We start from the raw sequence: 111,585 nt of genomic DNA on the forward strand, positions 1-111,585 counted from the left end.
TTGCCATTGTGCCCCTGCGTGCCCGCTCCAAGGGAGCGGCCGAGGCGGGCATCAAGTACATCCTGTTCGGCGCGGCGGCCACGGCCGTCTCCCTGTACGGATTCTCGTACATCCTGGCCTCCCAGCACACGACCTACATCGCGGAACTGGCCACCAAGTCCTGGAGCTTCGCGGCCGAACCCCTGGCCGCCCTGGGGCTGGTCCTGTTCCTTGCGGGCTTCTTCTACAAGCTGGCCCTGTTCCCGTTTCACTTCTGGTGCCCGGACGTCTACGACGGCGCCTCCAACGAAACGGCCGCCTTCGTGGCTACGCTGCCCAAGCTGGGCGCGGTGGTCATCCTGGTGCGGCTGGCCGCGCTGCTGGAGCCCGGACTGGAGATCACCACGGCCCTGGCCGCCCTGGGCGCGCTGTCCATGACCTTCGGCAACCTCGCGGCCCTGGCCCAGCGCGACATCAAGCGAATTCTGGGCTACTCCTCGGTGGCCCACGCCGGGTACATCACCCTGGGCCTGGTCACGGGCACGGCCGAGGGCTTGGCCGCGGCCGCCTTTTACTCCCTGGCCTACATCCTCATGAACCTGACCTGCTTCTGGGTTGTGTGCCGGTTGGCCGATGACGGACGCAACCTGAGCCTGGACGATCTCAACGGCCTGTACAAACGGGCTCCGGGGTTGGCGCTCATCCTGCTGGTGGCCGCCTTCGCCCTGGTGGGCCTGCCGCCCACCGCCGGGTTCACTGGCAAGCTCTTCCTGCTGTCCGGGGCCTGGGCCCACGGCTACAACTGGCTGGTCATCGTGGCCGCGGTGAACACGGCCATATCCATCTACTACTACCTGAACATGGTCCGCCACGCGTACACCTTCGAGGCGGAGGGACGGACCAGCCCGGCTGTGGGAGCGGGATCGGTTGCCTTCGGCGGCTTGCTGGCCGCGGCCGTGCTGCTGCTCGGCGCCATGCCGGCTCCGGTGTTCGACATGGCCCTGGAAGCCGGGCGATGGTTGCTACCCTGAGGAGGATGACAGGGTATGAGGAGAATACGCCCCTTCCGCAACGCCGGAAGGGGCGTTTTTTTTCACCGCGCTGATGGGAGAAAAACAATGCGCCAATGTGAACAATCAGCCTCGTCAGTTGTGTTGATGTGGGAATGATTTCACAAGAAAATCACGACTGGTGGAGGTTTTATTGAGAAGTTGAATGAATGTAGCACGATATCCATTCAGATTGCTGTAGTGTGAAAAAGACAGGGAGGTAATATTCCGTGAATATCGTCACAAGTGCAAAATTCTTCTCTTCCGCAATGTCTCCTTTTTCACTTTCCTCTCTTTTTGCTTCCCCGTACTTTCCCGTGTCTGTTACGAAAACGTGTCTCCAAAGGGAGATTTCGGAAGAGGACCGTTGAAAAGGAGTCCGTCATGAGCACGTACATGATCAAGACCAACAAGAAGCGCTGCATCAGCTGCAAGGCCTGCGAGGTCCACTGTAAGCTGAAGAACCGTGTGCCCGAAGGAGCCAAGTTGGGCCTGCTGGCCTCCAAGGGGCCGGTCAAGAAGGGCGGCAAGCCCACCTATCTCAACCAGTTCATGCCCTGTTTCCACTGCGAGAAGCCGTGGTGCGTCTCCGCCTGTCCCACCGGGGCAATGATCCGGCGCGAGTCCGACGGCATCGTCTATGTAGACCAGGAACTGTGCGTGGGCTGTAAGGCCTGCATCATGGCCTGCCCTTGGGAAGTCCCCCAGTGGCAGGAATCCACCGGCACGGTCATCAAGTGCGACTACTGCATGGATCGGGTGGACGAGGGGCTCGACCCCGCCTGCGTAACAGCCTGCACCGCCCACGCGCTGGAGTTCCTACGCCCCAACCGCGACTCCGACCGGGTGCGGAAAAACTACGCCAGGGAAAAGTTTCTCACCTAACGGTGGCGGCTTCCGGGGAGGGTCCCCTGGAGAGGAACCATGTTTGGAGAAGGAGGGTATGCAATGGAGAGTGCAGGACGGAGACTTGCCGGCCGGGCATTTCCCCGGCGCGTGATATCGCGCGCACCGGCCGGCTGACACGGGGAGAGCCTGACGACCTATTCGTGGGCGAGGGTACTGGAGCGCTCGGGACGGTGGTCCCGGGTGCATGCAGACAGGGCGGCGCGGCCCCCGGCGGAAAACCGGGCCGGACATTTCAGGAGAAAATCCCCGCCGTCCGCAACTTTTACTGATGACGGAGGAACCGCGATGATGAAAAAGAAGATGTTGGCCTTCCTGGCGCTGGCCCTGAGCCTGTGCTTGGCCGCTCCCGCCATGGGCGCGGTGGAAGCCATGATCGGCGCCAATGACTACAAGGCCGGCGACGTTGTCACCGTATCCGGCCAGATCGACCCTGGTCAGGACCTCTACGTGGCCATCGCCACCAAGAACGAGTTCGCTCCACAGGACACCACGGGCGTCAACGAAAAGACTTCCTTCCAGAAGGACGCCCAGAAGTTCGGCTTCTCCATGTCCACGTCCGTGCCGCACCTTTACTACATGCTCACCACCAACCCCACCGCCTTCGGCTCCACCCAGCCCAAGAAGTACGGTGGCCCCTCCTTCATGACCGGCATCTACTCCACCACCATGTTCAACCTCAAGAAGTGGGGAGAACTGCCGGCTGACGTGAAGCCCTACCTCGGTCCCATCGACTCCGAGGACGAGTGGAAGTTCTTCGTCTACAACCACGAGAACAGCTACGGCATCAACACGGTCACCAAGGAGCTCACCCGCGTGGGCAAGGTGACCATCTTCGCCCGCTCCGTCATCGCCGACCACGCCGAGTACCCCAACTACTGGAACGAGGGCACCACCATCGAGTTGAACAAGGAGACCGGCGAGTTCACCGCCTCCTTCGACTCCTTCCGCCACACCCCGCCCGACACCGAGTTCGTGGTCTACGTCAACGGCCAGGAAGTCGGCGGCTACACCATCGAGGGCAACGGCTTCTGGCTCGACCTCGGCGGCCGTTACATGAACCCCATCTGGATCATCATCGGCGCCATCGCCGTGGGTGCCTTCTTCACCCTCATCGGCGCCGCCGGCGGCATGCTCATGGCCGCCTATCAGGTCATGGTGGTCAACACCATGGGCCCCGTGGGCATCAACGCGGCCAACGTGCTGCGCCCCTCCAACGTTGCCCTGACCCTGTTCTCGCCCCTGGGCGCCTTCTACCGCTTCGCCATCAAGGAGCGCCGCGTGGCCTGGCCCGTTGGCATCTCCTTCGGCGTGGGCATCCTCATCGGCTCCATCTGGCTGGGCAAGTACGCCACCGCCGTGCTGCCCCTGGCCTCCTACAAGGAATGGCTGGCCGTGCTGGTCGTCATCATGGGCATCCGCACCCTCTATGAGCTGACTCCGGCTGTCATGGAGAAGCGGCAGAACATCAAGGCCATGATGAAGAAGTTCAACGAAGAGGTGAAGAAGGCCAAGGCCGAGGGCCGCGCCGCCGAGATGGGCTCCATCGAGCCGGTCTCCAAGGGCCTCACCAAGTACACCTTCAAGTTCTGGGGCGAGGAATTCTCCATCAACCCGCTCCTGTTCGGCCTCATCGGCGTGGGCATCGGCATCATCGCCCGCTCCTTCGGCATCGGCGGCGGCTTCCTGCTGGTGCCCATCATGACCATGGTCGGCGCCCTGCCCATGTACGTGGCCGTGCCCGTTGGCCTGGTGGGAACCTGCTTCTCCTCCATCGGCGCCTTCATCGGCTACCTCATGAACGGCTATCTGCCCGACCTGTGGATCGCCATCGCCATCATCATCGGTGGTTTCGTGGGCGGCATGCTGGGCTCCAGGCTGCAGCGGCTCTTCTCCGAGAAGCAGCTCAAGTGGATCCTGGCCATCGTGCTGTTCTTCCTGTTCTTCCGCTTCTTCAAGATCGAGGTCTGGATCTAGCGGCTTGATAGGCAACACCGTCTGAACAAACTGGGGGGAGGGGGTCGCCCCTCCCCCTTCATTCAAACCGGGAGATACGATGGACTGGCTCTGGATGCGGATAGTGGCCCTGGTGGGCCTGGCGAAAGAGGGCCTGGACGCCCTCACCGCACCGCTGCTCTTCCTGGGACCGACCGCCACCGTGGCCCTCCTGGCCCTGGGCACCGTGCTCGCGGCCAAGCTCTTCTCCCGTTACCGCACCAGGCGGTACCACCGCCTCAAGGCCGAGTTCGAGTACTGGTTCGACGTCCGCCAGAAGGCTTTGGCCAGTTCCGAGGACCGGGACAAGGCTGAAATGCTGGCCCGCGACATCGACAAGTCCAAGCTCAATCGGCTCTACTACGACTTTTTCCTTGAAGGGTTCCTGAACAACCTGCTGACCAGCTATCTGCCCGTTCTGTGCATGGCCGCCTACGTCAACGAGGCCTTCCGGCCGCAGGTCATGGCCGCGCGCTTCGGACGGGAGGAACTCTTCATGTTGCCCTGGTTCGGGGGCGAGGTCCCCATGGCCGGGCTACCTTTCTTCGTCTTTACCGTCATCGGCTGGTACGTGGCCATTGCCGCCACGCCAGCCCTGTACCGCCGCCTCCGCCGCGCTCGCACCGGCTCCGTGGCCGCGCCCTCCGCCGGTGGGCAGGGGAGCGAAGCGTGAACCCGCACGCCGACGGCATCTGGGCCTGGCTCGAGCACAAGGCCCCCAACTTCCCGGCCTTCCTCTACGGCTGCACCTCGGGCGCGCTCGGCTTGGCCGCCTTCGGCTTCCTGCTGCTGCTTTTCCTGGCGCAGCACGCCGTGGCCGGCATGTATGTGGGCGCGCTGGTGGCCGCCTGTGCCGCCGGGTACAGCTTCGGGCAAAAACGCAAGACCGGCGTCACCCGCGGGGCCATGCTTCAGGCCCTGCTGCTGGGAGCGCTTGTCGGCCTTGCCGCCTACCTCGGCCTGGACAACGCCGCCGACCGCTTTCCCTACGCCTCGCCCGGCCTGTTCGACCTGTCCACCCTGGTCATAGGCGGTTTGGCCGCCTCCTTCGCCGGGCTGCGCCTGCGCCAGCGGTTCGAGGAAATCGGCTGACCATTCCCGCTTGACCCCGCCCCCCGTCCTGTTCATCCTCTCCCCATGACCGGCCGAGCGTCGGAAACGGAGGGTTCATGCACGAGACATCCCTGGGCGGCTCCATTCGCGATTACCTCACCGGTGAGGAGACACCCAACACCACCTACGAGGAGATGCGCCAGGCACTTGCCAAGCTCATGGTGGAGGAGCGCGGCTATCCCAAGGACCGCCTGCGCCCCAAGGTGGGAGTCTCCTTCGAGATTGACGGCGGGAATTTCTGCCGGGTGGTGGACCTGGTGGTCGAGGACGAGTCCGGCCGTCCCCTCCTGGCCGTGCTTTTCTGTTCCGGCATCCCCGGCACCTACACCCGCGAGACCCTGGCCTCGGCCCGCCTTCTGCCCGACGGTCCCGTCCCCTTGGCCCTTGCCACCGACACCATGGACGCCGTGCTCCTCAGCGTGCCGGACGGGAAGGAACTCGGCACCGGCATGGACGCCCTCCCTCGCTGGGAGGACCTGCCCGCTCTGGCCCAGGGCCGGGACACCTCCCCGCTCTCCGAAGACCGCGCCCAGCGCGAGCGCCGAATTCTCTACGCCTACTCCGAAATGCTCTCCTCTTGCTGCGAATCCACCTGCTGCCCTCTGCCTGGTCGGTGACCGTCGAGGTCGCCCCCTGGCTTCGTTGCTTCGGAGGGCGCAGGGGCGGGCCGTACGGGGGTACTGTCCCGCCCCTGCGCCCTCCTTGCGCCTCGCCAGGGAACGACCTCGACGGCCTGATTCACGCGTCAGTGCGCGGGGCTCGTCCGTCCAGGGGGACGGACATCGCGAAGAGGGGGTGGGCGCTTGCGCGCGCATGGGAGTGGGCGGGAGGATTCCATCTCCGGGGAGATGTAATGGGGAGTGGGGCGCTTGCGCGCGCCCGGGAGAAAGAACTGCGCAAGCAGGGCTGCTGGCGCGACGCCCTGGGTGGACGCTTGTGCGCACCTGGGAGTAGGCGGGAGTTTTCCATCTCCAGGGGGATGTTACTGGGAGTGGGCGCTTGCGCGCGCCCGGGAGAAAGAACTGCGCAAGCAGGGGCGCTAGCGCGAAGCCCTGGGGGAGCGCTTGCACGCGCCCGGGAGAAAGAAGGCATGTCTTTGGGTGGAGTTAACGTGGTAACTGCCCTGGCAGGGGGTCTGCGCGCGCTCGGGGGGAAGAAAGTGGCTATCCCCATGAGGAAGGGGGGAAATCTCGCTGGTCGTCGGGCGGAGTTGTTCCGCCCGCTTTCAGGCCTGCAGTTTGGCGGCCAGGGTTTCCAGTTCGTTGGGTTCGTGGTCGGTCTGGTCGTCGGCGTAGAGGAGCTGGCGCATGAAGAAGGGGCTGTCCACGTCCAGGGCGGCCTTGCCGCGTTTGGCCATGGACACCACCGCCTCGCGCACGCGCTGACGTTCCGGAGCGGGCAGTTTTTCCACCAGGCCGTCCAGCCTCGAGGGCAGGGAGGTCAGCAACTCGGCTTTCTTTCGCAGTGCTTGGCGGTGGCCTTGCAGGTCGCCCACGGCCGCCAGCTTTCCAGCGTCGGCTTCCAGGTCGCGGATTTCCCTGGCCGTGTCGGTCAGCAGGTCTTTTACGTCAGACATGGCTCTCCTCCATTCGCCTGGGCAGGTCGATGGCAAAGCGGGTGCCGTCCTCCTCCGTGGAGGTGAAGAAGACCCTGCCGCCCAGGTATTTTTCGCCCAGCAGTTTCATGCCGTAGGTTCCCAGGCCCCGTCCGCCACCCTTGGTGGAGAAGGAGCGCTGGAAGATGAGCAACTGGTCGTCCTCGGGAATGGCCGTTGGATTGCGCACTTCAAAGCGCACCCGGCCCTCGTCCGTCACGTCGCACGAGGCGGTCACGGTCGCGCCCTCATACTCCGCCTCCAGGGCGTTCTTGATCATGTTCTCCACCACCCGCTTGAGCAGTACCGAATCGGTGCGGATGGGGTCGGGGCAGCCGTTTTCCACCAGAAGCTCCTTGCCCGCCGCCAGGTCGGAGCGGTTGTAAATCCTGGCCACGCCGGAAAGCAGGGTGCCGGGGTCCACGTCATGCGGGTTGATCTGCAATTCCCTTTGCTCCGCGGCCAGCAGGTCCTTTTGGGCCAGGATCTCCTCCACCATTTGCTCGAAGTAGTCGGACAGCAGGCGGGCGTCCTCGCCAAGGTTGGGCGGTGCGTCCTCGCGCAGCATCTGGATGAGCCCCCGGATTCCCGAAGCGGAATTGAGGATGTCGTGGAAGAATACCCGCTCCAGGGCGCGGCGGCGCTTCTCTCCGGAGATGTCCTGCACATGGAACAGGGTGTAGATCTCGTCGGCCACCTCCAGGGGCTTGGTGGTGACAAGCAGGTCCATGGCCTCCATGTCGTCCCCCTCGCTCCGGGTCAGGCGGCATTCGCGGGTGCATTCCCGGCCGGACAACCCCTCCATGATAGCCTGGGCCGCACCGCAGTGGCGACAGGCCTCGGCCGTGCCGCAGCCCCCGGGGGTCTCCTTGCTGCGGGGGCAGCCCAGCACCTCGCCCGGCCGCGAGCCGAGCAGCTTCCGCACACCCTCCGGACCAAGAGCCTTCTCGAACGCCTTGTTGGCAAAGACTATCTGGCGGTATGCGTTGAGGATGAAGATGATGTTGGGCAGGGAATCGAGGATCAACCGCAACTCGGTCTCCCCCACGACGCGGGCTTGCCGTTGGATTTCAGCCTCGCCCAAGCGTTCGGGCGGCAGGAAGGCGGTTTCAGGGGTGGTGGTCATGCGTGGACTCCGGTATGTGGGAGCGGACAGTATGGACTTCCACGCGAGTGCGGGTCAAGTTCGGCCCGGGCGCGGCCGGACTGGAGGAGAGGAGTGATCATCTGCACGCGCTGCGGCGGACCCAACGAGGACCGGGCCCTGGTCTGCGTGGTCTGCGGCCGCAAGCTGCAAAGCGCCAGAAAAGCCGGCGACGAGGGTCGCTCCCCGCTTGAATTCCGGGATTCCCCGGAGCCCCTTTCCCTGGGCGGCTTTCTGCGCGGCGAGGGAGGCCTGCGCAGACACCTGGAGGCCTGGGCGGGATTGGCCGTGCTGCTGGGCGCGGCCGGATACGGGCTTGCCACCGGGGAATATCTGCCACTGTGGCTGGCCGTTCCGGTGGTGGGGCTGGCCGCTTGGCTGCGCAAGCTGTGAAGCGGATTCAATCGCAGCAGCGCACGGTCATGGCGGTGCCGCACATGGTCTTGCCGATGGTGGCCGTGAGACAGCGCGCCTCCTTTCGCACTTCAAAAGGCACCGTGATGCGCGTCTTGCCCCAGGCGGAACTGGAGAGCATGAGCCGCCCCTCGGCGGCGTAGCTGTAGAAGTCGTGCGTGTCCGATGCGTAGAAGGCGCTGAAGACGTACACGTCGTTGACCTCGCGAACGAAATTGTAGTCCGGCGGGGTCTTGCAGGTCACGGCGGCCAGGGCTTTCTGGGAAAGGCAGCGCAGCAGCTTTTCGGGTGAGAAGGGCGGCTCCCCGTCGCGTATGCGGGGTGGCTGCTGCATGGGAAGCGGGGCCAGGCTTCCCGGTCCCGGCGCTGTGGCGTTGCCCTGGGTCGCGTTTCCCTGCGTCGCGTTGCCTTCCCGCAGGGGGAAGGGCACTTCCGGTCCGGCCTCCCCGTTTTCCTGACCAAAGGCCGGGACGGCGGCCAGCAGGAGAACGAGCACAAGGGACAGAAGCGGCAGGCGGCGCATCAGAACTCCAGGAAGATTTGAAAGCCCTTGGGGTTGTCTGTCTCGCACTGGTTCTTGCACCCCGCGCACTGGAAGCTGCCGGGCTTGTGGAACCAGACCGCCTTGCGGGGCGTGGGGCATTGGAAGAATTCATACACTGTGGCGTCCACCGTCCCTCTGAAGAGCGTGTAGCCTTCCTGTTTGAGAAAATCCTTGAAGCGCAACCCTTCCTCCGGGGCGTCTTCGGGGTGCGCGGCTACTCGAAGCTGACTTCCACGGTGAATTCGCCGTGCTCGGTGGTGAAGGGCACGGCCATAATGGGGCTGTTGACCACGTGCGAGATGGTGTGGTTGTTGCCCATGATGACCGTGGGCGTGGCCGCCTGGAAAACGTACCCCATCTCGGAGAGCCCGCGCCTGGCCTGGCCGGAGATCATGTTGGTCACTTCTCCCACCGCGTCCTTGACGTCCTGGATGACGTCCTCGATCTCTCCGCCGAGCATGTTTTTGACGATGGCGATGGCGCAGTCCCGGGTGAAGGTCACGGAAATGGTTCCGTTCTTCTCGCCGGTGATGCCGATGATGCCGGTGACGTCGCCCTTGGCGATGTTATCCTTTTTGACGTAGGGTTTGCCCGCCTCCGGCGTGACCATGGCCATGGTGGAGAGTACGTCTGTCGTGGCCTTGATGAAAGGCTTGGCTATATTGATGTCCACCAGCGAGGTCTCCTTGTCCGGTTCCCTTCTTGACGTTTTCGAGTGCCGCACGGGGAGCGGGATGGCTGCGGCCCGGCGCGCCGTTCCCCATTCGCGCCCCGTTTTAAACCGGCCGTCCCGCTCTGGCAACCCCCGCTTCCCCTTGCGCTCGTCACCCGTGGGAATTATGAAGGGGGCGCCGGAGGAGAATCTCCGGCCCGGCTCGGGAGGGGGACATGACTGAGCGAGAAGACGGCCTGCTGGGGGACATCACCGTCCTGCACGTGGAGGACGACTCCATCATCCGCTTTCATCTGGAGGCCATCCTGGGGAAGCGGGTCAAGGAGCTGATTTCCGTTGAGGACGGCGAGACCGGCCTTGAGGAGTTCAGGAGGCTCCAGCCGGACGTTGTCATCAGCGACATCCGGCTGCCGGGCATGTCCGGGCTGGAGATGATTGAGGCCATCCGCGAGGAGGATCCGGAAGCGCCGGTCATCGTCACCTCGGCCTACTCCGACGTGGAGTACATGCTCAAGGCCATCGAGCTGGGCGTGGACAAGTACCTCGTCAAGCCCTTCGAGCCCTCCCAGGTGCAGCGGGCGGTCATCAGGTCCGCCCGCAGCGTCCTCGCCCACCGCCGCATCGCCGAAGCGCACCGCTACGCCAACTTCCTGCTGGACATCAATCCCAACTTCATCGCCACCTTCGACGGCGACGAGGTGGAGTATATTAACTCCACTTTTCTGGATTTTATGGGGTTTTCTTCCCTGCAGACGTTCATCCTCTCCGGACGGACCATCGCCGATTTCGTGCAGGAGGTGGATGGCCACCAGGATGCCACCCGAAGGGAGCGCTGGCACCGCGAGGTCATGAAAAAACCGGACGGCGAGTCGATCATCCGCCTCAATGGAGGCGACGGTGAGACGGAGCGCGCCTGCTTGGCCAGCCACAACCGTTTCGACGACACCGGCAAGGTGGTCCTCGTCCTCACCGATATCACGAAGTTGGACAACGAGAGGAAGTGCTTGGCCGTGCAGGCCAAGACCGACTACCTCACGGGTCTGAGCAACCGCCTCAGCATACTGGAGCGCCTGGACGAGGAAATGGCCCGCGCCAACCGCTACGGCCAGCCCCTCTCCCTGGTCATGTTCGACATCGACGACTTCAAGCGCGTCAACGACGTCCACGGCCACGTGGCCGGAGACGAGGTGCTCAAGGCGCTGGCCTCTGGGTATCGCGAGCACCTGAGGGAAAACGACATGCTGGCCCGCTGGGGCGGCGAGGAATTCCTGCTGCTTCTGCCCGGCTGCGACGACGCCCAGGCAGGTCGCGTGGCGGACAAGCTGCTCCGCCTGCTGCGCGAAGAACCAGTGGGGCCGGACGGCGGCATCACCATCAGTTTCGGCGTTACCGGCTATCTGCCGGGGGAAAAGCGGGAGACGGTCCTGGAGCGGGTGGACCAGGCGCTGCACCAGGCCAAGAGCGGCGGCAAGGACAGGCTGGTAGCCCTCTAGCCTTCTCCCTCGCGGCGGACCTCGGACGAGGCCGCCCTGTTGCCGCCCTGGCGCTTGGCCTCGTGCAGTGCGGAAACCGCCTCCTCCATGAGCACGTCCGGTTCGTCGTCCGGCCCCGGCGGCATGCTGGCCACGCCGATGGACACCGTGACCAAGGGAGCGGCCTCCGAGTCCGGGTTGGCCACGGCCAGCCCCACAACGCCGTCCCGCACGGACTCGGCCACCAGCAGCCCGCCCAGGTTGTCCGTTTCCGGCAGCACCACGGTGAACACGCCGTCGTTGCCGTCGTGGAAATCCCCCGGCCGCTTGAGGCTCTCTTCGATGACCTCGGATATCTTGCCCGAAAGATCCTCGGCCCGGCCTCGGCCCTGGCGCGAGACAAAGGCCCCGTAGTGGTCCACGTCCACCGCCAGCACGCAGATGGACCGCAGGGAGCGCTGGGCCCGTTTCCACTCGCGCCTGAGGTTGGCCTCGAAGTCCGGGCCCAGTCCGGAGCGCCAGCGGCACCAGGCGTCCTCGTCCCCGCCGTCGAGGTAGAGGGTCTCGGGCGCCGCCCCGTCGCCCGGCAGGGTCAGGGAGAAGCGAACTCCGCTGGGCGTGGGGTTGCGGGAGAGGTAGCCGCCCAACCCCCTGGCCAGCCGGTAGCACAGGGGAATCTCCAACTGCTCGCCGCCCTCCTCGAAGGGGGAGTAGGTCTCGCCCTTGTCCGGCAGGACCAGGTGGCGGGAGACATCCGCCTCCACCTCCAGCCGCAGGCCCTCCCCCTCCGGCAGGGTCCGAAGGTGGCAGAGCCCCCCTTCGGGCATGCGGCGGGCGCAGTAGATAAGCAGTGTGACCAGGAGTTGGCCCAGCAGGTCAGGGTCCAGGTTCACTTCTGGCAGGTCCGGGTCGAAAACGGGTTCGGCGGTCACGCCGCGCTCGTCCATGTCCGAGGCCAGCAGGTCCAGGCACTCCCTGGCCACGCGGTTGACCGAGGTGGGGCGGCGCATGATGCGCAGGGGGCGCAAGTAGTCGCGAATGCGGCAGAGTAGCCGCTCAAGGCGTCCGGTTTCGGCCAGCACGATCTCCGCCTCGCGCGAGCCCGGGTGGTCGCGCAGCAGCCTGCGGGCGAATCCGCCGATGATCATCAGGGGGTTGCGGAACTCGTGGGCCACCTCGGCGGATATGCCGCCCAGCACCTTCAGCCGTTCGTCCTGGATGAGGGCGCGCTCCAGCACCACGCGGTCGGAAATGTCCATGATGACCCCGTCCACGCCTGGCGCTCCCGCCTGGCTGGTCAGGCTGTAGCGCGGCATGGAGCGGATGAGGCAGTGCACCTCGTGCCCGTTCTTGTGCACCAGCCTGGCCTGGGTGGTGAAGGGGGATGAACGCTCCACGGCCGAGGCCAGCCGCTTGGCGAGGCGCTCGCGGTCGTCCTCGGCGGTGCGCTCCAGCAGGAAACCGGGTTGGTCCAGGACCTCGGCGTCGCTGTAGCCCAGCACGTGCTGGACGGCGCGGTTGATGAAGATCAGCCGCAGGTCCTCGTCCAGGGAGAAGAGGATGAGAGGGATGTTCTGGACCAGATGGTCGTAGCGCAGCCGTGCCTGGAAGGCCAGGTCCTCCAGCCGGGCGCGGTCGCGGAAGCGGTGCACCGCCAGGACCACGTCCTCCTCGCTGTGCGGGGGATGCAGGAAGTCGCAGGCCCCGAAACGCAGAGCCTGGACCGCGTCGTCCAGGGATTCCGAAGAGCTGACGAATACCAGCCCCAGGGAGGGGGAGAAGTCGCGCAGGGCGCGGGCCAAGTCGAACCCGCTGCGGCCCAGGTGGCGCACGGCCACGAAGGCCAGGGAGCAGGGCTCGGCGGCCATGGCCCGCTCCGCGGAGTCGGCGTTGTCGCGGGGGACCACCTTGTGGCCGTGGCGGGACAGGATGCGGCAGATGTGTTCACGCCGCCCCGGATCGAAGTCCACCACCAGAACGCGTTCGGCGGGGCTGTCAGCCGGTGCTCGCCCGCCCTCGGGTCGCTCTTGGCCGTGGGTTTCCTCGTTCATTCCACCTTTCCTACGCCATTGTGCGAATGATGCAAGGGGGCGGAGGGAATGACGCGGAAGGTCGGACAGGAAAAAGCCGCCCCCGCCGGCGCAAGTGGTCAGTCCGTCCGGCGTTGCGCCAGCCAGGCCTCCAGGCGGTCCAGGCCCCGGCGGATGTTCTCCAGGGAGTTGGCGTAGGAGAAACGGATGTAGCCTTCGCCTCCGGGGCCGAAGTCAACACCCGGCGTGCAGCCCACTCCCGCTCCGCGCAGGACCTCGAAGGCGAAGGCGTAGGAATCGGCGGTGAAGCGGGAGGCGTCGGCCAGCACGTAGAAGGCGCCGGTGGGCTCCGAAGCCACGCCGAAGCCCATCTCCCGCAGCCTGGGGATCATGTAGCGCCGCCGCTCGTCGTAGACCGCGCGCATGCGCTCCACGTCGTCCGCGCACTCGGTCAGGGCGGCCAGTCCGGCCCACTGGGCCACGGAACCGGCGCAGATGAAGAGGTTGGCCGCGGTCTTGCGCAGGCAGTCCATGTACTCCTCCGGGGCGATCAGCCAACCAAGCCGCCAGCCGGTCATGGCGTAGAGCTTGGAGAAGCCGTTGAGCACAAAGGCGTTGCCGGTGAACTCCAGGATGGTGTGGTCCGGCTCCACGTAGCTCAGGCCGTGGTAGATCTCATCGGAAATGACCGGCGGGCCCAATTCGGCGATGCCCCGCATGCGCTCGGACGAGAGGATGGTGCCGGTGGGGTTGGCCGGGGAGTTGATCATCACCGCGCGGGTGCGGTCGGTGATGGCCGCGCGGATGTCCTCGGGCCGATACTGGAAGCCGTCCTCCTCCCGCACCGGCACGAAGCGTGCCCGGCCCTCGGCGTGGCGCACGAAGTTGGCGTAGCAGGCGTAGCAGGGGTCGGAAAGGATGACCTCGTCCCCGGCTTCCAGCAGAATGGAGAAAAGCAGGAGCATGGCCGGAGAGGTACCTGATGTGACCAGTATGCGGGCCGGGTCCACGACGGCGCCGTAACGCTCCAGGTAGGTGTCGGCGATGGCCCGGCGCAATTCGGGAATTCCCTGGGAGTGGGTGTAGTGGGTGTGGCCGTCGTCCATGGCCCGGATCGCGGCCCGCTTGACCGGTTCCGGTGCGTCGAAGTCCGGCTCGCCGATCTCCAGGTGGACCACCTCCTCGCCCCGGGCCTCCATCTCCTTGGCGGCCTCCAGGACGTCCATGACCAGAAACGGCGTCATTTCTTCAGCGCGGCAGGAAATACGCATGGTGCTCTCCGAAAATCCAGACGATGCGAAAACGCCTTTCCTACTCCTGTGGCGGACCGAGGGCAAGCCGTGGCTGTGATGTTCTGGGCACTGTCGAAGGAGGAGAGCGAAGGCCGGAAACCGTTTTGTGGCGGGATGGAATTGACTTCCTGGCCGCCTCGTGTCAGGCAAGCCGCTGTGAGGGGGCTCGCCAACCGGTTGTGTCGCCGGTCGCACGCCCAAAGAAAAAACCTCCCGGCTCGTCGATAGCGCGAACAGCCGCCCGCAGGACGTGAGGGGGGGATGGGGGGTGCGGGCGGCCGCTCGCGCACGGCAAGCCGGGAGGCTGTTCTTCAGAGATCTGCCGGATTGGGTTGGCCGCGAACGTGGTCAACGGCTTGTTCCCCCCTCCGATTTGGGCTACATTATGTACGTACGTGTACTTCTGTGCCCACGCTCGTGATAGACCCTATCACGTCCCGATGTGGTGTCAACAGGAAAAGAGGGGGCAACAGCGATGCAGGTTGAGGGCCTGGGGGATCGCATACGCAGGGTGCTGGACTGCTCGGGCATGACCCGGGTGCAGTTCTGCGCCGCCACCGGGGTGGCCAAGTCCACCCTGGCCAACTATCTCAGCGGCAGACGGTTGCCTGACGCGGCTTTCCTGGCCGCGCTGGGCGGCCGGTTCGACGTCAACGCCAACTGGTTGCTTCTCGGCGAGGGCCCCATGCACCGCAGGGGAGGGGATGCCGCAAGGCTCTCCCTGCCCGGCGGAGGCGAGGTGATCCAGGTGCCGGCCCTGCCCGCCAGGGCCAGCGGGCTGGCCGAGGCCATGCTGACCGGCAGGCCGCCCTTTGAGCTGGCCACGGGGTTCTTCTGCTTCAACTTCCAGTGGCTGTCCTCCCTGGGGCCGGTGGAGGACATGTTCGTGACCGTGGTCTCGGGCGACACCATGGAGCCCCTGCTGCGCTCCGGCGACATGGCCCTGGTGGACGGCTCGCGCCGGGAGCCGGTGTCCGGCAGGCTCTACGCGCTGCTGCTGTCCGGCGCGGTGGTGGTCAAGCGGGTGGACCTGGGCCAGGGCCGCCTCTACCTCTACAGCGAGAACCCCGCCTACCGGCCCATCGAACTCCCGGCCGAGGAGCCGCCCCTTCTGGGGCATGTGGTCTGGGCCGGCAAGTCCTTTCTGCCCTGATCGGAGGGCGGGAGCCGGGGTCCTCCCCGGTTCCCGCCCGCGATCAGCGGATCTTCTTGAGCAGCCAGGCCATGTTGCGGCCCAAATCGCGCATGGTGGCGCGGCCTTCCTCGTCGCCGTTCACGTCGCCCGGCTCCAGGCCGCGCCCCATGTTCCAGTAGCTGGAACCCGGCACCACCATTTCGCCTATGAGGAAGAAGGCGTTCAGGGCCGAGAATACCTGGTAGGCCCCGCAGCGGCGTACGGCCACCACGCCCGCGCCAACCTTGCGCGCGTGCATGTTGCCGTTGGCCTTGGCGGTCATGCCGCCGCGGTCGATGAGGGCTTTGAGCTCGGCCGGGACGTTGGCGAAATAGGTTGGGGAACCCAGCAGGATGCCGTCCGCATCGTCCATGGCCTGGATGAGGTCGTTCATCTCGTCGTCGGTCACGGCGCAGCGACGGTCCTTGTTCTTCCAGCACTTCATGCAGGCGATGCAGCCGGAGAGCTTCTTTCCGGCCAGGTCGATGCGTTCCGTCTCGATGCCCTCGGCCTGGAGTTCGGCCAGCACCATGTCCAGAAGCGCCCGGGTGTTGCCCTTGCGGCGGGCGGAGCCGTTGAAGGCCACGACTTTCATATTCTCTCTCCATTCCGGTTTCAGGCGGCGCGGGTGTCCGCCGGGATGCCCTCCCGGCAGCCCGCGTCGCCGCAATGCGCCTCGTCCAGCCCGGCCAGGGTGGGATCGGCCTCGCCCCTGGCCGCGGCCTTGTAGAGTCCCTCGATGACCTCTTCCACAAATCGGTAGCCGGGGTCGATCCGTTCAGCCTCGTCCCCGTCGCCCTCGGCGCCCATCATGGCCTTGATTACCCCGGAGACGCGCACGCGCCTGGGGTCCACGGTGAGGGCGTATGACACGGGGCCGTCGGATTCCAGGCGGGCCACTATGCCGCTCTTGGACAGGGTTTCCATGACCTCGTTGACGACCTTCACGGGCACGTCCAGCTCCCCGGCCATCCATTCGTTGCCGGGCGGCGGGTCGCCGCGCAGCAGGGCGCGGCCCAGGAACAGGCTGGCCAGCACGGCGATCTTGGCCCGGCCGTGGAAGCTGACCCGCTCGGCCCGCACCTCGGACTCGAAGGTGGCGATGTTTTGCAGCGAGAAGCTTATCTCCGCCCCCACCAGGAGGATAACCCAGGAAAGATAGAGCCACAGCAGGAACAGGGGAAACTGGGAGAAGCTGCCGTAGATGGCGTTGTACTTGGCCACGCCGATCTGGAAGGAGACGAAGGCCCACTGGGCGACCTGCCACAGGGTTCCGGCCACCACGCCGCCGGCCAGGGCGCTCAATGGGTTGACCCGTGTGTTGGGGATGAAGGCGTACAAAAGCCCCAGGGCCAGCCACATAAAGACGTAGGGCATGGCCTTGAGCAGCACGATGTAGAGGTAGTTGAAGGCGGAGTATTCCAGCAGCTTCTGCACCACCGTCTCGTTCTGCAGGCTGACGGTGATGGACAGCCCCATGAGCAGCAAAAGGGGGCAGAGCAGGGTCACGGAGAAGTAGTCGGTGAACTTGCGCCACAGGGAGCGCCCCTTGGCCACGCCCCATATCTGGTTGAAGGCGGCCTCGATTGTGCCCAGCAGGGAGATGACCGAGAGCAGCAGCAGCACGGACCCGGCGTAGCCCAGGGTGTCCACGTCGGTGGTGTTGATGTAGTCCAGGAACTTGTCCACCAGCTCGGTGCGCCCGGCGGTGAACTTGAGCAGGAACTCCCGAACGGCCGAGGCGTTCTGCACGCCCAGGGCCTTGGAGATGGTGAAGGCCACGGCCAGGAAGGGGGCGATGGAGAGGGTTGTGGTGTAGCTCAGGGCGGCCGCCCGCAGCAGGCAGCGGTCGCGCAGGAAGCCGTAGCCCACCAGATAGAGCCAGCGGGTGGCGGCCACCACGCCCCGCTGTCTGGAGGACTCCGCGGAGAAGTCCTCCACCCAGATGTCGCGGGTGAGGAGCCGGATGAGGCGGCTCAGTTTCGACTGTTCGGCCATTATTCCTTCCCGGTTTGCCGATCTTACCGATTTCTAGCCCGATACATGCCCGGACGCAACCAGGATCACGGGAAAAGGCCTTCCAGGAGCCGCCAAGGGAGGGTCAGGGTGTCCTCCACCAGTCCGGTGGCCGTGTCCAGCACCGCCTTGGCCGCGTTGATACGCACCTCGATGTCCTCGAAAGGCCCCTGCACAAGCACGGGAATGGCCGCCAATCGCAGCACCTTGACCCCGAATACCAGCTTCAGCCGTTCCCCGGGCAGATCGATGGAGCCGCCGCCGGTGGCGGTGAAGGAGAGGGGATTGCTCAACTTGAAGTTTTCGGTGGTCAGGACGCCCTCGTCAATGCTGAAGTCCGCCTCGGCCTTCTTGAAGGGGTTGGCCTTGGCCCGGCCGCTGGAGAGCAGCTCGTCCAGCTTGACCGTTTCTTTCTTCTGTTGCGGTTTGTTGAAGGATATCCAGCCGTCGCGAACGGTCAGCGCGGCGGAGCCGTTCAAGTTGGACAGGATTTCGTCGCTGACGGTGCGCGTGGTCAGGTCGCAGACAAGGTCAGTGTCACCGGCCGCCACGGCCACGTCCGGGTCCAGCCCGTGCAAAAACCGGAACAGGTCGCCGCCCTTGACCTCGGCGTGGGCGCGGCCGGTGAGCGGGTCGCCTTCGGCTCGGGCCGCCTGCAGGTTGCCGGTCAGCCGCCCGCCAGAAAGGGTGGCCGAGAGCATGGGCAGGCGCAGTTCGTCGTTGTCAGCCTCAACCTTGGCGCGCACCTCCCCGAACCGCATGTTCCAGACCTTCAGTTCCTCGAAGCGCACGTTCCCCTGCACCCGGGTGGAGCCGAGCCAGGGGAAGAGGTCGCCGCTGATGGGGCGTTCGGGCTCCTCCTCCCCCTCCTTCTCTTCAGGAAGGCGGTAGCGGTCCAGGTCCAGCTCGCCAGCGGCAAGGTCCAGTGAGCCCGTGGATCTGCGGCCGTCGCGGGGCAGGCGCAGGGAGGCGGTAAAGGAGCAGCCGTCCAGCGTTGCATCCAGGTTGCTCACTTCGAGTGAATTGGGCGTCCACGATGCGATGAGTGTTCCTGAGGCGCTGCCCAGGGCATCCGGATCGCGGGTGGGGGGCACGTCGAAGCCCAGCGCGGCCAGGGTTTCCCGCGGGGAGAATTCCGAGGCCGTCAGATCCAGGGAGCCTGCCAGCCCGGAGCCGCCGCGCAGCCCGGCCCGGCCCGTGAGCCGCATCCCCGCGCCTTCGGCCCGCAGGTCGTCCAGAAGGAGCCGTTTGCGGGAGGTGGAGGCGGTGAGCCTGCCGCCCAGCGACAGGGGCACCGCCTCGGTCCCTTCGGGGGATATTTCGCCGGACCAGTCCAGCCGTGATTCGCGCACCTCCAAGCCGGATTCGCCAACCAGCGCGGGCCCCCGCAGGGAGAGCTCGCCCCGGGGCAGCGCTCCTCCGCCGGAGGTGGTCAGCTTGAAGTCATAGCGCGTAACCAGGCCGCGTCCGCCGTCGCGGTCACGGGAAGTGAAGCGCAGGTCGGCGGCGAGGCCGCCCAGATCGCGGGGCTCGTCCGCCCCCATGGCCAGCTTGTCCGAGGACAGGGAGGCCGAGCCACGCAGGGCACGTTCCAGCTCCGTGCCGGACGCCCCGGTTGCCGTGCCGTCGGCCCGCAGGTCCACTCGTCCGGAGAAGGGCGTTTCCAGCCCTGAAAGCCGGGCCAGGGAGGCCGCCAGCAGCCGCTCGCCACGTACCGAGGCCTCCACCCGCAGGTCGCTGGTGCGGCCGCCCTGGCGGGGAAGCCTTGCGGAGGCTTCGGCTGTGAGCCTGCCGCCGTAGAGGTCGCAGGCCAGTTCGGTCACGCGCAGGCCGTCGGCGTCCAGCCGCAGCCTGCCGGAGGTGTTTCCCGCCTTGGTGCGCGGCAGGAGCACGGTGCCCACCTCGGCCGTCAGATCCAGGGAGTGCAGCGGCGGTGTTTTCACCAATTCCAGCAACTCGGCGAAAAAGCCCTGCTCGTCGTCGTCCGGCTGAAACCCCCCGCCCAGGTAGCCGGCCAGATCGAATCGAGGTGCTGTGACGCGGGCGGTTACGTCCGGGTCGCCGAAGTCCCGCAGGTCCATTGTGAAGTCATAGCCCACACCGTCCAGGAACAAGTCCCCCTTGGATACGGAAATGTGTTGCCGACCGCCTGTGAAATCCGCCTGCAGCCGCGCCCTGGTCAGGCTGGGCGGTGTGAGGGGTGCCCGCAGGCCAAGGGTCCACAGCAGGTCGCGCGGGTTGAAGGCGTGCAGCACAAGCTGGCCCGTGAACTTGTCCGGCGTGCCGCGCGCGGCCAGGTCGTGGTTGAGGACGATGCGCATGTCCTCGCCCTCTTGGCCCTCCTCCTGTCCCCTGGCCTCCATGTGGGCGGCCACCAACAACTCGTCCTCCTGCACCGTGGCCTCGAAGCCGCCGCTGAAACGGCCGCGCAGGAAGCTGGCCTTCATGGTGCGGGCGGAGAGTTTGCCCTGGTCCGCCTCGGCCTCCAGGCGCAGATTGCGCGCCTCCACCTCGCCCGCCAGCAGCTTGTCCGCCCGCAGGTCAAGGCGCATGCGCAGGTCGGCCAGTCCCTTGGCCAGGGACAGGCTGGCCTCGTCCGTGCCGCCGGGTGTGCCGCGAGGGATGAAATCCGTGAGGTCGATGAGGGGAGAGGCGAGGGTGATGTGCCAAAGCGGACCGTCCCAGCCCTCGAGTGACACATCCCCCTGGATAAGGCTGTCGTCCAGGCGCAGGACGATATCCCGCAGGCGGGCGCCGTTCGCATCCAGGCTGAAGCCGGAGTCCAGCTCCGCCAGGGGTGTGCCGGTGCGCGGCTTGGCCAGGGCGTCCAGCATGGTCATGTCCAGGGCGTCCAGCAGGTCGCGCGGCTGGTGCAGGTCCAGGTTGGCGCGTCCGTTTACCGCCGGACCGCCGGGACCCAGGGCCAAATCGCCCGAAAGACGCAGCATGGCCCCGTCCGTGACCACTTCAAGCGCTTCCGCCCGCAGTCCCTCGGTCCCCTTGCCTCGCAGCACACCCTCCACCACCAGGTTCAGCGGAGACTCCCGCTCGCCCGAGGGCATCACCTCCACGTCCATGCTCAACCTGGAGCGGTCCATGCGGAAGGTCTTGTTGCGCAGGTCTGCCTCCCCTTGGCCGCGCAGGTTCAGTCTGCCGCTGAGTTCCCGGATGAGGGAGCCGGGACGGGGGGAGGCCCGCAGGCGGGCGGAGAGGAGGTAGTCATCTCCGGAGCCGGTCCCCGCGCGCAGGGAGATGTCGTCCAGTTCGGCCGTGGCGTTGCCCATCCGCAGACCGACGCGGGAGCCGGACACCGAAAGGCGTTCCACCTGGAAGTCCACGTCCCCGCCGCCCGAGCCGGCGGAGGGGGGTGGGGAGGGCAGGTTCCACCGTCCCTCGGCGTTTCGGGCAAGGCTGAGGTCCAGCCCTTCCACGCGGATTTCGGAGATGTCCAGCTTGCGCCGGAGCAGAGGGCGAAGCTCCAGACCGAGGACCGCCTCGCGAACGGTGAGCAGGGGAGAGGTATCGAAACCCTCCGGATTGGCCACGCGCACGCCCCGCAGTTGCACCGAGGGAAGGGGGAGCAGGTCCAGGTCCACTTCCTCCACCGTCAACTCCAGGCCAAGCGCCTCGCGCAGGGCGGACACCGCCCGTCCGCGCACCGCCTCGGCCACCAGGGCTTGGGGAATGAATTCAAGGGCCAGGACGACGACCAGCAGCAGTCCGGCCGCCACCAGGAGTTTTCTGCGTGCGCTTGCCATGTCGCTTGGCACCGTATCACGGAAAGTCGGGGAAGCCGAACATGGAATACGGTTCCGTCAGGGCGCATTCTGATTCCGACTCCCCCGCCGGTTTGGGCGTGGAATGCGCCATGCAGCGTGCGCAAAGTAAGCCTTCACTTTGCAAGGAACCACGATTCCATGCCTTTTTTGATGGCACATGGTTTGCTGAGGGAAGAGAAAGAAGAACAAAGGAGGGTAGCCATGCCCAGACAAGACGGAACAGGACCATTCGGCGATGGACGCCCCGGCAAGGGGCGGGGTCCCTGCGGACGCGGAACAGGCCGTGGACGCGGCCAGGGACGCGGCGGCGGAGCCGGGCGCGGGCAAGGCCCGGCCGGCGGACGCGGGGGACGCGGACAGGGCGGCATGGGACGTCGCGGCACGTTCCAGGGTGAGAACGACTGACATGCGGCTTGCCCTGGCGAGCGGCAAAGGGGGCGTTGGCAAGACCTGCGTCGCCGTGAATCTGGCCCGGGTGCTGGCCGACAGGGGCCTGCGCCCGGTACTGGCGGACTGCGACGTGGAGGAGCCCAACGCCCATCTCTTTTTCGGTCCCGCCGAGTTGAACCGCGCGCGGGATCATTTTGTGCCGGTGCCCGAAATCGACAACGAGGTTTGCCTCGGCGATGCTTGCCGGGCCTGTGTGAACGCCTGCCGTTTCAAGGCGCTGTTGGCCATGGCTGGGGAGATCATGCCCTTTCCGGAACTCTGTCACGGCTGTGGTCTGTGCGGAATTGTCTGCCCCGTGGGCGCGGTGGGTAGCTCCAGCCGGCACATCGGCCACACCGCCGAGTTGGAGTCCGAAGGAGTGCGACTGGTGAGCGGCGAGATGCGCATCGGCGAGGCCATGGCCCCCCCGCTGATTCGCGAGGTCAAGGCCAGGGCCCTGGAGGCCGCCGACGAGGACGGCCTGCTGCTGTACGACTGCCCGCCCGGCGGCTCCTGCCCGGCCGTGACCAGCCTGGACGGCGCCGATTTCGTGTTGCTGGTGGCCGAGCCCACGCCTTTCGGGGTGCACGACCTGGGGCTGGCCGTCGATCTTTTGCACCACCTGGAACTGCCCGGAGCCGTGGTCTGCAACCGCGCGGACATGGGCGACCCGGAGCGCGTGCGGCGCTTCTGCCGCGAACGCGGATTGCCGTTGTTGGCGGAGCTGCCCGCCACCGCCCGCGCCGCGGAAGTCTGCGCCGACGGACGGCTGCTGGCCAGGGAAATCCCCGATTTTTCCGAACGCTTCGATGATCTGGCCTCGGCCGTACTGCACAGCATGGAGGGCGCGGCATGAAGACGCTTGTGGTGCTCTCCGGCAAGGGCGGAGCGGGCAAGACTTCGGTCACGGCGGCCCTGGCGGCGGCCGCGGCCAGGGACCTGTCCGGCGGCGTGGTGCTGGCGGACTGCGATGTGGACGCGGCCGACCTGCACCTGGTGACGGCGCCCGAGGTGCGGCGCGAGGAAGTCTTCATCCAGGGCGAACTGGCCTCCATCGACCCGGACCTGTGCACGCAATGCGGCGAATGCTTGGAACACTGCCGCTTCCACGCCGTGACGGAGGACTTCTCCATCCGCGAGGAGCACTGCGAGGGGTGCGGGGTCTGTGAGGCCGTCTGCCCATCCGGGGCGGTGCGCATGGAGCCAAGGCGGTGCGGCCGGTGGTTCGTCTCCGATACCCGTTTCGGCCCCATGGTGCACGCGGCCCTGGACATCGGCGCGGAAAACTCGGGCAAGCTGGTGACCACCGTGCGCAAGCAGGCTGACCGGCTGGCCGAGGAGAGCGGCGCGGACCTGGTGCTGGTGGACGGCTCCCCTGGCATCGGCTGCCCGGTCATCGCCTCCCTCACCGGGGCCTCGGCGGTGCTGCTCGTGACCGAGCCGGGCGTGGCCGCCCTGCACGACCTGCGCCGCGTCATGGACCTGGCCGACCACTTCCGCATCCCCGCTCTGGCGGTCTGCAACAAGGCGGGCCAGTCCCCGGCCAGGGAGGCCGAGACCGAGGCCTACGCCGAGGAGCGGGGTCTGCTCGTGGCCGGGCGGCTGCCCAACGACGCGGGGTTCGTGCGGGCCCAGGAGCGCGGCCTGAGTGTGGTGGAGTACGACCCGGAAGGGCTTGGAGCCGAATTGGACGAAATATGGCGCAACGTGACCAGCCAACTGCAACTGCGAGGAGTCAAGCAATGCGGATAGCCATTCCGACCGCCGAGGGGGTGCTGTGCGCCCACTTCGGCCACTGCAGGGAGTTCGCCCTCATGGACGTGGACCCCGAGGCCAAAACCGTGGCCTCCTGCACGTTCGAAACCCCGCCGCCCCACGAGCCCGGCGTGCTGCCGGCCTGGCTGGCGGATAAGGGCGTGGAGGTGGTCATCGCGGGCGGCATGGGCCAACGCGCCCGCGACCTGCTGGACCAACGGGGGGTCAAGACCGTCGTCGGCGCCCAGGGCGGCAAGCCCGAGGAAGTGGCCGCCTCCTGGCTGGGCGGTACCCTGGAGGTGGGCGCAAACCTTTGTGATCACTGATTGTTCTCCGTCAGGGAGAAGCCGGTCCATCTCCGTCACAGGGCGGGACCCGATATGCGGGTCCCGCCCAACTTTTTTCGTGTGTCAGGCGACTTGGTGACGGCGTACGAAACGGCGGTCGATGCGGTCCTTGAGCCACCAGGAGGCTTTTGATCTGGTGACGATGCCGCGTTTTCTGAAGAGAGCCGTGCCGTCGCCGAGGTTGAAGAGGAGCAGGTAGTCAGGGTCGCCCGGGTCGAAGGGAGCGGGCTCGCGACCGTCCAGAGCGGCCAGAAGGTTGTCCGCCAGAAGTCCGCCCTGCCGCACGGCGTAGACTCCCACCTTGTCCAGCGGCGCCGGGCCGAAGTCTATGCAGTCGCCACCGCCGAAAATTTCCGGGTGCTCCGGGCAGCGCAGGAAGCGGTCGGTGAGCAGGCCCCCGCTGGGGCCGGCGGGCAGCCCGGACTCGGCCATCAGCCCTGAAGGGAGGATGCCAGGGGCGGCCACGGCAAGCTGGAAGGGCAGGCGGCGGCCGTCGTCCAGCATGCCCGTGCCCGGTTCCAAATATTCCAGCCGGTTGTCCTCCAGCACCGTGACTCCGGAATCCGCCAAGGCCTCGCGGCACAGGCGGCGGACCCGCTCCTGGAAACCGTGCAGCAACCTGTGTCCGGCCACAAGAGTGACCGCGACGCGGCCGGGAAAGCGGCGTCCCAGCCGGGCCAGGTTGCCAGCCACCTCCACCCCGGCGGGGCCGCCGCCGAAGATCGCCAGGTTGCACTGGCCGCGCCGCAGCAGCCGCAGGGCCCGCAATCGCGCGCGGGCCAGATTGGCCACCGGCTTGACCGGAAAGCAGTCCGGCCCGCCGTCGCCGGGCAGGGGGCGGGCTCCGCTGCCCAGGTTCAGGGAAAGGACGTCATAGGAGATGGTGGAGCCGTCATCCAGTTCCAAAAGCCGCTCGCCGGGCCGGATGCGCACAACCGAGGCGCGGCGGAATACACCTCCTCCGCGTTCGGCCAGTTTGGCCACATGGAAGGCGGCCTCGCGAGGGCGGTAGTACCCACCCAGGATTCCCGGGCCCATGCCGGAGTAGCAGTGGACCCGGGCCGGGCTGACCAACGTGACCCGGTGGCCGCGCCCGGTGACTTTCCCCAGCCGCTTGAGGGCGGCCAGGTGGGCGTGTCCGCCGCCCGCCAGCACCAACCGGGCCACGAAAGGCTCAGCAGGTGGCCAGCTGCTCCATCTCGTGGGTGGAGAGCAGCTTGTTCAGGTCCAGCAGGATGAGCAGTCTGTCCTCCAGCTTGCCCACGCCGTTGATGTACTCGGACTCGATGCCGGCCACCACGGGCGGGGGCGGCTCGATGGTGTCCGAGGGGATGCGCAGCACCTCGGACACGGAGTCCACGATAAAGCCCACGATCATGTTGCAGATGTCCACAACCACGCACCGGGTGTTCTTGTCGTGGTCCTTGCCTGGCATGCCGAATCGCTTGCGCAGGTCGATGACCGGGATGACCTTGCCGCGCAGGTTGATGACCCCCTCCACGAAATCCGGGGCCTTGGGCACCCTGGTGATGTCCACCATGCGGATGATTTCCTGCACCTTGAGGATGTCGATGCCGAACTCCTCATCGCCGATGGAGAAGGTGACCAGCTGGCGGATCTGCTGCCCGCCCCTGCCTTCCTCGTCGGTGTTGATGAGGTTCACGAGTTCGGAGTCGCTGTCGAGATTGGACATTGCTCTGGCTCCGTTGGCTGTGTTTCGCCCGTCGCGGTCCGCCCCCCACGGCGGCCCGTCAACTCGGACGGCATGGTGGGATGCTACCTGGAAAGGGCCTGGATGAACAGGCGTTCGAAGTGGATTATCACGAGCTGGCGCGGGGCCCGGCCTTGGGGAGTCAGCGGTTCGGGGCGATGTCTTGGCACATGAGAAGGAGAAGGCCACGCCCGGCGGGGTTGACTTCCCCGTCTGTGCGCGAGGCGGGCTGAGCCTGTCCGACTTCCCTCACCACGCGGGTTTCTCCGCCGCCGCTGATGACGGGGTCCTTGTCGAACAGCCGGGGACCGGCGAGAAACAGGGCCGCGAAGAGCAGCACAAGGATAAGGCGATGCATTGCTTCTCCAAGAAAGAAGGCTATTCTTTCCCGGATACGCAATGCAGGGGAACGTGGCAAGCGTTATGACGAAAAAACGTACTATCAGGCCGCCTGGTCGATGAGACCCAATTTGCGAAGTTCCCCCAAAAGGACGTTCTCATCGATGGGCTTGACCAGGTAGGACGTGGCGCCACCCAGGAAGAAGGCGTTGTGCGTGTCCACGTTGTCTTCCAGCACGGTGGTGATGATGACCTTCACGCCGTCGTTCTCGGCCACGCCCATGTCCTGCTCGATGTCGCGTATTTCACGCAGGGCGTTGTGTCCGTCTATTTCCGGCATGACCAGGTCCATGCAGATCAGGTCGTAGGGTTTGCCTTCGCTGAGGGCGCGTCGGAAGGCGTAGATGGCTTCGTCTCCGTTCACCGCCACGTCGCAGTATCCATACGGGTGCAGGATTTCCTGCAGGTAGCTGCGGCAGTAGAAGTCATCGTCGACGATCAGGGCGCGCATGCGGGGGAACCTCCGATTCCGGAACGCGGAGTGAATTATCCACAGTGTTTCGCTATTTTTCCACAAGCAATGCAATGGTACCTCCGCCCATACCCTTTGTCAAAAGCTACATTCGGGGGATAAACTGGGTAGAATACCGGACCGGGGAGAGTATGACAAGCGTGTTCAGCGCTTGATGACGCTCGTGGACAGGCCACGGCAATGACACGATTCGTCCCTGGGCAGGGTCCGGCGCAGGCAATCCACCACGCCCCGCCGCAGGACAACCCAGAACCCGCCGCGATACTGGCAGACGGCGCCTCCTTGGGAGAAGGACGTCCGGGGCTGCCCCAGCAGGCGCTCTAGTTCGTCGGCGGGCATGCCCGGCTCCGCCAGCCGAGTGAGGCGGACGGATTCATTTTCAGCCTCGGACCGCGTCCTTTTCGTGGCGCGCCGTTCGGCGGCTTGGGATTCGGGCTTCTTCCATGCGGATTGGCCAAGCCGTTGGCTGGCCAGGGTTTCCAACTCCCCTGCGTAGGTGGGGTCGGCCGCCGCCCGCGCCACGCCACTGGCCAGCCGCATGGCCTCCACATCCGCCCGGACCCGGCAGACCAGCACCGGGAGGCCGTCGGCGGTTTCCAGCGAGCGCCCCGCCTCTTCCATGCGCAGCAGGGCGGCGGCGTAGGTGCGCACCTCGTCCGGGGTGATGGTCAGTTCGTCGAACTGCGCTTCGGCCGCGAGAAGATTCCCGGCTCGCTGGGCGAGCTTGCTCCTGGCCCCGTTGGCGCAGAGGCGGCGCGCTTCGGCCAGGGTCTGCCGCTCTCCCAGGGTGTGGCGATGGCTGGCGCGAAGCGTGCTTCCGTTCTCCGCCCGCGCCACGGGAGCGTGGCAGAGCACGGCGGCCGCAAGGAAAAGGAGGGCGAAGCGGAGTGCGGGCATGGTTTGCTGCCGGGAAGGTTTCCGGCCCCGCGGGCCTGTGCCTAGAGGGATACCTTGGTTTTCTGGGTGACGCCGAAGATGGACAAGTCGGGGCGCCCACGCTCCCCGGCCATTTGGCGGCAGTAGCGCACCATGGCATCGATGCCCTGGTCGTCGCGGTCCTGGTTGTGGTGGAAGAGGCCGAAGGCCTTCACTTCCGCGCGCAGGGCGATGTCCAGGGCGTCGGTGTAGAGGGCGTGTCCCCAGCCCCGGGTCAGGTGATAATCCTCGGGGGTGTATTCGGCGTCGTGCACCAAGAGGTCCGCGCCCCGGGCGAACTTCACGTAGTCCTCCACCGCCAGGCCGCCGCGATGGTCAACATGGGGCTCGTTGTCCGTGAGAAAGACGAATCGTTTGCCGTCCTCTTCGAAGCGGAATCCCAGCCCCATGTTGGGGTGGCTGATGGGGATGGTGGCCACCTCCATGGTGTCGATGGCCAGCCGCGAGGCGCAGATGCCCTGGTATTCGATGGAAGCCTTGATTTCCTCGTAGGGCACCGGGAAGTAGGGCGGCAGCATGGTCCTGGCCAGGAGCTTCTCCATGTTGCCCTGGGCCAGGGGGCAGCCGTGAATGCGGATGCGGCTGGTTTCGGAATAAATGGGCTTGAAGAAGGGAAAGCCCAGTACATGGTCCCAGTGGGAGTGGGTGAAAAGGAGGGTGAGGTCGCGGCGGCCCTCGGCCAGCAGGCTGTTGCCCAGCCCGCGGATGCCCGTGCCCGCGTCCACCACGACGATGTCGTCGTTGCGGGTGCGAATTTCCAGGCAGGTGGTGTCGCCGCCGTATGTGGCGAACTCCCGCCCGGAGACTGGAATGGAACCTCGGGCGCCCCAGAATCGGATGAGCATGCCGGATCAGCCCCTTCTGGTTGCGTCCGCTTTATGCGGACAATTCTGGGCACGTAGCCGATCCGGCAAATGAAAACAAGGCATGGGCGGCGGAAGCGCTCCGCCGCCCATGCCTTGGGTGGGTCGTTCAGGAACGGGCTATTCGCCCTTGACGTGGCACTGGCCGCAGGCCACCGGCCCCTTGCCCTGCTGCTCGTGGCAGCCGGCGCACTGGACGTGGTAGGCCTCGCGCAGCGGCACGGAGTTGGTCTCGTCTCCCCCGAGGGAGTGGCAGTCGGAACAGGCCATGCCGATGCTGTCGGCCCCTTCCACCTTCTGCCCGTCCTCGTAGTAATGGTGGCAGACGGTGCAGTCGGGGATCTCGCCCATGTGCAGGTCGTGGTCGAACTTGGAAGCGGGCATCTGGGACTCTTCGAAGGCCTCGGCCTCGTACTCCAGCATGCGCTCCTGCGCCACGGCCGCGGCCGCGAAGAGCAACGCGCAGGCCAGCACGGCCAGAACGAGGGCGCCACGGCCTTTGGGATGATGTCTGCTCATCTCTTTCTCCTTAGCCTTCCTCGATGGCCCTGGTCTTTTGCATGTGCTCGTAAATGATGTCGCCCAGGAACATGAGCTTCATGTCCAGCTTGTAGTGGTGGATGATGTCTTCAAGCCCGCCGTGGCAGTTGTGGCAGGGGGCGATGACGATCTTGGCTCCGGTCGCCCGCAGCTGTTCGGCCTTGACCGAGTTGCCCTCGATGCGGGTCTTCTTGAACGGAGGCCCGCAGTTGATGACGCCGCCGCCCGCGCAGCAGCAGATGTTGTGCTCGCGGTTGGGGGTCATTTCCACGAAGTTGGGGCAGAAGGCCTTGGCCACTTCGCGGCCCTTTTCCTCCAGCCCGCGCCCGCGGACGATGTTGCAGGGGTCGTGGAAGGTGACCAGATCTTCGATCTGGCTGCCGACCTTGATGCGGCCGGAGGTGAGCATCTCCCAGTAAAACTGCACGCCGTGGACCATTTCGATGGGGGTGTCCCGCCAGGCCAGCCAGCGGTTGCCCACGTCGTACACCGAGCGGAAGGCGTGGCCGCACTCGCCCATGACGATGCGCTTGACGCGCAGCCGGTGGGCGGTCTCGTAGTGCATGCGCTTCAGCCGGCCCATGGTTTCGTTGTCGCCGGTGAACATGGCCATGTCCGAGTTGTCCCAGCCGGGTGTGGCGGGCATGGTCCAGTCCACGCGGGCCTCGTGCATGATGGCCGCGGCCTGGTAGATCAGGTGCGTGCGGAACTTGGGCTCGGGCGCGATGACCGAGTACATCATCTCCGCGCCTTCCTTCTCGACGGGAATGCGCATCTCGGGGAACTCGTCCCTGGCTTCCTCTTCCTGCCAGAAGAGGGAGTCGATCCACTCGTCGTCCTTGACCCACATCTGGTTGCCGGTGGCGGAGTGGGAGTGGCAGGTGTCCTGGATGTACTGCGGGGTCAGGCCCAGCTTATGGCCCAAGCGGCGGACGATGGTCATCATGTAGGCCACGTCGATGCCGATGGGGCAGTAGTGCATGCAGCGGCGGCAGAGGTTGCACTCCGTGTGGGCGATCTGCACCGCGTTGCGCATGAACTCGGGGGAGACCTTGCCCTTGCGCTTGACGATCTCCCATATGGTCTGGCTCATCTTGCCCACGGGCGAGTAGGAGGGGTCGCCGTCGTGGGAGAGGCAGTAGTGGCAGGCGTCGGCGCAGAGGCCGCAGTGGACGCAGGTGTCCATGTAGGCCTCGAAGCGCGCCGAGGTCTCGTTGTCCAGAACCTGCTTGACCACCTGCTGGATTTTCTTTTCGTCGAGCTTGGCGGCGCCGCCGTCGAGCCCGATGTCCTCGATCTTGCGGAAGTCCTTGGTCAGGGTGGGTACCTTGTGCATTGTGGCGCTCCGCTTAGTAGTCGCGCGTCTTGCGCACCGCGCCGAATTCAGAGCCGATGTAGCCCCGGGTGAGGGGGTACAGCAGCATGTGCTTGACGCGGGTGAAGGGGATCATGATCAGGAAGGCCTCGCCGAACAGCACGTGCAGATTCAGCCAGGCCATGTACGGGCCCCACTGCTGCCCGGCCAGGAAGCCGAACAGGAAGGTGCCGGTGACGATGGCCAGGATGAGCCAGTCCTCGCCGCGGGTGACGAAGGCCACCTGCTTGTCGAAGATGCGGCGGTAGGCGAAGTAGCCGCAGCCGGCCAGGGTGAGGACGGCCAGCACGTCGGCCAGGCCCTCGGGCAGCGTGATCCAGGTCACGCCCATGTACTGCTCCCACAGGACCACGTGGGCCAGCAGGAAGATGGGAATGAGGATCACGCCCAGGTGGAATACGGTGGTGAACACCGTCAGCACCGGCTTGGTGCGCCAGCGCATGGTGTTGAAGGGAATGGTCCAGTGAACGAGGGACCGCAGGGCGTATTTCCAGCTCCAGTACTTGAATACGAAGGGGTCGGAGGAGCGGGCCTTGCTGATCCACATGGCCACCTTGGCCACGCTGCCGCACACGAAGACCAGCAGGGCGATCCACAACAGCGGGCCGGTGAGGAAGTCGTAAATGGCGTTCATGGTTGTCTCCTTACCCCTGCAGGTCCGAAATCCGGTCGATGCGGCGGATGTACTTGCCGTCCCGGACGCCGCAGGTCATGAGGCGGTCGGAATCGGGCGAGAACATGGGCTGGAAGGCGGACTCGTAGGTCTGCCCCAGGGGCTTGCCGTCCAGCACGACGGTGTAGCTGCCGCCGCGTTCCACCTTGGCCGCCCAGTGGGAGCCGTCGGGACTGAAGACGGCGGGCCAGGCCATGTCGTAGTCGCCGGGCACCATCTGGCCGTCCACCACGTAGTTCCATTTCTCCTGGTCCCGGCCCAGGGCGGCCAAGCGGGCGCCGTCCGGGGAAAAGACCAGGTCGCCGAGGATGCCGCCCATGCGGATGGGCCAGGCCTTACCGTCCACGGCCACGGTCCACTCGCCGATGCCAAGGGCCACCACGGCGGCCAGCTTGGAGCCGTCGGGCGAGAAGGCGGCTTGCCAGCACTGGGCGTACTTGGAGTGCCAGTAGGGTTTGCCGTCGCGGTAGATGGACCACTTGCCGCCCACGCGTGCGGGCGCGGCCACCCAGTTCTCGGTGGGGTGGAACAGCGGCTCCCAGGCGCTCTGGCAGTTCAGGCCCCAGGCCTTGCCGTCCACGGCGATGTCGTAGTCGTAGAGGCTCTTACGCACGGTGGCGGCCAGGGAAGAGCCGTCCTGGGAGAAGGTGGGGGTCCAGACGTTGACGAATACCTCGTCCCAGGCCACCCCGTCCACGGCGGCGGAGAAGAGGCCCTCCTGGAAGGCGGCGATGTCCGCCTGTCCCATGGACTTGACCTGCACCGCGGCGGCGGTGCGCTTGCCGTCGGGGCTGACGGCGAAGTTGTTGGCGTTTTCATAGAGGGTTTCCCAGGGCTCGCCGTCCACCACCATGCCGTAGCGCATGGAGTCCTGGATGGAGGCGTAGATGGGGCCCGCCGGGGAACCGGTGTTGTTCCAGCAGAAGTCGAAGCTGTTTTCCCACGGCTCGCCGTCCACGGCCACGGTCCAGACCATGTCGGCCTGCACCAGCGCGGTCAACCTGCCGTCGGGAGTGAAGCGGGGATTCCATGCCTTCTCGAAGGCGTTTTCCCAGGGTTCGCCGTTGACGCAGAGCGTGAACTCCTCGTCCTCGGTGCGGATGACGGCGGCAACGCGCTCGCCGTCGGGAGAGGCCTGGGGTTCCTCAACCCAGCCGAAGCGATCCGTCCATTGCCCGAGATCGGAAATCTCCTTCTCTCCGGGCTCCCAGTTGATTCCAGCCTGTTTGGCCATCGCAGCACCTCGTTTCGTATAATTCCGACCACGGCACTCCAAAATGCCGCAGTCGACGCGGCGGAGGACATTGCCCGAGCCTCCCGCCGGGGTCAAGTCCGGCGGGAGGCTCATTTTGTGAGCCACTGTACCGTAACAACGCCGGAATGCAAGGGGGGAGGCATATTGTGGACCCGTTGACTCCATTTTGGCACGCAATCGTCATCCAGGGCTCTTGCCAATCCCCCCGGAATACACTTATTATATAAATTGATTGGCCGCGCTGGGCGAACGCCGCCATACCAGAGCAACTGCGCCCGGAGCGAGCTCCGGGCCAAGCCGCCCCAAAGGTCGGCCGCACGAACATGCCGCAGGCGCAAAGCGACGAACTCATCCGCATCCCGGTCCCGGGCAAGGGACCGCTCCGCCGCAAGCTCTTCTCCATGCTCTGTCCATCGCTGGGCAGGCTCATCGGGCTGTCCCATATCAACCGCATCTACGCCAACGCCCATTGCGGGGACTCTGACGAGTTTCTAAGCGGCACCCTGCGCGAACTGGGCGTGAAGGTGCAGGTGCGCCAGGAGGACCTGGAGCGCATCCCCAAAGTGGGGCCCTGCGTGGTGGTGGCCAACCACCCCTTCGGCGCGGTGGAGGGCATCATCCTGGCGGACATCCTGCGTTCCATCCGCCCGGACGCCAAGCTCATGGCCAACTATCTCCTGGCCCAGATACCGGAGATGCGGGACATTATCATCCAGGTGGACCCCTTCGGCAGCCAGCAGGCCACCTCCCGCAACATTGCGCCCCTCAAGGAATCCCTGCGCTGGCTTCGCCAGGGCGGTCTGCTGGGCGTCTTTCCCGCGGGCGAGGTCTCGGCCTTCAACCTCCGCCAGCGCGCGGTGGCGGACAAGGAGTGGAGCCCCACGGTGGGCGGCATCATCCGCAAGACCGGCGCACCGGTGGTGCCCGTCTACTTCAAGGGCTCCAACCGCGCCCTGTTCCATCTTCTCGGCCTCATCCACCCCCGGTTGCGTACCGTCATGCTGCCGCGGGAGGTGCTTAAGCGCCGCAATACCACCATTGAGATGCGCATCGGCCAGCCCATCCCCAAGTCCAAGATGCAGGGCTTCGAGTCCGACGAGAAACTCATGGAGTGGCTGAAGCTACGCACCTACGTCCTGGGCAGCCGCGAGAACGGCGAAGAGGTCAAGGAAGAGGAAAAGACGCCCCAAGCCATGGCCGAGGTTGCCGCACCCCAGGAGCCGGACGCCTTGGCCGGGGAAATCGATTCCCTGCCGGACGAGCAGAAGCTCATCGAGTCCGACCCGCACCTGGTGTTTGTCTGCAAGAAGGAGCAGGCCCCGGTGGTCCTCAAGGAGATCGGCCGCCTGCGCGAGATCACCTTCCGCGCCGTGGGCGAGGGCACCGGCCGCGACAGCGACCTGGACGAGTTCGACGAGTATTACCACCACCTGGTCCTCTACAACCGCGAGGACCGGGAGATCATGGGCGCCTACCGGCTGGGGCCGGTGAAGGACATCCTGCGCGAGCACGGCCGCGACGGCCTGTACTCCAATACTCTCTTTACCCTGAAGAAGAAGTTTCTGGACCGAATCGGCGAGCACGGCCTGGAGATGGGCCGCAGCTTCGTGCAGCAAAAGTACCAAAAGGGCTACGCTCCGCTTCTGCTGCTGTGGAAGGGCATCGCCGCCTACGTGGTGGCCCACCCGGACCGCTGCATCCTCTTCGGCCCGGTGTCCATCACCAACGACTACCACTCCTTCTCGCGTGAGTTGATGGTCCGCTTCCTGTCCCAGCGGGAGCGCGCCGAGGAGCTGACCAAGACGGTCAAGCCCAAGAGCCCGCCCAAACTGCCCCACTTGGCCGGGCTGGTTGTCAAGACCGCCCGCACGGTCTGCCGGGACATCGACGACCTGGCCTCCCTCATTTCCGAGGTGGAGACCGACCAGAAGGGCGTGCCGGTGCTCTTGCGGCAGTATCTCAAGCTGGGAGGCAAGCTGTTGGCCTTCAACGTGGACCAGGACTTTTTCGACGCCCTGGACGGCCTCATCATGGTGGACCTGCGCAAGACCGACCGCAAGATCCTCTCCCGCTACATGGGCAAGGAAGCGGTCGGAGAGTTCCTGGACCACCACGGCAGCGGCCAGCAGAACGAGGACGGCACCAACCAGGCCGCCTAGGAATCACGGGAGGTTGCTCCCGGCTCCCTCTCTTCTCCTTATTGTGGCGACAGCCCTCCGGCTCAGGCGCTCGCGGCCGAGACCGGCCGCGGCCCCTTGAACTGTGCCAGCCCGGCCTTGAGGTAGGGCATGGTCCAGTCCTCGCCCCGGCGGCGCATTTCCACGGGCAGGGACGTCCACGGCAGGCGCGGCTCGGCGTGGTGCACGTGGTGGCAGTAGAAATTGAGCAGGCAGGCGTTCACCGGCCGGGGCAGGGCCACGTTGTAGGCCTGTCCGGTGTCACCGGTGGGGGCGGCGTAGTGGGGCAGGTTGTTGGCGAAGGAGATGAGGAAGGCCCGTGCGGCCAATGCCAGCGCCAGCGCCCACCAGTATCCCCCGTACAGCGGCAGCGAGACGACCAGCAGGGCGAACACCACAGCGCCCTCTCGCCGGGTGGAACGCACCGTGTCCGGTTTGGAGAAGGTCTTGGCGGCCAGCTTGGCGATTTCCCGCGAGCCCTCGTCCCCGCCGCCCATGGCCTTGGAGACGAATCGCCTGATTCGTTCGGGAGGTAGCAGAAAGACCAGGAAGCTGGCCACCTCCATGAGGTAGAAGCCGCCGACGAGCTGGGCGTAGTAGCCCACCCAGGCGCGGATAGTGGATGTGGCTGCCGGGTCGTAAAGATCGGGCCGGTCCACCAGCGCGCCGTTGAAGCGGTGGTGCTGCAGGTGCCCGAAGCGGACCACGGAGAAGGGCACCAGCAGTCCCACGCAGAGCAGCCTGCCCAGCCGCTCGTTCCATTTCTTGTCCGGATGGAGGTTGAAGTGGAAGGATTCGTGGGCGGTGAACCACATGGTGTTGGTCAGGGCCGCGCAGGGTATAAGGGCCAGCAGCCACCAGGGGCTCAGCGGCAGGAGCAGAACGGGCAGCAGGATGAACTGGAAGAGGTTGACCAGGAGCAGCAGCCCGGCCAGAACCATGTTCAGGAAGTACGGATGACGGTGTTCCATACATTCATTATGTGCCCAAGCCGGACAGGCCAGTCAAGGCGGGGAGGCCCGTGTGCCGGGGATTGAAATGCGCGGCGCGGCCGTGGCCCGTGGCGGGCGGAACCTTTTGCGGGGGGTGGACCTGTGTCTGGAGTCGGGGGAGAGCCTGCTCCTGCTGGGGCCTTCCGGCTCCGGCAAGACGACACTCTTGCGGCTTCTGCGCGGCGAGTTGCCACCCACTGCCGGAGAGCGGCTCTATCATCTGGACGGCCGGACCACCCCCTCGCCCCTGCCGGTGCGCCATCGCGTGGCTCTAGTTTCGGCGGAGCAGCAGCGGTTCTATCAGGACCCCGGCCACGGCGAGGGCCCGGTGCGCGCGGCCAGCCGGGCCACGGGGCTGGAAGTGGTGGTGGCGGGCATGCGCGACGCCCCCCTGTGCTACCATCCCCCGACCGAACGCGAGGCGGAGCGGGCTCGCGCGGCGGCGGAAACCGCCGGGGCGGGGGACCTTCTGGACACCCCCCTGGCCGAACTGTCCCAGGGGCAGGCGCGGCGCCTACTGCTGGCCCGCGCCCTGGCCTCCGGTCCGGAAGAGGGGCCGGACCTGCTGTTGCTGGACGAGTGCTGCGAGGGGCTGGACGAGGCCTCCCGCGAGGCCTGGCTGGCGGCCGTGGGCCGGGTGATGGAGCGGGGAACGGCCGTGGTCTACGCCACCCATCGTCCGGACGAGGCGGAGTCCCTGCCCGGATTGCGCCGGGCCGTGCTGCTGCGGGACGGCCGGGTGGTCCACGACGGCCCGGTGGAGGCCGTTCCGAATTTCGCCGAGGAAGCGGATACCGGGTGTCCGGTGGTGAATGGAGCAAAGGCGGACGCGCCGCCCTCCTTCCTTTTCCATCTGGAAAACGTGCGGCTGCGGCGCGGCGGGCGGGATATCCTGTACGTGGACGGCTGGACCGTCATGCCCGGCCAGGGCTGGGCCGTACTGGGGCCCAACGGAGCGGGCAAGTCCAGCTTGCTTTCCCTGCTCCACGGCGACCTGCCGCCCGCCCCGGGGAGCGTGGTGCGCCGCTTCGGCCTGGACGGCCCCTCGGGCTGGCGTGAAATCCGGCGGCGGGTGGGGCTGGTTTCGGCCGTGCTGGACGCCGCCCACCATCTGCCCCAAACCGCCCTGGACTGCGCCGCCTCCGGCTTCGCCGGGCGGGTGGGGCCGCACGCGGATGCCCCTGCCGAACACACGCGGGCCGCTCTGCGCACGCTGGAGGGGGTGGGGCTGGGCCACCTGGCCTCCCGCGACCTTTCCCAGCTTTCCTGCGGCCAGCGGCGGCTGGTGCTGCTGGCCCGCGCCCTGGCTCCCGGACCGGACGCCCTGCTGCTGGACGAGCCCCTGGCCGGGCTCGACCCGTCCCTGCGCGTCCGCATGACCGGGATTTTGGAGGACGTCCAGCGCTTCGGCGCCGCGCTGGTGGTGGCGGTCCACCATGCCGAGGATCTGCCGCACGGGGTGGACAGGGTTCTGCGGCTGGAGGACGGGACGGCCCGGCGCGAACCCCTTGCCTGCCAGCCAAAAATGGAATGATTGATTTTGACACCGCCGCGTCCACTCGGGTATCAGCCTGAATGATTCGGCAACTATCCGCACAGAGAAGGGCAGGAAATCCGCCATGTACGACACCATCGTGGCCGAACTGACCGACCTGGCCAAGCAGGCCGGGTACGAGATCATGCGCATCTACCGCGAGGACTTCTCCGTTGACTACAAGGAGGATGAGTCCCCGCTGACCCAGGCCGACCGCGCGGCCAACGACCTCATCGTCAAGCGGCTGCGGGAGGTTTATCCCGGCGTGCCCATTCTCTCGGAGGAAGGCCAGCACGTGCCCTTCCCCGAGCGGCAGGCTTGGCCGCGCTTCTTCTGCGTGGACCCGCTGGACGGCACCAAGGAGTTCGTCAAGCGCAACGGCGAGTTCACCGTGAACATCGCCATGGTGGCCAAGAATTTCCCCGCCTTCGGCGTGGTGTACGTGCCGGACCGCGAGACCATGTACTGGGGCGGCAAGGATTTCGGCTCCTTCAAGCAGTTCCGGGAGATGCCCCCGCAGAAAATCCAGTGCCAGACCCCGCCGCCGGAAGGCCCCCGGGCCGTGGTCAGTCGCTCCCACCCCTCCCCGGACCTGGCCGCGGAAATGGAGAAGCGCGGCGTGAGCGAGCGCGTGGAGGCGGGCAGCGCCATGAAATTCTGCCTGGTGGCCGAGGGCGTGGCCGATCTCTACCTGCGCCTGAACCCCACCATGGAGTGGGACACCGCCGCGGGCCAGGCCGTTCTGGAAGGCGCGGGCGGCTCCATGACCACCCTGGACGGGGAACCCTTCATCTACAACAAGGAATCGCTCAAGAATCCAGGGTTCATCGCCCAGGGTTTAACGGCTGAAATGTAACCAACCGCTTTGGCGTGGGCTGCATGAAAAAGGCGAGCCGCTTGTGGCTCGCCTTTTCTTTTGTCCATTCTAGATAGCTAGGTGGTCAGCTTCCGCCCAACTCGAAAAACTCCAGCTCAGGCGCTTTTTCGATGGCCCCGGCGCGGGCCAGTTTGTCATAGAACAGGGACAGCCCCTGGCGTTCTCGTTCGCCAAGGTCGAAGACCAGGCCCTGGAAGTAGGCCTCCATGGCCTCCTGGGACCAGCCGGTTTGTCCGGCGGCCAGGGCGGCGATGCGGTCCATGCGGGAGCGGCTCCAGTCCTTGGCTTGCAGCAGGGCGCGGCAGCAGGCGGCCACTTCCCGGGGCTTCTCCTCGGCCGCCCGGCGCGAGACCAGCCAGACGCCGAAGATGAAGGGCAGGGAGGTCCAGTCCATCCAGGCGCTGCCCATGTCCCAGCGGTGGGGGTAGGCGGGATGGCCGCGCAGCCGCAGCGCCTCGTCGCCTATGGCCAGCAGCGCCTCGGGCGGATTGTCCGAGTCCACGGCCGCGCCCACGTCGCAGGGGGCGAATCGCGGTTCGATGCCCACCCGCTCCCGCAGGAACAGCCCCAAAAGGGCGGCCGAAGTGTGGGTCTGGGAGGTCACGGCGATCTCCCGGCCGTCCAGCTTGGCCACGGGGTGGCGGGAGAGCAGCAGCACGCTGCGCACGTGCCCACGCGCGCCGATGGCCAGGTTGGGCACCAGCAGGTACTCGTCCGGCGCGGAGGCGTACTCGATGGACGAGGCGGCGGAGACGTCCAGCTCCCCGGCGCGCATGCCCCGGTTCAACTCCGCCGGGGTGGCGGCCACCACGGACTCCGGCCCGGCCACCGCGCCGCACTCGATGGGGTGGTAGACCGGCAGCACGTTGAGGTAGCGGATGCGGCCCAGCCGGATGCTCACGATCCGGTTTCCTCCGCGTAGTCCTCGGGCGCGGGGGAGTAGTCCATCAGGCGGCGGCGCGGGGTGAACCCGGCCTGGCGCACCAGGCGGCGGATGGTCTTTTCCTCCAGCCGGTAGCCCACCCCCGCGGCCTTGACCACGTTTTCCTCGATCATGGTGGAGCCGAAGTCGTTGGCTCCGTAGGACAGGGCCAGCTGGGCCACCTTGGGGCCCATGGTCACCCAGGAGACCTGGATGTTGTCCACGTTGTCCAACACCAGCCGGGACACGGCCAGGGTGCGCAGGTATTCCGGCGCGGTCAGGGGTCGGCAGCCGGGCAGGGCGGTGTTGGCGGGCTGGAAGGTCCAGGGGATGAAGGCGGTGAAGCCGCCGGTCCGGTCCTGCACCTCGCGGATGCGCAGCATGTGCTCGATGCGCTGGGCCGGGGTCTCCAGGTGGCCGAACATCATGGTGGCGGTGGTGCGCATGCCCAGGGAGTGCGCCTCGGCCATGACCCGCAGCCAGTCGTCCGCCGGGCACTTGTTGGGCGCGATGCGGGAGCGCACCTCGTCCACCAGGATTTCCGCCCCGCCGCCGGGCATGGAGTCCAGCCCCGCCTCCTTGAGCCGGGCCAGCACCTCCAGGGTGGAAATACCCTCCATCCCCGCCCAGTGGACCACCTCCGGCGGGGAGAAGGCGTGCACGTGGATGGCGTGCCGCTCCTTGATGCCCCGCAGCATGGCCTCGTACCAGGACAGGGGCAGGTCCGGGTGGTGGCCGCCCTGCATGAGGATCTGGCTGCCGCCAAGGTTGATGGTCTCCTCGATCTTGCGGTCCAGCTCCTCCTGGCTCAGGAGGTAGCCGCCCTCCTGGCCGGGGGCCTTGTAGTAGGCGCAGAAGCGGCAGCTGCAGACGCAGATGTTGGTGTAGTTGATGTTGCGGTCCACCACGTATGTGACCAGACCGCCGTGATGGCGGCGGAACCTGGACTGGTCCGCCAGGGCGGCCAGGTGGTGGAAATCGGCCTCTTGCAGCAGGGCCAGGGCCTGGTCCGCGTCCAGCCGTTTGCCGGCCTCGGCGCGTTCCAGGGCCTCCCGCAGGATGTTACTCGGCATTCTCGTCCTCCCGGCTGGTGAAGAGCGCGCCGCGCCGGGCCGGGGTGAAGCCCGCGCCGCGGATCATGGCCTCCAGTTCGTCCACGCTCAGGGCGTCCTCGGACTCGGCCCCGGCCATGTGGCCGATTTTCTCTTCCACCACGGTGCCGTCCAGGTCGTCCGCGCCGAAATACAGGGCGGTCTGGGCCAGCTTGACCCCCAGCATGACCCAGTAGGCCTTGACGTGGGGAATGTTGTCCAGCAGCAGCCGCGACACCGCCAGGGTCCGCAGGTCCTCCACGCCGGTGGGGCCGTGCTTGACGCCCAAGGGGTTGTTGCGCGCCTGGAAGGACAGGGGAATGAAGCACAGGAAGCCGCCGGTGGCGTCCTGCTGGCGGCGCAGCCGGTCCAGGTGGTCCAGGCGGTGGGCGGTGGTCTCCTTGTGGCCGTAGAGCATGGTGCAGTTGGTTTTCAGCCCCAGCTCATGCGCCTCACCGTGGATGCGCAGCCAATCGTCCGCCCCCAGCTTCTCCGGGCAGATGCCAGCCCGGATTTCCGGGTCGAAGATTTCCGCGCCGCCGCCGGGCAGCATGGCCAGCCCGGCATCCTTGAGCCGGGACAACACCTCGCGGGTGTCGATGCCCTCCAGCTTGGCGAAATGGGCGATCTCCACCGCGGTGAAGCACTTCAGCTCGCTGCCGGGGGCGACCTCGGAGAGAGAGCGCAGGGCGTCCTCGAAAAAGGACAGGGGCAGGTCGGGGTGGCAGCCGCCGACGACGTGGATTTCCGCCGGGACGCGGCCGCCGGGCAGCAGCGCCTTGGCCCGCATGTCCTCGATGGACAGCTCGAAGGCCCCTTTCTGCCCCGCCTTGCGGGAGTAGGCGCAGAACAGGCAGCCGTTGACGCAGACGTTGGTGTAGTTGATGTGGCGGTTGAGCACGTAGTGCACACGGTCGCCGTGCAGGCGGGTACGGGCCTGGTGCGCCAGCGCGCCCACGGCGGTCACGTCCGGGCAGGCGAACAGGCGCTCGCCGTCCTCCAGGGACAGCCGCTCGCCCGCTTCCACCTTGTCCACGGCTTGGCCCAGGTCCAGCGCCCGGCAGCGTCTGGAAAGCCAGTCGTTCATGGGGTTTCTCCTTGCGGCGCGCCCAGGCCCCGGCGCAGGCAGTTGGTCAGTTCCCGAAGCCGCTTGGCCCGTTCGGCCGGGTCGCGCAGGTTCAGTCCGCCGTCCATTTCCTCCACCACGCAGGCCTGGAGAAAGCGGTCCATGGCCGCGTCCAGCAGGAAGGCGGCGAAGTCGGGGTCCAGGTCGGGGCGCAGTTCGCCCCGCTCGGCGGCACGTTCCACCATGGGGCGGAGGAATTTGGCGGAGTAGGCCCGGGCGCGTCCCAGGAAAAGGTCGCGGCCGGGCATGGATTCGTCGTAGAGCATTTTCAGGTAGATGCGGTAGACGCGGGGATTGGCGTCGATGAAGGCCACCCCCGCCTCCAGCACGCGGTGCAGCCTGTCGAAGAACGGCTCGTCCGCGCTCTGGTCGCGCACCTGGCGCAGGTTGTCCGCGAACAGGCCGGAGGCGCGGTCGAAAACGTAGGCGAACAGCCCCTGCTTGGAGCCGAAATACTGGAAGATTGACCCCTTGGCGATACCCAGCCGGGAGACCAGCCGGTTGATGGAGGCTCCGCCGAAGCCGCGTTCGGCGAACTCGTCAACCGCCGCGCCGAGGATGCGCCGCTGCTTGTCTTCGGGCAGGTTCTCGAAGACGGAGGCCTCGCTCCGCCCGGTTCCGTCCGTGTTCCGCGTCTCGATGACCATGTGGTCATCGAGTAGATGACCACCCGGTCACTTGTCAAGCCGCCCGCCCCGCGTTACCAGAGCGGGCATGCGCAAACTCACCCTGGCCGTCTCCCCCTGTCCCAACGATATCTTTATTTTCCATGCCCTCATGGAAGGGCTGGTTCCTCCGCCGCGCGGCGTTTCCCTGGACGTGCGCCTGGCCGACGTGGAGGAACTGAACGCCCTGGCAGAGAGCGGCGGGGCGGACGTGGTCAAGGTCTCCACCGCGGCCTATCCCCGCTTCGCTGACGACTACGTGCTGCTGCGCGCCGGGTCCGCCCTGGGCCGGGGGTGCGGGCCGGTGGTGGTCGTGCGGCCGGACGCCGACCCGGCGGAGATAGCCGCCGCGCCCGTGGCCGTGCCCGGCCTGCTGACCACGGCCAACCTGCTGCTGGGGCTGACAGGCTCCTTTTCCCGCGCGCGCCTGCCCATGCGCTACGACCAGGTCATGGACGCGGTGGCCGGGGGCGGCGTGCCCGTGGGCGTGGTCATTCACGAGGGGCGCTTCACCTACGGCGAGCGCGGCCTGAGCATGTACGTGGACCTGGGGTCCTGGTGGGAGCAGGCCTACGGGCTGCCCCTTCCCCTGGGCTCCATCGCCGCCCGCCGCGACCTGGGCATCGAGGTGGTGGACGGCCTCAACGCGGCCGTGCGCTCTTCCCTGGAGTACGCCAGGGAGAACCCCGAGGCCTCCCGCGAGGCGGTGCGTGAAAACGCCCGGGAGTTGTCCGAAGAGGTCATCCAGGCGCACATAGAGACCTTCGTCACCGACTTCTCCCTGGACGTGGGACGCGACGGCGAGCACGCCGTGCGCGTGCTGCTGGACGAGGCCTTCCGCATCCACGGCGGGGAGATGGTGGACCCCCTCTACCAGCCCCAACTGCAAAGCCCGCCCGTCTGAGCCGTGACCGGGGACCAGCGCCGCATCCTCTACTATCTGGAAAAGGCCGGCCCGGCCTACGCCAAGAAGCTGGCCGAGGTGCTGCGCAAGGACTGGCGCGCGGTGGAGGAGGACCTGACCGCGCTGGACGGGGAGGGGCTCATTGAGCGGGTGCCCGGCTCCACCATCACCTACAGCGCGGGCAAGCGGGGCAAGGTGACCAAGCACATGAACCACACCTACTACCGCCCCACCCGCCACGGCCGCCTGACCGTGCGCCGCATGAAAACCCCGCCGGAAGTGGACCTGACCCCGCCCTGGAAACGCGCTGGCAAGGGCTGACGGCGGCCGCCGGGGCGATACTCGGGGAAATTCCCCTTTTCTCCCGCTTCCTTCCCCTTCATTTCGCTCCCGATTCATGTAGAGTGGGGCGGAATTTCCGAGAACAGGAGGAAAAAAACGCCAATGGCGGAGACCAAGCGATACGACGTGCTGATCCTCGGCGCGGGCCCCGGCGGCGGGGCCGCGGCGGGCAAGTGCCTGGAGGCGGGCAAGACCGTGGCCATGGTGGAGTCCTACGGCTTCGGCGGCACCTGCCCCCTGCGCGGCTGCAATCCCAAAAAGGCCCTGCTGGGGCCGCCCGAGGCCATGGCCATGGTGGAAGGGGTGCGCTCCATGGGGCTGCGGGGCGAGTTGTCCATCCACTGGCCGGAACTGATGGCCTTCAAGCGCACCTTCACCGAGGGACTGGCCGACCGCATCCGCTCTCACTACGAGGAAAAGGGCGCGGCCACCTTCTTCGGCAAGGCCCGCTTCGTGGGCGACCGGGAGGTGGAGGTGGAGACGGATGACGGCGTGGTCCGCCTTGTCGGCGAGCACGTGGTGGTCTCCACCGGCCAGCGGGAACGCGACCTGGACGTGCCCGGCAAGGAGCACGTCTCCTCCAGCGACGATTTCCTGGAACTGGACGAGCTGCCCGGCCGCATCGTTTTCATCGGCGGCGGCTTCATCTCCTTCGAGTACGCCCACATCGCCCAGCGCGCCGGGGCGCAGTGCACCATCCTGCACCGCAGCGAACGGGTGCTGAAGCCCTTCGACGCCGACCTCTCCAAGGTGCTGGTCCAGGCCAGCCGGGAGTTGGGCATCGACGTGCGAACCGAGACGCCGCTGCACTCCATCACCGCCCGCCCGGGCGGCAGCTATCTGGTGCGCGGCTGCGAGGACGCCCACATGGAGGTCAAGGCGGACATGGTCGTCCACGGCGCGGGCCGCGTGCCGGACCTGGGGGCGCTGGACCCCGCCGCCTCCAACATCGCCTGGAACAAGCACGGCGTGGAGGTGGACGAGTACATGCGCTCCACGTCCAACCCCAAGGTGTTCGCCGCGGGCGACTGCGCGGACACGCCCTACGCCCTGACCCCCACGGCCGATCTGGAAGGCACGGCGGTGGGGGAGAACATCGTGGGCGGCCTTTCCCGAAAGGTCTCCCACCAGGGCATTCCCTCGGTATGCTACTCCCTGCCGCCGCTCATGGCCGTGGGCGCGCTGGAGGAGCAGCTCCAGGAGCGGGGCGTGCCCTTCGAGAAGAAGGAGCACGACCTGAGCGACTGGTTTTCCTGGAAACGCCTGGGCGACAAGCACGCCCGGGCCAAGGTGCTGGTCTCGCCCGACGACGGCCGGGTGCTTGGCGCGCACATGGTGGGGCACGAGGCGCAGGAGCTGTCCAACATCTTCGCCGTGCTGGTGCGCCTGGGACTGCCCAGAAAGGACCTGGACCAGGTGCTCTGGTCCTATCCCACCTGCGGCTACTACGTGCGCTACATGTACTAGGGGGACGGAGCGCGCCGGGCCCCGCGCCCGGCGCGTAAAGAACGGTTCAGCCCGTGGGCAGCAGGGCGTCGCGCAGTTCGTCCAGGTCGTCCATGAGTTCGGCCAGGGCCATCTCGGAGTCCTCCACGGTCAGCCCCAGCCGCTCCACCGCGCCGGGGGCGGGCTGGTAGCAGATGCCGTCCAGGCCCAGGCCGATGCCGGCCATCTTGGTCAGGCAGTCGCCGCAGTGGGCCAGGTCCAGGGCCTTGTCGCGGAATGGCGCGTCGTCCGGGGAAAGCCGCCAGTGCACGATTTGCACGATCTCGCGGGGCAGCCCCCAGTCCTTGAGCAGCACCGCGCCCACCTCCGGGTGGGAGACGCCCAGCACCTGTTCCTCTGCCAACTGGAAGGGAATCCCCTCCTCCTGGGAAAGTTCCAGAATGGCCTGCCCGTCCACCTCCAGAAACGAGCCCAGCACAAGCTTGCCGATGTCGCCCAGCAGGGTGGCGGTAAAGGTGTAGACCGGGGTTTCCCCGGTGGTGGCGGTTCCCAGGCGCTCGGCGGCCAGGGCGGCGGCCACGGAGTGCTCCAGCAGCGCGCCCGCCGGCATGTCGTAGCCCTTTATCTCCCGCCCCGCACGGGAGGCCAGGCCGGAGGCGGCCAGAATCTGCTTGACCTTGATGGAGCCAAGGCGGTTGATGGCCTCGCGCACGCTGGAGTAGGCGCGCAGCCCGGCGTAGTAGCCGGAGTTGGCCACCCGCAGGAGCTGGGCCGTGAGGGAGGGGTCCATCTCGATGAGCCGGGCCAGCTCGTCCAGGTCCGCCCCGGGGTCGGCCGCCAGGCTGAGCGCCTTGGCGATGGCCGGGGGCATGGCCTGCACTTCGCGCACCTTGTCCAGAACAGCTTCGCGCTTGCTCACAACGCCTTCTCCTTGCCGAGGCTCTTCACAACCACGGAACCGTCCCGCATGTCCAGGCTGAAGGTGCGGGGCACGGTGCCGCCGAACTCGTGCGCGGACAGGGGCAGCTCGTTCTTTTCCAGCAGGCGGCACAGGGCGGCGGTGTTGCGGGCGCCGGTGTCGAAGGCCCCGGCCAGCCCCAGCATGTGCGCCCCGCCAGCGGCCTTGAGCACTAGGTTGCCGCGCTTGGCCCCCTTGCGGAACATCTGCCGGATGAGGGCGGACACACCGGTGGTCACGAACATGGCCGGGGTTACTTCCGCCTTTTTCGGGGCCAGCCTGGCCAGTGGCAGCAGGCAGTGGACCAGCCCGCCCACTCCGTTGTCCGGATCATAGACCGCCAGGGCCACGCACGACCCCAGGGAGTAGGTTATGAGCAGGTCGCGCGGGGAGGTGGAGACCCGCATGTCGGAGATGCCCACCACCACGCGGTTCGGGGGGTAGGTCACGGTCGTACGAGCCTCCGGGGGGGAGCGGCGGCCGGGACGGACCGGCTGGCGGCGGTGTGGAGTGTGCGGAAACGGTTCATGTTGCCTCGCAGTTTGCCGCATGCCTAGCACGAGGACGATTATATTGCGAAGGTAGGGAAACCCTGCCCGTAATTGTCCGGATTGTCATGGAATGTTTGGAAATCGCCAAGAAACCGTCACCTCCCTCGTCCATACGAAAGGCTCGGGAAACCTGTAGCGGCAACCCAGACTGCGAGGAAGGACATGACGGATCAGGAAAAACTGGCCATCAGGCGCCACCTGGAAGAGCGGCTGGAGCATCTGCTGGAGGGCGAGCAGGCCGGAGCCAAGGCCGAGGCCTGCGCCGACGAGAACGAGTACGCCTCCCGCGTGAGCGAGCAGAACCTCAACGTGGCCCTGAGGGAGCGGACGGCGCGCGAGATCAACGAAATCCGCGAGGCCGTGCGCCGCATGGACATGCTGGGGTACGGACTGTGCGACGAGTGCGGGGAGGACATCTCCGCCCGCCGCCTCAAGGCTCGGCCCACGGCCACCCTCTGCATCCGCTGCCAGAGCGGGATGGAGGAGGGCGGCGCCATGGCCCGCGCCATGTAGCGTCAGCCTTCGCGTTCGCCGGGCTCCGGGCCCTTGGCGATTTCCAGGCGGGCCGCCTTGGCGGTTCGTCCGGGATGCGGGGATTCCCTCGCGCCGTCGCGCGGCCGCGCATGGCGGGTGGCGCCCGGGGGCCGGATTCGCCGAACGACCGCCACGCGGCACCGCTTGGTTGGAAGAATGCTGGCACGGGTGGGCGAAAAAACCGCATATTTTTCGAAAGTGGGAAAAATGTCCCTCCGGGGGTGGCTATTTCAGTGTCCGGGTGGTAAGAATCGTTTCTTCACACCACAAGGAGGAACGCCATGACCAAAACGCGTGACATCGAATCCACGCCGCGTTCTTCCCGCGACTCCCGGATGCAGGCCATCCACCAGGGCAACGAGACGCGCGAGCGGATGGCCAGGGCCGCCGAGGACGCCATTCGCCGTCAGCGCATCGAAAGCGGCGAAATGCCGTCCGGCTCGTAATCGCGCCGAGTCGCGCGAGGAACCCCCCGCACAAGAGGCGTCCGGTGGCGGCCGAGCAGCCGCCCGCCGGGCAGCGCCGAACATCCTTCGAAACGAAGGCGAATTCCGCCGCGTCCATCCGGTCGCGGCGTTTTTTCGTGCGGCGCGGCTAGATTTTCTCCACCGGCTCGCCCGGCTCGCCCGGTTCGGGCATTGGCGGGTACTCCGCCCGCAGGAAGCTGTAGGCGAACCGGTTGAAGGCCATGGTCAGTCCCAGGGCCAGCAGGGCCGCGGCCAGCCCCAGCAGGGGAGCCAGCAGGGGCGGGGCGGTGAGGGCCAGCCGCATGATGAGGGTGGAAACGGCCAGCCCGGAGTTGCGGAAAACGGCGTGGAACCATGGAGCGTCCAGCTGCGAGGCCAGCACGATGAGGATGTCCGAGAAGATGAGCACGGTGTAGAAGGTTTTGAAGAAGCCGTAGGGCTCGTAGCTCATGAAGAGCAGGTAGCCGTCGTAGGCGGCCGAGCCGGCGAAGCCCGCCAGCAGCACCAGGGACAACCCCTTCTTGAAGGCCACGAACCGCTCCACGGCCGAGTCGTCGCGGATGGTGCGGAAGTGGCGCTGGCGGTAGTAGAAGCCCAGGACCACGAAGATGGCCAGAGCCCCGGACGCCTCGGCCAGAATGGTCAGCAGCGGCTCCAGGTCGCGGGTCAGGTCGATGGGCTCGGGGAAATACTTCAGCTGCTTGAAGGCCCCGCGCAGCAGGATCAGCGCCAGGATCTCCAACTGCTTGCCCACGGAGCGGGAAAAGGAGCTTGGCAGGGCGAAGACCAGCCCCAGCACCTCCACGGCCAGCACCAGGGTGAAGGCCAGGTCGATGGCGTAGTAGTGGGAGCTGGGCGTCAGCCGGGCCAGCGAATGCGGCAGCATGCCCCATATCTTCAATTGAATGCCCGCCAGACCGACCAGAAATGTCAGAACGAGCAACGCCCCCACCCTCTTCTGCATTCCCCGCGACTCCCACAGCCCGTGCAGGTAATCGAAAACGCGGGAAAAGAGATTGAGCAGGCAGTTGGGCATGGGGACTCCTTGCGAAAAAAATGGATCGGCAAAGCCTACCCCGTGGCGGGTTTTGAATACAACCCCCCGGGAGGTACGCTGGATTCGGCACAGGGCGGAAAGGGAACGGCCTGGCCAGGGCCGGGCGCTGCGCTTACACCGACAGCTTCTTCCACTTCAGCGCCCAGGCCAGGGCGATGCCGACGACGAAGCCCCAGGCCAGATTGGCCGCCAGGGTGATGCCCAGGATGAGCAGGGCCACGAAGAGGTCCTTGCGCTGGCGCAGGTCCAGGATGGTCAGGGCCAGCTGCGACCCGGCGAAGAGCAGCAGCACGCCGAGCACGGCCATGGGAAGCAGGTTCAGCACCGCCACGATGTCCTCGCCCAGCAGCAGGGCCAGCAGGACGAACGCCCCGCCGATCATCAGGTTCGATCCGGCGGTCCTGGCTCCGAAGCGGTAGTGGGCGGCCAGGCCGCCAGCCCCGTGGCACATGGGGAAGCCGCCCAGCAGGAAGGCGCCAATGTTGGCCAGGGCCATGCTGACGCAGACCCGCTTGTTGGTCACGCGGCCGCTTTTCTCCGGGAAGTACTCCCGCGACAGGTCGGTGTAGGCGATGCTGGCGTTGCCCAGGGTCATGGGAAGCTGCGGCAGCACCAGGGCGAACAGGGCGAAGGTGAAGTCCGTTCCGGCGGGGAGGCCGAAGGGCATGATCTTAGGCATGTGGAAACCGGGGCTGATGGCCGCCAGCCCGCCACCCGCGCCGAAGAGCAGGCCGCAGAGCAGCCCCAGGACGACCACGGCCAGCCCCGCGGGAAGCCTGCGGTTTTCCAGCAGCGCCAGGGTGACGATGCCGCCCAGCACCCCCAGGAGGACGCCGAAGGGAATCGGCCCGAGGTCGGGCGCGTTGAGGAAGGGCTCGGCCGCCCCGCGCAGTTCCTGGTATTTCGAGGTGCCGAGCATGAAGCGCACGCCCCCGGCCATGAGCAGCACGCCGGTGGAAAGCTGGATGCCCCGGATGACAGCGCGGGGAGTGAGCTTGCGGATGACGTCGATGCCGCCGGACAGGCTCACGGCCAGCAGAAAGAGGCTCATGAGCAGGGAGGAGGCCAGGATTTCCTGCGGGGCCATGGCCGTGGCAATGGCGTAGGCGCCGACGACCTTCATGGGCTGCACCGGCACCGTCAGCCCGAAGTAGACCCCGGAGACGATGTAGAACAGCCCGATGCCGAGGAAGATGCCCGTGGCGCTGAGGTTGTTGACGAGGATCATGGCCACGGCGATGGGCAAAAGCGTGCCCAGATCGCCCAGCGAGCCGGACAGTTCCATGCGGTTGAAGGCGTACCGTGCGGTCATCTCGTCAGTTTTTGGGTTTGGCTGTATTGTGGACTATCCGCTCGTGATTCTCTTTTTTCGGGCTGAGGTAGGCGTGCACAGCCTGTTTCAGGCTGGCTTCGGGGCGGAGAAAGCACGGTCCCAATTCCCCCTGACCGCCCCCGCACGAGCAATGGCCGCATTTGGCCAGGGAGTCAAGCAGACGCCGCTTCTCCTCCCTGTCCGTGGCGGCCTCCGCGGCCGCGAGCACTTCATCGGGACTTTTCTTCATCGGTCCTCCGCGAAGGCGCACACTAGAACAGCGCCCTCCGTTTGATCGGGAAGCCGGGCGGGCCACCCGCCCGGCTGGTGCTGAATCTATTTTTCCTTTTCGTCGGGCTTGCAAGGATGGTCCCGCACGTCTCCGTGGCATTTTCTGATCTGCTCCGGGGAGCACTCTTCCGGCTTGGTTTCGAGGTTCTCTGGCTTTTGGCAGCAGGAGTTAGCGTCGCACATGGTCGCCTCCAAGGGGAAGTTTGGGTGGCTCGCATCAGGATTCGGCATCCCTGCCAGCTCGTTGGCCATGGCGGCCAGCCGCGCCAGGGCCCCGGCATCCACTTGGTAGTGCACGTGGTAGCCCCGCTTTTCGGGCCTCACCAGCCCGGCCTGGCTCAGCACCCGCAGATGCTGGGAAGCTGCCGGGGCGCTGATGCCCAGGGATCGGGCCAGGGCCCCCACGCACAGGCACCGCGTAGAAAGCGTCCGCAGCATCCTGACGCGGGTTTCCGAGGAAACGAGCTTGAAAAGGCGGGCCGCCTCACGGGAATCGAGCATGCAATCACCACCGTTTGATTAAGTGTTTTGTAAATTGCTTAAAAAGATAGTCCCTGTCAAGACGGCGCGCCGACATGGCGAAGGAACCTGTCGTCCAGGAACAGGGGATTGCCACGATGTGCTGGGACAAAGCATGTTGTTGGACCAACAAGCTGTCACGGGGGAGAGCATGAGACGTCCAGGGAAGGCGACTTCAGACGGAAGACTCCCGCGTAGCCCGGATGAGGGGTGGGGGGCATCCGCCCGGAGCCGGGCCCGGCTCCGGGCGGGAAAGTCGCGTTGTGGCGTCTTGCGGTCAGGCCGCGGCGGGGCGGGATTCGGTCGCGCGCCGGTATTCGGCCACGGACTCCACGGAGAGGATGGGCATGCGGTGAGCCTGGGCGAACCGCTCTATGTCCGCTCCCCTGGCCATGGTGCCGTCCGGGTTGGTCAGCTCGCACAGCACCCCGGCCGGTCGCAGTCCGGCAAGGCGCATCAGGTCCACGGTGGCCTCGGTGTGGCCGCGTCGCTCCAGCACGCCGCCGGGGCGGGCGCGCAGGGGAAAGACGTGGCCGGGCCGGGACAGGTCGCACGGGCGGGCGTCCTCGGCCACGGCGGCCAGCACCGTGGTCAAACGGTCGGCGGCCGAGACCCCGGTGGTCACGCCCCGCGCCGCCTCGATGGACACAGTGAAGGCGGTGCCGTACTGGCTGGAGTTGTCCTCCACCATGGGCGGCAGGTCCAGGGCGTCGGCTTTCTTATGGGTCAGGCAGAGGCAGACGATGCCGCTGCATTCGCGGATGAGCAGGGCCATCTGCTGTCGGGTGAGGGTCTGGGCCGGAAAGATGATGTCGGCCTCGTTTTCCCGGTCCTGGTCGTCGACCACCAGGATGCCCCGGCCGTCGCGCAGGGCCGACAGGGCCCCCTCCACGTGCTCGGGCCCGAAGCGGCCTGTGGGGAAGGAATACTGATTCATGGCGGCGCTCCCGTGCGCTGAAGGATAAAGCCAGAATCAGGGCGAAAGGAGAGAGGCCTCGCCGCCCCCGGGGCGGCTGGACCCAAAGAAAGACGGATCGCGCCCGACTGCCGGGCCGCCCGTCCCGTGTCATCCTCTCCCATCCGGACTGTCACCGTCGGCTCTGGAATCGCACCAGATCTGCTTGACCTCCCCCCGCGCGGGGGAGCGCTCGCGGGCTCCCGGCCCAAAGGCCGGATCACCGCCGGTGGGGAATTGCACCCCGCCCTGAGGATCGGGAGGAGTTGTACCCGGCGGGGGGACGGGGGTCAATGTGGAGAAATCGGTGGAGAGGGCTTGCCGGAAAAAAATGGTCGGGGCGGAGGGATTTGAACCCCCGGCATCGTGCTCCCAAAGCACGCGCGCTACCAGACTGCGCCACGCCCCGTTGCCAGTGAGTGCGGGCCGGCCCGGGGTGGACCGGCGGATCGTCGCGGGAAGAGCCGCGCGACGGGAGGCCATGCCTACCCCAAGCTCGGGGCGCTTGCAAGCGTCGGCGCGCGGGCGTCACCTGGACAGGCCCCGCGACGACGAGGTCGGCATGTGGGTTTTGCCGTCGTTACACCTTACACTAGGGCGAGGACGCCGATGACGATGAGGTAGATGGCCACGATGTAGTTCAGCAGTTTCGGCTGCACCAAAATGAGCACGCCGGCCACAATGGACAGCACGGGTCCGAGGTAGCCTCCTCCATGAGGTGTCATGCGAACACTCCTTCGGTTTTATGGCCGCATTCGGGGCAGGAGCCGTCCTCGCGCACCGGCCCGGCGACCTGGTAGCCGCTGCGCTTGATGCACACGCAGCCGCACTCCGGGCACTTGGTGGAGTTGGAATCGTGGCCGGGCACGTTGCCCAGGTAAACGTACTCCAACCCCGCCTCCTTGCCGATGGCGAAGGCGCGTTCCAGCGTCTCCACCGGCGTGGAGGGTTCGGTCATCTTGTAGGTTGGGTGGTAGCGGGAGAGATGCCAGGGCGTGGACTTGCCCAGGTCGTTGGCGATGAACCCGGCCATTTGCCGCAGCTCGTCCTCCGAGTCGTTCCAGTTGGGGATGATCAGGCTTGTGACCTCCAGGTGCCAGCCGAGGCGGCGGATGTGGCGCAGGTTGTCCAGCACCGGGTTCAGCCGGGCGTCGCACAGCTCCTTGTAGAAACGGTCGGTGAAGGCCTTGAGGTCTACGTTGGCGGCGTGGATGACGTCCTTGCAGGAGTCGAGCATCTTGTCGGTCATGAAGCCGTTGGAGACCAGGATGTTCTTCAGCCCCTCCTCCACGGCCAGCCGGGCCGTCTCCATGACCAACTCGAAGAAGATGGTCGGCTCCGAGTAGGTGTAGGAGATGGAGGCCGCGCCCAGGTCCTTGGCCGTGGCCACGATGCGCTCCGGGGTGATGGCCTCGCCCGTGGGGTCCCGTCCCTCCTTGGGCGACTGGGACAGGGAGTAGTTTTGGCAGAAGCCGCAGGCGATGTTGCATCCCTGCGTGCCGATGGAGAACGACGTGGTTCCCGGCAGGAAGTGGTAGAGCGGCTTTTTCTCGATGGGGTCGAGGTTGGCCGCGGCCACCTTGTCGAAGACAAGGGTGAAGAGGGTGCCGCCCTGGTTGAGGCGCACGCCGCACTTGCCGCGCTCGCCGTCCTTGATGAGGCAGTATTGGGAGCACAGCTCGCATTGCACCCGGTTCTGCGATCTGGGCCGCCAGAGCAGCGCTTCGCGCATACGCGAGACTCCTTTGACGTACGGCGCGGGGCGCGCCGGTTTGTCATTCTTCCGGCAGGATGATGACCGGCTCGATGGGGCCGATCTTGGGATCCTCCTCCCGGCAGTCCTCCTCCTTGTCGATGTCCCCGGCCGGGCCAACTTCCATGGTGCGGTCGCCGGTGGCCGGGTCGCGGCCGAAGCGGATTCTTCCCTCGCCCGTGCCCATGGTGTTGTCCCTGCGGTCAGGGGCGGTGTCCGGGTTGAGGGTGTAGCCTGAGTACCCGGACTCGCCGGGGGGCTGGTTCGTTCCGTTGGCCCCCCAGGCGGGCGCGGTCGCCAGCAACGTCAACAGCAACGCGCAAAGGGGCTTTCGGAGGATGGCCGGATTCGTCATACAATCTCCTTGAACTCCGTGGGTTCTCACCCTATACATGGTTCTCCACCTTTTCAGGCAAAAGTGCAAGGGAACCCCCATGCAAGGCGACCGTTCCAAGGCCTACAAAGAAGCAGGCGTCGACATAGACGCCGCCACCGACCTCGTTAAATCAATCAAGAAGATGGCCCAGGCCACCTTCACCAAGGGCGTCATCACCGACATCGGCGGGTTCGGCGGCCTGTTCAAGCCCGATGTCTCCGGGATGCAGGAACCGGTCCTGGTGGCCGGTGCGGACGGCGTGGGCACCAAGCTCAAGCTGGCCTTCGCCTTCGACCGCCATGACACCATTGGTGTGGACCTGGTGGCCATGAGCGTCAACGACATCCTTGTGCAGGGAGCCAAGCCCCTGTTCTTCCTGGACTACTTCGCCTGCGGCAAGCTGGAGCAGGGAACGGCCAAGCAGGTCGTCTCCGGCGTGGCCGCGGGCTGCCGCGAGTCCGAGTGCGCCCTGCTGGGCGGCGAGACTGCGGAGATGCCCGGCTTCTACGCCGACGGCGAGTACGACCTCTCCGGCTTCTGCGTGGGGCTGGTGGACAACGCCGACATCGTGGACGGCTCCTCCATCCGCGTGGGCGACGCCGTCATCGGCCTGGCCTCCTCCGGCCTGCACTCCAACGGCTACTCCCTGGTGCGCAAGCTTCTGGACAAGTCCGGCCTGGGCCCGGACGATACCTTCCCCGGCACCCGCAAGAAGGTCTCCACCGTGCTGCTGGAGCCCACCCGCATCTACGCCAAGGCGGTACGGTCCATCCGGCGCGACCTGGAGATAAAGGGCATGGTGCACGTCACCGGCGGCGGCTTCTACGAGAACATCCCCCGCGTGCTGCCGCGCGGCGTGTCCGCCCGGCTGCGCTTCGGCTCCTGGGACATGCCCCCGGTCTTCGACTGGCTCAAGGAGCAGGGTGGGCTGTCCTGGGAGGAGATGCTGCAGATCTTCAACTGCGGCCTGGGCTACCTGATGGTGGTGCGGCCGGAGCTGGTTGAGGACGTCATCGGGCGGCTGGAGGGAACCGGCTGCCCGGCCTTCCACGTGGGCACCATCGAGCGCGCTGAAAAGGGCCAGGAGCGCGTGCTGGTGGATTTTCCCGAGGGCTGCTGACCGGCCCCTGAGCGAGAGAGCGGGAGGCGCGGATCAGTCCGCGTCCTGCTCCACATACGGATTGAAGTATCCAAAGCCCACCCCCGGGTGGGCTTTTTTAATGCGCTTGCGGAAGTTGGCCAGCCCCATGCACGGGCCGTGGTCGATGCCTTCCAGCAGGGCCATGTAGAGCTCGGGGTCCAGATTGAGGTTGCGCAGCTGGATGAAATCCACGCCGGTGGCCTCGATGAATCCCGACAAGGCCTCCATCTCGTTCTCCGTGTCGGAGACTCCGGGAAAGAAGAAGTAGTTGAGGGAGACGAACAGCCCGTGGCGCTTGGCTTGGCGGGCGCATTCACGCACGTCGTCGAATGAGAATGAGCGGGGGCGGGCGTAGCGGGTGTAGGCATCCTCCCGCGCCGAGCTGAGGGAGACCCGCATGGAGGAGAATCCGGCTTTGGCCAGTTGCGCCACCACCTCCGGCCGCGAGCCGTTAGTGTTGACGTTGACCGTGCCCGGCCCGCCCTGGTCGCGGTAGCGCCGGGTGGCCTCGGCCAGCAGGTCGGCCTCGGTCAGCGGCTCGCCCTCGCAGCCCTGGCCGAAGGAGAGGATGGGCCGCTTGGCCCGCTCGGCGTGGGCGGTCATGACCTCCAGCACCTCGTCCGGAGTGGGGGTGAAGCGCAGCCGGTCCTGGGTGGCGGGAAAGCCTGAATCCGGCGGCTGGGAGGAGATGCAGCCCAGGCAGTCCGCGTTGCAGGCGCGGGAGGTGGGCAGGGGGGCCTCGAACCGGCCCAGGGCCAGATTCTTGGCCGCTGGGCAGCCGGAGACCAGGGCGCAGCCGGTCAGGTGGCGCACGAGCCGGTTCTCCGGGAAGCGCTTCATGAGCTTTTCCGCGCCCTGGCGGACCTTCTCCGGAGGGATGTTGGTGAATACCTGGCGGCGGTCCTCGTCCACCTTGCGGGCGGCCACCCAGAAGGAGCCCTCGGCCCAGCCCACCGCGCCGTAGGCGAACAGGGGCAGCCGGGCGGCCTCGTCGCGGGTGTGGTAGGCGGCCACCGCCCCCAGGGTGTGCCCGGGGGAAATGAAGGCGGCCACCGCGGGCTCCTCCAAGGCCTCTACCTGGCCGGACTCGGGGTCGAACCCCACGGCCAGGCGGTTTTCCAGCAGGAACAGCTCGCTCTCGTCCGGCAGCCGGATCAGTTCGTCCGGCCGGGGCAGGGTTATCTCGTCGCCGCGCCGGACCACCATCAGCAGTTCCGGGTGTTCGACGATCTCGCCATCGGCCGTGGCCGAGAGCAGGTGGGGCATGGGGGGCTTGCGCTTGCTCATGGGGACGCCTTCGCGGACGGGCAAGATGTAATAGGGAACGGCCCCCCTGGCAAGGCGGGACGGGGGAAACGAAAAAAGGGACGCGGCGCGCAGAAGCGCCGCGTCCCGAAGCAAAGGGAAACGCGGAGGGTTTACCGCTTGGAGTACTGGAACCGGGCGCGGGCGCTGCGCTGGCCGTACTTCTTGCGTTCCTTGACGCGCGCGTCGCGGGTCAGGAAACCGGCCTTCTTGAGGGCCGGGCGCAGTTCGGGGTCGAGCTCCAGCAGGGCGCGGGAAATGCCGTGGCGCACGGCCTGGGCTTGCCCGGAGATGCCGCCGCCGTCCACGTTCACGCGGACGTCGTACTTGCCGATGGTCTTGGTCAGGTTCAGGGGCTGCTGGATGACCATCTGCAGGGTGGCCCTGGGGAAATACTCCTCCAGAGCCCGTCCGTTGACCACGATCTCGCCCTTGCCGGGATAGAGACGGGTGCGGGCGACGGAATTCTTGCGCTTGCCGGTGCCGTAGAAGAAATCGCTCATGTCGGGCTCCTACAACTCCAGGACCTTGGGTTCCTGGGCCGTGTGCGGGTGGTCGGGACCGGAGTAGACTTTCAGCTTTTTGAGAAGCTGGCGGCCCAGACGGTTTTTGGGCAGCATACCGCGCACAGCGGTGTACAGGACATCCTCGGGCTTGTGGCCCAGCTTCTCGCGCAGGCTCTGCTCCTTGATGCCGCCGACGTGTCCGGTGTGGCGGTAATACTTTTTGTCGTCCATCTTGCGGCCGGTGACGCGGATCTTCTCCGCGTTGACCACCACGACGAAGTCGCCGTTGTCCATGTGGGGGGCGAATTCGGGCTTGTGCTTACCGCGCAGGCGGGTGGCGATCTGCGTGGCCAGGCGGCCCAGAATCTGGTCCTCGGCGTCCACAACCACCCATTCGCGGTTGATGTCTTGGGGCGTGGGGCTCCACGTCTTCATAGTCCGTTCTCCTCGGTGCGAACTCAAAGGAGGGGTTTCTTATTGTTTTTGCCGGACCCTGTCAAGGGCTTGGTCCACCTTGGGATGGCGCCTTCTGGCCACCATCGTCATGTCGCCGGAGTTAATGAGAATCCTCTGCCGTTCCGTAAGTTCCGGCCGTTTGCGCGCGGTCCGCTTCCACCACTGCTTGTGCAGCCAGATGACGGGGTCCGCCAGCCTGCGGCATCCCTGCCGGGACATGCCGGGGAACATGCCCATGCGGAAAATGGAGTGCAAGCAGTTGCTGGACGGCCCCAGCCGCTCCACGTCGAACCCCGCGTATCCGAGCAGCCCGGCCACGCCCATGTGGGTCATGTGGAAGTAGCTGTCCGAATGGAACGGCTCCAGAAAGGCCACCGTGGCGATGAACAGCCCGCCGGGCTTGAGCACGCGGTGGATTTCCTTCATGGCCCGGTGCGGGTAGCGCAGGTGCTCCAGCACGGCCATGGACAGGACGAGGTCCACGGAGCGGTCGGCCACGGGGAGGAGGTGCGCGTCGCCCAGCACCGGGGCGCGCTTGGATTCGGAATCCAGCCCCAGCCAAGCGTAGCCCGCGTGTTCGGCCACCGGGCGGTGCCCGCCCTTGCCGCAGCCCAGGTCCAGGCACACGGCGTCCGTCCCCGCCTTGGGGATGTAGGACAGGATTTCGCTGGTGAAGTGCTTGGGCACGTTCATGGAACTCCAGTCCACGTCCGGGCGGGGATTGGGCTCCAGCGGCTCGTAGCGCACGCCGTCCGGGTGCTCGAAAGGTTCGCCCAGCGTGAAGTCCAGGCTGATCGTCTCCGTATGCCGGGGGCGGAAATCGAGTTGCTTCCGCTCCGTGCGGGGAAAATCCAGGTCGCACTCCGGGCAGTGGTAGTGGGGGAGTTCGTCCGTGGCCCACTCCGGGTGGCGGCGGCAGTGGGGGCAGACGAGGACGGAGCGGACGGTCTTGGACAGCATGGCGGGGCAACCTAACGCAGAGTCTTTCAGGAGGGAAGGGGTTCAGTCGAAGTCCGCCAGCAGGGAGCCTATGTGGACGCCGTGCTGGTAGGGATTGGCGGCGTACATGCCGCGTATGCGCCACAGCGACTGCTGCAGCCCCTCGGAGGTGATGCCGTTGCGCATGGCGGTGTAGGCCTCCAGAAAGGCGGCCAGGGAGTCGCAGATCTTCAGCAGGCCGCCGTCCAGCGGGTCGTACTCGTCCCCCTCGAAGCTCTCCCGCAGTGATTCGTAGGAGGCCTTGACCACCTTGCCGTCGCGCTTGCGCACGCGGGTGACGAATTCCCCGCCCGAGTCCAGCCCCAGGAAATAGGCCAGCCGCTCGCCCACCGGCCGCAGCATGTCCGAGCGCAGCAGGGAGAAGACACGCTTGTCCAGGGCGTCGCGTTCGTAGCGCTGGATGAGGTCGGCGATACCCTCCACGCTGCGCTTGACCGGGGAAATGATGTCGCGGGTGAGCAGTTCGGGCAGGTCGTGCACCAGCCCGGCGAAGAAGCTGTTCTGCTTGCGCGCCTCGCAGGCATCCTGCTCCAGGCAGAAAAGGTAGGCGAAACATGCCACGATGAACATGTGCCCCAGCACCGAGGTTTCCGGGATGCGGGGGGTCTGCGACCAGCGGGTCTGGAAGCGGAGCCTGCCCGCCAGCCGGGCGAAGCGGTCCAGGTTGCTGCCTTCGGTGAGCAGGTCGGGCACGCCCTCGATGTCGGCGTGCCGCTCCAGGGTCTGCTGGAAATCCGCCTCGATCTCCTCCAGTTCCTCGTCCCACGGGTTGATGTCCTTGATGAGCAGGAACTCGGCCCGGGAGGCGTAGATGTGGGAGGCGAAGAGGATGCGCCCGGCCAGGTCCTCGTGGTCCGGTTTGGCCAGGTAGTTCTCCAGGCGGGTGCAGAACTCGGGCCCCAGCACCTGGATGCGCGGGGTGAGCTGCTCCACCACCCAGCCGGTGAGGCGGGCGTAGTGCTCGGGATTTTCCTTTATCTGATAGAAGACCGGCGGCTTGATGTCGGTTATGATGAGCCGGTACATGTACTCGAACAGCCCGCCCTCCACGATGCGCCCGCCCAGGGCCGTGCGCTCGTCCAGGCTCATGCCGCGGGAGTTTATCTCGAAAAGGGCCCAGGCGATGAGCATCTTGTGGGCCTGCTTGTCCACCTCGTACAATTCGATGGGACGCAGCTTGTCGTTCCAGCGCTTCATGTACGAGCCGGAGAAGAGAAGTTGGAGCAGGCTCTTGCGGATGCTTGGCATGATATCGTTCCGAGGGTAAAAGCGGCCTGGCAAAGGCGGTGGCACTCTAGCCCCGGCACAGGCAAAGCACAAGGAGGGAAATCGTGCTGCAGCGTAAACGCGCCTGGGACGTCATGCGCGAGGATTTTTTCGCGGTCGAGGAGGACGCCGATCTCGGCTCTGTCATGGACGGGCTGCGGGAGCGGCTTAAGGAACAGCCCGAGGCGCATCTGGTCATCGTGTGCGGCCGTGGTGGACGGCTGCGCGGCGTGGTCACGGCCTGGGACGCCCTGCGCACCACCCGGGCCTGCCTGCAGCGGGACGAGGAACTGGAGGCGGCCGGGGAGAAGGACTGGGAAGCGGCCTTCTCCCGCGCCTGCAAGGAGTGCCGCGAGGTCCCGGTGCGCAAGCTCATCAATCGCGACGCGCCCATCGTCAAACCCTCGGACCAGCTCCAGGTGGTGCTGGACGCCCTGGTGGAGAGCCGCCGCAACTGGGTGGTGGTGGAGGAGGGCGGCAAGCCCATCGGGGTCATCCTCATCGGCGACCTCTTCCGCGAGATAACCCGCGAAATGACCTTGCCCAGGTAACGGGCGGCGGAAACGGACGAAAAAGGGCGGCCGGGTCGAATCCCGGCCGCCCTTTTTTCGCGTTGCCCGGCGGCCTACTTGCCGGTGACGATGAGGGACTGCAGCAGGCGGGCGATGCGGCTGTCGTAGTGCTTGGCGTCCTCGGCCAGTTCGTTGGCGGCCTGGGCCGGTTCCTTGGCCGGGGCGTAGGGGCGGTTGGTGACCATGGCGCAGTAGGAGTCCACCACGGCGCACAGCCTGCCCAGGGGGGAGATGTCCTTGCCCTTGAGCTTCTGCGGGTAGCCGGAGCCGTCCAGCCGCTCGTGGTGCTCCATGACGCACTGCTCCACCGGGCGGTCTTTCAGGTCCAGCTTGCCCAGCATCTCGTAGCCGGTGCCGGGGTGGGAGAGCAGCTTGGACTGCTCGTCGCGGCTCAGGGCCTGGGTCTTGTCCCGCAGGAAGACCGGAATCTTGGACATGCCCAGGTCGTGCAGGAACAGCCCCATGACCGCGTTTTCGAACAGCTTGCGCTGCATGGCGCCGCGGTTGAAGTCGTCGGCGTAGAGGCGGATGAACAGGGCCGTGCCCATCACCCCGCAGTTGACCGAGTGGTGGGCCAGGGTGTGCTCCGTGTGCAGGCGGCGGGTCAGGGCGCGGATGCGGTGGACGTCGTTCCAGACGTACTCGCACAGCACCATGACGTCCTCGCGCAGCCTTTCCAGCAGGGCCCGCACCGGCTGCTCCATGAAGTTCTCCAGCCGCATGGTCAGGGCCTGGATGAAGATGTCCGCGATCTCCCGCTCCTTGAGGTTCTTGTCCACCAGGACAAGGTCCAGCTGGTAGGAGATGTGCTTGACGTAGACGGGGTGGTCGCGGCGGGAGACGAAGATGAGCCCCTCGCGGGTCAGCTCGGCCAGCTCCTCCACCTGCTCCTTGCTCAGCCTTCCGCCCGCCCGGTAGTAGGTCTCGATGCGGGCCACGTCCTCCTTGAAGCGGAAGATGTCCAGCGGCGGCCGGTACTTGGAGAAGCTCTCCAGAATGTCGGAGCTGATCTGGTAGTATTCCTCGTTCAGGCTTTCGGGGACCGCGTTCTTGGACATGGCTCACTTCTGGTAGATTTTGACCACGTTGGTGGGGCCGCTGGCCATGCCCGGCTTGGGCTGTCCGGCTGTCAGCACCACCCGCGCCCCCGAAGGGATCGATTCCTCCGTCTCAATGAAGGCCTCGGCGCGGTCCAGGTGGGATGCGCCGTCGTCCTCCACCAGCCGGGGCAGAACCCCCCAGGAAAATTGCAGGAACCGTCGCACCCCGTCATCCGGGGTGAGGGCGTGGATGGGGCGCGAGGGGCGCGTGGCGGAGATGAGCCGGGCCGTGGCCCCGGACATGGTGTGGGCCACCAGGGCGTGGGCATCGCCGGTCTCCGCCAGCCGCCTGGCCGAGGAGGCCAGGACCGAGTCCAGCGGGTCGTCGGCGTAGTCCGCGCCGTCCGCAGTTCCGGACTCGAAAAAGTACCCTTCCGCCTCGTCGGCGATCTCCCGCATGGCCTCCACCGCCTGCACCGGCGAGCGGCCGATGGCCGTCTCCTCGGAGAGCATCAGGCAGTCGGCTCCATCCAGCACCGCGTTGGCCACGTCCGTCACTTCCGCCCGGCTGGGCATGGGGCCTTCGACCATTGACAACAACATGTGCGTGGCAACGATTACAGGTTTGCATACATGGTTGCAAGCGCGGATGATCCGTTTCTGCATGGCCGGGAGCTTCGAGAAGCGGCACTCCAGTCCCAGGTCGCCCCGGGCCACCATGATCCCGTCCGCCGCCTCCACGACCTCCTCCAGACGCCGCACCGCCTCGGACCGCTCCAGTTTGGCCAGGACCGGGGCGTTCGAGCCCTCCCGGCGCAGGATGTTCCGCGCCTCGGCCACATCCTCAGGCCCCTGCACGTAGGACAGGGCCACGCAGTCCACCATGCCCGCGGCCTCGGCCAGGTCGCGGCGGTCCTTGTCGGTGATGGCGGAGATGGGCAGCCGCTTGCCTGGCAGGGCCACGCCCTTGCGCGGCGGGATGATGCCCTCGGTCTCCGCCCGCAGCCGCACCAGCCCCTCCCCTTCGCGCCGGGCCACGGTGAAGCGCACCATGCCGTCGGACAGGGCCACGGCGTCGCCGACGGCCAGCCCGGCCAGAATCTCGGGCTGGTCCAGGCAGAGGAAGGGAACGTCCGGGCCGGGGTCCGTCTCCGGCAGCCCCAGCAGCACCTCGTCGCGCAGCCCAACCTCGATGAGGTCGCGGCCGGTGTCGCGGGTGCGCAGCTTGGGACCGGAGATGTCCTGCATAAGCGTCAGGGGGGCGTCCATCTCCCCCTCCAGGCGGCGCAGCCGCTCGACCAGCGGGGCGAAGCCGGAGGCGTCGTCGTGGGAGAAGTTGAGGCGGAAGAGGCGCACCCCGCGCCTGATGAGTCCGGCCAGGGTCTCCCTGTCGCTGGAGGCGGGGCCCAGGGTGGCCATGATCTTGGTGCGGGACATGGAAAATCCTCCTGCGCGGCGGTGGTGGGGGAGTGTGGGAGAGCACCGGCCGGCTCCGCGGGATTCATGGGCCCGGGGAGATGCTTCCCACCGTTTTCCACCCAGTTTACCACGCGCGCCGCAGTTCACGCGACCGCGCTACTGCATTTTTTTGCCTGTCTTGTGAAGTGTTTGATATAACTTGTGATACTCCATATTGCATTGTGTGGTCGCCATTTCTGCACGAATTTTTCCTGGTTCATTTCCATTTAGGGGTTGACTTTTTCGCGGGGCTAGTTGAAGTCGGAGGTGGTAAAAGGTGGTAAGGGGTGGCAAGAAAGGGAAGCAGGAGCATGTTCCGAGGACACAGCCAGCGTAGCATCGACCCCAAGGGGCGACTGATGCTCCCCCCCGAGTTCCGGGAAGTCATCCTGGGCGACTCGGAAGAGGGGCGTTTCGTGCTGGCCAAGTTCGACAACTGCGTCTCCGGCTACCCCCAGAGCGAATGGGAGCGCATCGAGGCCAAGTTCGCCCAGATCAAGAATCCCGGGCGCAAGGTGCGCGACTTCATGCGCTTTTTCATCGGCGGCGCCCAGGAGGTGGCCCTGGACAAACAGGGCCGCGTGCTGGTGCCGCAGTCCATGCGGGAATACGCTGGCCTCGACCACGAGGTGGTCTTGGTCGGCGTGGGCTTCAAGTTCGAAGTCTGGGATCAGGCGGCCTTCCAGGCCATCGAGTCCCAGGACTTCGACGACGTGTCGGAAGACATCGCCTCCACCGGGGTGGAGCTGAGCTTCTGATGCGCCACGTGCCCGTCCTGCGAGACGAGGTTGTCGCCTGGCTTTCGCCCCGGCCCGGCGGCAGATACCTCGACGGAACGTTGGGGCTTGGGGGACATGCCCGGGCCGTCATGGAGGCGGCCGGGGGGGAGGCCGAACTCATCGGCCTGGACCGGGACCGGGAGGCGTTGCAAGAAGCGTCGGCCAATCTGGCCGAATTTGGAGACAAGATGGTCACGAGGCACATGCCCTACAGCCTCTTCGAAGAGGCCCTGGACCAAGCCGGTTGGGACGCCGTGGACGGCGCCCTGCTGGACCTGGGCGTGTCCTCGCTGCAACTGGACTCCGCCGACCGGGGCTTCAGCTTCCTCCGTGAGGGGCCGCTGGACATGCGCATGGACGCCTCCGGGGGCAACGAGCCCGCCTCCGTGCTGGTCAACACCGCCTCCTTCGACCGCTTGCGCTCCCTCATCCGCGAACTGGGCGAGGAGCCCCAGGCCGGGCGCATCGCCCGGGCCATATCCCGCCGCCGCGAGGAACGTCCCTTCGAGTCCACCCTTGACCTGGCCGAAGTCGTGGAGTCCGCCTATCCCGCCAAGTGGCGGCGCACCGCGAGGATGCATCCGGCCACCCGCACCTTTCAGGCCCTGCGCATGGCGGTCAACGACGAGCTGGGCCAGCTCCGCGAATTTCTGGACCGCGTCCCCGAGCGGCTCAAGCCCGGCGGCCGGGTGGCGGTCATTTCCTTCCACTCCCTTGAGGACCGCATGGTCAAGCGCGCCTTCCGCGAGGAGGCCCGCGAGTGCGTCTGCCCGCCGCGCCAGCCTGTCTGCACCTGCGAAAAGAAGGTGCGGCTGAAAGTGCTGACCAAGAAGCCAGTCACCGCAGGCGAGGCGGAGGCCGAGGCCAACCCCAGGGCGCGCAGTGCCAAGCTGCGGGTGGCCGAGGGGGTGGCCCATGGCTGACAACCGCCGCGCCGACAAAACGCGGACCGGCGCCAAGCCGTCCCCCGCCCCGGCGCTGCTGGCCCTGGGGCTTTTCCTGGTACTGGGGCTGGCCCTGGTCTGGATCAACGTCAACCGCACCCACATGGCCTACGAGCTGCGCCGCATGGAGGCGGAGCTTGAGGACGCCCAGGCCCACCTGGCCAAGCTGGAGGTGGAGCGGGACAACCTGCTTTCCCCGGCACGCCTGCGCCGCCTGGCCCGCGAGCGCGGACTGCGCCGCGCCGAGCCCGGGCAGATCCGCTCCATTGCGCAGGGGGAGGGGGATTCATGAGTTCCCGCCGCGCCCCAGACAAATTGGAGCGCGGCAACCGCGCCGCGCCAAAGTCCCGCACCCCGGCCGCCACGGGCAAGCGCGCCGCCTCGGGCAGCCGCTGGCGGCTGGTGGCCGTGGCCGTGCTGCTGGGGCTGGCCTGGCTGGGGCTGTGGGGCCGCGCTGGCTGGGTCATGCTGGGCCAGGGGCCGCAATTGGCCGAGCGGGCCCGCCACCAGCACCTGGTGCACGAGAACGAGCGCGGCGACCGGGGCGATATCCTCGACCGCAACGGCCGCCCCCTGGCCAGGGCGGTGCGTTTCCATTCCGTCTACGCCCGGGGCTCGGAAGTGGCCGATCCCGCCGGAGCGGCCCGGGCCCTGGCCCCGGTTCTGGACGAACCCGCGACCAAGCTCCGCTCCCGCATGGCCTCCTCCTCCGGCTTCGTCTGGCTGGCGCGGCAGGTGGGGGACAAGGCAGCGGCCAAGGTGGGCGAGCTGGCCCTGCCCGGCATCCATCTGGTTTACGAGCGCGGCCGCCTCTACCCCAACAACCACCTCGCCGGGCAGGTGCTCGGCTTTGTGGGTGTTGACGGCAAGGGACTGGAAGGCGTGGAGCGCGCCCTCAACGACACCCTGACCCCGCGCGAGGCCGAGGTGGTGGTGCAGCGCGACGCCGCTGGCAATCGCCTGGGCGACGCGGTGGAGGAAGGCGCCCTGGACGGCGAGGACGTGCGGCTGACCATCGACGCCCAGGTGCAGGACCTGGCCGAGTCCGCCCTGGCGCGGGCGGTTCGGCTGCACAACGCCCGCTGGGGCGTCTGTCTGGTGGTGGAAGTGGACTCGGGCGAAATCCTGGCCCTGGCCAACCATCCCTTCTTCAATCCCAACATTTTCCGCGGCGGCTCGCCCGAAGGCTGGCGCAACCGCGCCGCCCTGGACGTGTTCGAGCCCGGCTCCACCCTCAAGCCCTTCCTCCTGGCCGCGGCCCTGCAGGAGGGCACGGTGGAGACCTCGGAAACCATTTTCTGCGAAGAGGGCAAGTGGCGGCTCCACGGCGAGACCATCCGCGACACCCACGAGTACGCCGACCTCAACCCGGAGGAAGTCCTGCGCTATTCCTCCAACATCGGCGCGGCCAAGATCGGCCTGGAACTGGGCGCCATGAAGTACCACCGCTATCTGGAGCGCCTGGGCTTCGGCCGTCCCACCGGGGTGCGGCTGCCCGGCGAGAGCCGGGGACTCGTGCGGCCGCCCGTGTCCTGGAACGAGATCGATATGGCGGCCATCTCCTTTGGCCAGGGCCTGGGGGTGACCGCCCTGCAACTGGCCCGGGGCTACCTGGCCCTGGCGGCGGACGGCGTGGCCCGGCCCCTGAAGCTGGTCAGGGGCGAACACGGCGTGTCCGGCCGGGGCGAGCGCGTGTTCAGCCCCGAGGTGGCCCGCACCGTGCGGGAATGGATGATCGGCGTGGTGGAGGAGGACGGCACCGGACAGCGGGCGCGCATCGAGGGCATGCGGGTCGGCGGCAAGACGGGCACCGCCCAGAAGGCCTCGGCCGAGGGCGGCTACGGCGCGGGCCGGGTGGCCTCCTTCGCCGGGTTCTTCCCCGGTGGCGATCCCGAATACCTCGTGCTCAGCGTGGTGGACGAACCCCATCCGGCGACGTATGGGGGGGTGGTGGCCGCGCCGGTTGTGCGCGAGGTGGCGGTCGGCACCCTTGCCGGGTTCCGCCGCCTGCCCAGCGGCGCGGTGGCCGCCTCCGGACCGGACGATCCGTCCGCCGGGGTGGCTGTGGAGCATGCCAAGGCGGCCCGCCGTTCGGTGGCGGCCGACGGACCCGACGTACCCGATCTTCGAGGACTTCCCCTGCGACGCGCCGTGGAGATTCTGGCCTCGCGCGGCATCGTGCCCGTGCTCAGCGGCCGGGGCACCGCCGTGGAAGGCCAGCAACCCGCGCCCGGCGCGGATTGGCCCGGCGGGGGACAACCATTCACTCTGCGTTTGGCAGGCTATGCGGAATCCTGATATGGCGGCGACCGTTAACAGAAATTGGGCCGAACTGCTGGGCCGGGTGGCGGACGGACTGATGGTCTGGACACACTCCGGGCGTGTGCGGCCGGGCGACGTGTTCGTGGCCCTGCCGGGCAGCAAGGTGGACGGCTCCGCCTTCATCCCCCAGGCCCTGGAGAACGGCGCGGCCTACGTGGTGGCCCGCGACGCCACCAACTTCCCCGAGGGCGCCTCCGCCAAGCTCATTCTGCGCGACGACCCGCGCCAGGCCCTCGGCGAGCTGGCCCGGGCCTATTTCAAGACGCACCTGCACCCCTTCAAACTCATCGGCGTCACCGGCACCAACGGCAAGACCACGGTCTCCTACCTTGTGGAGTATCTCATGGCGGCCAACAGCCGCCGGGTGGGGGTGCTGGGTACCATCAACTACCGCTGGCCCGGCGTGGTGCTGGAGTCGCAGCTGACCACTCCGGACTGCTGGAAGACCCACGAACTGCTGGCCAACATGGCTCGCTCCGACGTGGAGGCGGTGGTCATGGAGGTTTCCTCCCACGCCCTGGACCAGAAGCGGGTGGCCGGGCTTTCCTTCGACGTGGCCGTGATGACCAACCTGACCCAGGACCATCTGGACTACCACAAGGACATGGACGACTACTTCGCGGCCAAGTCCAAGCTGTTCACCGAGTACCTGGCCCCGGACGGCCGGGCGGTGCTGAACTACGACGACGCCGCCTGCCGCGGCCTGCTGCGGGGGATGGAGGGCGCCGTGGGCTTTGGGCTCTCGGCCGCGCCCCACGGCAACTTCGAAACCCTCAAGGGCGAGCTGATTTCCTCCACCGCCTCCGGCCTGCGGCTGGCCATGGAGAACTCCGGCCGCACCTGGCAGATCAATTCCCCGCTGGTGGGCCGGCACAACGCCGAGAACCTGCTGGCCGCCCAGGCCGCGGCCCTGAAGCTGGGGCTGGGGCCGCGATCCATGAAGGTGCTGGATAATTTCTACGGCGTGCCGGGCAGACTGGAGCGTGTACCCAACGACCGGGGCCTGGACGTCTTTGTGGACTACGCCCACACCCCCGACGCCCTGCGCAACGTGCTGTCCTCCATCAAGGCCCTGGACGTGAACAAGCTGCTGGTGGTCTTCGGCTGCGGCGGCGACCGCGACCGCACCAAGCGCCCCCTCATGGGCCAGGCGGTCTGCGAGTACGCGGACGTGGCCGTGCTGACCTCTGACAACCCCCGCACCGAGGAGCCGGGGCGGATCATGGACGACACCTTCGAGGGCATGGGCGACTGTCCCCGCGTGGTGCGGGAGGAGGATCGCTACGAGGCCATCCGGCTGGCCCTGCGCGAGATGCTTCCTGGCGACGCCCTGGTGGTGGCCGGAAAGGGGCACGAACTCTACCAGCAGATCGGGGACCTCAAGTTCCCCTTCTCGGACGCCAAGGTGGTCAGGGAGATTCTGGAATGCGCCTGAGTTTGGACCGCATAGCAGCGGCCACCGGCGCGGTGGGCGAACTGCCGGAACCCTCTCCGGAGGTGGTCGGCGTGTGCACCGACTCCCGCATGGTGGAGCCGGGCCAGCTCTTCGTCTGCCTGCCGGGCAGCCGCTTCGACGGCCACTATTTCGCGGCCGACGCCGCGGCAAAGGGCGCGGCGGCCATCCTCTCCCAGATGCCCCTGCCCGACGTCACGGACACGCCGGTGCTCTTCGTCACCGACACGGTGGCCGCCCTTGGGAAACTGGCCGCCGCTTGGCGGGCGCAGACCCGGGCCAAGGTCACGGCCGTGACCGGCTCGGCCGGCAAGACCACCCTCAAGGAGATGCTGGCCCAGGTGCTGTCCAGGCACATGGACGTGGCCAAAAACTACAAGAATTTCAACAACCAGATCGGCCTGCCCCTGACCATCCTGGCCGCCACCGGCGAGGAGGGGGCCTGGGTGCTGGAGCTGGGCATCTCCAAGCCCGGCGACATGGCGGAACTGGCCCCTGTGGCCCGGCCGGACGTGGCCGTCATCCACAACGTGGGCCCTGCCCATCTGGAAGGCCTGGGCGACCTGGCCGGGGTGGCCCGGGCCAAGGCGGAACTGCTGGGCTCCCTCAAGGCGGGGGGGACGGCCATCGTCTCCCGCGACTACCCCGAGCTTTTGGCCGCCGCCGGTGAGTACGACGTGCGGCTGACCACCATCTCCGCCCTGGACGAGTCCGCCGATTTCAGTTGCTTCTTCCTCGGCCCCTCGCAAGACGGGGAGGGCGGCCTGTTCCGCTTCACCCGGCGCGGCGGCGAAACCGTGGAGGCGGAGCTGCCCTACCTCGGCTCCCATCTGGCCGAGAACATGGCCGCCGTGGCTGCGGCCGCCGACGCCCACGGCCTGTCCCTGGACGAGAACGTGGCCGGGCTGGCCGAGCCGGTATGCGTTGAGCAGCGTTTCCAGCGCCGCCGCCTGGGCGATTTCGAGATCATCGACGATTCCTACAACGCCAACCCGCTCTCCGTGGCAGTGGCCGTGGATTGCGCCGCCTCCCTGGCCGGCGGCCGGGGCTGCCCCCTGGTGCTGGTGCTGGGCGACATGCTGGAACTCGGCGGCGGCGAGGAAGCGGCGCACGAGGAACTTGGACGACGGCTGGCCGAATGCTCCGGCCAAGCGGTCATCTACCGGGGCGGCCAGGCCGAAGCCGTGCGGCGCGGCCTGGCCGGGGCCAAGACCCTGGCCGAGGTGGAGACCGGGGAGGATTTCCTGCGCGCTTGGCGCGATCTGGGAATCGAGGGTGGAGTGGTGCTTTTCAAGGGCTCCCGCTCCTGCCGCATGGAGGAACTGCACCAGGCCCTGTGCCGTGAGCTTGCCCGCCGGGAGGACGAGACGTGATATACAACCTGCTGTACCCCCTCTCGGACCAGATAGGCGTATTCAACGTCTTTCGCTACATCACCTTCCGGTCCATCTACGCCTTTCTCACGGCGCTGGTCATCGCCATTTTCGTGGGGCCGATGATCATCCGCTGGCTGCAGAAGCTCAAGTTCGGCCAGTACATCCAGGAGGACGTGGCCGCCCACCGCTCCAAGGCGGGCACCCCCACCATGGGCGGCATCCTCATCATGGCCGGGACCCTGCCCGCCACCCTGTTGTGGGCGGACCTGACCAACTCCCACATCTGGCTCACCCTGCTGGTCTTCGTGGGCTTCGGCGCGGTGGGCTTCTGGGACGACTACCTCAAGGTCTGCCGCAAGATGAACAAGGGGCTGTCGGCCAAGGTCAAGTTCCTGGCGCAGGTGCTGGTGGCCTCTCTGGCCATGGCCCTGCTGGTGGGCGACCCGGCCTACTCCACCAAGCTGGCCGTGCCTTTTTTCAAGGATATTCTGCCCAACCTCTTCATCTTCTACATCCCCTTCGCCGTTCTGGTCATGGTGGGGTCCTCCAACGGGGTCAACCTCACCGACGGCCTGGACGGGCTGGCCATCGTGCCCACGGTGGTGGCCGCGGTGGTTTTCGGCATCTTCGTCTACGTGGCGGGCAACGTGAAGTTGGCCGAGTACCTCCAGGTGCCCTACGTGGTCGGGGTGGGGGAGGCGGCCGTGTTCTGTTCGGCCCTGCTGGGCGCGGGGCTGGGATTCCTCTGGTATAACGCCTACCCCGCCCAGGTATTCATGGGCGACGTGGGCTCGCTGGCCCTGGGCGGCTCCCTGGGCTTCGTCTCGGTGCTGGCCAAGCAGGAACTGCTCCTGCTGGTTGTCGGCGGCCTGTTCGTCATCGAGACCCTCTCGGTCATCGTGCAGGTGGGCTACTTCAAGATGACGGGCGGCAAGCGAATATTCCGCATGGCCCCGCTGCACCACCATTTCGAGATGAAGGGCATCCCCGAGTCGAAAATCATCATCCGTTTCTGGATCATCTCCGTGCTCTTCGCCCTGGTGGCCCTGAGCACGCTGAAACTGCGCTAGGCAACGAGGCGAGATCATGCGCGAACTCATCCATCCAGGCCAACTGACCGGCTTCTCCGCCCGGGTCGTGGGAGCGGGGGCTTCCGGGCGCGGGGCGGTCAAGCTGCTCTGCGCGCTGGGCGCGGACGTGCGGCTGCTGGACAACGGCAGCCCCTCGGACGAGACTCGCGAGCTGTGCGAGCGCCTGGGCGTGCCCCTGGACGTGGGCGAGCACACCAAGTCGCAGTTCGAAGGCGCGGACCTGGTGGTCCTCTCGCCGGGCATCGCCCGCTCCACCCTGGACGAGGTGCTGGAGGACGTGGCCGACCGCAAGGTGGTGGCCGAGCTGGAACTGGCCTCCTGGTTCACCTCCGAGCCGGTCATCGCCGTGACCGGCACCAACGGCAAGACCACCACCGCCTCCCTGACCGCGGCCATGCTCAAGGCCGGGGGCAAAAACGTCTTTCTGGGCGGCAACATTGGCACCCCGCTGTCCGAGTATCTGGTCTCGGACCAGCGGGCGGACATCCTGGTGCTGGAGGTCTCCTCATTCCAGCTGCAGAACTGCCGCTCCTTCAAGCCGCACGTGGGGGTGCTGCTCAACTTCTCGCCCAACCACCTGGACTACCACCGGGACATGGAGGAGTACCTGGCGGCCAAGCTGAATCTTTTCGCCCGCCAAACGGACAAGGATCTGGCCATTGCCCCGCTGGAGCTGAAGAAGGAGCTGACCAAGCGGGAGTGGACCAAGGCCAAACAGGCCTATTTCGTGCCCACCGACCGCTTCAAGTCGGACAAGCTCATCGGCCCGCACAACCAGGCCAACATGGAGGCCGCTTGGCTGGCCGCCCGCGCCTTCGGCGTCACCGAGGAGCAGGCCGGCGGCGCGGTGGCCGCCTTCGAGCCCAAGCCGCACCGCTTGCAGGTGGTGGCCGACGTGAACGGCGTGCTCTTCGTGGACGATTCCAAGGCAACCACCATCGAGGCCCTGGGCGCGGCGCTCATGTCCTTCGACCGGCCCATCCGCCTGCTGGCGGGAGGGCGCTACAAGGGCGGCGATCCCTCGGCCATCAAGCACCTCGTGGAGCAGCGGGTGGCCTCGGTCTGCCTCTTCGGCGAGAGCAGGGAAGTCTTCGAGCCCGCCTGGGAAGGCGCCGCTTCAATCTCCTGGGAGGCCACGCTGGAACCGGCGGTCAAGCGGCTGTACGCCGAATCCGAGCCCGGCGACGTCATCCTGCTGTCCCCGGCCACTTCCAGCTTCGACCTGTACGAAAACTACAAGGCCCGGGGGGACGATTTCCGGCGCATTGCGGAGGGGCTGGCGTGAGCGCGTGGAGCGCGGCGGTGAATCCCTTCAAGGGACGGAGCGTCCCGGCCACGGACCCGTGGCTGTTGACCTCCGCCCTGGCCCTGACGGTCGTGGGGCTGGTCATGGTCTTTTCCAGTTCGGCCATCATGGCCGAGCGGGCCTTCGGCGACGCCTACCATTTCATCACCCGCCAAAGCCTGTTCGCCCTGGCGGGTGTGGGCGTGGCCGCCGTGGCCGCCTCCGTCCCGCGAGGACTGATCTACAAGCTGACCTATTTCTGGCTGGGGCTGGCGCTGTTGCTGCTGGTGCTCACCCTGGTGGGCCCCTGGGGGCACGAGGTCAACGGCGCGCAGCGCTGGTTGCGGGTGGGGCCGCTGAACATGCAGGCCCTGGAGCCCGCCAAGGTGGCCCTGGTCATCTATCTGGCCTACTTCTTCTCCGGCAAGCAGGACAGGGTGAAGTCCTTCTCCATCGGCTTCCTGCCGCCCTTCCTGGTCACCGGGCTGTTCGCCGTGCTGCTGCTGGCCCAGCCGGACTTCGGCGGCGCGGCCTTCCTCTGCGCGTTGCTGTTCCTGATGTGCCTGGCCGGGGGAACCCGTTTCACCTACCTGTTCGGGGCCTTCTGCATGGCCGCGGCCGGGGCGGCGGCCCTCATCGTCAACTCGCCGTACCGCTTCAAGCGGCTGACCGCCTTCCTGGACCCTTTCAAGGACGCCCTGGACAGCGGCTACCAGCTGGTGCAGTCCCTCTACGCCTTCGGCTCCGGCGGAGCCTTCGGGGTGGGGCTGGGCTCCGGCAAGCAGAAGCTCTTCTTCCTGCCCGAGGCGCACAACGACTTTCTCATGGCCGTGGTGGGGGAGGAGACCGGATTCCTCGGCGTCTCCGTGGTCTTTCTGCTCATCGGGTTGTTCCTGTACCGCGCCTTCGCCGTTTCCCTGCGGCAGGAGGACCTGCGCGACCGCTTCACCGCCTACGGCCTGACCCTGGTGCTGGCCCTGGGCTTCCTTTTCAATCTGGCCGTGGTGCTGGGCGCGGCACCGCCCAAGGGCGTGCCCATGCCCTTCGTTTCCTACGGCGGCTCCCAGATGCTGGCCTCCTTCGCCTGCCTGGGGCTGCTGCTCAACCTCTCCCGGGCGGAAAAGCCCGGCGTGGTCAGGGGGAAGCGATGAACAGCCTGGTGCTGACCACCGGCGGAACCGGCGGCCACATCTTTCCGGCCCTGGCCGTGGCCGAAGAGGTCAAGGCGCGCAATCCCCAGGCGCGGGTGCTCTTCGTGGGCGGACGGTACGGTCCCGAGGGCAGGCTGGCCCGCGCCGCCGGGCTGGAGTTCGCCGGGCTGCCGGTGCGCGGTGTGCTGGGCCGTGGGATGCGGGCGGTGGCCGCCTGCGCCGGGCTGGCCGCCGGGCTGTGCCGTGCGGCCGTGTTGCTGCGCAAGGCCAGGCCGCAGGTGGTGGCCGGGTTCGGCGGCTACGCCGGGCTGTGCCCCGTCCTGGCCGGGGCGCTTACCGGCGTGCCCAGCGCGGTGCACGAGCAGAACTCGGTGCCGGGCGCGGCCAACAAGCTGCTGGGCAAGTTCGTGCAAAAGGTCTTTCTTACCTACCCGGACGAGCGCGGGACCTTCCCCAAGGACAAGACCGTGCTGACCGGCAATCCCGTGCGCGGGGCCATCCGGGCCCTGGCGGACGAGGAGCCGCGCCGCCCCGACCCTGGCGAGCCGAGGCTCCTGGTGCTGGGCGGCAGCCAGGGCGCGCGGGCCCTGAATCAGGCCGCGGCCGCTTCCTGGCCGGAACTGCGGCGGCTGGGGGTGCGTGTGCGCCATCAGGCCGGGCCGCGCCATCTGGAAGAGACCCGCGCCGCCTACGCCGCCCATGGCGGCGAACAGCCGGAGTCGGTCTCCGCCTTCATCGAGGACATGGCCGAGGCCTACCGCTGGGCGGATCTGGTGGTCTGCCGCGCAGGGGCCACCACCCTGGCGGAGCTGGCGGTGGCGGGGAAGCCCTCGGTGCTGGTGCCCTTCCCCCAGGCCACCCACGACCACCAGACGGCCAACGCCGCCTTTCTTCAGCGGGCCGGTGCGGCCACGCTGGCCCCCCAGGACGACCTGGAGGCTCGGGGCATCGCGGCCTACGCCCTTCCCCTGCTGGCGGACACGGCCCGGCTGGTGGAGATGGGGAGCGCCGCGCGCGGGCAGAGCCACCCGGACGCCGCCGCCAGGGTGGTGGACGAACTGGAGAAACTGGCCGCCAAGGCGGCTTGAGGACCATATGTGGACCAAGATCAGACGCATCCACATGATCGGCATCGGCGGCTCGGGCATGAGCGGCATCGCCGAGGTGCTGCTCAACCAGGGCTACGAGGTCAGCGGTTCGGACCTGACTATGGGTGCCGTGACAAAGCGGCTCATGAAGCTGGGGGCCTCGGTGTACATCGGCCACGGCGCTGGCAACCTGGAGGACGACGTGGACGTGGTGGTCAAGTCCACGGCCATTCCCCCGAACAACCCGGAGCTGGTGGCGGCCGAGGAACGCAACATCCCGGTCATCCCCCGCGCGGAGATGCTGGCCGAGCTGATGCGCCTCAAGGAGGGCATCGCCGTGGCCGGAACCCACGGTAAGACCACCACCACCTCCCTGCTGGCGGAAATCTTCGCCAAGGCCGGGCTGGACCCCACCGTGATCATCGGCGGCCGCCTCAACGCCTACGGCGCGGGGGCCTACCTGGGCGAGGGCGAATACCTCATCGCCGAGGCGGACGAGTCCGACGGCTCCTTCCTCTGCCTGGCGCCCATCATGAACGTGGTCACCAACGTAGACGCCGACCACCTGGACTACTACACCGGCGGGCTGGAGCAGATCGACCAGGCCTTCGCCGACTTCATGAACAAGGTTCCCTTCTACGGGGTCAACGTGGTCTGCGGCGACGACCCCGGCGTGCGCCGCATCCTGCCGCGCATTAACCGCCCCGTGGTCACCTACGGCTTCAGCGAGAAAAACGACATCCGCGCCCGCCTTCTGCAGACCGGGGTGCGCGGCATCTTCCAGGTCTTTGTGGACGGCGAGCACTGGGCCGACGTGACCCTCAACCATCCTGGCGAGCACAACGTGCTCAACGCCCTGGGAGCCATCGGCGTGGCCCTGGAGGCCGGGCTGGAGAAAGAGGCCATCGTGGACGCCCTGTCCCGCTTCGGCGGCGTGGGGCGGCGCTTCGAGATCAAGGGCGAACGGCGCGGCGTGCTGGTGGTGGACGACTACGGCCACCATCCGGTTGAGATTCGGGCCACCCTGCGCACGGCCAGGGCTTGCTACCCCGACCGGCGGCTGGTGGTGGCCTTTCAGCCCCATCGCTTCACCCGCACCCAGGCCTTTTTCGGCGAGTTCTGCAAGGTCTTCGAGGACTGCGACCAGCTCCTGCTGACCGAAATCTACCCCGCCTCCGAGGCCCCCATTCCCGGCGTCAGCGGCCAGTCCCTGGCCCAGGGAATCCGGCAGGTCTCCAAGACCAAGGTGGAATATTTCGAGGACTTCGAGACGCTCAAGGCCTCCCTGGAAAACATCCTGCGCCCCGGCGACATCTTCCTGACCCTGGGCGCGGGCAGCGTCTGGCAAATCGGCAAGCACTACCTGGAGGCCGGTTCGTGAGCCTGGTGACGGAGAACGTTTCCCTTTCCGAGCGCACCACCCTGGGCATGGGCGGCACCGCCCTGGCCGAGGTGGAGGTGCGCACCGAGGCCGATCTGGCCGAACTGCCCGCAGTCATCCAGCGGCTGGGCGGGCGGCCGTTCGTCCTGGGGGCGGGCTCCAACCTCCTGGCCATGGACGGCCAACTGGACGTGGTGCTGCTGCGCTGCGCCATCGGCACCGGCCCGGAGCGGCTGGACGCCACCACCGTGCGCGTGGGCGGCGGGGTGAAGCTACCCCGGCTGCTGAGCTGGCTGGCCGCCCAGGGGCTCTCCGGCCTGGAGGGGTTGCGCGGCATCCCCGGCAGCGTGGGCGGCGCGGTGGCCATGAACGCCGGGTCCTGGGGCGTGTGCCTGGACGACAAGCTGACACGGGTGCGCGTCTGGACTTCCGGCGAGGGGGCTCGCTGGCTGCGACGCGGCCAGTGGGAAGCTGCCTACCGCTCCTTCTTGGTGCCGGGCGCGGACGAACCGCTTCTGGTCATGGATGCGGAACTGCAGCTGCAAGAGGGCGACACGGGCGAGATCAAGGCCGCCATGGCCGAGTATTTCCGGCGCAAGAAGGCGGTGCAGCCCATCTCCGCCCGCACCTGCGGCTGCGCCTTCAAGAATCCCGAGGGCGACAGCGCCGGACGGCTTTTGGACAAGGCCGGGTTCCGGGGCGTGCGCGTCGGCGGGGCGGGATTTTCCGAGATGCACGCCAACTTCCTGGTGAACCTGGGCGAAGGCACTGCCTCCGAGGCCCTGGAACTCCTGGAATTGGCTGAAAACGCCGTGCGGCAGCGTTTCGGGATTGATCTGGAGCGCGAAGTGAGGATGCTCCCGTGAGCACCCTGGCCATGCAGCGAGCCAGCCGCGCCGCCAAGGCGTCCAGGCGGCGCAACGCCAGGCGGGAGCCGGGGCGCGAGTCCCCGGGTTTCCTGGCCATGGCGGTGTGCGGCGCGGGACGGCTGGTGCTGCGGCTGGGGCTCCTGGCCCTGCTGCTGGCTCTGCTGGCCGGCGTCAGTCTGGGGCTTCTGGCCGGCTACCGCTGGATGACCAGCTCCCCGTTTTTCGCGGTGGACTCCATCAGCGTCAGCGGCGCGGCCAGGCTCACGGAGGCGGAGGTCGCCCGCCGCGCCGGGGTGGAGCGGGGCGACAATCTGTTCGCCCTGAGCATCGATCGGGTGGAAGAGCGGCTTTCCGCCCACCCTTGGGTGGAGCGGGCCGCGGTGGTTCGGGAGCTGCCCTCCGGGCTGGCCCTGCATGTCACCGAGCGCACCCCCTGCATGTGGGTGCGGCGCGGCGGCGAACTCTACTACGCCGACGCCCAGGGCGTGGTCATCGACAAGGTTGGCCCGGACCGTTTCGCCTCCCTGCCGCTGTTCGAGATGGAGGTGGGCGCGGAGGACTGGCTGGACCAGCTGCCCGCCTTCATGGAAGCCCTGCGGCAGGGCCGCTGGGGCTTTGGGCCGGAAGGGGTGTCCTGGATGCGGGTGGCGCCAGGCCGCATGGAGCTGGCCCTGCGCTCCGGCGTGCGGCTGCGATTGGACCCCATCGCCTGGAGCGAGGGGCTGGATAGTCTTTCACGGGTTATGGCCGACCTCAAGGCGCGGGGCGAGTGGGCCTCGGCCGAGCGGCTGACCGCCTCGGGCGAAAAGGTTTGGGTCGGATTTTCCGGCGGCGATACGAGCCGCCACGGGTAACGAGGACCGGATAAGGAGACGACGGGACATGGCCAAATCCAAAGGCGAACTGATCGTCGGGCTGGACATCGGAACCACCAAAATCTGCGCCGTGGTGGGGGAGCTTTCCCCCGAAGGCGTGGATATCGTGGGCATCGGCACCAGCCCGTCCACCGGCCTGCGCAAGGGCGTGGTGGTCAACATCGAGCAGACCGTGCAGTCCATCAAGAAGGCCATCGAGGAAGCCGAGCTGATGGCCGGCTGCGAAATCCGTTCGGTGTACGCGGGCATCGCCGGCTCCCACATCAAGGGCTTTAACTCCCACGGGGTTATCGCCGTCAAGGGCGGCGAGGTGGCCGCCAAGGACGTGGAGCGGGTCATCGACGCGGCCAAGGCCGTGGCCATCCCGCTGGACCGCGAGGTCATCCACATCCTGCCCCAGGAGTACATCGTGGACGACCAGCGCGGCATCGCCGACCCGTTGGGCATGGCCGGGGTGCGGCTGGAGGTGAAGGTCCACATCGTCACCGGAGCCGTGACCTCGGCCCAGAACATCGTCCGCTCCTGCCACCGCTCGGGGCTGGATGTGGCCGACATCGTGCTGGAGTCCCTGGCTTCCTCCAAGGCGGTGCTCACCGAGGAGGAGCGGGAGATCGGCGTGGCCCTGGTGGACATGGGCGGCGGCACCACGGACATCGCCATCTTCGCCAACGACTCCATCAAGCACACCGGGGTGCTGGCCCTGGGCGGGGCCAACCTGACCAACGACATCGCCTTTGGCCTGCGCACCCCCATGGTGGCCGCGGAGAAGATTAAGATGAAGTACGGCTGCGCCCTGGCCGACATGATCCGTTCCGACGAGGTCATCGAGGTGCCCAGCGTGGGCGGCCGCGAGGGCCGCAAGCTGTCGCGGCAGGTGCTGGCCGAGATCTGCGAACCCAGGGTGGAGGAAATCCTGACCCTGGCGGAGCAGGAGTTGGTGCGGTCGGGCTTCAAGAACATGGTTGGCGCGGGCGTGGTGCTCACCGGGGGTACCTCGCTCATCGAAGGCTGTCAGGAACTCGGAGAACAAATCTTCAACCTGCCCACCCGCGTCGGCTACCCCCAGGGCGTGGGCGGGCTCCGCGACGTGGTCAATTCCCCCATGTACGCCACGGCCGTGGGCCTGTTGATGTTCGGAGCGGAAAAGGAAGGCGTGGAGCAGTCGTTCCGCATTCGCGACCCCAACGTCTTCAACCGCATCCTGGGAACCATGCGCAAATGGTTCACCGACATCTCCTAGGGGGATTGGCGAAATGAAAGGCAAGCAAAGGGAAGGAGGACCAAAATGGACATGGAACTGTTGAGCGACGGCAACGCGCAGATTAAGGTTTTCGGCGTCGGAGGCGGCGGCGGGAACGCGGTCAACAACATGATCGAATCCCAGCTCAAGGGCGTGACCTTCATCACGGCCAACACCGATACCCAGGCCATGAACCGCTCCAAGGCGGAGTTTAAGGTGCAACTGGGCGACCAGTTGACCAAGGGCCTGGGCGCGGGGGCCAACCCCGACGTGGGCCGCAACGCGGCCCAGGAGTCCATCGAGACCATCCGCGAGACCATCGGCGAATGCGACATGGTCTTCGTCACCGCGGGCATGGGCGGCGGCACCGGCACGGGCGCGGCCCCTGTCATCGCCGAGGTGGCCAAGGAAATGGGCGCGCTCACCGTGGGCGTCGTCACCAAACCCTTCTTCTTCGAGGGCAAGCGCAGGCTGCAAGCCGCGGAGGAGGGCATCGAGGAGCTTTCCAAGCACGTCGACTCCCTCATCACCATCCCCAACGACCGTCTGCTCTCCCTGGCTTCCAAGAAGGCCAGCTTTCTGGAGATGCTGAAAAAGGCCGACGAGGTGCTGTACTACGCGGTCAAGGGCATCTCCGACCTGATCATGGTCCACGGCCTCATCAACCTCGACTTCGCCGACGTCAAGGCGGTCATGGGGCAGTCGGGCCTGGCGCTCATGGGCACCGGCATCTCGCGCGGCGAGGGCCGGGCCAAGGAAGCGGCCATCAAGGCCATCACCTCCCCGCTGCTGGAGGACGTCTCCATCGACGGCGCGCGCGGGGTGCTCATCAACATCACCTGCGGCCCGGACATGACCATCGACGAAGTCTCCGAGGCGGCCAACACCATCTCCGAGGCCGCCCACGAGGACGCCCAGATCTTCTTTGGCACCGTCTTCGACCAGGAGGCGGGCGAGGAAATGCGCATCACGGTCATCGCCACCGGCATCGAGAATGAGGCCGAGGGCGAGCAGGACAACCCGGCCACGGGCAAGCTGGCCTCCATCAAGGGGGGCCGGGGCGAGGCAGCCGGGCAGAGCCAGCCCGCGCGGGAACGCCCCCGCGGGGCCACCGGCGCCTTCTCCCAGGAAGACCTCTCCATCCCCACCTACCTGCGCTGGCAGAAGCAGCAGGGCGGCGAAGAGCCCCAGGGCCAGCCCAAGCAGCACAAGCGGGCGGCCAACGGGCCCGCGCCCGGGGAAGAGGAGTTCATCTTCGACGAGGAGGAGTTCGAAATCCCGAGCTTCATCCGCAAGCAGGCGGATTAAGCATACACGGTCCTCCCCGGGGGGCGGAGAGCGGACTCCGCCTCCCGGGCCCTTTCACGGAACGAGGGCCGCGAAGGACATGACGTGAGCAGGCCCTACTACGGCTACAGCCAGCCGGACCTGCCCGAGCCGGGCGGCAGGCTGCCCGTGGCCCTGGTTTTCCCCGGGCCATCCTCCCTGGCCTATTCCACCCTGGGCTGGCAGACGGTTTACTCCCTGCTGGCCGAACGGGGCGGGTTCCGCATCGAACGATTCTTCGAGGACGGCGGCGGCGAACCGCGCAGTGCGGATACAGGCGCGCCGCTGGACTCCTTCCCCCTCATCGCCTTCTCGGTCAATTTCGAGGAGGAGTACCGCGTGGTGGCCTCCATGCTTTCCCGCGCCGGCATCCCCCTGCGTTCGCGCGAGAGGGGGGGCTGGCCGCTTGTGCTGGCTGGCGGGCCAGTGGCCTTCATCAACCCTCTGCCCATCTCCCCGGCGGTGGATTGCTTCTGGGTTGGCGAGGCCGAGGCCGGCTTGCCGGACCTGCTGCCCGACTTGGCCGGGGTCTGGCTGGAAGGGGGCGACAAAAAGGGATTTTTGGACAGGGTCAAGGACCGCGACGGGGTCTGGGTTCCCGGAGCGAGCAAGACGCCGGTGCGCCGGGCCGTGCTGCCGGAGCGGGAGCTGTCGCGTCCGGCGGCCTCCTGCTTCCTGTCCTCCAAAGCCGAATTCCGGGATATGCTCCTGCTGGAGATCAATCGGGGGTGCCCTTACGCCTGCCGGTTCTGCGCCGCCGGGGCGGTCTACCGGCCGCCGCGCCGGGCTTCCACGGAAAAGCTCAAGGAAGTGGTGGAGCGGGCCGACCCTCCCAAGGTGGGACTGGTGGGCACGGCCCTGACCGACTGGCCGGACCTGCTGCCCTTCCTGCGCTGGCTCAAGGAGCGCAGCACCACCTTCTCCCTGTCCTCGGTGCGGGCCGACGGCCTGACGCCGGAACTCATGGAATTTCTTCGCAAGACCGGGGCGCGCACCCTGACCCTGGCCCTGGAGGCCCCCAGCAAACGCCTCCGCACCGCCGCGGGCAAGCGGCTGGCGGAGGAGGACTTTCTGCTGGCCGTGGAGCGTGCCGCGGCCATGCGCTTCAATCGCCTGAAAATCTACCTCATCGTGGGCTGGCCCGGGGAAACCGACGCGGACTACGACGAACTGGCCGCCTTCCTGGACCAGGTGCAGGCGGCCCGCGACCGGGGCAGGGGCGCCCGCAAGAGTGGCCTGGACCTGATTACCCTCAGTCTCAGCCCCTTGGTGCCAAAGCCGTGGACCCCGCTGCAATGGGCCCCCATGGCCCCGGAGGCGGCGCTCTCCGAGCGCATCAAGCGGATAAAGGCCATCTGCAAGCCGCTGCGCGGGGTGCGGGTGGAGGCGGAGACTCCCTTCGCGGCAAGACTGCAGGCGCTGCTGTCGCGCGGCGACGATCGCTTGTTCGAACTTGTGGAACTGGCTGTGGAAAAAGGCGGCTGGCGGGCCGCTATCAAAGCCTGGGACGGCGACCCCGCCGACTACCTGCGCGAACGGGACGTGAACGAACGGTTGCCATGGTATGTCATCGATCTGGGGGTCTCTCCCGAGCACTTGAAACGGCAGTGGGAGGCCTACCGGGAAAACAAGCCGGGGACGGTGTGCCCGCCCGCGGGCTGCGAGGCCTGCCGGCGGTGCGGCATGGAGGCCTGGGTGCAAGGGGCACAAGAATGAAAAATCATTCTCCGGGGGGTGTGCAAATCGCGTGGATATGCTACATCTGAAGGCAAGGTGGAACATAGTCTTTACGTGCCCGGCATCGGATTGTCTTTCGAGTCGGGCATGGTGGTTCAGGGTGGCGGATGTTCGGAATTTCCCGGAGGATGAGAATGATGGGACGCACGACGCATTTCGAAGTCATGGCTGACGATCCGGAAAAGGTCAGCCGGTTCTATTCCGGCGTGTTCGGCCTTAATTTCCGCAAGAATCTCGGTGACTACACCCTGGTCAACGAAGGTTGCGCGAACAACCTCAGCGGGGCGGTGCGAAAGCGCAGCGGCCGCAACCTGACGGGCATGCCCACCATCCGTGTGCAGAACTTGCACAGCGCCATGGACAGCGTGATCAAGAACGGCGGCCGGGTGGTCGTTCCCGCCAAGGCCCTCCCCAACCTGGGCTGGATGGCCTATTGCGAGGACCCCGAAGGCAACGCCTTCTCCATTTTCGCGCCGGACAACCGGGCGTTCTAAAACTCTCGGTGCATGGACCGGACGCGAAAAGGCCCGGGAGCATATGCTCCCGGGCCTTTTCGCGTCGTGTGGGGCCCCTCCCGGGGGCCGGTGCGTCAGATGCCTCAGCCACCGGGCTTGCAGCCCCCGCCGGGTCCGGTGTTCAGGCCAGCTGGGCGGGAGGCCGGATGCATGGCCTTGACCCGGTCCATGCCGTCGAAGGGGGTGGCTCCGCCCTTGAGGGCGACGGCGGAAAGCAGCTTTTCCGATTCCTTGCCGCACTGGGGACAGGGCGGGCAGGTGGTGTCGCTCATGGAGCGGACGTCCTCGAACTCGTGGCCGCAGGCGCGGCAGGCGTATTCATACAGCGGCATGTGGGTTCCTCCAGTGGTGTGGCGGACCCTTTACTATGCACGTGCGGGGGCAAGTCAAGTCGCGGCCTGGCTCTCCCGCAGCTCCTCGAAGAAGCAGTGCAGGCAGAAGGCGTGCCGCAACTGGTGAGTTCCCCTGTCCAAAAGGCGCACGGAAAGGCGCCCGCCGCACTCCGGGCAGGGCTGCGCCTCCACGGGAATATCACGCCGCAGCTTGGACAGGCGGGTTATGGAGTCTCCGATGATGCTCATGGTTCACTCCTTGTATGGAGCCCAATACATCCCGGTGGAGAGTGGGGCTATAGGGGTAAGTCTGTATTTTTCGCATCCGGGAAGGAAAAATTCCGAAGCTCCGGCTCCACCCGCCTGGCCGCCCTGCGGAACGCTACAGCGCACCAGCCGCAGTCGCCACAGTCGCCGGAGCAGCTTTCCAGCCGCCGGGCGAAGTCCTGTGGCAGGCGTTCGTTGGCAACGTGCCAAGCCGGGGCCAGTTCGCCCAGGGTGTCAAGCAACTCCAGCAGGTTGCCCCGGTAGGTCCCGGCGGCGTAGGCGTCCATGACCCGGGCCAGAAAGCCCGCCCCCTGGCCCCGGCCGCACAGCTTCAGGCCGTCCGCCCGGCGCAGGGCCTCGGCCGCGTCCTCCGGTCGGATGAAGGGGGAGGCCAGCATGGTCCAGGGCCGGGCATGGAACCGGCGCAGGCAGCCCAGGTCGCGCACCGCGTCAAGACAGGCCATCACCCTGCCCTCGCTTTCGGCCGAGGCGATCATGGCCTCGTGGGTGGCCCGGAAGGGACATTCCGCCAGGCAGCCCTCGTTGGCCAGCAGCAGAAGCTCCGCTTCCGGCAGGTTGCGGCGCATCCATTCCCGCAGCCGGTTCAGGCGGGCGGGGTCGCGGTTGAGGCTTCGGTCGGCCACCACCTTCTCCGGCTGACGGAAGCCCAGTCCGTCCGCCGCCTCCAGCCAGGCCCGCAGCCTGGCCGGGGCGTCGATGGCGCAGTTCACGCTGGGCTGGGCGGACAGACAAGCGGCCAGGGAGGGGTACTCCCGCCCCAGGGCGGTCAGCAGAAACAGGTCGGCCACCACCACGCCGTCGATTTGCCCCGCCTCCAGCAGGCTCTCCAGACGCGTGGCCATGGTGGCTGTCAGGTCGGGGTCGCGGTAGCCGGAAACCGGCTGCATGCGGCCGTTGAGAAGGGCGAATTTGCGGGGCCCGGGCAGCCGCGCCAGCCCCTCGGCCATCTCCTCCGCTTCAACGTTCCTGGGCTGATGGCGCGCGTCCGGCACCCGCGTCAGGAACAGGGAAAAAAACAGGGAGTGGATCGACTCCAACCGTTCGGAGAGGACCTCGACCCAGTCCGGCGAGGGCTCGAAGGGAACCGAAAAGCGACCTTGCATGGCACGATGGTATGGCAATGCGCCCCGTCAGGGAAGGGGGGACACGTTCCATATCTTCTCGGCGTACTCGCCAATGGCCCGGTCCGAGGAAAAGCGGCCCATGCGCGAGGTGTTCAGGATGGAGCGCCGCGACCATTCGTGCGGATCCCCGTACAGGGCGTTCACCTCCTCCTGGGCGCGCAGGTAGTCCTCAAAGTCCGCCAGGACCATGAAGTAGTCTTCGTACTCCAGGGCGCGTACGATGTGGTCGAATTCTCCGGGCGCGCCGAAGTGGCCGTCGCGTATCCGGTTCAGGGCCCCGGCCAGCTCGGAATGCGCGGGGGCCGCCGGGCCGGGGGACTGTCCGCCGCGCCGCCGGGCGGAAACCTCTTCTTCCCGCAGGCCGAAGAGGAAGAAGTTCTCAGCGCCCACTTCCTCCAGCATCTCGATGTTGGCCCCGTCATACGTGCCGATGGTCAGCGCGCCATTGAGGCCGAACTTCATGTTGCCGGTGCCCGAGGCCTCCATGCCGGCTGTTGAAATCTGTTCAGACAAGTCCGTGGCCGGGATGATTTTTTCCGCCAGCCGCACGGAGTAGTTTGCCAGAAAGACCACGCGCAGCCTGTCCCGCACCAGCGGGTCGTTTTCGATATCCTCGGCTACGCCGTTGATGAGCCGGATGATCGACTTGGCCATGTGATAGCCGGGCGCGGCCTTGCCCGAGAAGATGACCGTGCGAGACGGGATGGCTGCATCCGGGGCTCGGCGCAACCGGTTGGCCAGGGAAATGGCGTGCAGCACGTTGAGAAGCTGGCGCTTGTATTCGTGGATGCGCTTGGCCTGCACGTCGAAGATTGACTCGGGGTCCACTTCCGAGCCGGTGTGCTTCTTGATGTACTCTGACAGCTTCCGCTTGTTCTCCAGGCGGATGGACATCCACTCCTCACGGAACCCCGCGTCCTCGGCGTACGGCTCCAGCTCGCGCAGTCCGGCGAGGTTCGCCACCCAGCCGTCGCCGATCTTCCGCGTTATCAGTGCGGCCAGCCCGGGGTTGCACTGGGCCAGGAAGCGTCGCGGCGTAACCCCGTTGGTGATGTTGGTGAAGCGTTCGGGGTACAGTTCGTGGAAGTCGCGGAAGATGGTCCGCTTGATGATGTCCGAATGCAGCCGGGCCACGCCGTTGACCCGGTGCGAGCCCACGATGGCCAGGTGCGCCATGCGGATAGTGCGGCCGTGCTCTTCCTGGATGAGGGACAGGCGGCGTTGCCGCTCCGGGTCGCCCGGGAAGCGCAGGGCCACCTCCTCCAGAAAGCGGCGGTTGATTTCGTAGATGAGCATCATGTGCCTGGGCAAAAGCCGCTCGAACAGCTCCACAGGCCATGTTTCCAGGGCTTCGGGCAGTACAGTGTGGTTTGTGTAGGCGAAGGTTCGAACGCAGATGCGCCAGGCCTCCTCCCAATCCATGTGCTCGCCGTCCAGCAGCAGCCGCATCAGTTCCGGGATGGCCACCGCCGGGTGCGTCTCGTTGAGCTGGATGGCCACGTGCTCCGGCAGCTCCCGCCAGGGCAGGTTTTTCTTGCGGAAGCGCCGCACGATGTCCTGGATGGTGGCCGAGACGAAGAAGTACTGCTGCTTCAGCCGCAGCTCCTTGCCCGCCTCCCCGGTGTCGTCCGGGTAGAGCACCATGGAGATGTTCTCGGAGCGGATCTTGTCCTCCAGGGCCCCCACGTAGTCGCCGGAGTTGAAGAACTGCAGGTCGAAGCCGCGCGCGGCCCTGGCCGCCCAAAGCCGCATGTTGGTGGTGAACCCGCTTCGGTAGCCCGGCACCATAAGGTCGAAGGCCATGGCCTTCATTCGCTGGGTGTCTATCCAGTGGTAGCGCTGGCAGCCATCCACGTCCGTGTAGGGCCGGATCTGGCCGTAGAAATGCACGGAATACGTGTACTTGGGACGCTCGAAGCCCCAGGGGCTGCCGTGGGAGAGCCAGTTGTCAGCCTGCTCCTTCTGCGCCCCGTCCTCGATGGCCTGGCGGAAGATGCCGTAGGAATATCGAATCCCGTAGCCGTAACCCGGTATCCGCAGGGTGGCCATGGAGTCCAGGAAACAGGAAGCCAACCGCCCCAGACCGCCGTTGCCAAGGCCGGGCTCTGGCTCCAGTTCGGCCAGATCGTCGATCCCGGCCCAATCCTCGTCCAGGGAACCGGCGCAGTCGTCCTCAAGTCCCAGGTTGGAGATGTTGTTCTTCAGAAACGGCCCCGGCAGAAACTCCAGGGAAAGGTAGTAGACCCGTTTGGCGTCGTGGTCGTACAGCGAACGCTGGGTTTTGATCCACTGGTCGATGAGCCGGTCTCGCACGGCGTACGACAGCCCCATGTACTGCTCGTGCCTGCCCGGCGAGGAGGGGTCGTTGCCCAGGTTGGAGACGATATGGCGCCGCATGTCCGCCCGCAGCTTTTCCGGTTCGCCCGCCTGGGGCTTGTAGCAGAAGGCGTCGAGCACGAGGCCCTGCCGGGTCGTCTTGTTCTTGGCCATTGGGACCCCTCCCTCGGGGAGTTTGTTCGTTCCGGACCGCGTTCGCTGGGCCGGCGGACCAATACTGCGGCAAGTCGGAAGCCGGGTGAATGATATTCCGCACAACGGTTTTCGCACGCATTCCACCACATTTTTGATGGTAGCCCGATTACCCCGGGAGGTTCAAGGGGGGCCGCCCTAAAGTCCGGTCTCGAATCGGCCGAAAAGGCGGATAGGGTCGCATTGCAACCTCTTGGAGGCGTCATATGCCAATGAACTCCATGGCCGGACCGGCCTCGGGATTCGGACAGACCTTCGGGGCCCAGGTGGTCGCCAAGACCTTCGACTATCTCAACAGCTCCCCCATGCGTTCCTCCTTCGCCCCCGTTGACCAGGGTGGTGTGGGCCGTCGAGGTTGCCCCCTGGCGTCGTAGCGTCGTTTGCGCGCGGGCGGGCCGTACGGGTGTACTGTCCCGCCCGCGCGCATACGACGCGCCTAGCCAGGGAACAACCTCGACGGCCTATGGAGTGCGTCGGTGCGCGGGGCTCGTTCGCGCTTGCGCGCGCGAACATCGTGGAAGAGGCTCGTCCGCGCCGGGGGCGCGGACATCGCGAAGAGTGGGGCGCTTGCGCGCGCCCGGGGAGAGCGCGGTGCAACTGTGGAGAGAGCACGGCGCTTGCGCGCACCGGGGGAAGCTTCACGTCTCGTTGTCCCTCTGTGTATTCGCCACGGAAGATTGCGCTTGCCCGGGGTGGGGTTGCGTGCCCGCCAAGGAGAACGAGCGGGTGCTTGCTGAGGTGTGCTGGGCTTGTCTCCTGGCTGATGGCAGCCTTGCGCCCGCGTATGGCGGGGAGTGTGGGCGATTTGTCCATCGGGCCTAAAGATTTTTTCGGAAGCTGTCGATTTCAACGGGGAAATCAGGATGAAAAAACCCCTTTGGAGGATCGCATGGACATCGCTTCCCTCGGCGGGCAGCAGTTGATGCAGAGCATGAACATGGACCTTGGCGCCAAGGCCGCTGGCGGGCAGAACGGGTCCATCGAAGGTCAGGGCGCCACCGCCCTGGATTCCCAGAACCTTTCCGCCCAGATGGCCTCCGGCGGCATGCAGGCCCAGGGCGCGCCCACGGAAGGCGGCCTCGGCATGGCCTCCGGCGCGGCCAACGACGGCGTGGGCGGTTTCCTCAACATCACCGCTTAGCGCAAAGCCGCATACCGACGCGAAAAAGCCGACCCCGATATCGGGGTCGGCTTTCTTGTTGTCCGAGCCGGATGGACTGGAAAAGGAGCACGCCTGCTCTACGCGCAGCCGGGCGGGGACGGGTCAGCCCCTGTCCGGACCGCCTTTCTCCCGCAGCCGCATTTCCTCCACCAGCATGTATTTGTGGAAGACGTTGACCATGTCGTAGACCGCCAGGGCGAATCCGGCCCGGCCGTCCAGAAAGCCTTTCTTCAGCAGGTACTTCTTCACGAAGCGTCCGGCCGCCCTGGCCGTGGCCTTGGTCACGCCGCCGCTGGCTCCCCTGGCGTGCAGCTGCTCCGCCGAGGTGCGCGTGTAAGAGGCCAGCTTGCCCAGGTGCTCGGAGAGGTCGCGGTAGGGGTGGTGGATGATGTCAGCGCCCGAGGTCTCGATGCGCTCCGTGCGGCCGATGGGATGGAACTCCTCGTGGGGCAGCACCCCGCGCAGCTCCATGGAGTCCAGCCGGAAGGCGCGCAGCAGCCAGTCCGGGTACCAGCCTCCATGCCGCATGTAGCGGTCGAAAAAATACGAGGAGCGGCGCATCCAGAAGCCGCCCGCGTCGCTGGGTTCGGCCAGGCGGCGAACCAGCTCGTCGCGCAGCGGCTCGGAAAACCACTCGTCCTGGTCCAGGGTCACCACCCAGGGTGTCTCGATGCGCTCGAAGGCGAAGCGGAACTGGGGGATGGTGCCCTCCCAGTCGCGGTGCAGCACGTTGGCCCCGGCGTTATTCGCTATCTCCAACGTGCCGTCGGTGGAGCCGGAGTCCACCACCATCAGGCGGCTGCAGAAGGAAAGGCTCTCCAGGGTGCGGGCCAGGTGGTCCGCGCCGTTGAAGGTCAGCACCAGGCCGGTGGCCTCGGCGATCATGCGGACTCCTCTGCCAAGCCCTTGTACAGGGCCAGGGTTTGCGTGGCGAAGTCGTCCAGGCCGCACTGGCGCATGGTGGCTTGCTCGCCGCGCCGCACCGACTCCAGGTAGCCCGGGTCCGAGGCGGCCTTGTCCAGCAGCCGGGCCAGGGCGTGGGGGTCTTCGGAAGGCAGTAGCCCCTCGGGCGGGACCAAATCGGGCAGCACGCCCACGTCCGTGGCCAGCAGGGGCACGCCGCAGGCCATGATTTCCATGGGCGCGCGGGCGATGGTCTCGGAGAAGCGCGAGGCCGTGACGCCCAGGTCCAGGGCGTTGATGCAGTCCGGCACGTCGCCGCGCGGCCCGGTGATGCGCACTAGGTGGTCCACCCCCGCCTCATGGCACCATTGCCCCACTTCCTCCGAGGAAATGGTGGTGTCGAAGCCGATGAGCAGCAGCCGGAGGTTGGTACGGCCGCCGTGGTAGGCCCGGGCCAGGGCCTCGATCATTTCCGGCTGGCCCTTCACCCCGTCGAAGCGGCCCACCATACCCACCACGAAGTCGTTCTCGCCGTAGCCGAACTCGGCCCGCACACGCGCCCGAGCCTCTGGGTCCGGCCGGAACAGGGACTTGTCCACCCCCCCCAGGATGGTCCAGACGTGGTCGCCGGGCAGCCCCATTTCCTTGACGAAATGACGGGCCATGCGGGAGTTGGTGGCCACCACCGCGTCGGCCAGCCGGTGGTGCAGCAGCCGGTTGGGAAGGTTGTTCTTGGGCGGGCGCTGGTCGCCGCGCGTGCGCACCAGCTTGAAGCCGCGGGTCTGCGCCTTGAGCAGCCCCCACAGGACGAACGACTCCCCCCGGTGGCAGTTGATCACGTCCGGCCGGAAGTCTCGCACCAGGGCGCGCATGCCGCGGTACATCGCGGCCAGGGAGAGGGGGTTGGTGGTGTTCAGGTTCATGCCCAGCATGGGCAGCCCGCGAGACGCGCCAACCTCCCACGACTCCGTGCCCTCCAGGCCCAGCACCAGCACCTCGTGCCCCTTGGCCCGCAGCAGTTCGGCCAGGGTCATGCCGTACCAGGCGGTGGCGTTGAAAAAGCGGACGTTGACGACTTGGATGATGCGCATGGCGCGCACACTATGGACGAGGCCGGAGCGGAAGGCAAGGCGCGGCCGGGGCTACTCCCCGGACAGCCAGGCGAGGGTGGTGCGGTAGCCGGGCTGGATGGGCAGTACCACCTCCCGTCCCTCCTCGGTGTAGAAGTCCTGCAGCGGCTGGCGTGTCAGCAGGTCCAGCCGGTCTGTCAGGCCCAGGTCGCGATAGAAGGCGATCTGGGCGTAGGTGGACTGCGGCGGCGGGTCCTCGCCGAAGGCCTCTCTGCGCTGCTGGTCGAACCCCTGTTCCTGGATGTCGAAGGGCTGGTAGGCGCGGCCGGTGAGGATGGTCTTGCATACCGGTCCGGCGGCTGCGCCCCGCCAGACAAAGACCGGAGCGAAGTTCATCATGATGGTTTTGCCCTCCTTCAGGCGGAAAAAGACAGCGAAGCAGATGTCCGCCCGGTCGTCCGGCTCTGGGGCCTGGAGGGGTTGGTGGGTGACGCGGATGACGTCGCCTTCTTCGGAGCGGATGGTGTAGTCCTCCTGCCCCGCCGCCGGGAGGGCGGCCAGCAAGAGCAGGCAGAGTGCGGCGGCGAGTGTGCGCATGGCCGCAACCTATCCACGCCCGGCCGCGCTGTCTACGGCAGCCAGGACTCCACCAGGTCCCGGTGCGCCTCCATCCACGCCCTGGCGGCCGCTCGCTGATCCTGGTGGCGGTTGAAGGTGTCCATCAGTCCGCCGATCTGCTGGTCGGTGAAGAAGAAGTTGCGAAAGAAGGCGGCCGCCTCGGGCAGGTCGCGGGTCACGTCCGGGCGTCCGATGGTGTGGATGTTCTCGGCCCGCCCGTAGACATTCTTGGGGTCGTCCAGGAACTTCAGCTTCCAGCGGGCGAACATCCAGTGGGGCTTCCACCCTGTGACCACGATTGGCTCCCCCGCCGCGATGGCGTCTTTGAGCGATGCTGTCATGGCCGCGCCCGAGGAGCTGACCAGGCTCATGTCCAGGCCGTACTCCGCGATGGCCTTGTCCGTGGCCTCCATGATGCCCGCCCCTGAGTCGATGCCGGTGATCCTGCCGCCGAACAGCCCGGACTCGCGCCGGAGCTGGGGAATGGTCCCCACGTCCACGTAGTCCGGCACTACCAGCCCCACGCGCGCCCCTTTGTAGTTGTGCCCCAGGTCGGTCAGGGTTTCGCCGTAGCGGTCCATGTAGTGGCTGTGGGTCAGGGGCAGCCAGGCGTCGGGGAAGAAGTCCAGGTCGCTTTTGGCCAGGGATGTAAAGATGGGCGCGGGGTCGGCCATGGTCAACTCCACCCGGTAGCCCAGCTCGCTCTCCAGGATTTCCCTGGCCAGGTAGGTCATGGCGATGCCCTCGGCCCAGGAAACGTAGCCGATGCGCACGGTCCGCTCCCGCGTGGTTCCCTGGCCGGGGTCGGCCATGAAACGCCCGAATCCCGCGATGGCCGCGAAGGCCAGCAGCCAGACCAGCGGTTCCCATTTGCCGCGAAGCTTGGCCATCTACTTCCTCCCCAGGCCCTGGGTCACTCGGTCCAGGAACATGGCCAGGATGACCACCGCCAGGCCGGATTCGAAGCCCAGGCCGATGCGGAGCTGCTCGATGCCTTTGAGCACCTGCTGGCCCAGGCCGCCCGCGCCGATCATGGCCGCGATGACCACCATGGACAGGGCCAGCATGATGGTCTGGTTGACCCCGGCGAGTATGGTGGTGAGCGCCAGCGGCAGCTGCACCTTGAAGAGCAGCTGGCGGTCGTTGCCGCCGAAGGCGCGGGTGGCCTCCACCACCTCCTCGGAAACCTGGCGGATGCCCAGGTTGGTCAGCCGCACCGAGGGAGGCATGGCAAAGATGACCGTGGCCATTGCCCCGGGCACCTTGCCCAGCTGGAAGAAGAGCACCGCCGGGATGAGATAGACGAAGGCCGGCATGGTCTGCATGAAGTCCAGCACCGGCCGAACGGCCTGCTCCACCCTGTCGTTGCGGGCCGCCCAGATGCCCACGGGTATGCCCACCAGCAAGGCGAAGGCGGCCGAGGCCAGCACCAGGGCCAGGGTGCGCATGGCGTCGTCCCACATGCCCATGCCGTCCACCAGGAACATGCCCAGCAGGGTGAAGATGCCCACCCCGCGTCCGGACACCCGCCAGGCCAGGGCGGCCAGGAAGGGGATCATGAGATAGGAGGGCGGTGCCAGAAGCAGGCCCTCGCTGATGCTGATGACGAAGTTCACGGCCGTGGACACGGCGCTGAAGAAGGGGGCCAGGGTGGTGTTCATCCACTCGATACCCCGGGCGAAAACGTCGCCCACCGGGATGGAGACGATCATGATGCAGCACCTCCGGCGATGGCCTTGAGCAATTCGTCGCGGAAAATCACTCCTTGCAGGCGGCCCTGGCCGTCAACAACGGGAAGGGGCCAGGGGTCCTGGGTGGAACGCTGCAGGATGGCGATGAGATGCTGGTCCACCCCGGCCGTGCGGGAGGAGAGCATGATGTCCTCGACCTTTCCTTCATGTTCCTGGGCGTCGCGCAGGCGGACGACTCCGCGCAGTTTTCCCTCCTTCACCACATAGAGGTAAGGCAGGTCAGACTGCTCCATCTTTTCCACCGCCTCGGCGGCGGTGGCGTCCGGCGGCAGGGTGGGCGGCGCCTTCTCGGAATCCATGGCCGTGGACACCGTGACCACCCGGGAGCGGTCCACGTTTTCCACGAAAGAGCGCACGTAGTCGTCCGCGGGTTCGGTGATGATTTCCTCCGGCCCGCCTATCTGCACGATGGCCCCGTCCTTCATGATGGCGATGCGGTCGCCCAGGGTCAGGGCCTCGGAGAGGTCGTGGGTGATGAAGAGGATGGTCTTGGGGTAGCTTTCCTGCAGCTGCAGGAATTCGGCCTGCATGTTGGTGCGGATGAGCGGGTCCAGGGCGGAAAAGGCCTCGTCCATGAGCAGGATGTCCGCCCTGGTGGCCAGGGCGCGGGCCAGGCCCACCCGTTGCTGCATGCCCCCGGAGAGGGCCTGCACCGGCTGTTCCGCCACATCGGTCAGTCCCACGGTTTCCAGGGCCTCCATGGCCCGCTGGCGGCGCTCCTTGGGCTGCATGCCGCGCAGTTCCAGGCCGAAGCCCGCGTTCTCCGCCACGCTGCGGTGGGGCAGCAGGCCGAAGTTTTGAAAGACCATGGCGATGTTCTGCTTGCGCAGCTCCAGCACGTCCTCGTGGGAGAGGTCCAGGATGGGCTGGCCGTTGATGGCGACGCTGCCCGAAGTGGGCTCCAGAAGCCGGTTGACGCAGCGCAGCAGGGTGGACTTGCCGGAGCCGGAAAGCCCCATGATGACGAATATCTCCTTGCCCTCCACGGTGAAGGTGGCGTCGCGCACGGCCACGGTGCAGCCGGTCTCCTTCTGCACTTTGGGGCGCGGTTCACCGTTTCGGGCCATCTCCATGGCCCGCTCGTAGTTCCGCGGGGGGCCGAAGACCTTGAAAAGATTCTCCACTTCAATGCTGGACAAAGGCGCTCCGAGGGCTGTCTGGTCAGAAAAAGTGAAAAAGGTACTCGTTTTCAGAGTACACGACTGGAGGAATCGCGCAAGGTTGGCAAAACGAAAAAGCCGGGAGCGCGTGGAGCGCCCCCGGCTTGCGGGATTGCGGGATTGGATAAGGGTGAGGACTACTTCACGGACCAGGAGCCGCCGTCGCTCTGCACAGGGTAGCCGGAGGGGGCTTCCGAGCGCCACTTGTCCGCGAAGATGTCGGCCACCTTGCCCTCCTGGGAGGGGTCGATGTTCAGCGCCCGGGAGACTTCCTTGTAGAGTTGCCGGCGGGTCTGGTTGTCGCGCTGCACCAGCTGGCGCACGGTGGCCTTGTCCTTGAGCGACAGCCCGGAGGTGTCGCGCAGGTGGAGCATGCCGTCGTTGCCGATGCCCACCGCGCCCTGCCGGAAGTAGGGTTGCAGCTTCTTGTTGTTTTGCCGCAGCTCGTCCTTCAGCCCGCGTATGGCGGCGTTGGACACGGAGGTGGCTTCCTGGGCGTGGGCCTCGGCAACGGTGAAGAGCGAGGCCAGCATGACGGCCAGGCTGCTTTCCTGTTCGCCCTCGGGCTGCGCCCTCTCCTGGCCGTACACGTCGGAGACGATCTCGTCGGCGGTCTTTTCCACCTTGGCCGCAGGGAAGTAAATATTGACCGTGACGCAGGCGGCCGCGAACAGCAGGGCCAGGGCGGCGAGATATTTTCTCATGAATCCTCCTTGTCCAGTCCGCGCAGCACCCGGCCGAGGCGGTCGAGCATGTCCGAGAAGCGGATGGTGTTGCCCGGATTGGAATTGACCACGTTGATGCCGAACAGAGGCGGCCTCTTGATTATATACTCGACCCCGCCCTCCTGAATCAAGCCCCGCACGGTGAAGAGGTCGTTGTGCAAGCGGCAGTACAGGCCCATGTCCTGGTAGGCGAAGGTCTCGAAGAAGCTTGAGAAGAAGCCCACGCCCACGCCGGTCATGCCCCGGCCGGTGCCGAGTTCGGTGAGGGCGTTTACCGCCTTCAGGGAGATGCGGCGGTCGGCGCGCGCCTCCCCGGGGCTGCGGGCCACCAGTTCGAAGGCCACGGGCTGGCCGTAGGCGATTTCCAGCCCGCGCAGCATCAGGTCCAGGCGGCCGGTGATGGTGCCCAGGTCCATGGCCCGGCCCAGGGGCAGAAGGTCCATGCCCTCCACCCGCGCGTTCAGGCCGATGCTGCGGCCGGACTGGAACAGGCCGCGGCCGCCGATGTCCGAGACGGTCAGCTCGCCGCCGAAGAAGTCACCCCCGAGCTTGCCCTCGGTGGTCAGGCGGCCGCCAGCCATGCGCAGGTCCAGGGAACCGGACAGGGAACCTTCCAGGGGGAATGGCGAGGGCAGGGCGGCGAAGTCCAGGCCGGGCAGGCGGAGGGTGCCGCGCAGCACGCGGACGGGGCTGAAGGGGCGGTCCACGTGCAGCCCCGGCGATTCCACCGCGCCGCCGGGAACGGCCGCGCGGAAGCCCCCCACGTACAGCCTTCCCGGCACCAGCGCCAGGGGCACGTCGCTTTGCAGTGACAAGGGGCCGAGGGCGGCAGCCTGGGCGGAGAAACCGCCCCAGTCGCGGGGCAGCGGGGGCATGGGCTGGCCGCGCGCGCCGCCCTCGCGCCAGTGGAAGGGCAGGTCCAGGGAGGCCTGGCGCACCTCCACCTCCGGAGCCTGGAAGCCCAGGCCGTCAGCCTCCACTCGCCCTTCGGCCACTAAGCGGCCGTCGTCGTCCAGGCGCAAATCTGCGAGCAGGCTGGCCGCGCCAGCGGCCTCGGCCTGGCTCACCAGCGGGGAGGCGGCCAGCAGGGCCTGCTTCACCAGGGTGTCGAAGGCCTTGCCCAGGTCGGGAATGGTTGCGGTCAGTCTGCCTTGGCCGCCGCCCATTTCCAGGTCGGCGGAGGCCAGTTCGCCCAGGCGCAGCGTGGCGCGGGCGGGCCGTCCCCCTGGCGGGACAGGGAGAGGGAAGGCGGGGAGGTGCCCAGGTCGGCGAACCAGTTGCCCGCCAGCACCTGGCCGGAGGGGGCGGTCACTTCCAGGGATGCGGATTGCCCGCGCGAGCGCGCCCGCAGGTCCACGGCCAGCTGTTCGCTCATCAACCGGCCCTCGGCGGCGGACAGGGCCACTTGGCGCACGCCCAGGTCCAGTTCCAGCCGGTCCGGCGCGGCGGCCGTGAGCTCTACGTCGGCCAGCCCCGAGAGGGAGCCGGGCGGGAGGTTGAAGCCGGGCAGGTCGCGCAGCAGGCCGAGCAGCGGGGCCAGCTTGAGGCCGTCGCCGGACAGGCGCAGGCTCGCGTCGCGGGGCCGGGCGGTGCCGTGCAGCGCGCCGGACTCGCCCAGGTCGAGGGTCAGGCGGGCGGCGTCCGCATCGCCCGTAATATGCAGGAAGACGCGTATTCCCTGGCCGTCGAAGAGGCTGGCCCGGGCGTCCAGGGTGTCGCCGCGCAGCTCGCCGTCCACCCGTATGGACCAGGGGGCGAAACGGCGGGGGCGCAGGCCCAGGTCCAGGCGAACGGCCTCCCCGGAGCGCTCCGCCGCAAGGTCGAAATCAACCGGCCCCAGGTCCGCCAGGGCGGCTCCGTCCACCCCGGCCAGGGCCAGGGCGCGCGCGGGGTCGCGGAGGGTGCCGGTCAGGTCCGCGCTGGAGCCGTCCGGGGCAATTTTGCCGGAGGTTTCGACCACGCCGGGCAGGGCCAGCCGCAGGCTTTCAAAGGTGAAGCCGGGGCCCAGGCGCAGGCCCAGGTCCACCCCATCGGCGCGGGCGGGGGACGGCGGCAGCAGGAGCGCGGCCAGGAGGACCAGGAGAAGAACCCGCATCCGGCCAGAATAGATTGGCGGGCGGGGAAAGGGAAGGTCAGCCTTGCCGCGATCTGGAGAGGATGCCCAGGTACAGCCCGGCCAGCGCCAGGGCAAGCCCCAGGGCGTCCAGGCCGGAGAAGGGTCGGCCGAAGAAGAGCACGTCCCAGACGAAGGCCAGCATGGGTTGCAGCAGCAGGGCCAGCCCGGCCAGGGAGGCTGGCACGTTCGGCAGGGAGCGGGAGATGGAGAGCCAGCCCACCGCCTGGCAGCACACGCCCAGGCCCAGCAGGGCCAGGATTGTCACCGGATCGACCACCGCCATGCGCTCGCCCAGGGCCAGCGCGCCGGAACCCATCATGGTGGAGGTCAGCAGGCAGACCAAGGCCATGTTGGCGGCCTTGGAGCCGTTGCCCTGAATGCGGCGCAGCCCGGTTATGTAGCAGGCGTAGAAAAAGGCCGCGCCCAGCCCGGCCGCCACCCCGCGCGCCGGGGCAGAGCCCAGTTGCTCCCAGCCGGGCAGAAGCAGCAAAGCCACCCCGCCCAGGGCCAGCGGCACGGCCAAACCGAACCGCCACCCCGGCCGCTCGCCCAGCATGGCGAAGCCGAAAGCGGTGAGGAAAACCACCTGGAAGTTGGCCAGCACCGTGGACAGCCCCGGCCCCACGTCCAGAATGGACCGGTGCCACAAGCCCATGTCCAGGGCGTAGAACAGCGCGGTCAGCAGAAACAGCCACAACCGCCCATCCAGCCGCACCCCGCCCCGCCCGCTCCACCAGGCCAGAAGCGCCAAAGCCACCCCGCCGATCAACTGGCGATAGGCCCCCACGGCCGTGGGCCCGATGTCGCAAATGGCCACCAACGGCGAAGCGAAGGAAATCAAAAACGCCCCGAACAGCACAGGCCCCACGGAGCGGAGAGTGGATATCGGCATGAAGGGTATGGGGTGTACTCGGGATTGAGGGGAAGTCAAGTTGGACCAAATATGATTGGCGCGCCCGCCAGGATTCGAACCCGGGACTCGTGGCTCCGAAGGCCACTGCTCTATCCAGCTGAGCTACGGACGCGCGGTGCGGCATCCTGGGTTGGATGCGGGGCGCACTGGGCGATTGGTAGCGAAGATTTGGCGTGCGTCAAGGGTCGGCCCGCTTGCGCGCGGGTTTTACGCGAAGGGCGGCGGGTGTCCGGGGGAGCTAGCGGGAGTGTGGCGGCGCCGTTTGCGCGAGTTGCGCTTTTTGGTCGGCTGGAGATGGTTGCGCCACTTGAGTGTGGGCCGCCGTTGGTTGGCGGTGGTGGCGTGGTACGGAACCCGTTGGCTTTTTCAGCCGTACAGACCGGCCAGGACGCGCGGGACGTTTTTCACCCGTGGCGGGCTTGCGCGTGCGTCCTTGGGCGGCGGCGGACTAGTCGCCGGTGAGGGGCTGGCGGCCGGGGCCGTATTGCAGGGAGAGGACCGCCAGCTTGATGGCGTGCCACTCCGCGTCCGGCTCGCTCAGGCCTGCGGGCACGGTTACGTCCAGGTCGCGGCGGGTTCCGCCGTGGCTGATGGAGACCGTGTGCTCGGCCATGCCGTCGCCCCTGTCCGGGCGTGTTCTTGTGCACGAGATGACTTTCATACCAAATCAGTAGGAAAATAGTAGCCGATACCGGATTCGGTGACAACCCGTCTGTCCAGTTGGACAGAAGAGGGGGCGCAACCGGTGAGCGGTTCCGGGGGCCAAAGCGGGCTGCGGCGACCGCCACGCACCGCTCGGCCTTGCCCCGCACCGGCGGGGCAAGGCCGAGTTAAACCCCGGCTGAATCAGCATGAAACGGCGGGGCGGATCGGGCTATTCGGCCGCCGCCGCTTCCAGGGCCGGGTCGGGCGTGAAGACGACCTTGCCGCCCTCCATCCTGAAGGTGCCCAGGCCGTGCATGGCCACGGTGTCCTTGTTCTTCAGGCCCATGGCGATGACCGCCTTGACCACGTCGAAGGCCATGTAGGCCTCGAACTCGTCCTTGAACTTGTCCGGCATGGCGTAGGTCAGGTTGTTGACCACGTTGCGGGTGTAGTCGCTGAGGGGATCGGTGGAAAGCCGCTCGCGCACCGCGCTGAGGTCAGGGGCGACGACCTTGCAGTCCTCGGTTGTGCAGGCCATGCAGACGCCTGGGTAATCCTGGTTGGCCATGATGCTCTCCAAGAAGTGAAAAATTAGAAAATTAAAATACTTATATAAGAAAATACCATGTCCCGAAGGTTCGCGCAACGCTTGGGCGAGAAAAACATGCCTCGTCGGCGATTATTTTTCGGACGCCCCGCGGGATGGGCCGGAAGGATTGGAAAGTCCTCGGATGAAGGGACCAATGAGGGACCATTGAGCCCAAATCGCGCAAAAAGAAAAGCCAAGCTGCCCCAATGTAGTGGCAACCTGGCGAAATCTCTGGCGCGCCCGGGAGGATTCGAACCTCCGACCGTCGGTTTAGAAGACCGATGCTCTATCCTGCTGAGCTACGGGCGCTTTCCTTGGGGATGAGGATAGCCGCCGCCGGGGTTTCCGGCAACGCGGCTGCGTTCAGCTAGCGCAGGCCGGGGGCGGGGTCAAGGCGAGCTCGCCCCCGGAGCGCCATTTTCATCCGATTTCCAGAGTAACAGACTCCTCGGCCGATTGCCCGCCACGGCGCGGCGAGGTACACAGGGCCCATGGCCGACGCCTTTGCGGATTTCCACGCCCTCCAGGCGCATCTGGATCGGCTGGGGCTGTTCCACATGGACCTGACCCTGGGCCGCATGGAGGCCTTTTTCCGTACCTCCGGCCTGGCCGCGCCTCCCTTTCCGGTGATTCACGTGGTGGGCACCAACGGCAAGGGCTCCACCACCGCTTTTCTGGAGGCCCTGCTTCTGCGGGCCGGGCTGCGGGTGGGCGTGTACACCTCACCGCATTTTCTCAGCGTGCGCGAGCGGGTGCGGCTGGACGGCGCCCCCGCCTCCCCTGAGGCCTTCCTGGCCGCGGCCAACCGCATCGCCCCGCTGGCCGGCGAACTGACCTACTTCGAGTTCCTCACCGCCCTGGCCGTGGACGCCTTCGCCGCGCATCCCGTGGACGTGGCGGTCATGGAGGCGGGCCTGGGCGGGAGGTACGACGCAGTCAGCGCGCTTCAGCGCGACCTGCTGCTCTACACGCCCATCGACCTGGACCACGCCGCCCAACTGGGCCACACCCGCGCGGCCGTGGCCAGAGACAAGGCCGGGGCCATGCGCCCGGGGCTGCCCACCCTCACCGTGCCCCAGCATCCCGAGGCCCGGGCCGTGCTCGAGGAGGCGGCCGCCGGGACCGGCTGCCCCCTGGAGACGGCCGCCGTCATGGATTTCGGCCGCGACTCCCTGGGGCTGGCCGGGCCGCACCAGTCGGTCAACGCCTCCCTGGCCCTGGGCGCGGCGGACCGCCTGGTCCACAGCCACGGCTGGGACCTGCCCCTGGACGAGCGGTTGCCCGCCATGGGCCGCGCCTTTCTGCCGGGCAGGCTGCAATGGGCCCGGGGAGAGGCCAGCGGGGCGGACCTCATTCTGGACGCGGCCCACAACCCGCACGCCCTGGTCGCCCTGGCCGAAGCCCTGGAACACCTGGACATTCACCCGGCGGCGGTGGTTTTCTCCTGCTTCTCGGACAAGGACCTCGCCGCCCTGGCCCCGCACGTGGCCAGGCTGACCAGGGGGCCCATCCTGGTGCCGTCCATTCCGGCCGCCTGCCGGGGGCGGGCCTGCGACCCCCGCTCCATCGCCGGAGCCCTGACCCCGCGCGCCAGGGTGGCCGCCGACCCCGAGGCCGCCGTGCGCGAGGCCGCCCGCCACGGCTCCCCGGTGCTGGCCTGCGGCTCCTTGTATTTGCTGGCCGCCCTGTATACACAAAGACCCCATCTGCTGGCCCCGCCGACCAACCCAGCCGAGGTGCGCCCATGAACCTGTTCCGACTGCTGCCCTCCATAGACAAGCTGCTGGGCCGCATGGCCGAGGATCCCGAGCTGCGCGGCCTGCCCCGCGCCCTGCTGCGCGACCTGGCCAACGACTTTCTGGACGTGGTGCGCGAGGAAATCCGCGCCGGAACCGCCGGGGCGGACGACCTGGACGAGGCGCGGCTGCTGCCCCGCGCCCTGGCGTTCGTGCGGGTGCGCTCCAAGCCGCGCTTCCGCCGGGTGCTCAACGCCACCGGGGTGGTCATCCACACCAACCTGGGCCGCTCCAACCTGCCGGATTCGGCGGTGGAGGCCGTGGCCCGGGCCGCCCGAGACTACTCCAACCTGGAGTTCGACCTCTCCACCGGCAAGCGCGGCTCCCGCTACTCCCACGTTGAGGAGCTGCTCTGTCGCATCACCGGCGCGGAAGCGGCGCTGGTGGTCAACAACAACGCCTCGGCCGTGCTGCTCACGTTGCAGACCCTGGCCCGGGACCGCGAGGCCATCGTCTCGCGCGGTGAGCTGGTGGAGATCGGCGGCTCCTTCCGCATTCCCGACGTCATGGCCCGCTCCGGCGCGCGATTGGTGGAGGTGGGGGCCACCAACCGCACCCACCCGCGCGACTACGAAAACGCCATCACCGGAGAGACCGGCCTGCTGCTCAAGGTGCACGCCTCCAATTTCCGCATCGTGGGCTTTTCCAAGGAAGTCTCCCTGGAGGAGCTGGTGGGCATCGGCCGGGCCCATTCCATCCCGGTGATGGAGGACCTGGGCAGCGGCAATTTCGTCGATTTCACCGCCCTGGGCATCCCCCTGGACGAGCCCACGGTGCAGCGGCGGGTGGCCGCCGGGGCGGACGTGGTCACTTTCTCCGGCGACAAGGTGCTGGGCGGCCCCCAGGCCGGGCTCATTGTGGGCCGCAGGGAGTACGTGGACCGCATCAAGCGCAACCCGGTCAGCCGGGCCATGCGCATCGACAAGATGACCCTGGCCGCCCTGGAGGCCGTGCTGCGGCTGTACCTGGAGCCGGAACGGGCCCTGCGCGAGATCCCCACCCTGGCCATGATTACCGCCGGGGCGGACGAATTGAAGAACAAGGCGCGCTCCCTGCGACGCCGCCTGTCCCGCGATCTGGCCGGGCGGGCGCGGCTGTCGCTCAAGCCGGGGTCCTCCCGCGTGGGCGGCGGCTCCTTTCCGGAGTGCGACCTGCCCACCACCCTGGTGGCGGTGGAGCCCCAAGCCCCGGTCACGGCCGAGGCGCTGCGCGAGGCCCTGCTGGCGACCGAGCCGCCCCTGGTGGGCCGGGTGGAGGACGACGCCTTCCTGCTGGACCCCAGAACCCTCAGACGCGACGAATTCCCCCTGGCGGGCTCCTCCCTGGATCAGGCGCTGGAGTCGCTGGGGGCAGCCAAGGAGAGTTGATACATGACCAAGAAGAAGAGCGGCGAACCCCAGCTTGAATCCAAGCCCCGCAGCTGCTGGGACGTCTATTCCGCCAAGAAGCACCGCACGGCCATGGACAAGCTGGCCAGGCGGTACATGGAGTTCCTGTCCGCCTGCAAAACCGAGCGGGAGACCGTGGACTGGGCGATTGAACGGGCCGAGGCCGAGGGCTTCACCCCTGACTTCCACTCCCACGCCTGTTTCCGCGTCATGCGCGGCAAGTCCATTTTCCTGGCCCGTCAGGGCAAGCGGCCCCTGTCCGAGGGCTTCCGGCTGGTGGGCGCGCACGGCGACACACCCCGGCTGGACCTCAAGCAGCACCCGCTGTTCGAGGAGGTCAGCTTCGGCCTGGGCAAGACCCACTACTACGGCGGCATCCGCAAGCACCAGTGGCTGGCCCGTCCCCTGGCCCTGCACGGCACGGCCGTGACCAACTCCGGCGAGGTCAAGCGCATCGTCATCGGCGAGGATCCGGGCGACCCCGTTTTCACCGTGGCCGACCTGCTGCCCCACCTGGCCCAGAAGCAGGGCGAAAAGAAGCTTTCCGAGGCCTTCGAGGCGGAGAAGATGTCCGTGGTGCTGGGGCACGAGCCCTCCAACCCCGGCAAGGACGAGGAGGAGAAGTCCCGGGTCAAGCGGCGCATGCTGGAGCTGATCCACGAGAAGTACGGCCTGGTTGAGGACGACCTCTACTCCGCGGAAATGCAGATGGTGCCCGCCGGACCGGCCCGCGAGGTGGGCCTGGACCGAGGCCTCGTCGGCTCCTACGGGCAGGACGACCGGGCCTGCTGTTTCCTGGCCATGGAGGCGCTCTTCGCCGCCAAGCAGCCGGAGCACACCCAGATGGTGCTCATCTGGGACAAGGAGGAGATCGGCTCCGACGGCTCCACCGGGGCCAAGTCGATGTTCTTCGAGTACTGCCTGGACGACCTGCTGGAGGCGTGGGAGCCGGAGACTTCGCCCTCCCGCGCGCTGCTGGCGGCCAAGGCCCTGTCCACGGACGTGCACCCGGCGGTGGACCCGGACTACCAGGAGTTCCACGAGAAGCTGAACTCCGCCTACATGGGCTTCGGTCCCACCTTCTGCAAGTTCACCGGCAGCCGGGGCAAGTACGCCGCCAACGACGCGCACCCCGAATACGTGGGCTGGCTGCGCGGCCTGCTGGACGGCGCCGGGGTGCCCTGGCAGATGGCCGGACTGGGCAAGGTGGACCTGGGCGGCGGCGGCACGGTGGCCAAGTTCCTGGCCGTGTACGGCATGGACATCATCGACTGCGGCCCGCCGGTCCTTTCCATGCACTCCCCCTTCGAGCTGACCTCCAAGGCGGACATCTACGCCACCAAGCTGGCCTTCGAGGAGTTCCTCAAGAGCTAGCGTTCAACGCAAAACACGGCATGGCTTGAACACCGCAAGCCCGCGCCTGACCAGTCAGGCGGGGCTTGCGGTTTTTTCTCGCTGCGCGTCCGGAGCGGGCGATCACTCCCGTCGCGCCCCGGCGGCTTCCGGGTGGTCCAGTTCCAGCTTGGCCTCCTCCGCGGGCGGGCCGAAGTGGTAGCCCTGCACCAGGGTGCAGCCCAGTTCGCTCAGGCGACTGGTCTGCTCCTCGTCCTCCACGCCCTCGGCAACCACCTCCAGGCCCAGGTTGCGGCCCAGGGCCAGCACGGTGCGCACGATCTCGCGGTCGTCCTCGCGGCTGGCGATGAGGTTGATGAAGGAGCGGTCCACCTTCAGCGCCTTGACCGGCAGCCGCCGCAGGTAGGCCAGGGAGCTGTAGCCGGTGCCGAAGTCGTCGATGGCCAGGTTGACCCCCAGTTCGTGCACCCTCTCCAGGGCGTCCCTGGCGGCCTGCCCGTATTCCATGAGCACGTTTTCCACGATTTCCAGGGTCAGCAGGCGCGGCTCGAGGCCGTGGTGCTCCAGCGCCTGCCGCACCCAGTCGATCAGCTCCCGGTTGATGATCTGGTGGGCCGAGACGTTGACCGCCATGTAGCAGTCCTCGTCCACCTCGCCGCTCTCCCGCAGCCGGGCCAGGGCGGCGCAGGCCTCCTCCAGCACCATGCGGCCCAGCTCGTGGATGAGCCCGGAGTCCTCGGCCACGTGCAGGAACTCGCCGGGCGGCAGCAGACCGCGTTCCGGATGGTTCCAGCGCAGGAGCGCCTCCAGGCCGCGCAGGCGTCCGTCCGCCAGGTTGCGCACGGGCTGGTAGTGGACAGTGAACTCCCCCTGCTCCAGCCCGCGCCGAATATCCTGCTCCACGGTCACCAGCCTAACCGCCTCGGAGTGCATCTCCTGGCGGAAGAGGGCCATGGAGTCGCCGCCCCGGCTCTTGGCCCGGTACATGGCCGTGTCCGCGTCGCGCAGGATGTCGTCGGCCGAGCTGTAGTCCGAGGTCTCCATGAGCACGCCGATGCTGGCCTTGGTGACGAACTCCCCGCCGCTCAAATGGAAGGGCTCGGCCAGCTTGTACTGGATGCGCCGCACCGCGATGAGCACGTCCTCGGGGTCGGAAACCTCTTCCAGCAGAACGGCGAACTCGTCTCCGCCGAAACGGGCCACGGTGTCCACGTTCCGGGTGGAGTCGTTCAGGCGGTGGGCAACCTCGCGCAGCAGCGCGTCGCCCGCCATGTGGCCCAGGCTGTCGTTGACCTTCTTGAAATTGTCCAGGTCCAGCATGAGCACGGCGAAGAAGGCCGCCTCCCGCCGCTGCATCCGGTCCATTGCCCGCTGCAGCCGCTCCATGAACAGGTTTCGGTTGGGCAGGCCGGTGAGGGCGTCGTGCATGGCCATGCGGGTCAGCCGCTGCTGGTACTCGCGCCGCTCGGTGATGTCCTCCAGGGTGCCCAGCAGTCCCGTGACGTCCCCGTCCGGGTCGCGCAGGGGCACGATGTTGCTCTCCACCCACAGGGCGTCGCGGCCCTGGGCGGGCAGGCTGCGCTCCACGCCCAGAAAGCTCACCCCGCGCCGCATGGCCTCGCTTTCCTGGAACGCGGCCGGGCCGTCCAGAATGCCGCCGGGCAGATCCTCGTCGCGCCGCCCCGTCACCTGGTCCGGCGTGGAGAGGCCCACCAGGCGCGCGAAGTTGAGGTTGCAGCCGGAGTAGGTGCCGTCCGTGTCCTTCCAGTAGAGGAACTGGGGGATGGTGTTCATCACCAGGTCCAGTTGGTTGCGCGACTGCTCGATGGCGCGTTCGGCCAGGGCACGTTCCTCCATTTCCTTGGCCAGGCGGGAGACGTGGCTGCTCAGGGCGCGGTTCACCGAACGGTACATGCTGTACATTTCGAAACTTTCCAGAATGTTGGCGCACTGCTGCAGCATCAGCGTGACCAGCCTGTCGGCCACGTCCGGCAGCTCGCGCCTGCTGCCCGGCCAGACGCCCAGAAACAGCCCGCGCACGCGTGAAACCGTTCCCACGACATGCAGCAGAAGCAGCTGTCCCTTTTGGGGCACAAGGTAGAGGGGTTTGCCCGTGCGCAGGGCCACGGCCACCTCGCCGTGGTCGATGGCCCGGTCCAGATCGGCCTGAAGCCTCTTGCCGGCTCGGCCGGGATGGGTCAAAGCCGTTTCCAGGTCCGGGTTGTCGCGCTCGAAGAGAAAGAAGGCGGCCCGCTCGAAGGGGATGATCTCCAGAATCCGCTCCATGGTCCGTTCCAGGATGGGCCGTGGGGATTCCAGGTTTTCAAGCCCTTCCGCCATGCGGGCCATGCCCGCCACCTTGTCCAGGGCCTCCAGCACGCTGGCGTCGCAGCCCCGTTCCAGGGCCTGGCGTTGGGAGTGCGAAGAGGGATGGCGGTTGAGGGGGTTCATGGGGGTGTCACGGGAAGAAGATGTTCATGGATTCGTCGAAGCTGGTTTCGGCTTGACTGATGATGGTGGGGATCAGGTTGGATGAAAGACCGTAGGCGTCCCAGCAGTGGGCGCAGAACCTGGGCAGGTGCCAGGCTCCGCTGCCCCCGCACTGCATGGCGTGGGCGAAGAGGTCGGCCAGGTGGACCAGCACGCAGGGCAGGGCCATGCCGTCCCTGGCGGGCTGGTGGTGGTCCACGATGACGGAAGTGAGGGAGGAGGGCAGGCCCCAGGCGTCCAGCACCGCACCGCCCACATCGGCGTGGTCGAAGTCCCAGCAGCGTTGTTCCGCCTTGTTCAGGGGAATCTCCTCTTCCAGGTGGAGGCGCATGGCCCGGGCCATCTGGGGCTGGAAGTTGCGCAGCATGACCAGTTTGCCGATGTCGTGCAGCAGCCCGGCCACGAACAGCCGCTCCTCGTCCTCCACGCCGCAGGTCACGGCCAGCAGGCGGGTGATGATGCCGCAGGCCAGGGAGTGCTGCCAGAAGCCGTGCATGTTCAGAAGGGTCTCGGGGACGTCGCGGAAGTGGGAGACGACGGAGATGCCCAGGGCCAGGTTGAGTATCTGCCGCGACCCCATGAGGGTGATGGCCCGGGTGAGGGTGTCGATGCGGCGGGGAAAACCGTAGTGGGGTGTGTTCACCGCCCGCAGCACCTTGGCCGAAAGGCTCACGTCGCGCTGCACCACCTCGGCCACGTAGGCGGCCGAACTGTCGGGATCGTTGATGGCCCGCAGGATGCGGTTGAAGGAGTCGGGCGGGGAGGCCAGCTCCAGCTCCCTGGCCGCCACCTCCTTCAGGTTCGGGGGCGATTCGTCCTCCCCCGGGCCGGGCGGAGGCAAGCTGGGCCGAGAGCGGCCGGGTGACTCGATGACCAGCGGCAGCAGCCGCCGGTAGAACTCCTTGGCCAGCCGCTTGACCGCCTTGTGTTCAAGCCCCGCCGTGGCGAACCGTTCCCGTGTATCCCGCTTGGCCTCCTTGCTGGCCTTGGGGGCCTCGGCGGCCATGCGCCGCAACTCCATCTCCTCGCGATGCTCCGCTTCGGCCTGGCCGCTCACGTCCGCCTCCACCACGCCCCATATCTTGCACATGCGGATGTGCTTGTCCGTGACGATGGTTCCGGCGGGGATCAGCAGCCTTCCCTGGGAGGAACGGACCGCGCTGTTGAGGACCATTCCCGGTTCCAGTTCCGCGAGGCCGACGATGCTCATGGTCGTAAAACTCCGTTTCCCTTCGGCGAGAAGGGTGTCGTAGCCTACCTTGTTACCCTTCGGTAGAGATTAAGACAACCTCTTGCCGAACAAAAACGGGACGGTATCCGTGCATCGGGCGAGCGGGCATCTTGCCTTGAACGCATCGCGCGGCTAGGTTGGCCGATCTGGAGGACGCATGGCCTACGTTCTGGGAACAGCCGGACACATCGACCACGGCAAGACGACCCTCGTGCGGGCCCTGACCGGCGTGGACTGCGACCGGCTGGCCGAGGAGAAGAAGCGCGGCATCACCATCGAACTGGGGTTCGCCCAGCTGGAAATGCCCGGCGGCGGTTCCATCGGCGTGGTGGACGTCCCCGGCCACGAGAAGTTCGTCAAGCACATGGTCTCCGGGGCCGCCGGCATCGACTTCGTCATGCTGGTGGTGGCCGCTGACGAGGGCGTCATGCCCCAGACGCGCGAGCACCTGGAAATCTGCCAGCTGCTCGACGTGCGCTCCGGGCTGGTGGCCCTGAGCAAGATCGACGCGGTGGAAGAGGATCTGCGGGAGCTGGCCGCCGAAGAGGTGCGGGAGTACCTGGCGGACACCTTTCTGGCCGAGGCCGAGGTGGTGGGCGTTTCCGCCAAGACCGGCGAAGGGCTGGAGGATCTGCGGGCGGCCATCGCCAGGGCCTCGGAGACCGCCTCAGAGCGGCCCCGCTCCGACCTGCCGCGCTTGCCCGTGGACCGGGTGTTCTCCATGCGCGGCTTCGGCACGGTCATCACCGGCACCCTCACAGCGGGCAAAATCCGCACCGGGCAGGACGCCGCCATCTACCCCCGGGGGCGGCAGGTCAAGGTGCGCGGGCTGCAGCGGCACGGTGAGTCGGCCGAGTGCGTGGAGATGGGCAACCGCTGCGCCGTGAACCTCTCCGGCGTGGAGACCGAGGAGGTGCGCCGGGGGGACGTGGTGGCCGCGCCGGGCAGCCTGTTCCCGTCGTATTCCTGGGATTTCCGCCTGCGGCTGCTGTCCTCCTCCCCGCGCTCCCTGCGCCACCGGCGCGAGGTCCATTTCCACCACGGCAGCCGAGAAGTGCTGGCCCGCATCCACCTGCTTGACCGCGACGAACTCAAGCCGGGCGAGGAATGCCTGGCCCAGGTGCGGCTGCCCCATCCCCTGCCCGCGGTGCGCGGCGAGAGGGTGGTGCTGCGCTCTTTCTCCCCCCTGCGCACCATCGGCGGCGGGGAGGTGCTCAATCCCCTGCCGCGCAAGCCGCGCCGCTTCTCCGACGAGCTGCGCCACCTGGAGCGGCTGGAATCCGGCGACCCGGCGGAGATGGTCACCGCCTCCCTGGAGCTGGCGGGCGAGGCGGGCCGCACCTTCGCCGAGCTCATGGTGGCCACCGACCTGCCGCGCAAGGAACTGGAAAAGGTGCTGCAATCCCTTGGCGGCAAGCAGGCGGCCCTGCTCTTCGACCGCGACTCCCGCGCCTACGTGGCCGGCAGCGCGGCCGAGGCGCTGTCCTCGGACATGCTGGAGTTCATGGCCGGCTTCCATCGGAACAACCCCATGAAGGCGGGCATCGGCCGGGGGGAGCTGGCCTCCTCCTGGGGCAAGGGCAAACACCCCAGGCTGGTGCACTTCCTGGTGGAGCGGCTGCTCAAGCGGGAGGAACTGGCCCTGGAGGGGGATCTGCTCAAGCTGCCCGGCCACCGGGTTTCCCTGGCCGCGGACCAGGACAAGCTGCGTTCCGGCATCATGGCCGCCTACCGCCGGGGCGACACCGCGCCGCCCAACCAGAAGGACGTTTTGGAGGAACTGGACATAACCCGCACCGAGGCCGCGCCCATGTTCAAGCTGCTGGTGGAGCAGGGGGAGCTGGTCAAGGTCAAGGAGGACATGTTCTTCGCGGCCGAGGCCATGGAGAAGCTACGGGACATGGTGCGCGGCTGGTTCCGCGACCACGACGACCTGGGGCCGGGCGAGATGCGCGAGCTGACGGGGTTGTCGCGCAAGTACGCCATCCCCCTGCTGGAGCACTTCGACAAGGAGCGGCTGACCGTGCGCGTGGGGGACAAGCGGCTGCTGCGGGAAAAGGCGGGCTGAGCCGGGCCTACTCCGCGCCCAGCACGTCCTCCACCTCGCCGCTGCGGGCCAGCAGCACGGCCCGGTCCGTGAGCTTGAGTCGTTCCAGTATGCGCCTGGCCTGGCCCTCGGCGTGCTCCGTGTCCGGCGGGGGCATGCTCAGCACCACCAGGTCCGCGTCCTGGCTGGACCCCTCGAAGACCTCGGCGAAGGTCTGTTCCTCCCCGCTTTTGACCAGCACCATGACCTCGGCCCGCACCCGCGCCTCGGCCAGCAGTTCGCGGGTGGATTCGGACGCCTGCTCGCGTCCCTCCTCGTGCTCGATGTAGCGCAGCACACGCATTTCGGCGTGTTCCCAGGAGGGATTGATGTGCACCAGGTGGGCCAGCAGCAGCATCAGTTCGCCGTTGCGGTCGCGGCCTCGCCACCAGACGTCGATGCGCTCCCGTTCTCCGAAGGAGCAGTCCGCGGGCGGGCGGAAGAAGAGCACCGACTTGCGCAGTTCCAGCAGCCTCTGGGTCAGGCGCACCTGCCGGGCCACGGTCTCCTCGCTCTCGCCCAGCCCCATGAGCACGGTGTTGGTCTCCAGCACGGTCACGCCCAGGGCCTGGCTCACGGCCATGACCCCCTCGTCGAAGTCCTCGGTGATGGCGCATTCGGCGAAAGCGGCCACGTCCATCTCGGCCACCTTTTTGTCCAGGGATTTCTTCACCGTGTCGCGGAAGGCGTGGGGGGAATGGGGCGGCTCGGGCGGCGGGGTGAGGTGGTAGAAAGTGACCATGCCGTTGCCGCTGCACAGCCAGGAACCCGCCTCCATGAGGCAGTCGCGCCCTTCGGTCAGGGAGACCATGGCCAGCAGGTTGGGCCGCCAGTTCTTGGCGTGGCGGGGGGAGAACTCCAGCATGAGCAGGGCGTGGCGGGCCAGGGTGTACCAGATGCCGGAGCGCAGGTCGCCCCAGTTCTGCCGCAGGGAGCGGCGGGAGAGCAGGAAGAAGATGGAATAGCTGGCCACCACCGCGAAGAGGGTGGCCAGGGGGTTGATGAGCACCATGGTCGCGTAGCAGCCCAGCGCGCCCAGCAGGGAGACCGGCCAGGGGGTGTTGAAGGCCGGGCGGTAGCTGGGGTTGCCTACCAGCTTCTCCAGCCCGGCGGTGGTGTTCACCATGCCGTAGGTGTTGAGAAAGAACATGGTGATGATGGGGGCCACGAAATCCAGGTCGCCCAGCCAAATGACCCCCAGGGCCAACACGGTGGTCAGCAGCACGGCCGCGCGGGGCTCGGTGCGGCTGCCCAGGTTGGAGGCCAGCCCGCGCGGGGCCACCCTGTCCCGGGCCAGGGACTGCAGTACGCGCGGCGCGGCGGTGATGGTGCCCAGGGCGGAGGACAGGGTGGAGGCCCACACCCCGGCCAGGATGAGCCAGGGCCAGCGGGCGTTGGTGTGCATGATGAAGGTGTCGGAGCGCAGTTGCTCGGGATCGTTGTGCATGGCCAGCCAGACCACGGCCAGCAGGTAGATCAGGGTGGAAACACCGATGGCCGAGAGGGTCCCCTTGGGAATGTCGCGGCCGGGATCGCGCAGGTCGCCGGACATGGAGACGCCCACGGTGATTCCCGTGACCGCCGGGAAGAACACGGCGAAGGCGGCCAGCGGCGTGGCCGCAGCGCCCTCGGGGGGCAGCATCTCCGGCGTGGTCCAGCCGGTCAGCCCTCCCGCGAAGAAGGACAGCAGGGCCAGCCCCAGCACGCCCATGATGACGTACTGCACCTTGATGGCCACTCCCGCGCCCACGTAGGCCAGCAGGCCGAAGAGCAGCACCACGGCCGTGGCCGTGAGGTTGGGCGGGAACTGGGGAAAGACGTTCACCAGGGCCTCGGTGAAGCCGATGACGTAGAAGGCCACGGACACGGCCTGGGAAAGGTAGAGCGGGATGCCGATGGCCCCGCCGATCTGCAGCCCAAGTGTGCGCGAGATCATGAAATAGGAGCCGCCCACCCCCACCCGCATGTTGGAGGCGATGGCGGACAGGGACAGCCCGGTGCACAGGGAGATGAGGCAGGCGAGGCCGACGATGGCCAGGGCCCCGAGCATGCCGGTCTGGCCCACCAGCCAGCCGGTGCGCAGAAAGAGGATGAGGCCCAGGATGGTCAGGATGGTGGGCGTGAAGACGCCGGAGAATGCGCCGAACCGTCGCGTGGCGGGTTTCTGTTGCTGCGGCATGGGTGCTCCTGCGGCGGCAGGGTAGCACGGCCGCCCCCGGCGGGCCACTCCCGGGCGGGGAATTATACCCGCTTGCGCCGTGAGGCGGGCCACCAGGCCAGCCCGGCCGCCAGCAGGCAGCCCGCGTCCAGCCAGAACATTGCCCGGGTGAAGTCCGGACGCAGGTAGAAAAAGGCGTAGCCGCGCAGGGCGGCCCAGATTCCCTCGCCCGAGGGCTGGGGCAGGGGGCCGAGCAGGGGCCAGAACAGCATGCGCGGGGCGGCCAGATCACCGGCCAGATGGACGATCCACATGCCCAGGAAGGCCAGGGCGGTGGCGGGGCGCAGCCGGTGGAAACGGATAAGCAGCAAGCAGACCAGCCCGGCGGCCAGCAGCATGACCCCGGTGTGCCCCACGGCCCGGCTGCCGGTGAGGCCCAGAAGCCCCAGGGGCTTGTCCATCAGGTCCGGGGCGAAGGCCCCAAGGAGCAGGGCTGCCCAGGGCGCGTGTGTCAGGCGGCGGCCGAGGGCGGCGGTGGCCGCGTGTCCCAGAATCATGCCCGTTCCGCCTCCGGTGCTGAACGAACAAGACGCCCCCGGAACGATGGTTCCGGAGGCGTCTTGCGAAAAGTGGGGCGAACGATGGGATTTGAACCCACGACCCCATGGGCCACAACCATGTGCTCTGCCTACTGAGCTACGTTCGCCGCAAAGGGGAAGTCAGATACACACTCAGCGCGCATCGGTCAAGTGGTTGAGGGAGTCATCCGCCTTTTTCCCCCGCCAGCAGGTTGACCAGGTCCACCGGATCGGTCACCGGGGGGCGGCAGGCCTTGTCGCGGCAAACGTGGGCCGTGGCCCGGCCGTCGGCCGGTTCCTTGCCGCGCGTGAGCGGGGCCAGCGTTTCGATGCGCTCCGGATCCACTTGGTCGCGGAAGAGGATGACCGCGTCCGGCAGGTAGGGGCGGCAGGCCTCGCGGTGCAGGAGCATGGTTTCCGGCGCGGCGCGGTCCCCGGTGATGACGATGTCCGGCCCGTCGCCCGCGGCCAGGTCCGCCCCGCAGAGCAGGAAGGTGAAGGCGGCCGGATGCTGGGCGGCCTTGGCGGAAAAGGCCCGGCCCATCTCCTCCGCCTTGGAGGTGAAGGGCTTCCGTTCGGTCATGCGGGCCAGCTTGAGCAGGGCGGTCCAGGCCACGGAGTTGCCCGAGGGGATGGCCCCGTCCATGGCCTCCTTCTGCCGCACCAGCAGGTTCTCGGCGTCCGAGGCGGTGGTGAAGAAGCCGCCTTCCTCCTCGTCCCAGAAGTGGCGGATCATGTCTTCGGCCAGCCCGGCCGCTTCCTCCAGCCAGCGTTCCTCCAGGGTGGCCTCGTACAGCTCCGCCAGCCCCCAGGCCATGCAGGCGTAGTCCGCGGCCGTGGCGGGCATGGCCGCCTCGCCCTGCCGGAAGCGCCGCAGCAGCCTGCCGGAGCCGTCGCGCATGTGGCTCAGGACGAAATCGGCGGCCCGGGCGGCGTGCTCGGCGTGGGCCGGGTCGATGGCCTTGGCCGCCTTGGCCAGGGCGGCGATCATCAGGCCGTTCCATTCCGCCAGCACCTTGTCGTCCAGGTGTGGCCGCACGCGCTCGTCGCGCACCGCCAGCAGGCGTTGCCGGATGGATTCCATCTTCTCCCGCAGCTCATCGGCGGACATCTCCGGTTCGCCCGCCCGGTCGTCCAGGGGCCTGGTCAGGTGGGGGATGTTGCGGCCGGTGCGGCGCTGGGTGGCCTCGTCCAGGTAGTTGCCCTCGCTGGTAATGTTGTAGAGGCGGATGAAGAGGTCCGCCTCCGGGGAATCGGGACCAAGGGCGGCGCGGATTTCCTCCTCGGTCCAGAGGTAGAACAGCCCTTCCTCGCCCTCGGAGTCGGCGTCCCAGGCGCTGAGAAAGCCGCCCTCGCCGTCCCGAAGCTCGCGCAGGACGTAGGCGATGGTCTCCCCGGCCGTGCGGCGGAAGGCCTCGTCGCCGGTGGCCTGGTAGCCTTCGGTGTAGGCCATGGTCAGCATGGCCTGGTCGTAGAGCATCTTTTCGAAGTGGGGCACAAGCCATTCGCGGTCCGTGGAGTAGCGGTGGAAGCCGTGGCCCACGTGGTCGTGGATGCCGCCCAGCCGCATGGCGTGGAGGGTTTTTTCCACCATGTCCACGGCCTTGTCCTGGCCGAAGCGGCGGGC

The 111,585-nt window shown here is 67.3% G+C and carries 107 protein-coding genes, 4 tRNA genes and 1 riboswitch (2 of these 112 only partly in view); of the genes, 45 read left to right on the plus strand and 66 right to left on the minus strand.

From position 1 onward, the window contains the following. From N911_RS0113850 to N911_RS0113875, 6 genes are all read left to right on the plus strand, one after another. A protein-coding gene (locus tag N911_RS0113850; protein WP_029898161.1) for an NADH-quinone oxidoreductase subunit N crosses the window boundary here: on the plus strand, positions 1–1,010 show its 3' portion. Its footprint begins 412 nt before the window's first position; 1,010 of the gene's 1,422 nt are visible here — the last part of the coding sequence; its start codon lies off the left edge, out of view; it ends in the stop codon at positions 1,008–1,010. 402 nt (positions 1,011–1,412) lie between these two features. Continuing rightward, entirely contained in the window at positions 1,413–1,913 is a 501-nt protein-coding gene (locus N911_RS0113855; RefSeq protein ID WP_029898163.1) for a 4Fe-4S dicluster domain-containing protein, read from the plus strand. Between the two features lie 309 nt (positions 1,914–2,222). Continuing rightward, entirely contained in the window at positions 2,223–3,911 is a 1,689-nt protein-coding gene (locus tag N911_RS0113860) for a sulfite exporter TauE/SafE family protein (RefSeq protein WP_202593881.1), read from the plus strand. Positions 3,912–3,990: 79 nt separating this feature from the next. After that, positions 3,991–4,602 carry a hypothetical protein gene (locus tag N911_RS0113865; RefSeq protein ID WP_029898167.1) on the plus strand — a complete coding sequence of 204 codons (612 nt, stop codon included), beginning with the start codon at positions 3,991–3,993 and terminating at the stop codon, positions 4,600–4,602. Beyond that, positions 4,599–5,021, plus strand: coding sequence for a hypothetical protein (locus N911_RS0113870; RefSeq protein ID WP_029898170.1), 423 nt, complete (start codon positions 4,599–4,601; stop codon positions 5,019–5,021). The genes N911_RS0113865 and N911_RS0113870 overlap by 4 nt, the downstream gene beginning before the upstream one ends. A gap of 77 nt (positions 5,022–5,098) precedes the next feature. Next, positions 5,099–5,659, plus strand: coding sequence for a type I restriction enzyme HsdR N-terminal domain-containing protein (locus tag N911_RS0113875; protein ID WP_029898171.1), 561 nt, complete (start codon positions 5,099–5,101; stop codon positions 5,657–5,659). 608 nt (positions 5,660–6,267) lie between these two features. Here N911_RS0113875 and N911_RS0113880 read toward each other — a convergent pair. Next, positions 6,268–6,618, minus strand: coding sequence for a hypothetical protein (locus N911_RS0113880; protein ID WP_029898173.1), 351 nt, complete (start codon positions 6,616–6,618; stop codon positions 6,268–6,270). Further along, positions 6,611–7,762, minus strand: coding sequence for a PAS domain-containing sensor histidine kinase (locus tag N911_RS0113885; RefSeq protein ID WP_035105564.1), 1,152 nt, complete (start codon positions 7,760–7,762; stop codon positions 6,611–6,613). Before N911_RS0113885 ends, N911_RS0113880 begins: the two co-directional genes overlap by 8 nt. Before the next feature lie 93 nt (positions 7,763–7,855). Between N911_RS0113885 and N911_RS0113890 the strand changes: the two genes are divergently transcribed. Next, positions 7,856–8,173 (plus strand): zinc ribbon domain-containing protein, encoded by a 318-nt coding sequence (locus N911_RS0113890; RefSeq protein ID WP_029898175.1) that lies wholly within the window; start codon positions 7,856–7,858, stop codon positions 8,171–8,173. Positions 8,174–8,180: 7 nt separating this feature from the next. Here the strand turns inward: N911_RS0113890 and N911_RS0113895 are convergent, their stop codons facing one another. The 3 genes from N911_RS0113895 to N911_RS0113905 are packed head-to-tail and all read right to left on the minus strand — an operon-like array spanning position 8,181 to position 9,411. Continuing rightward, positions 8,181–8,717 carry a hypothetical protein gene (locus N911_RS0113895; RefSeq protein ID WP_029898178.1) on the minus strand — a complete coding sequence of 179 codons (537 nt, stop codon included), beginning with the start codon at positions 8,715–8,717 and terminating at the stop codon, positions 8,181–8,183. Then, positions 8,717–8,920 (minus strand): hypothetical protein, encoded by a 204-nt coding sequence (locus N911_RS0113900; protein WP_029898180.1) that lies wholly within the window; start codon positions 8,918–8,920, stop codon positions 8,717–8,719. The genes N911_RS0113895 and N911_RS0113900 overlap by 1 nt, the downstream gene beginning before the upstream one ends. Positions 8,921–8,952: 32 nt before the next feature. Further along, on the minus strand, positions 8,953–9,411 hold the full coding sequence (locus tag N911_RS0113905) for a chemotaxis protein CheX (protein WP_029898181.1): 459 nt from the start codon (positions 9,409–9,411) through the stop codon (positions 8,953–8,955). A gap of 215 nt (positions 9,412–9,626) precedes the next feature. On the opposite strand from N911_RS0113905, the gene N911_RS0113910 reads away from it, so the two are divergent. Continuing rightward, on the plus strand, positions 9,627–10,904 hold the full coding sequence (locus N911_RS0113910; protein ID WP_029898183.1) for a sensor domain-containing diguanylate cyclase: 1,278 nt from the start codon (positions 9,627–9,629) through the stop codon (positions 10,902–10,904). On the opposite strand, the gene N911_RS19050 is transcribed toward N911_RS0113910, so the two are convergent. Beyond that, the gene (locus N911_RS19050; RefSeq protein ID WP_029898185.1) at positions 10,901–12,934 is read right to left on the minus strand and encodes a diguanylate cyclase; all 2,034 of its coding nucleotides are present in this window, start codon (positions 12,932–12,934) and stop codon (positions 10,901–10,903) included. The two genes, N911_RS0113910 and N911_RS19050, sit on opposite strands and share 4 nt — an antisense overlap. A 98-nt stretch (positions 12,935–13,032) precedes the next feature. Then, on the minus strand, positions 13,033–14,184 hold the full coding sequence (locus N911_RS0113920) for a pyridoxal phosphate-dependent aminotransferase (RefSeq protein ID WP_029898187.1): 1,152 nt from the start codon (positions 14,182–14,184) through the stop codon (positions 13,033–13,035). Positions 14,185–14,680: 496 nt separating this feature from the next. Between N911_RS0113920 and N911_RS0113930 the strand changes: the two genes are divergently transcribed. Continuing rightward, complete coding sequence (locus N911_RS0113930; RefSeq protein WP_029898189.1) at positions 14,681–15,358, plus strand: XRE family transcriptional regulator; 678 nt, start codon at positions 14,681–14,683, stop codon at positions 15,356–15,358. A gap of 43 nt (positions 15,359–15,401) precedes the next feature. On the opposite strand, the gene N911_RS0113935 is transcribed toward N911_RS0113930, so the two are convergent. The 3 genes from N911_RS0113935 to N911_RS0113945 all read right to left on the minus strand — a co-directional run bounded on the left by N911_RS0113935 (position 15,402) and on the right by N911_RS0113945 (position 21,153). Further along, complete coding sequence (locus N911_RS0113935; RefSeq protein ID WP_029898192.1) at positions 15,402–15,974, minus strand: flavodoxin family protein; 573 nt, start codon at positions 15,972–15,974, stop codon at positions 15,402–15,404. 20 nt (positions 15,975–15,994) lie between these two features. Then, a complete protein-coding gene (locus N911_RS0113940) occupies positions 15,995–17,377 on the minus strand; it encodes a YihY/virulence factor BrkB family protein (protein WP_051694440.1) in 1,383 nt (460 codons plus the stop codon). Between the two features lie 65 nt (positions 17,378–17,442). After that, positions 17,443–21,153 carry an AsmA family protein gene (locus N911_RS0113945; protein ID WP_029898195.1) on the minus strand — a complete coding sequence of 1,237 codons (3,711 nt, stop codon included), beginning with the start codon at positions 21,151–21,153 and terminating at the stop codon, positions 17,443–17,445. Positions 21,154–21,409: 256 nt separating this feature from the next. Between N911_RS0113945 and N911_RS0113950 the strand changes: the two genes are divergently transcribed. From N911_RS0113950 to N911_RS0113960, 3 genes are read left to right on the plus strand one after another with little or no spacing between them, the layout of a single operon-like run. Beyond that, complete coding sequence (locus N911_RS0113950; RefSeq protein ID WP_237559981.1) at positions 21,410–22,459, plus strand: nucleotide-binding protein; 1,050 nt, start codon at positions 21,410–21,412, stop codon at positions 22,457–22,459. Next, positions 22,456–23,355, plus strand: coding sequence for an ATP-binding protein (locus N911_RS0113955; RefSeq protein WP_029898199.1), 900 nt, complete (start codon positions 22,456–22,458; stop codon positions 23,353–23,355). Before N911_RS0113950 ends, N911_RS0113955 begins: the two co-directional genes overlap by 4 nt. After that, a complete protein-coding gene (locus tag N911_RS0113960; RefSeq protein WP_029898201.1) occupies positions 23,346–23,684 on the plus strand; it encodes a NifB/NifX family molybdenum-iron cluster-binding protein in 339 nt (112 codons plus the stop codon). Before N911_RS0113955 ends, N911_RS0113960 begins: the two co-directional genes overlap by 10 nt. 84 nt (positions 23,685–23,768) lie before the next feature. Here the strand turns inward: N911_RS0113960 and N911_RS0113965 are convergent, their stop codons facing one another. From N911_RS0113965 to tmcD, 10 genes are all read right to left on the minus strand, one after another. Next, on the minus strand, positions 23,769–24,872 hold the full coding sequence (locus tag N911_RS0113965; protein WP_029898203.1) for an NAD(P)/FAD-dependent oxidoreductase: 1,104 nt from the start codon (positions 24,870–24,872) through the stop codon (positions 23,769–23,771). 7 nt (positions 24,873–24,879) lie between these two features. Further along, entirely contained in the window at positions 24,880–25,398 is a 519-nt protein-coding gene (locus tag N911_RS0113970; protein WP_081859263.1) for a chemotaxis protein CheW, read from the minus strand. A 160-nt stretch (positions 25,399–25,558) separates the two neighbouring features. Continuing rightward, positions 25,559–25,774, minus strand: coding sequence for a hypothetical protein (locus N911_RS0113975; protein ID WP_029898207.1), 216 nt, complete (start codon positions 25,772–25,774; stop codon positions 25,559–25,561). Positions 25,775–25,858: 84 nt separating this feature from the next. Further along, a complete protein-coding gene (locus tag N911_RS0113980; RefSeq protein ID WP_029898209.1) occupies positions 25,859–26,266 on the minus strand; it encodes a response regulator in 408 nt (135 codons plus the stop codon). A 165-nt stretch (positions 26,267–26,431) separates the two neighbouring features. Then, positions 26,432–27,184, minus strand: coding sequence for a hypothetical protein (locus N911_RS0113985; protein ID WP_029898210.1), 753 nt, complete (start codon positions 27,182–27,184; stop codon positions 26,432–26,434). 41 nt (positions 27,185–27,225) lie between these two features. Next, positions 27,226–28,068 (minus strand): MBL fold metallo-hydrolase, encoded by an 843-nt coding sequence (locus tag N911_RS0113990; protein WP_029898212.1) that lies wholly within the window; start codon positions 28,066–28,068, stop codon positions 27,226–27,228. A gap of 138 nt (positions 28,069–28,206) precedes the next feature. Then, a complete protein-coding gene (gene tmcA, locus N911_RS0113995) occupies positions 28,207–28,605 on the minus strand; it encodes an acidic tetraheme cytochrome c3 TmcA (protein WP_029898214.1) in 399 nt (132 codons plus the stop codon). A gap of 10 nt (positions 28,606–28,615) precedes the next feature. Continuing rightward, positions 28,616–29,962: an electron transfer complex ferredoxin TmcB gene (gene tmcB / locus N911_RS0114000; RefSeq protein WP_029898216.1), complete on the minus strand. Its 1,347-nt coding sequence runs from the start codon at positions 29,960–29,962 to the stop codon at positions 28,616–28,618. Positions 29,963–29,975: 13 nt separating this feature from the next. After that, positions 29,976–30,635 carry a TmcC family electron transfer complex membrane anchor subunit gene (gene tmcC, locus N911_RS0114005; protein ID WP_029898218.1) on the minus strand — a complete coding sequence of 220 codons (660 nt, stop codon included), beginning with the start codon at positions 30,633–30,635 and terminating at the stop codon, positions 29,976–29,978. Between the two features lie 10 nt (positions 30,636–30,645). Then, positions 30,646–31,908 (minus strand): electron transfer complex subunit TmcD, encoded by a 1,263-nt coding sequence (gene tmcD / locus N911_RS0114010; RefSeq protein WP_029898220.1) that lies wholly within the window; start codon positions 31,906–31,908, stop codon positions 30,646–30,648. A 344-nt stretch (positions 31,909–32,252) separates the two neighbouring features. On the opposite strand from tmcD, the gene N911_RS0114015 reads away from it, so the two are divergent. Then, positions 32,253–34,088 carry a lysophospholipid acyltransferase family protein gene (locus N911_RS0114015; protein ID WP_029898222.1) on the plus strand — a complete coding sequence of 612 codons (1,836 nt, stop codon included), beginning with the start codon at positions 32,253–32,255 and terminating at the stop codon, positions 34,086–34,088. A gap of 62 nt (positions 34,089–34,150) precedes the next feature. Here the strand turns inward: N911_RS0114015 and N911_RS0114020 are convergent, their stop codons facing one another. After that, entirely contained in the window at positions 34,151–35,077 is a 927-nt protein-coding gene (locus tag N911_RS0114020; protein WP_029898224.1) for a fatty acid desaturase family protein, read from the minus strand. Between the two features lie 52 nt (positions 35,078–35,129). On the opposite strand from N911_RS0114020, the gene N911_RS0114025 reads away from it, so the two are divergent. Continuing rightward, positions 35,130–36,632, plus strand: a complete 1,503-nt coding sequence (locus N911_RS0114025) for an ATP-binding cassette domain-containing protein (RefSeq protein WP_138774432.1) — start codon at positions 35,130–35,132, stop codon at positions 36,630–36,632. Positions 36,633–36,717: 85 nt separating this feature from the next. Further along, on the plus strand, positions 36,718–37,488 hold the full coding sequence (gene cysQ / locus N911_RS0114030) for a 3'(2'),5'-bisphosphate nucleotidase CysQ (RefSeq protein WP_029898228.1): 771 nt from the start codon (positions 36,718–36,720) through the stop codon (positions 37,486–37,488). Positions 37,489–37,573: 85 nt separating this feature from the next. Here cysQ and N911_RS0114035 read toward each other — a convergent pair whose 3' ends face one another. From N911_RS0114035 to N911_RS0114050, 4 genes are read right to left on the minus strand one after another with little or no spacing between them, the layout of a single operon-like run. Beyond that, on the minus strand, positions 37,574–38,410 hold the full coding sequence (locus N911_RS0114035) for a menaquinone biosynthetic enzyme MqnA/MqnD family protein (protein WP_029898229.1): 837 nt from the start codon (positions 38,408–38,410) through the stop codon (positions 37,574–37,576). Continuing rightward, positions 38,407–39,504, minus strand: a complete 1,098-nt coding sequence (gene mqnC / locus N911_RS0114040) for a cyclic dehypoxanthinyl futalosine synthase (RefSeq protein WP_029898231.1) — start codon at positions 39,502–39,504, stop codon at positions 38,407–38,409. Before mqnC ends, N911_RS0114035 begins: the two co-directional genes overlap by 4 nt. Further along, on the minus strand, positions 39,494–40,609 hold the full coding sequence (gene mqnE / locus N911_RS0114045) for an aminofutalosine synthase MqnE (RefSeq protein WP_029898233.1): 1,116 nt from the start codon (positions 40,607–40,609) through the stop codon (positions 39,494–39,496). Before mqnE ends, mqnC begins: the two co-directional genes overlap by 11 nt. After that, positions 40,606–41,295: a TetR/AcrR family transcriptional regulator gene (locus N911_RS0114050; RefSeq protein WP_051694443.1), complete on the minus strand. Its 690-nt coding sequence runs from the start codon at positions 41,293–41,295 to the stop codon at positions 40,606–40,608. Before N911_RS0114050 ends, mqnE begins: the two co-directional genes overlap by 4 nt. A 67-nt stretch (positions 41,296–41,362) precedes the next feature. Here N911_RS0114050 and N911_RS0114055 point away from each other — a divergent pair, with 67 nt between their 5' ends. From N911_RS0114055 to N911_RS0114065, 3 genes are all read left to right on the plus strand, one after another. Continuing rightward, positions 41,363–42,217: a 1,4-dihydroxy-6-naphtoate synthase gene (locus tag N911_RS0114055; protein ID WP_029898237.1), complete on the plus strand. Its 855-nt coding sequence runs from the start codon at positions 41,363–41,365 to the stop codon at positions 42,215–42,217. A gap of 3 nt (positions 42,218–42,220) precedes the next feature. Next, positions 42,221–42,538, plus strand: a complete 318-nt coding sequence (locus N911_RS0114060; protein ID WP_029898238.1) for a DUF2250 domain-containing protein — start codon at positions 42,221–42,223, stop codon at positions 42,536–42,538. A gap of 123 nt (positions 42,539–42,661) precedes the next feature. Further along, positions 42,662–44,026, plus strand: coding sequence for a dihydrolipoyl dehydrogenase family protein (locus N911_RS0114065; protein WP_029898240.1), 1,365 nt, complete (start codon positions 42,662–42,664; stop codon positions 44,024–44,026). Between the two features lie 46 nt (positions 44,027–44,072). On the opposite strand, the gene N911_RS0114070 is transcribed toward N911_RS0114065, so the two are convergent. Together N911_RS0114070 and N911_RS0114075 are read right to left on the minus strand one after the other, a co-directional pair. Then, positions 44,073–44,924, minus strand: a complete 852-nt coding sequence (locus N911_RS0114070; protein WP_029898242.1) for an HDOD domain-containing protein — start codon at positions 44,922–44,924, stop codon at positions 44,073–44,075. Further along, positions 44,921–45,412 carry a chemotaxis protein CheD gene (locus tag N911_RS0114075; protein ID WP_237559982.1) on the minus strand — a complete coding sequence of 164 codons (492 nt, stop codon included), beginning with the start codon at positions 45,410–45,412 and terminating at the stop codon, positions 44,921–44,923. The genes N911_RS0114070 and N911_RS0114075 overlap by 4 nt, the downstream gene beginning before the upstream one ends. Positions 45,413–45,676: 264 nt before the next feature. Between N911_RS0114075 and N911_RS0114080 the strand changes: the two genes are divergently transcribed. Both N911_RS0114080 and N911_RS18530 read left to right on the plus strand, forming a co-directional pair. After that, positions 45,677–46,027 carry a TraR/DksA family transcriptional regulator gene (locus N911_RS0114080; protein ID WP_029898247.1) on the plus strand — a complete coding sequence of 117 codons (351 nt, stop codon included), beginning with the start codon at positions 45,677–45,679 and terminating at the stop codon, positions 46,025–46,027. A gap of 302 nt (positions 46,028–46,329) precedes the next feature. Then, positions 46,330–46,494 (plus strand): hypothetical protein, encoded by a 165-nt coding sequence (locus N911_RS18530; protein ID WP_161781639.1) that lies wholly within the window; start codon positions 46,330–46,332, stop codon positions 46,492–46,494. A gap of 148 nt (positions 46,495–46,642) precedes the next feature. Here N911_RS18530 and N911_RS0114090 read toward each other — a convergent pair whose 3' ends face one another. The 8 genes from N911_RS0114090 to N911_RS0114130 all read right to left on the minus strand — a co-directional run bounded on the left by N911_RS0114090 (position 46,643) and on the right by N911_RS0114130 (position 52,712). Continuing rightward, a complete protein-coding gene (locus tag N911_RS0114090) occupies positions 46,643–47,551 on the minus strand; it encodes a hypothetical protein (RefSeq protein WP_138774434.1) in 909 nt (302 codons plus the stop codon). A gap of 133 nt (positions 47,552–47,684) precedes the next feature. Further along, the gene (locus N911_RS0114095) at positions 47,685–48,884 is read right to left on the minus strand and encodes a molybdate transporter family protein (protein ID WP_029898251.1); all 1,200 of its coding nucleotides are present in this window, start codon (positions 48,882–48,884) and stop codon (positions 47,685–47,687) included. 336 nt (positions 48,885–49,220) lie between these two features. Continuing rightward, a complete protein-coding gene (locus N911_RS18930) occupies positions 49,221–49,676 on the minus strand; it encodes an ArsR/SmtB family transcription factor (RefSeq protein ID WP_237559983.1) in 456 nt (151 codons plus the stop codon). A 295-nt stretch (positions 49,677–49,971) separates the two neighbouring features. Then, positions 49,972–50,631, minus strand: coding sequence for a 3,4-dihydroxy-2-butanone-4-phosphate synthase (gene ribB, locus N911_RS0114110; protein WP_029898257.1), 660 nt, complete (start codon positions 50,629–50,631; stop codon positions 49,972–49,974). A 127-nt stretch (positions 50,632–50,758) separates the two neighbouring features. Next, a riboswitch (FMN riboswitch) is annotated at positions 50,759–50,910 on the minus strand. A 71-nt stretch (positions 50,911–50,981) separates the two neighbouring features. Beyond that, positions 50,982–51,058, minus strand: a tRNA-Pro gene (locus N911_RS0114115). Between the two features lie 178 nt (positions 51,059–51,236). After that, positions 51,237–51,374: a DUF3096 domain-containing protein gene (locus tag N911_RS18130; protein ID WP_081859264.1), complete on the minus strand. Its 138-nt coding sequence runs from the start codon at positions 51,372–51,374 to the stop codon at positions 51,237–51,239. Continuing rightward, positions 51,371–52,381 carry an AmmeMemoRadiSam system radical SAM enzyme gene (gene amrS, locus N911_RS0114125; protein ID WP_029898259.1) on the minus strand — a complete coding sequence of 337 codons (1,011 nt, stop codon included), beginning with the start codon at positions 52,379–52,381 and terminating at the stop codon, positions 51,371–51,373. Before amrS ends, N911_RS18130 begins: the two co-directional genes overlap by 4 nt. Before the next feature lie 43 nt (positions 52,382–52,424). After that, a complete protein-coding gene (locus N911_RS0114130; RefSeq protein WP_161781640.1) occupies positions 52,425–52,712 on the minus strand; it encodes a hypothetical protein in 288 nt (95 codons plus the stop codon). 124 nt (positions 52,713–52,836) lie between these two features. On the opposite strand from N911_RS0114130, the gene purM reads away from it, so the two are divergent. Further along, positions 52,837–53,898, plus strand: coding sequence for a phosphoribosylformylglycinamidine cyclo-ligase (purM, locus tag N911_RS0114135; RefSeq protein ID WP_029898263.1), 1,062 nt, complete (start codon positions 52,837–52,839; stop codon positions 53,896–53,898). Between the two features lie 33 nt (positions 53,899–53,931). Here purM and N911_RS0114140 read toward each other — a convergent pair whose 3' ends face one another. The 5 genes from N911_RS0114140 to N911_RS0114160 all read right to left on the minus strand — a co-directional run bounded on the left by N911_RS0114140 (position 53,932) and on the right by N911_RS0114160 (position 58,433). After that, entirely contained in the window at positions 53,932–55,206 is a 1,275-nt protein-coding gene (locus tag N911_RS0114140; protein ID WP_029898264.1) for a radical SAM family protein, read from the minus strand. Between the two features lie 131 nt (positions 55,207–55,337). Further along, positions 55,338–55,727: a 30S ribosomal protein S9 gene (gene rpsI / locus N911_RS0114145; protein ID WP_029898267.1), complete on the minus strand. Its 390-nt coding sequence runs from the start codon at positions 55,725–55,727 to the stop codon at positions 55,338–55,340. 9 nt (positions 55,728–55,736) lie between these two features. After that, positions 55,737–56,165, minus strand: a complete 429-nt coding sequence (gene rplM, locus N911_RS0114150; protein WP_029898268.1) for a 50S ribosomal protein L13 — start codon at positions 56,163–56,165, stop codon at positions 55,737–55,739. Positions 56,166–56,204: 39 nt separating this feature from the next. Then, positions 56,205–57,146, minus strand: coding sequence for a class I SAM-dependent methyltransferase (locus N911_RS0114155; RefSeq protein ID WP_051694445.1), 942 nt, complete (start codon positions 57,144–57,146; stop codon positions 56,205–56,207). Between the two features lie 42 nt (positions 57,147–57,188). Then, a complete protein-coding gene (locus tag N911_RS0114160; RefSeq protein ID WP_029898272.1) occupies positions 57,189–58,433 on the minus strand; it encodes an HD domain-containing protein in 1,245 nt (414 codons plus the stop codon). A gap of 83 nt (positions 58,434–58,516) precedes the next feature. Here N911_RS0114160 and N911_RS0114165 point away from each other — a divergent pair, with 83 nt between their 5' ends. Continuing rightward, positions 58,517–59,002: a CBS domain-containing protein gene (locus tag N911_RS0114165; protein WP_029898274.1), complete on the plus strand. Its 486-nt coding sequence runs from the start codon at positions 58,517–58,519 to the stop codon at positions 59,000–59,002. Between the two features lie 74 nt (positions 59,003–59,076). Here the strand turns inward: N911_RS0114165 and N911_RS0114170 are convergent, their stop codons facing one another. Further along, entirely contained in the window at positions 59,077–60,081 is a 1,005-nt protein-coding gene (locus N911_RS0114170) for an HD-GYP domain-containing protein (RefSeq protein ID WP_029898276.1), read from the minus strand. A 3-nt stretch (positions 60,082–60,084) separates the two neighbouring features. Beyond that, complete coding sequence (gene pyk / locus N911_RS0114175) at positions 60,085–61,500, minus strand: pyruvate kinase (protein ID WP_029898278.1); 1,416 nt, start codon at positions 61,498–61,500, stop codon at positions 60,085–60,087. A gap of 332 nt (positions 61,501–61,832) precedes the next feature. Here pyk and mraZ point away from each other — a divergent pair, with 332 nt between their 5' ends. The 17 genes from mraZ (at position 61,833) to N911_RS0114260 (ending at position 80,932) form a co-directional block, all read left to right on the plus strand. Then, positions 61,833–62,279, plus strand: a complete 447-nt coding sequence (gene mraZ, locus N911_RS0114180) for a division/cell wall cluster transcriptional repressor MraZ (protein ID WP_029898280.1) — start codon at positions 61,833–61,835, stop codon at positions 62,277–62,279. Further along, positions 62,279–63,223 carry a 16S rRNA (cytosine(1402)-N(4))-methyltransferase RsmH gene (gene rsmH / locus N911_RS0114185; protein ID WP_029898282.1) on the plus strand — a complete coding sequence of 315 codons (945 nt, stop codon included), beginning with the start codon at positions 62,279–62,281 and terminating at the stop codon, positions 63,221–63,223. The genes mraZ and rsmH overlap by 1 nt, the downstream gene beginning before the upstream one ends. Beyond that, positions 63,216–63,536, plus strand: a complete 321-nt coding sequence (locus tag N911_RS0114190; RefSeq protein ID WP_029898284.1) for a hypothetical protein — start codon at positions 63,216–63,218, stop codon at positions 63,534–63,536. Before rsmH ends, N911_RS0114190 begins: the two co-directional genes overlap by 8 nt. Beyond that, the gene (locus N911_RS0114195) at positions 63,533–65,542 is read left to right on the plus strand and encodes a penicillin-binding transpeptidase domain-containing protein (RefSeq protein ID WP_081859265.1); all 2,010 of its coding nucleotides are present in this window, start codon (positions 63,533–63,535) and stop codon (positions 65,540–65,542) included. Before N911_RS0114190 ends, N911_RS0114195 begins: the two co-directional genes overlap by 4 nt. A gap of 1 nt (position 65,543) precedes the next feature. Further along, a complete protein-coding gene (locus tag N911_RS0114200) occupies positions 65,544–67,001 on the plus strand; it encodes a UDP-N-acetylmuramoyl-L-alanyl-D-glutamate--2,6-diaminopimelate ligase (protein WP_029898288.1) in 1,458 nt (485 codons plus the stop codon). After that, positions 66,992–68,392, plus strand: coding sequence for a UDP-N-acetylmuramoyl-tripeptide--D-alanyl-D-alanine ligase (locus N911_RS0114205; protein WP_029898290.1), 1,401 nt, complete (start codon positions 66,992–66,994; stop codon positions 68,390–68,392). The genes N911_RS0114200 and N911_RS0114205 overlap by 10 nt, the downstream gene beginning before the upstream one ends. Further along, a complete protein-coding gene (gene mraY, locus N911_RS0114210) occupies positions 68,389–69,465 on the plus strand; it encodes a phospho-N-acetylmuramoyl-pentapeptide-transferase (RefSeq protein WP_029898291.1) in 1,077 nt (358 codons plus the stop codon). The genes N911_RS0114205 and mraY overlap by 4 nt, the downstream gene beginning before the upstream one ends. A 16-nt stretch (positions 69,466–69,481) precedes the next feature. Continuing rightward, positions 69,482–70,771 carry a UDP-N-acetylmuramoyl-L-alanine--D-glutamate ligase gene (gene murD, locus N911_RS0114215; RefSeq protein ID WP_029898293.1) on the plus strand — a complete coding sequence of 430 codons (1,290 nt, stop codon included), beginning with the start codon at positions 69,482–69,484 and terminating at the stop codon, positions 70,769–70,771. Next, a complete protein-coding gene (gene ftsW, locus N911_RS0114220; protein WP_237559984.1) occupies positions 70,768–71,922 on the plus strand; it encodes a putative lipid II flippase FtsW in 1,155 nt (384 codons plus the stop codon). The genes murD and ftsW overlap by 4 nt, the downstream gene beginning before the upstream one ends. Beyond that, positions 71,919–73,010 carry an undecaprenyldiphospho-muramoylpentapeptide beta-N-acetylglucosaminyltransferase gene (murG, locus tag N911_RS0114225; protein ID WP_029898297.1) on the plus strand — a complete coding sequence of 364 codons (1,092 nt, stop codon included), beginning with the start codon at positions 71,919–71,921 and terminating at the stop codon, positions 73,008–73,010. Before ftsW ends, murG begins: the two co-directional genes overlap by 4 nt. Before the next feature lie 7 nt (positions 73,011–73,017). Further along, positions 73,018–74,391 (plus strand): UDP-N-acetylmuramate--L-alanine ligase, encoded by a 1,374-nt coding sequence (gene murC, locus N911_RS0114230; protein WP_029898298.1) that lies wholly within the window; start codon positions 73,018–73,020, stop codon positions 74,389–74,391. Beyond that, positions 74,388–75,257: a UDP-N-acetylmuramate dehydrogenase gene (gene murB, locus N911_RS0114235; RefSeq protein ID WP_029898299.1), complete on the plus strand. Its 870-nt coding sequence runs from the start codon at positions 74,388–74,390 to the stop codon at positions 75,255–75,257. The genes murC and murB overlap by 4 nt, the downstream gene beginning before the upstream one ends. After that, positions 75,254–76,114 carry a cell division protein FtsQ/DivIB gene (locus N911_RS0114240; RefSeq protein ID WP_051694447.1) on the plus strand — a complete coding sequence of 287 codons (861 nt, stop codon included), beginning with the start codon at positions 75,254–75,256 and terminating at the stop codon, positions 76,112–76,114. The genes murB and N911_RS0114240 overlap by 4 nt, the downstream gene beginning before the upstream one ends. Positions 76,115–76,142: 28 nt before the next feature. Continuing rightward, a complete protein-coding gene (ftsA, locus tag N911_RS0114245) occupies positions 76,143–77,375 on the plus strand; it encodes a cell division protein FtsA (protein WP_029898301.1) in 1,233 nt (410 codons plus the stop codon). Positions 77,376–77,420: 45 nt separating this feature from the next. Beyond that, the gene (ftsZ, locus tag N911_RS0114250; protein ID WP_029898303.1) at positions 77,421–78,683 is read left to right on the plus strand and encodes a cell division protein FtsZ; all 1,263 of its coding nucleotides are present in this window, start codon (positions 77,421–77,423) and stop codon (positions 78,681–78,683) included. 84 nt (positions 78,684–78,767) lie between these two features. After that, positions 78,768–80,417: a radical SAM protein gene (locus N911_RS0114255; RefSeq protein ID WP_029898306.1), complete on the plus strand. Its 1,650-nt coding sequence runs from the start codon at positions 78,768–78,770 to the stop codon at positions 80,415–80,417. A gap of 155 nt (positions 80,418–80,572) precedes the next feature. Further along, positions 80,573–80,932, plus strand: coding sequence for a VOC family protein (locus N911_RS0114260; RefSeq protein ID WP_029898308.1), 360 nt, complete (start codon positions 80,573–80,575; stop codon positions 80,930–80,932). Between the two features lie 104 nt (positions 80,933–81,036). On the opposite strand, the gene N911_RS0114265 is transcribed toward N911_RS0114260, so the two are convergent. From N911_RS0114265 to N911_RS0114280, 4 genes are read right to left on the minus strand one after another with little or no spacing between them, the layout of a single operon-like run. Beyond that, positions 81,037–81,285, minus strand: coding sequence for an FmdB family zinc ribbon protein (locus tag N911_RS0114265; RefSeq protein WP_029898310.1), 249 nt, complete (start codon positions 81,283–81,285; stop codon positions 81,037–81,039). A 54-nt stretch (positions 81,286–81,339) separates the two neighbouring features. Then, positions 81,340–81,534, minus strand: a complete 195-nt coding sequence (locus tag N911_RS0114270; protein WP_029898312.1) for a hypothetical protein — start codon at positions 81,532–81,534, stop codon at positions 81,340–81,342. Positions 81,535–81,581: 47 nt separating this feature from the next. Beyond that, positions 81,582–82,676, minus strand: coding sequence for a hypothetical protein (locus N911_RS0114275; protein ID WP_051694449.1), 1,095 nt, complete (start codon positions 82,674–82,676; stop codon positions 81,582–81,584). A gap of 27 nt (positions 82,677–82,703) precedes the next feature. Continuing rightward, positions 82,704–85,187: a glycogen/starch/alpha-glucan phosphorylase gene (locus tag N911_RS0114280; RefSeq protein ID WP_081859267.1), complete on the minus strand. Its 2,484-nt coding sequence runs from the start codon at positions 85,185–85,187 to the stop codon at positions 82,704–82,706. Positions 85,188–85,432: 245 nt separating this feature from the next. Here N911_RS0114280 and N911_RS18535 point away from each other — a divergent pair, with 245 nt between their 5' ends. Further along, positions 85,433–85,600 (plus strand): hypothetical protein, encoded by a 168-nt coding sequence (locus tag N911_RS18535; protein WP_161781641.1) that lies wholly within the window; start codon positions 85,433–85,435, stop codon positions 85,598–85,600. A 515-nt stretch (positions 85,601–86,115) separates the two neighbouring features. After that, positions 86,116–86,367 (plus strand): hypothetical protein, encoded by a 252-nt coding sequence (locus N911_RS0114290; RefSeq protein WP_029898318.1) that lies wholly within the window; start codon positions 86,116–86,118, stop codon positions 86,365–86,367. Between the two features lie 123 nt (positions 86,368–86,490). On the opposite strand, the gene N911_RS0114295 is transcribed toward N911_RS0114290, so the two are convergent. From N911_RS0114295 to N911_RS0114360, 14 genes are all read right to left on the minus strand, one after another. Continuing rightward, positions 86,491–87,273 (minus strand): glycosyltransferase family 2 protein, encoded by a 783-nt coding sequence (locus tag N911_RS0114295; protein ID WP_029898320.1) that lies wholly within the window; start codon positions 87,271–87,273, stop codon positions 86,491–86,493. Beyond that, entirely contained in the window at positions 87,270–88,382 is a 1,113-nt protein-coding gene (locus N911_RS0114300; RefSeq protein ID WP_029898322.1) for a glycosyltransferase family 4 protein, read from the minus strand. Before N911_RS0114300 ends, N911_RS0114295 begins: the two co-directional genes overlap by 4 nt. Before the next feature lie 51 nt (positions 88,383–88,433). Beyond that, the gene (locus N911_RS0114305) at positions 88,434–88,958 is read right to left on the minus strand and encodes a hypothetical protein (protein ID WP_029898324.1); all 525 of its coding nucleotides are present in this window, start codon (positions 88,956–88,958) and stop codon (positions 88,434–88,436) included. Positions 88,959–88,990: 32 nt separating this feature from the next. Then, positions 88,991–89,869, minus strand: a complete 879-nt coding sequence (locus tag N911_RS0114310; protein ID WP_029898327.1) for a glycine betaine ABC transporter substrate-binding protein — start codon at positions 89,867–89,869, stop codon at positions 88,991–88,993. Next, positions 89,870–90,691: an ABC transporter permease gene (locus N911_RS0114315; protein ID WP_081859268.1), complete on the minus strand. Its 822-nt coding sequence runs from the start codon at positions 90,689–90,691 to the stop codon at positions 89,870–89,872. Beyond that, positions 90,688–91,869: a quaternary amine ABC transporter ATP-binding protein gene (locus tag N911_RS0114320; RefSeq protein ID WP_029898331.1), complete on the minus strand. Its 1,182-nt coding sequence runs from the start codon at positions 91,867–91,869 to the stop codon at positions 90,688–90,690. The genes N911_RS0114315 and N911_RS0114320 overlap by 4 nt, the downstream gene beginning before the upstream one ends. A 158-nt stretch (positions 91,870–92,027) precedes the next feature. Next, entirely contained in the window at positions 92,028–92,594 is a 567-nt protein-coding gene (locus N911_RS0114325; RefSeq protein ID WP_029898332.1) for a DUF1318 domain-containing protein, read from the minus strand. After that, entirely contained in the window at positions 92,591–93,781 is a 1,191-nt protein-coding gene (locus N911_RS17715) for a hypothetical protein (RefSeq protein WP_029898334.1), read from the minus strand. Before N911_RS17715 ends, N911_RS0114325 begins: the two co-directional genes overlap by 4 nt. Beyond that, on the minus strand, positions 93,757–94,710 hold the full coding sequence (locus tag N911_RS0114335) for a hypothetical protein (protein ID WP_029898336.1): 954 nt from the start codon (positions 94,708–94,710) through the stop codon (positions 93,757–93,759). The genes N911_RS17715 and N911_RS0114335 overlap by 25 nt, the downstream gene beginning before the upstream one ends. A 37-nt stretch (positions 94,711–94,747) precedes the next feature. Next, on the minus strand, positions 94,748–95,623 hold the full coding sequence (locus tag N911_RS0114340) for a DMT family transporter (protein WP_029898338.1): 876 nt from the start codon (positions 95,621–95,623) through the stop codon (positions 94,748–94,750). Positions 95,624–95,679: 56 nt separating this feature from the next. Next, positions 95,680–95,756: transfer RNA gene (locus tag N911_RS0114345), tRNA-Arg, on the minus strand. A gap of 336 nt (positions 95,757–96,092) precedes the next feature. After that, complete coding sequence (locus tag N911_RS18340) at positions 96,093–96,305, minus strand: hypothetical protein (protein ID WP_138774435.1); 213 nt, start codon at positions 96,303–96,305, stop codon at positions 96,093–96,095. A 213-nt stretch (positions 96,306–96,518) separates the two neighbouring features. Continuing rightward, on the minus strand, positions 96,519–96,857 hold the full coding sequence (locus N911_RS0114355) for a hypothetical protein (RefSeq protein WP_029898340.1): 339 nt from the start codon (positions 96,855–96,857) through the stop codon (positions 96,519–96,521). A gap of 253 nt (positions 96,858–97,110) precedes the next feature. Further along, a tRNA-Arg gene (locus N911_RS0114360) sits at positions 97,111–97,187 on the minus strand. Positions 97,188–97,369: 182 nt separating this feature from the next. Between N911_RS0114360 and N911_RS0114370 the strand changes: the two genes are divergently transcribed. From N911_RS0114370 to N911_RS0114380, 3 genes are read left to right on the plus strand one after another with little or no spacing between them, the layout of a single operon-like run. Then, positions 97,370–98,626 carry a bifunctional folylpolyglutamate synthase/dihydrofolate synthase gene (locus tag N911_RS0114370; protein WP_035105576.1) on the plus strand — a complete coding sequence of 419 codons (1,257 nt, stop codon included), beginning with the start codon at positions 97,370–97,372 and terminating at the stop codon, positions 98,624–98,626. Further along, a complete protein-coding gene (selA, locus tag N911_RS0114375) occupies positions 98,623–100,041 on the plus strand; it encodes an L-seryl-tRNA(Sec) selenium transferase (protein ID WP_029898344.1) in 1,419 nt (472 codons plus the stop codon). Before N911_RS0114370 ends, selA begins: the two co-directional genes overlap by 4 nt. Before the next feature lie 3 nt (positions 100,042–100,044). Continuing rightward, complete coding sequence (locus tag N911_RS0114380) at positions 100,045–101,436, plus strand: aminopeptidase (protein WP_029898346.1); 1,392 nt, start codon at positions 100,045–100,047, stop codon at positions 101,434–101,436. 102 nt (positions 101,437–101,538) lie between these two features. On the opposite strand, the gene N911_RS17720 is transcribed toward N911_RS0114380, so the two are convergent. Both N911_RS17720 and N911_RS0114390 read right to left on the minus strand, forming a co-directional pair. Then, the gene (locus N911_RS17720) at positions 101,539–103,866 is read right to left on the minus strand and encodes a putative bifunctional diguanylate cyclase/phosphodiesterase (RefSeq protein WP_051694452.1); all 2,328 of its coding nucleotides are present in this window, start codon (positions 103,864–103,866) and stop codon (positions 101,539–101,541) included. A gap of 7 nt (positions 103,867–103,873) precedes the next feature. Beyond that, positions 103,874–105,115, minus strand: a complete 1,242-nt coding sequence (locus N911_RS0114390) for an HDOD domain-containing protein (RefSeq protein WP_029898350.1) — start codon at positions 105,113–105,115, stop codon at positions 103,874–103,876. Between the two features lie 178 nt (positions 105,116–105,293). Between N911_RS0114390 and selB the strand changes: the two genes are divergently transcribed. After that, positions 105,294–107,204, plus strand: a complete 1,911-nt coding sequence (selB, locus tag N911_RS0114395; RefSeq protein ID WP_029898352.1) for a selenocysteine-specific translation elongation factor — start codon at positions 105,294–105,296, stop codon at positions 107,202–107,204. Positions 107,205–107,211: 7 nt separating this feature from the next. On the opposite strand, the gene N911_RS0114400 is transcribed toward selB, so the two are convergent. From N911_RS0114400 to N911_RS0114415, 4 genes are all read right to left on the minus strand, one after another. Beyond that, positions 107,212–109,401, minus strand: coding sequence for an APC family permease (locus tag N911_RS0114400; RefSeq protein WP_035105579.1), 2,190 nt, complete (start codon positions 109,399–109,401; stop codon positions 107,212–107,214). 62 nt (positions 109,402–109,463) lie between these two features. Continuing rightward, positions 109,464–109,937 (minus strand): hypothetical protein, encoded by a 474-nt coding sequence (locus N911_RS17725; protein ID WP_029898355.1) that lies wholly within the window; start codon positions 109,935–109,937, stop codon positions 109,464–109,466. A 73-nt stretch (positions 109,938–110,010) separates the two neighbouring features. Then, a tRNA-His gene (locus N911_RS0114410) sits at positions 110,011–110,086 on the minus strand. 56 nt (positions 110,087–110,142) lie between these two features. Next, on the minus strand, positions 110,143–111,585 hold the 3' portion of the coding sequence (locus tag N911_RS0114415; protein ID WP_029898357.1) for a thioredoxin domain-containing protein. 648 nt of this gene lie beyond the right edge of the window; 1,443 of the gene's 2,091 nt are visible here — the last part of the coding sequence; its start codon lies beyond the right edge, outside the window; it ends in the stop codon at positions 110,143–110,145.

It is taken from the genome of Desulfohalovibrio reitneri (assembly GCF_000711295.1).
Lineage (GTDB): Bacteria > Desulfobacterota > Desulfovibrionia > Desulfovibrionales > Desulfovibrionaceae > Desulfohalovibrio > Desulfohalovibrio reitneri.

Bases quoted from the DNA above. Each gene is read 5' to 3' on its own strand.
- N911_RS0113855 (WP_029898163.1), top strand. From the start codon at position 1,413: ATGAGCACGTACATGATCAAGACCAACAAGAAGCGCTGCATCAGCTGC.
- N911_RS0113860 (WP_202593881.1), top strand. From the start codon at position 2,223: ATGATGAAAAAGAAGATGTTGGCCTTCCTGGCGCTGGCCCTGAGCCTG.
- N911_RS0113865 (WP_029898167.1), top strand. From the start codon at position 3,991: ATGGACTGGCTCTGGATGCGGATAGTGGCCCTGGTGGGCCTGGCGAAA.
- N911_RS0113875 (WP_029898171.1), top strand. From the start codon at position 5,099: ATGCACGAGACATCCCTGGGCGGCTCCATTCGCGATTACCTCACCGGT.
- N911_RS0113880 (WP_029898173.1), bottom strand. From the start codon at position 6,618: ATGTCTGACGTAAAAGACCTGCTGACCGACACGGCCAGGGAAATCCGC.
- N911_RS0113885 (WP_035105564.1), bottom strand. From the start codon at position 7,762: ATGACCACCACCCCTGAAACCGCCTTCCTGCCGCCCGAACGCTTGGGC.
- N911_RS0113895 (WP_029898178.1), bottom strand. From the start codon at position 8,717: ATGCGCCGCCTGCCGCTTCTGTCCCTTGTGCTCGTTCTCCTGCTGGCC.
- N911_RS0113910 (WP_029898183.1), top strand. From the start codon at position 9,627: ATGACTGAGCGAGAAGACGGCCTGCTGGGGGACATCACCGTCCTGCAC.
- N911_RS19050 (WP_029898185.1), bottom strand. From the start codon at position 12,934: ATGAACGAGGAAACCCACGGCCAAGAGCGACCCGAGGGCGGGCGAGCA.
- N911_RS0113920 (WP_029898187.1), bottom strand. From the start codon at position 14,184: ATGCGTATTTCCTGCCGCGCTGAAGAAATGACGCCGTTTCTGGTCATG.
- N911_RS0113930 (WP_029898189.1), top strand. From the start codon at position 14,681: ATGCAGGTTGAGGGCCTGGGGGATCGCATACGCAGGGTGCTGGACTGC.
- N911_RS0113935 (WP_029898192.1), bottom strand. From the start codon at position 15,974: ATGAAAGTCGTGGCCTTCAACGGCTCCGCCCGCCGCAAGGGCAACACC.
- N911_RS0113940 (WP_051694440.1), bottom strand. From the start codon at position 17,377: ATGGCCGAACAGTCGAAACTGAGCCGCCTCATCCGGCTCCTCACCCGC.
- N911_RS0113945 (WP_029898195.1), bottom strand. From the start codon at position 21,153: ATGGCAAGCGCACGCAGAAAACTCCTGGTGGCGGCCGGACTGCTGCTG.
- N911_RS0113950 (WP_237559981.1), top strand. From the start codon at position 21,410: ATGGACGCCCCGGCAAGGGGCGGGGTCCCTGCGGACGCGGAACAGGCC.
- N911_RS0113955 (WP_029898199.1), top strand. From the start codon at position 22,456: ATGAAGACGCTTGTGGTGCTCTCCGGCAAGGGCGGAGCGGGCAAGACT.
- N911_RS0113960 (WP_029898201.1), top strand. From the start codon at position 23,346: ATGCGGATAGCCATTCCGACCGCCGAGGGGGTGCTGTGCGCCCACTTC.
- N911_RS0113970 (WP_081859263.1), bottom strand. From the start codon at position 25,398: ATGTCCAATCTCGACAGCGACTCCGAACTCGTGAACCTCATCAACACC.
- N911_RS0113975 (WP_029898207.1), bottom strand. From the start codon at position 25,774: ATGCATCGCCTTATCCTTGTGCTGCTCTTCGCGGCCCTGTTTCTCGCC.
- N911_RS0113980 (WP_029898209.1), bottom strand. From the start codon at position 26,266: ATGCGCGCCCTGATCGTCGACGATGACTTCTACTGCCGCAGCTACCTG.
- N911_RS0113985 (WP_029898210.1), bottom strand. From the start codon at position 27,184: ATGCCCGCACTCCGCTTCGCCCTCCTTTTCCTTGCGGCCGCCGTGCTC.
- N911_RS0113990 (WP_029898212.1), bottom strand. From the start codon at position 28,068: ATGCTCATCCGATTCTGGGGCGCCCGAGGTTCCATTCCAGTCTCCGGG.
- tmcA (WP_029898214.1), bottom strand. From the start codon at position 28,605: ATGAGCAGACATCATCCCAAAGGCCGTGGCGCCCTCGTTCTGGCCGTG.
- tmcB (WP_029898216.1), bottom strand. From the start codon at position 29,962: ATGCACAAGGTACCCACCCTGACCAAGGACTTCCGCAAGATCGAGGAC.
- tmcC (WP_029898218.1), bottom strand. From the start codon at position 30,635: ATGAACGCCATTTACGACTTCCTCACCGGCCCGCTGTTGTGGATCGCC.
- tmcD (WP_029898220.1), bottom strand. From the start codon at position 31,908: ATGGCCAAACAGGCTGGAATCAACTGGGAGCCCGGAGAGAAGGAGATT.
- N911_RS0114015 (WP_029898222.1), top strand. From the start codon at position 32,253: ATGCCGCAGGCGCAAAGCGACGAACTCATCCGCATCCCGGTCCCGGGC.
- N911_RS0114020 (WP_029898224.1), bottom strand. From the start codon at position 35,077: ATGGAACACCGTCATCCGTACTTCCTGAACATGGTTCTGGCCGGGCTG.
- cysQ (WP_029898228.1), top strand. From the start codon at position 36,718: ATGTACGACACCATCGTGGCCGAACTGACCGACCTGGCCAAGCAGGCC.
- mqnC (WP_029898231.1), bottom strand. From the start codon at position 39,504: ATGCCGAGTAACATCCTGCGGGAGGCCCTGGAACGCGCCGAGGCCGGC.
- mqnE (WP_029898233.1), bottom strand. From the start codon at position 40,609: ATGAACGACTGGCTTTCCAGACGCTGCCGGGCGCTGGACCTGGGCCAA.
- N911_RS0114050 (WP_051694443.1), bottom strand. From the start codon at position 41,295: ATGGTCATCGAGACGCGGAACACGGACGGAACCGGGCGGAGCGAGGCC.
- N911_RS0114055 (WP_029898237.1), top strand. From the start codon at position 41,363: ATGCGCAAACTCACCCTGGCCGTCTCCCCCTGTCCCAACGATATCTTT.
- N911_RS0114065 (WP_029898240.1), top strand. From the start codon at position 42,662: ATGGCGGAGACCAAGCGATACGACGTGCTGATCCTCGGCGCGGGCCCC.
- N911_RS0114080 (WP_029898247.1), top strand. From the start codon at position 45,677: ATGACGGATCAGGAAAAACTGGCCATCAGGCGCCACCTGGAAGAGCGG.
- N911_RS18530 (WP_161781639.1), top strand. From the start codon at position 46,330: ATGACCAAAACGCGTGACATCGAATCCACGCCGCGTTCTTCCCGCGAC.
- N911_RS0114090 (WP_138774434.1), bottom strand. From the start codon at position 47,551: ATGCCCAACTGCCTGCTCAATCTCTTTTCCCGCGTTTTCGATTACCTG.
- N911_RS0114095 (WP_029898251.1), bottom strand. From the start codon at position 48,884: ATGACCGCACGGTACGCCTTCAACCGCATGGAACTGTCCGGCTCGCTG.
- N911_RS18930 (WP_237559983.1), bottom strand. From the start codon at position 49,676: ATGCTCGATTCCCGTGAGGCGGCCCGCCTTTTCAAGCTCGTTTCCTCG.
- ribB (WP_029898257.1), bottom strand. From the start codon at position 50,631: ATGAATCAGTATTCCTTCCCCACAGGCCGCTTCGGGCCCGAGCACGTG.
- N911_RS18130 (WP_081859264.1), bottom strand. From the start codon at position 51,374: ATGACACCTCATGGAGGAGGCTACCTCGGACCCGTGCTGTCCATTGTG.
- amrS (WP_029898259.1), bottom strand. From the start codon at position 52,381: ATGCGCGAAGCGCTGCTCTGGCGGCCCAGATCGCAGAACCGGGTGCAA.
- purM (WP_029898263.1), top strand. From the start codon at position 52,837: ATGCAAGGCGACCGTTCCAAGGCCTACAAAGAAGCAGGCGTCGACATA.
- N911_RS0114140 (WP_029898264.1), bottom strand. From the start codon at position 55,206: ATGAGCAAGCGCAAGCCCCCCATGCCCCACCTGCTCTCGGCCACGGCC.
- rpsI (WP_029898267.1), bottom strand. From the start codon at position 55,727: ATGAGCGATTTCTTCTACGGCACCGGCAAGCGCAAGAATTCCGTCGCC.
- rplM (WP_029898268.1), bottom strand. From the start codon at position 56,165: ATGAAGACGTGGAGCCCCACGCCCCAAGACATCAACCGCGAATGGGTG.
- N911_RS0114155 (WP_051694445.1), bottom strand. From the start codon at position 57,146: ATGCTGTCCAAGACCGTCCGCTCCGTCCTCGTCTGCCCCCACTGCCGC.
- N911_RS0114160 (WP_029898272.1), bottom strand. From the start codon at position 58,433: ATGCCAAGCATCCGCAAGAGCCTGCTCCAACTTCTCTTCTCCGGCTCG.
- N911_RS0114170 (WP_029898276.1), bottom strand. From the start codon at position 60,081: ATGTCCAAGAACGCGGTCCCCGAAAGCCTGAACGAGGAATACTACCAG.
- pyk (WP_029898278.1), bottom strand. From the start codon at position 61,500: ATGTCCCGCACCAAGATCATGGCCACCCTGGGCCCCGCCTCCAGCGAC.
- mraZ (WP_029898280.1), top strand. From the start codon at position 61,833: ATGTTCCGAGGACACAGCCAGCGTAGCATCGACCCCAAGGGGCGACTG.
- rsmH (WP_029898282.1), top strand. From the start codon at position 62,279: ATGCGCCACGTGCCCGTCCTGCGAGACGAGGTTGTCGCCTGGCTTTCG.
- N911_RS0114190 (WP_029898284.1), top strand. From the start codon at position 63,216: ATGGCTGACAACCGCCGCGCCGACAAAACGCGGACCGGCGCCAAGCCG.
- N911_RS0114195 (WP_081859265.1), top strand. From the start codon at position 63,533: ATGAGTTCCCGCCGCGCCCCAGACAAATTGGAGCGCGGCAACCGCGCC.
- N911_RS0114200 (WP_029898288.1), top strand. From the start codon at position 65,544: ATGGCGGCGACCGTTAACAGAAATTGGGCCGAACTGCTGGGCCGGGTG.
- N911_RS0114205 (WP_029898290.1), top strand. From the start codon at position 66,992: ATGCGCCTGAGTTTGGACCGCATAGCAGCGGCCACCGGCGCGGTGGGC.
- murD (WP_029898293.1), top strand. From the start codon at position 69,482: ATGCGCGAACTCATCCATCCAGGCCAACTGACCGGCTTCTCCGCCCGG.
- murG (WP_029898297.1), top strand. From the start codon at position 71,919: ATGAACAGCCTGGTGCTGACCACCGGCGGAACCGGCGGCCACATCTTT.
- murC (WP_029898298.1), top strand. From the start codon at position 73,018: ATGTGGACCAAGATCAGACGCATCCACATGATCGGCATCGGCGGCTCG.
- ftsA (WP_029898301.1), top strand. From the start codon at position 76,143: ATGGCCAAATCCAAAGGCGAACTGATCGTCGGGCTGGACATCGGAACC.
- ftsZ (WP_029898303.1), top strand. From the start codon at position 77,421: ATGGACATGGAACTGTTGAGCGACGGCAACGCGCAGATTAAGGTTTTC.
- N911_RS0114260 (WP_029898308.1), top strand. From the start codon at position 80,573: ATGATGGGACGCACGACGCATTTCGAAGTCATGGCTGACGATCCGGAA.
- N911_RS0114265 (WP_029898310.1), bottom strand. From the start codon at position 81,285: ATGCCGCTGTATGAATACGCCTGCCGCGCCTGCGGCCACGAGTTCGAG.
- N911_RS0114270 (WP_029898312.1), bottom strand. From the start codon at position 81,534: ATGAGCATCATCGGAGACTCCATAACCCGCCTGTCCAAGCTGCGGCGT.
- N911_RS0114275 (WP_051694449.1), bottom strand. From the start codon at position 82,676: ATGCAAGGTCGCTTTTCGGTTCCCTTCGAGCCCTCGCCGGACTGGGTC.
- N911_RS0114280 (WP_081859267.1), bottom strand. From the start codon at position 85,187: ATGGCCAAGAACAAGACGACCCGGCAGGGCCTCGTGCTCGACGCCTTC.
- N911_RS18535 (WP_161781641.1), top strand. From the start codon at position 85,433: ATGCCAATGAACTCCATGGCCGGACCGGCCTCGGGATTCGGACAGACC.
- N911_RS0114290 (WP_029898318.1), top strand. From the start codon at position 86,116: ATGGACATCGCTTCCCTCGGCGGGCAGCAGTTGATGCAGAGCATGAAC.
- N911_RS0114295 (WP_029898320.1), bottom strand. From the start codon at position 87,273: ATGATCGCCGAGGCCACCGGCCTGGTGCTGACCTTCAACGGCGCGGAC.
- N911_RS0114300 (WP_029898322.1), bottom strand. From the start codon at position 88,382: ATGCGCATCATCCAAGTCGTCAACGTCCGCTTTTTCAACGCCACCGCC.
- N911_RS0114305 (WP_029898324.1), bottom strand. From the start codon at position 88,958: ATGCGCACACTCGCCGCCGCACTCTGCCTGCTCTTGCTGGCCGCCCTC.
- N911_RS0114310 (WP_029898327.1), bottom strand. From the start codon at position 89,869: ATGGCCAAGCTTCGCGGCAAATGGGAACCGCTGGTCTGGCTGCTGGCC.
- N911_RS0114315 (WP_081859268.1), bottom strand. From the start codon at position 90,691: ATGATCGTCTCCATCCCGGTGGGCGACGTTTTCGCCCGGGGTATCGAG.
- N911_RS0114325 (WP_029898332.1), bottom strand. From the start codon at position 92,594: ATGAGAAAATATCTCGCCGCCCTGGCCCTGCTGTTCGCGGCCGCCTGC.
- N911_RS17715 (WP_029898334.1), bottom strand. From the start codon at position 93,781: ATGGGCGGCGGCCAAGGCAGACTGACCGCAACCATTCCCGACCTGGGC.
- N911_RS0114335 (WP_029898336.1), bottom strand. From the start codon at position 94,710: ATGCGGGTTCTTCTCCTGGTCCTCCTGGCCGCGCTCCTGCTGCCGCCG.
- N911_RS0114340 (WP_029898338.1), bottom strand. From the start codon at position 95,623: ATGCCGATATCCACTCTCCGCTCCGTGGGGCCTGTGCTGTTCGGGGCG.
- N911_RS18340 (WP_138774435.1), bottom strand. From the start codon at position 96,305: ATGAAAGTCATCTCGTGCACAAGAACACGCCCGGACAGGGGCGACGGC.
- N911_RS0114355 (WP_029898340.1), bottom strand. From the start codon at position 96,857: ATGGCCAACCAGGATTACCCAGGCGTCTGCATGGCCTGCACAACCGAG.
- N911_RS0114370 (WP_035105576.1), top strand. From the start codon at position 97,370: ATGGCCGACGCCTTTGCGGATTTCCACGCCCTCCAGGCGCATCTGGAT.
- selA (WP_029898344.1), top strand. From the start codon at position 98,623: ATGAACCTGTTCCGACTGCTGCCCTCCATAGACAAGCTGCTGGGCCGC.
- N911_RS0114380 (WP_029898346.1), top strand. From the start codon at position 100,045: ATGACCAAGAAGAAGAGCGGCGAACCCCAGCTTGAATCCAAGCCCCGC.
- N911_RS17720 (WP_051694452.1), bottom strand. From the start codon at position 103,866: ATGAACCCCCTCAACCGCCATCCCTCTTCGCACTCCCAACGCCAGGCC.
- N911_RS0114390 (WP_029898350.1), bottom strand. From the start codon at position 105,115: ATGAGCATCGTCGGCCTCGCGGAACTGGAACCGGGAATGGTCCTCAAC.
- selB (WP_029898352.1), top strand. From the start codon at position 105,294: ATGGCCTACGTTCTGGGAACAGCCGGACACATCGACCACGGCAAGACG.
- N911_RS0114400 (WP_035105579.1), bottom strand. From the start codon at position 109,401: ATGCCGCAGCAACAGAAACCCGCCACGCGACGGTTCGGCGCATTCTCC.
- N911_RS17725 (WP_029898355.1), bottom strand. From the start codon at position 109,937: ATGATTCTGGGACACGCGGCCACCGCCGCCCTCGGCCGCCGCCTGACA.